84 protein-coding genes (1 of these 84 running past the window's edge) are annotated in these 115,343 nt (G+C 72.4%); 33 read left to right on the plus strand and 51 right to left on the minus strand.

From position 1 onward, the window contains the following. Positions 1-447: sigma-70 family RNA polymerase sigma factor (locus tag Afe05nite_RS35035; RefSeq protein WP_203821593.1), on the plus strand; the 447-nt coding region annotated here is incomplete at its 5' end. Here the strand turns inward: Afe05nite_RS35035 and Afe05nite_RS35040 are convergent. The 3 genes from Afe05nite_RS35040 to Afe05nite_RS35050 all read right to left on the minus strand — a co-directional run bounded on the left by Afe05nite_RS35040 (position 386) and on the right by Afe05nite_RS35050 (position 3,568). After that, positions 386-1,075, minus strand: a complete 690-nt coding sequence (locus Afe05nite_RS35040; RefSeq protein WP_203821594.1) for a class III lanthionine synthetase LanKC N-terminal domain-containing protein — start codon at positions 1,073-1,075, stop codon at positions 386-388. The two genes, Afe05nite_RS35035 and Afe05nite_RS35040, sit on opposite strands and share 62 nt — an antisense overlap. 139 nt (positions 1,076-1,214) lie before the next feature. Then, the gene (locus Afe05nite_RS35045; RefSeq protein WP_203821595.1) at positions 1,215-1,829 is read right to left on the minus strand and encodes a hypothetical protein; all 615 of its coding nucleotides are present in this window, start codon (positions 1,827-1,829) and stop codon (positions 1,215-1,217) included. A 101-nt stretch (positions 1,830-1,930) separates the two neighbouring features. Beyond that, positions 1,931-3,568 (minus strand): methyl-accepting chemotaxis protein, encoded by a 1,638-nt coding sequence (locus Afe05nite_RS35050; protein WP_203821596.1) that lies wholly within the window; start codon positions 3,566-3,568, stop codon positions 1,931-1,933. Positions 3,569-3,715: 147 nt separating this feature from the next. Between Afe05nite_RS35050 and Afe05nite_RS35055 the strand changes: the two genes are divergently transcribed. Further along, positions 3,716-3,880: a hypothetical protein gene (locus tag Afe05nite_RS35055; RefSeq protein ID WP_203821597.1), complete on the plus strand. Its 165-nt coding sequence runs from the start codon at positions 3,716-3,718 to the stop codon at positions 3,878-3,880. Positions 3,881-4,049: 169 nt separating this feature from the next. Beyond that, positions 4,050-12,818 carry a pectinesterase family protein gene (locus Afe05nite_RS35060; RefSeq protein WP_203821598.1) on the plus strand — a complete coding sequence of 2,923 codons (8,769 nt, stop codon included), beginning with the start codon at positions 4,050-4,052 and terminating at the stop codon, positions 12,816-12,818. Positions 12,819-12,905: 87 nt separating this feature from the next. Here Afe05nite_RS35060 and Afe05nite_RS35065 read toward each other — a convergent pair whose 3' ends face one another. Then, positions 12,906-14,012, minus strand: coding sequence for an FAD-dependent monooxygenase (locus tag Afe05nite_RS35065; protein ID WP_203821599.1), 1,107 nt, complete (start codon positions 14,010-14,012; stop codon positions 12,906-12,908). Positions 14,013-14,101: 89 nt separating this feature from the next. Here Afe05nite_RS35065 and Afe05nite_RS35070 point away from each other — a divergent pair, with 89 nt between their 5' ends. Together Afe05nite_RS35070 and Afe05nite_RS35075 are read left to right on the plus strand one after the other, a co-directional pair. Further along, the gene (locus Afe05nite_RS35070; RefSeq protein WP_203821600.1) at positions 14,102-15,010 is read left to right on the plus strand and encodes a LysR family transcriptional regulator; all 909 of its coding nucleotides are present in this window, start codon (positions 14,102-14,104) and stop codon (positions 15,008-15,010) included. Positions 15,011-15,168: 158 nt separating this feature from the next. Next, positions 15,169-16,002 (plus strand): SAM-dependent methyltransferase, encoded by an 834-nt coding sequence (locus Afe05nite_RS35075; protein ID WP_203821601.1) that lies wholly within the window; start codon positions 15,169-15,171, stop codon positions 16,000-16,002. Between the two features lie 45 nt (positions 16,003-16,047). Here Afe05nite_RS35075 and Afe05nite_RS35080 read toward each other — a convergent pair whose 3' ends face one another. Beyond that, entirely contained in the window at positions 16,048-17,670 is a 1,623-nt protein-coding gene (locus Afe05nite_RS35080) for a DUF8823 domain-containing protein (RefSeq protein ID WP_239118431.1), read from the minus strand. 242 nt (positions 17,671-17,912) lie between these two features. Between Afe05nite_RS35080 and Afe05nite_RS35085 the strand changes: the two genes are divergently transcribed. The 3 genes from Afe05nite_RS35085 to Afe05nite_RS35095 all read left to right on the plus strand — a co-directional run bounded on the left by Afe05nite_RS35085 (position 17,913) and on the right by Afe05nite_RS35095 (position 20,042). After that, on the plus strand, positions 17,913-18,338 hold the full coding sequence (locus Afe05nite_RS35085) for a nitroreductase family deazaflavin-dependent oxidoreductase (RefSeq protein ID WP_203821602.1): 426 nt from the start codon (positions 17,913-17,915) through the stop codon (positions 18,336-18,338). A 130-nt stretch (positions 18,339-18,468) separates the two neighbouring features. After that, positions 18,469-19,239: a FadR/GntR family transcriptional regulator gene (locus Afe05nite_RS35090; RefSeq protein WP_203821603.1), complete on the plus strand. Its 771-nt coding sequence runs from the start codon at positions 18,469-18,471 to the stop codon at positions 19,237-19,239. A gap of 50 nt (positions 19,240-19,289) precedes the next feature. Next, on the plus strand, positions 19,290-20,042 hold the full coding sequence (locus tag Afe05nite_RS35095) for a FadR/GntR family transcriptional regulator (RefSeq protein WP_203821604.1): 753 nt from the start codon (positions 19,290-19,292) through the stop codon (positions 20,040-20,042). Positions 20,043-20,070: 28 nt separating this feature from the next. Here the strand turns inward: Afe05nite_RS35095 and Afe05nite_RS35100 are convergent, their stop codons facing one another. The 8 genes from Afe05nite_RS35100 to Afe05nite_RS35135 form a co-directional block, all read right to left on the minus strand. Beyond that, positions 20,071-21,261, minus strand: a complete 1,191-nt coding sequence (locus Afe05nite_RS35100; protein WP_203821605.1) for a mandelate racemase/muconate lactonizing enzyme family protein — start codon at positions 21,259-21,261, stop codon at positions 20,071-20,073. 28 nt (positions 21,262-21,289) lie between these two features. After that, entirely contained in the window at positions 21,290-22,189 is a 900-nt protein-coding gene (locus Afe05nite_RS35105; RefSeq protein WP_203821606.1) for a carbohydrate ABC transporter permease, read from the minus strand. Between the two features lie 5 nt (positions 22,190-22,194). After that, positions 22,195-23,046, minus strand: coding sequence for a carbohydrate ABC transporter permease (locus Afe05nite_RS35110; protein ID WP_239118432.1), 852 nt, complete (start codon positions 23,044-23,046; stop codon positions 22,195-22,197). Between the two features lie 5 nt (positions 23,047-23,051). After that, positions 23,052-24,371: an ABC transporter substrate-binding protein gene (locus Afe05nite_RS35115; RefSeq protein WP_203821608.1), complete on the minus strand. Its 1,320-nt coding sequence runs from the start codon at positions 24,369-24,371 to the stop codon at positions 23,052-23,054. A 106-nt stretch (positions 24,372-24,477) separates the two neighbouring features. Next, on the minus strand, positions 24,478-25,911 hold the full coding sequence (locus Afe05nite_RS35120; protein WP_203821609.1) for an RICIN domain-containing protein: 1,434 nt from the start codon (positions 25,909-25,911) through the stop codon (positions 24,478-24,480). Positions 25,912-25,944: 33 nt separating this feature from the next. Beyond that, positions 25,945-28,398, minus strand: coding sequence for a cellulose binding domain-containing protein (locus tag Afe05nite_RS35125; protein WP_203821610.1), 2,454 nt, complete (start codon positions 28,396-28,398; stop codon positions 25,945-25,947). 32 nt (positions 28,399-28,430) lie between these two features. Next, complete coding sequence (locus Afe05nite_RS35130; RefSeq protein ID WP_203821611.1) at positions 28,431-31,004, minus strand: cellulose binding domain-containing protein; 2,574 nt, start codon at positions 31,002-31,004, stop codon at positions 28,431-28,433. A 32-nt stretch (positions 31,005-31,036) separates the two neighbouring features. Further along, positions 31,037-32,542 (minus strand): arabinofuranosidase catalytic domain-containing protein, encoded by a 1,506-nt coding sequence (locus tag Afe05nite_RS35135; protein ID WP_203821612.1) that lies wholly within the window; start codon positions 32,540-32,542, stop codon positions 31,037-31,039. A gap of 343 nt (positions 32,543-32,885) precedes the next feature. Here Afe05nite_RS35135 and Afe05nite_RS35140 point away from each other — a divergent pair, with 343 nt between their 5' ends. From Afe05nite_RS35140 to Afe05nite_RS35150, 3 genes are read left to right on the plus strand one after another with little or no spacing between them, the layout of a single operon-like run. Next, the gene (locus tag Afe05nite_RS35140) at positions 32,886-33,947 is read left to right on the plus strand and encodes a sugar ABC transporter substrate-binding protein (protein ID WP_203821613.1); all 1,062 of its coding nucleotides are present in this window, start codon (positions 32,886-32,888) and stop codon (positions 33,945-33,947) included. Between the two features lie 15 nt (positions 33,948-33,962). Next, complete coding sequence (locus tag Afe05nite_RS35145) at positions 33,963-35,510, plus strand: sugar ABC transporter ATP-binding protein (protein ID WP_203821614.1); 1,548 nt, start codon at positions 33,963-33,965, stop codon at positions 35,508-35,510. Continuing rightward, the gene (locus Afe05nite_RS35150) at positions 35,503-36,546 is read left to right on the plus strand and encodes an ABC transporter permease (protein WP_203821615.1); all 1,044 of its coding nucleotides are present in this window, start codon (positions 35,503-35,505) and stop codon (positions 36,544-36,546) included. The genes Afe05nite_RS35145 and Afe05nite_RS35150 overlap by 8 nt, the downstream gene beginning before the upstream one ends. Positions 36,547-36,646: 100 nt before the next feature. On the opposite strand, the gene Afe05nite_RS35155 is transcribed toward Afe05nite_RS35150, so the two are convergent. From Afe05nite_RS35155 to Afe05nite_RS35180, 6 genes are all read right to left on the minus strand, one after another. Beyond that, positions 36,647-37,579 (minus strand): cation diffusion facilitator family transporter, encoded by a 933-nt coding sequence (locus Afe05nite_RS35155; protein ID WP_239118433.1) that lies wholly within the window; start codon positions 37,577-37,579, stop codon positions 36,647-36,649. Between the two features lie 608 nt (positions 37,580-38,187). Continuing rightward, the gene (locus Afe05nite_RS35160) at positions 38,188-38,967 is read right to left on the minus strand and encodes a methyltransferase (protein WP_203821617.1); all 780 of its coding nucleotides are present in this window, start codon (positions 38,965-38,967) and stop codon (positions 38,188-38,190) included. After that, complete coding sequence (locus Afe05nite_RS35165; protein WP_203821618.1) at positions 38,939-40,786, minus strand: sensor histidine kinase; 1,848 nt, start codon at positions 40,784-40,786, stop codon at positions 38,939-38,941. Before Afe05nite_RS35165 ends, Afe05nite_RS35160 begins: the two co-directional genes overlap by 29 nt. Before the next feature lie 29 nt (positions 40,787-40,815). Continuing rightward, positions 40,816-41,508 (minus strand): response regulator transcription factor, encoded by a 693-nt coding sequence (locus Afe05nite_RS35170; RefSeq protein ID WP_203821619.1) that lies wholly within the window; start codon positions 41,506-41,508, stop codon positions 40,816-40,818. A gap of 46 nt (positions 41,509-41,554) precedes the next feature. Beyond that, positions 41,555-43,915: an immune inhibitor A domain-containing protein gene (locus Afe05nite_RS35175; protein WP_438869424.1), complete on the minus strand. Its 2,361-nt coding sequence runs from the start codon at positions 43,913-43,915 to the stop codon at positions 41,555-41,557. A gap of 120 nt (positions 43,916-44,035) precedes the next feature. Next, positions 44,036-45,127 (minus strand): polyprenyl synthetase family protein, encoded by a 1,092-nt coding sequence (locus tag Afe05nite_RS35180; RefSeq protein ID WP_438869442.1) that lies wholly within the window; start codon positions 45,125-45,127, stop codon positions 44,036-44,038. Positions 45,128-45,250: 123 nt separating this feature from the next. On the opposite strand from Afe05nite_RS35180, the gene Afe05nite_RS35185 reads away from it, so the two are divergent. The 7 genes from Afe05nite_RS35185 (at position 45,251) to Afe05nite_RS35215 (ending at position 51,660) form a co-directional block, all read left to right on the plus strand. Then, positions 45,251-45,730 carry a MarR family winged helix-turn-helix transcriptional regulator gene (locus tag Afe05nite_RS35185; protein ID WP_203821620.1) on the plus strand — a complete coding sequence of 160 codons (480 nt, stop codon included), beginning with the start codon at positions 45,251-45,253 and terminating at the stop codon, positions 45,728-45,730. Positions 45,731-45,823: 93 nt separating this feature from the next. Continuing rightward, positions 45,824-46,402: an RNA polymerase sigma factor gene (locus tag Afe05nite_RS35190; RefSeq protein ID WP_203821621.1), complete on the plus strand. Its 579-nt coding sequence runs from the start codon at positions 45,824-45,826 to the stop codon at positions 46,400-46,402. Continuing rightward, positions 46,356-47,072 (plus strand): anti-sigma factor, encoded by a 717-nt coding sequence (locus Afe05nite_RS35195; RefSeq protein ID WP_203821622.1) that lies wholly within the window; start codon positions 46,356-46,358, stop codon positions 47,070-47,072. Before Afe05nite_RS35190 ends, Afe05nite_RS35195 begins: the two co-directional genes overlap by 47 nt. A 94-nt stretch (positions 47,073-47,166) precedes the next feature. Then, the gene (locus Afe05nite_RS35200) at positions 47,167-47,805 is read left to right on the plus strand and encodes a fasciclin domain-containing protein (protein WP_203821623.1); all 639 of its coding nucleotides are present in this window, start codon (positions 47,167-47,169) and stop codon (positions 47,803-47,805) included. A gap of 176 nt (positions 47,806-47,981) precedes the next feature. Then, positions 47,982-48,482 carry a PH domain-containing protein gene (locus Afe05nite_RS35205; protein WP_239118439.1) on the plus strand — a complete coding sequence of 167 codons (501 nt, stop codon included), beginning with the start codon at positions 47,982-47,984 and terminating at the stop codon, positions 48,480-48,482. After that, positions 48,479-50,026, plus strand: a complete 1,548-nt coding sequence (locus tag Afe05nite_RS35210; protein WP_203821624.1) for a PH domain-containing protein — start codon at positions 48,479-48,481, stop codon at positions 50,024-50,026. The genes Afe05nite_RS35205 and Afe05nite_RS35210 overlap by 4 nt, the downstream gene beginning before the upstream one ends. Positions 50,027-50,295: 269 nt before the next feature. Then, positions 50,296-51,660: a CE1 family esterase gene (locus Afe05nite_RS35215; protein WP_203821625.1), complete on the plus strand. Its 1,365-nt coding sequence runs from the start codon at positions 50,296-50,298 to the stop codon at positions 51,658-51,660. 90 nt (positions 51,661-51,750) lie between these two features. On the opposite strand, the gene Afe05nite_RS35220 is transcribed toward Afe05nite_RS35215, so the two are convergent. Both Afe05nite_RS35220 and Afe05nite_RS35225 read right to left on the minus strand, forming a co-directional pair. Then, positions 51,751-53,238 (minus strand): cellulase family glycosylhydrolase, encoded by a 1,488-nt coding sequence (locus Afe05nite_RS35220; protein WP_307835667.1) that lies wholly within the window; start codon positions 53,236-53,238, stop codon positions 51,751-51,753. Positions 53,239-53,404: 166 nt separating this feature from the next. After that, the gene (locus tag Afe05nite_RS35225) at positions 53,405-54,583 is read right to left on the minus strand and encodes an ROK family transcriptional regulator (protein WP_239118435.1); all 1,179 of its coding nucleotides are present in this window, start codon (positions 54,581-54,583) and stop codon (positions 53,405-53,407) included. Positions 54,584-54,787: 204 nt separating this feature from the next. On the opposite strand from Afe05nite_RS35225, the gene Afe05nite_RS35230 reads away from it, so the two are divergent. After that, positions 54,788-55,633 (plus strand): LacI family DNA-binding transcriptional regulator, encoded by an 846-nt coding sequence (locus Afe05nite_RS35230; protein WP_203821627.1) that lies wholly within the window; start codon positions 54,788-54,790, stop codon positions 55,631-55,633. Between the two features lie 72 nt (positions 55,634-55,705). Here Afe05nite_RS35230 and Afe05nite_RS35235 read toward each other — a convergent pair whose 3' ends face one another. Both Afe05nite_RS35235 and Afe05nite_RS35240 read right to left on the minus strand, forming a co-directional pair. Next, complete coding sequence (locus Afe05nite_RS35235) at positions 55,706-57,553, minus strand: DUF1996 domain-containing protein (RefSeq protein WP_203821628.1); 1,848 nt, start codon at positions 57,551-57,553, stop codon at positions 55,706-55,708. Positions 57,554-57,611: 58 nt separating this feature from the next. Beyond that, positions 57,612-58,871: a lactonase family protein gene (locus Afe05nite_RS35240; protein WP_203821629.1), complete on the minus strand. Its 1,260-nt coding sequence runs from the start codon at positions 58,869-58,871 to the stop codon at positions 57,612-57,614. Between the two features lie 181 nt (positions 58,872-59,052). Between Afe05nite_RS35240 and Afe05nite_RS44710 the strand changes: the two genes are divergently transcribed. From Afe05nite_RS44710 to Afe05nite_RS35255, 3 genes are all read left to right on the plus strand, one after another. After that, entirely contained in the window at positions 59,053-60,618 is a 1,566-nt protein-coding gene (locus tag Afe05nite_RS44710) for a GAF domain-containing protein (RefSeq protein ID WP_203821630.1), read from the plus strand. Between the two features lie 38 nt (positions 60,619-60,656). Further along, positions 60,657-61,520 carry a TIGR03620 family F420-dependent LLM class oxidoreductase gene (locus tag Afe05nite_RS35250; RefSeq protein WP_203821631.1) on the plus strand — a complete coding sequence of 288 codons (864 nt, stop codon included), beginning with the start codon at positions 60,657-60,659 and terminating at the stop codon, positions 61,518-61,520. 310 nt (positions 61,521-61,830) lie between these two features. Beyond that, positions 61,831-63,450 carry a glycoside hydrolase family 27 protein gene (locus tag Afe05nite_RS35255; protein ID WP_239118436.1) on the plus strand — a complete coding sequence of 540 codons (1,620 nt, stop codon included), beginning with the start codon at positions 61,831-61,833 and terminating at the stop codon, positions 63,448-63,450. A gap of 146 nt (positions 63,451-63,596) precedes the next feature. Here the strand turns inward: Afe05nite_RS35255 and Afe05nite_RS35260 are convergent, their stop codons facing one another. From Afe05nite_RS35260 to Afe05nite_RS35275, 4 genes are read right to left on the minus strand one after another with little or no spacing between them, the layout of a single operon-like run. Beyond that, entirely contained in the window at positions 63,597-64,778 is a 1,182-nt protein-coding gene (locus Afe05nite_RS35260) for an ABC transporter permease (RefSeq protein WP_203821632.1), read from the minus strand. After that, positions 64,775-65,437, minus strand: coding sequence for an ABC transporter ATP-binding protein (locus Afe05nite_RS35265; protein ID WP_203821633.1), 663 nt, complete (start codon positions 65,435-65,437; stop codon positions 64,775-64,777). Before Afe05nite_RS35265 ends, Afe05nite_RS35260 begins: the two co-directional genes overlap by 4 nt. Next, on the minus strand, positions 65,434-66,474 hold the full coding sequence (locus Afe05nite_RS35270; RefSeq protein WP_203821634.1) for a peptidoglycan-binding protein: 1,041 nt from the start codon (positions 66,472-66,474) through the stop codon (positions 65,434-65,436). Before Afe05nite_RS35270 ends, Afe05nite_RS35265 begins: the two co-directional genes overlap by 4 nt. Continuing rightward, positions 66,461-66,997, minus strand: coding sequence for a hypothetical protein (locus Afe05nite_RS35275; RefSeq protein WP_203821635.1), 537 nt, complete (start codon positions 66,995-66,997; stop codon positions 66,461-66,463). The genes Afe05nite_RS35270 and Afe05nite_RS35275 overlap by 14 nt, the downstream gene beginning before the upstream one ends. Before the next feature lie 80 nt (positions 66,998-67,077). Between Afe05nite_RS35275 and Afe05nite_RS35280 the strand changes: the two genes are divergently transcribed. Genes Afe05nite_RS35280 through Afe05nite_RS35290 form a run of 3 tightly spaced genes read left to right on the plus strand, consistent with a single transcriptional unit; the run spans position 67,078 to position 71,338 of the window. Further along, on the plus strand, positions 67,078-67,758 hold the full coding sequence (locus tag Afe05nite_RS35280) for a response regulator transcription factor (RefSeq protein ID WP_203821636.1): 681 nt from the start codon (positions 67,078-67,080) through the stop codon (positions 67,756-67,758). After that, a complete protein-coding gene (locus Afe05nite_RS35285; protein WP_203821637.1) occupies positions 67,759-69,585 on the plus strand; it encodes a sensor histidine kinase in 1,827 nt (608 codons plus the stop codon). 25 nt (positions 69,586-69,610) lie between these two features. Beyond that, complete coding sequence (locus tag Afe05nite_RS35290; protein ID WP_203821638.1) at positions 69,611-71,338, plus strand: protein-arginine deiminase family protein; 1,728 nt, start codon at positions 69,611-69,613, stop codon at positions 71,336-71,338. On the opposite strand, the gene Afe05nite_RS35295 is transcribed toward Afe05nite_RS35290, so the two are convergent. The 9 genes from Afe05nite_RS35295 to Afe05nite_RS35330 all read right to left on the minus strand — a co-directional run bounded on the left by Afe05nite_RS35295 (position 71,339) and on the right by Afe05nite_RS35330 (position 81,120). Next, positions 71,339-73,546 (minus strand): tetratricopeptide repeat protein, encoded by a 2,208-nt coding sequence (locus Afe05nite_RS35295; protein ID WP_203821639.1) that lies wholly within the window; start codon positions 73,544-73,546, stop codon positions 71,339-71,341. A 72-nt stretch (positions 73,547-73,618) separates the two neighbouring features. Then, complete coding sequence (locus Afe05nite_RS35300) at positions 73,619-74,869, minus strand: amino acid adenylation domain-containing protein (protein ID WP_203821640.1); 1,251 nt, start codon at positions 74,867-74,869, stop codon at positions 73,619-73,621. A 58-nt stretch (positions 74,870-74,927) separates the two neighbouring features. Next, complete coding sequence (locus tag Afe05nite_RS44715; RefSeq protein WP_275407534.1) at positions 74,928-75,059, minus strand: hypothetical protein; 132 nt, start codon at positions 75,057-75,059, stop codon at positions 74,928-74,930. A gap of 12 nt (positions 75,060-75,071) precedes the next feature. Then, the gene (locus tag Afe05nite_RS35305) at positions 75,072-77,210 is read right to left on the minus strand and encodes a B12-binding domain-containing radical SAM protein (protein ID WP_203821641.1); all 2,139 of its coding nucleotides are present in this window, start codon (positions 77,208-77,210) and stop codon (positions 75,072-75,074) included. Continuing rightward, positions 77,207-78,607, minus strand: coding sequence for a TfuA-like protein (locus Afe05nite_RS35310; RefSeq protein WP_203821642.1), 1,401 nt, complete (start codon positions 78,605-78,607; stop codon positions 77,207-77,209). Before Afe05nite_RS35310 ends, Afe05nite_RS35305 begins: the two co-directional genes overlap by 4 nt. After that, positions 78,600-79,760: a YcaO-like family protein gene (locus Afe05nite_RS35315; RefSeq protein ID WP_203821643.1), complete on the minus strand. Its 1,161-nt coding sequence runs from the start codon at positions 79,758-79,760 to the stop codon at positions 78,600-78,602. Before Afe05nite_RS35315 ends, Afe05nite_RS35310 begins: the two co-directional genes overlap by 8 nt. 3 nt (positions 79,761-79,763) lie before the next feature. Then, positions 79,764-80,129 carry a hypothetical protein gene (locus Afe05nite_RS35320; RefSeq protein WP_203821644.1) on the minus strand — a complete coding sequence of 122 codons (366 nt, stop codon included), beginning with the start codon at positions 80,127-80,129 and terminating at the stop codon, positions 79,764-79,766. 100 nt (positions 80,130-80,229) lie between these two features. Continuing rightward, the gene (locus Afe05nite_RS35325; protein WP_203821645.1) at positions 80,230-80,604 is read right to left on the minus strand and encodes a hypothetical protein; all 375 of its coding nucleotides are present in this window, start codon (positions 80,602-80,604) and stop codon (positions 80,230-80,232) included. A gap of 150 nt (positions 80,605-80,754) precedes the next feature. Next, complete coding sequence (locus Afe05nite_RS35330) at positions 80,755-81,120, minus strand: hypothetical protein (RefSeq protein WP_203821646.1); 366 nt, start codon at positions 81,118-81,120, stop codon at positions 80,755-80,757. Positions 81,121-81,420: 300 nt separating this feature from the next. On the opposite strand from Afe05nite_RS35330, the gene Afe05nite_RS35335 reads away from it, so the two are divergent. After that, the gene (locus tag Afe05nite_RS35335) at positions 81,421-82,128 is read left to right on the plus strand and encodes a MerR family transcriptional regulator (protein ID WP_203821647.1); all 708 of its coding nucleotides are present in this window, start codon (positions 81,421-81,423) and stop codon (positions 82,126-82,128) included. A gap of 28 nt (positions 82,129-82,156) precedes the next feature. Here Afe05nite_RS35335 and Afe05nite_RS35340 read toward each other — a convergent pair whose 3' ends face one another. The 13 genes from Afe05nite_RS35340 to Afe05nite_RS35400 all read right to left on the minus strand — a co-directional run bounded on the left by Afe05nite_RS35340 (position 82,157) and on the right by Afe05nite_RS35400 (position 101,944). Continuing rightward, complete coding sequence (locus Afe05nite_RS35340) at positions 82,157-85,150, minus strand: ATP-binding cassette domain-containing protein (RefSeq protein WP_203821648.1); 2,994 nt, start codon at positions 85,148-85,150, stop codon at positions 82,157-82,159. A gap of 60 nt (positions 85,151-85,210) precedes the next feature. Further along, positions 85,211-87,400, minus strand: coding sequence for an NHLP family bacteriocin export ABC transporter peptidase/permease/ATPase subunit (locus tag Afe05nite_RS35345; RefSeq protein ID WP_203821649.1), 2,190 nt, complete (start codon positions 87,398-87,400; stop codon positions 85,211-85,213). Beyond that, positions 87,397-88,203, minus strand: coding sequence for an HlyD family efflux transporter periplasmic adaptor subunit (locus Afe05nite_RS35350; protein WP_203821650.1), 807 nt, complete (start codon positions 88,201-88,203; stop codon positions 87,397-87,399). Before Afe05nite_RS35350 ends, Afe05nite_RS35345 begins: the two co-directional genes overlap by 4 nt. Then, a complete protein-coding gene (locus tag Afe05nite_RS35355; protein ID WP_203821651.1) occupies positions 88,200-89,657 on the minus strand; it encodes a SagB family peptide dehydrogenase in 1,458 nt (485 codons plus the stop codon). Before Afe05nite_RS35355 ends, Afe05nite_RS35350 begins: the two co-directional genes overlap by 4 nt. An 18-nt stretch (positions 89,658-89,675) precedes the next feature. Then, a complete protein-coding gene (locus Afe05nite_RS35360) occupies positions 89,676-91,979 on the minus strand; it encodes a TOMM precursor leader peptide-binding protein (protein ID WP_203821652.1) in 2,304 nt (767 codons plus the stop codon). Beyond that, the gene (locus Afe05nite_RS35365; protein ID WP_203821653.1) at positions 91,976-92,965 is read right to left on the minus strand and encodes a hypothetical protein; all 990 of its coding nucleotides are present in this window, start codon (positions 92,963-92,965) and stop codon (positions 91,976-91,978) included. The genes Afe05nite_RS35360 and Afe05nite_RS35365 overlap by 4 nt, the downstream gene beginning before the upstream one ends. A gap of 169 nt (positions 92,966-93,134) precedes the next feature. Next, positions 93,135-93,872, minus strand: a complete 738-nt coding sequence (locus Afe05nite_RS35370; RefSeq protein ID WP_203821654.1) for a LuxR family transcriptional regulator — start codon at positions 93,870-93,872, stop codon at positions 93,135-93,137. A 118-nt stretch (positions 93,873-93,990) separates the two neighbouring features. Beyond that, positions 93,991-94,518, minus strand: coding sequence for a GNAT family N-acetyltransferase (locus tag Afe05nite_RS35375; RefSeq protein ID WP_203821655.1), 528 nt, complete (start codon positions 94,516-94,518; stop codon positions 93,991-93,993). Positions 94,519-94,576: 58 nt separating this feature from the next. Continuing rightward, positions 94,577-96,454 carry a RiPP maturation radical SAM C-methyltransferase gene (locus Afe05nite_RS35380; RefSeq protein ID WP_239118437.1) on the minus strand — a complete coding sequence of 626 codons (1,878 nt, stop codon included), beginning with the start codon at positions 96,452-96,454 and terminating at the stop codon, positions 94,577-94,579. Beyond that, positions 96,441-96,680, minus strand: a complete 240-nt coding sequence (locus Afe05nite_RS35385) for a hypothetical protein (protein WP_203821656.1) — start codon at positions 96,678-96,680, stop codon at positions 96,441-96,443. Before Afe05nite_RS35385 ends, Afe05nite_RS35380 begins: the two co-directional genes overlap by 14 nt. A 140-nt stretch (positions 96,681-96,820) precedes the next feature. Further along, positions 96,821-99,679, minus strand: a complete 2,859-nt coding sequence (locus tag Afe05nite_RS35390; protein WP_203821657.1) for an AfsR/SARP family transcriptional regulator — start codon at positions 99,677-99,679, stop codon at positions 96,821-96,823. A gap of 110 nt (positions 99,680-99,789) precedes the next feature. Then, positions 99,790-100,935 (minus strand): alpha/beta hydrolase, encoded by a 1,146-nt coding sequence (locus Afe05nite_RS35395; RefSeq protein WP_203821658.1) that lies wholly within the window; start codon positions 100,933-100,935, stop codon positions 99,790-99,792. Beyond that, the gene (locus Afe05nite_RS35400; protein WP_203821659.1) at positions 100,910-101,944 is read right to left on the minus strand and encodes a hypothetical protein; all 1,035 of its coding nucleotides are present in this window, start codon (positions 101,942-101,944) and stop codon (positions 100,910-100,912) included. Before Afe05nite_RS35400 ends, Afe05nite_RS35395 begins: the two co-directional genes overlap by 26 nt. A 302-nt stretch (positions 101,945-102,246) precedes the next feature. Between Afe05nite_RS35400 and Afe05nite_RS35405 the strand changes: the two genes are divergently transcribed. From Afe05nite_RS35405 to Afe05nite_RS35420, 4 genes are all read left to right on the plus strand, one after another. Beyond that, the gene (locus Afe05nite_RS35405) at positions 102,247-102,843 is read left to right on the plus strand and encodes a sigma-70 family RNA polymerase sigma factor (protein WP_239118438.1); all 597 of its coding nucleotides are present in this window, start codon (positions 102,247-102,249) and stop codon (positions 102,841-102,843) included. Between the two features lie 111 nt (positions 102,844-102,954). Further along, positions 102,955-104,541 (plus strand): RICIN domain-containing protein, encoded by a 1,587-nt coding sequence (locus tag Afe05nite_RS35410; protein ID WP_203821661.1) that lies wholly within the window; start codon positions 102,955-102,957, stop codon positions 104,539-104,541. A 2-nt stretch (positions 104,542-104,543) separates the two neighbouring features. After that, positions 104,544-105,485 carry a zf-HC2 domain-containing protein gene (locus Afe05nite_RS35415; protein WP_203821662.1) on the plus strand — a complete coding sequence of 314 codons (942 nt, stop codon included), beginning with the start codon at positions 104,544-104,546 and terminating at the stop codon, positions 105,483-105,485. 29 nt (positions 105,486-105,514) lie between these two features. Continuing rightward, the gene (locus tag Afe05nite_RS35420) at positions 105,515-107,299 is read left to right on the plus strand and encodes a S8 family serine peptidase (protein WP_203821663.1); all 1,785 of its coding nucleotides are present in this window, start codon (positions 105,515-105,517) and stop codon (positions 107,297-107,299) included. Positions 107,300-107,348: 49 nt separating this feature from the next. Here the strand turns inward: Afe05nite_RS35420 and Afe05nite_RS35425 are convergent, their stop codons facing one another. Continuing rightward, a complete protein-coding gene (locus tag Afe05nite_RS35425; RefSeq protein ID WP_203821664.1) occupies positions 107,349-107,981 on the minus strand; it encodes a response regulator transcription factor in 633 nt (210 codons plus the stop codon). Positions 107,982-108,234: 253 nt separating this feature from the next. Here Afe05nite_RS35425 and Afe05nite_RS35430 point away from each other — a divergent pair, with 253 nt between their 5' ends. After that, positions 108,235-109,890: a zf-HC2 domain-containing protein gene (locus tag Afe05nite_RS35430; protein WP_203821665.1), complete on the plus strand. Its 1,656-nt coding sequence runs from the start codon at positions 108,235-108,237 to the stop codon at positions 109,888-109,890. Between the two features lie 9 nt (positions 109,891-109,899). Here Afe05nite_RS35430 and Afe05nite_RS35435 read toward each other — a convergent pair whose 3' ends face one another. Continuing rightward, positions 109,900-110,544, minus strand: a complete 645-nt coding sequence (locus Afe05nite_RS35435) for a hypothetical protein (RefSeq protein ID WP_203821666.1) — start codon at positions 110,542-110,544, stop codon at positions 109,900-109,902. A 141-nt stretch (positions 110,545-110,685) separates the two neighbouring features. Between Afe05nite_RS35435 and Afe05nite_RS35440 the strand changes: the two genes are divergently transcribed. Together Afe05nite_RS35440 and Afe05nite_RS35445 are read left to right on the plus strand one after the other, a co-directional pair. Further along, entirely contained in the window at positions 110,686-111,171 is a 486-nt protein-coding gene (locus Afe05nite_RS35440; protein ID WP_203821667.1) for a hypothetical protein, read from the plus strand. Between the two features lie 9 nt (positions 111,172-111,180). Beyond that, positions 111,181-115,343, plus strand: partial view of a hypothetical protein gene (locus tag Afe05nite_RS35445; protein WP_203821668.1) — the 5' end (the start) only. Its footprint extends 5,290 nt past the window's final position; the window shows 4,163 of its 9,453 coding nt (coding positions 1-4,163); its start codon is at positions 111,181-111,183; its stop codon lies off the right edge, out of view.

Raw genomic sequence — 115,343 nt, forward strand, 5'->3', positions numbered from 1 at the left:
CTGCTCCGTTTCCTGCTCGGGCTGACCCGCAATCAACGCCCGGCGGCCGAGGACCTGCTGCAGGAGACGATGCTCCGGGCCTGGCGGCACCGCGACTCGCTGCCGGCCGAGGAGGAGAACGCGCGCCGGTGGCTGTTCACCATCGCCCGGCGCGTCGCGATCGACGCCGTCCGGTCCCGGCAGTCCCGGCCGACCGAGGTCAGCCTGGTCGAGGCGGACCAGATCAACAGTGTCGACGGCGTCGACGGGGCCATGGCGCTGCACGATCTCAAAGTCGCTTTCCAGCGGTTGAGCAGTGAGCAGCGGCTGGTTCTGCAGGAGCTCCATATCCGGGGCGCCTCGATCGAGGAGGCGGCACAACGGCTCGGGGTGCCGGCCGGCACAGTCAAATCCCGCGCGCATTACGCCATGCGAGTTCTCCGCACAGCGCTGAACCCCGTCGAATAACGGCCGGCGCGGCCGCGAACGGGTCGGTGATGCCGTCCGGGAGAATGAACGTCACACCGCGCTGGTCCGCGACGTACCGGCCGTGCCCGTCGCGCACCTGGCCCTCCCGCAGCCCGTCCGGGCGCACCCGGGACCGGTCGTCGAAGGCTCCGTACCGATAGGCCACCACCGGGGACCGCCGGTAGCGCCGGTCGCCGAGAATGTGTGGCCCGCGTTCGTCGGCCAGGACGACGGCCAGCCGATCCATCAACCGCCGGGCGGTTCGCACATCGGGCGGGTAGGCCGCGATGAACTTGCCGCTCTGCGGGCGGTGCCCCTGCTTGTGATGCTGCCAGCGGAAGAAGAGCGAGTTGCTGAGGTGCTTGAACGGCACCCCGAGCGCGAAGAACTCGGCGGCCGCCGTCTCCAGGACCGACTGCGCCCGGTCGTACGCCGCCGACACGTGGACCTTCCAGCCCTCGGTGGCGCCGAGGCCGGCGGCCGGCGAGTACATCGTCCAGACCCGGAACTGCGACCGGCGCCAATCGGTGGGCAGGTCGTCCACCGTGTACGACGTCCCACCGGCGGTCACCCGCTCGATCGGCAGATACCGGTCCGGGTCCGCGAGCGTGAACGGGATGTGTTCCATCGACTTCCTCACCGTCCGTCGGCAGGGCGGCATCGTGAACCGGTGCCTGTCCTGGGAGAACTTGTTGCTCTACCGGTACAGACGAGTCGGTCGACGGGAAGTTCACTGTGGATTTCGCAGGGCCGGCGGCGGCCCCGGGTCAGCCGGCCGGGGTGGCCGCCTCACCGGCGCGGCGGAGCAGGCCGGCGCCTCCGCGGAACATGTAGACGCCGTACGCCGTCGTGGCGGCGGCCGCACCGAGCCCGACGGCCGGCGTCACGTGCTCGACCGCGATGCCCGCCGCGATCGCCGCCACCCCGGCCAGGGCCACCAGGCAGGTCCAGGTGGCCAGGTAGAGGTCGATGCGGCGGCGGAAGATCCGGCCCATCGGGTAGAAGTGGAGCCCGACGATCAGGGCGATGACCGGGACGACGTAATCGGTTCGGTCGGTCGCGTTGAGCGCCACCACGGACAGCCAGATCAGCAGGCCCTCGGCGCCGAAGATCAGGCCGAACGCCCGGCCGGACCGCTTGCGGTACCGCGCGTCGTCCGCGGACAGCTCGGCCGGGAACCGCCGGCGGGCCCGCAGCAGCCGTACCCCCTGGGCGACGAAGCAGGTGACCGCGATCACCGCCAGTGCCAGCACGGCGGTGGCCGCGGCCACCGGCCACCCGGCGAAGGTGTTGGACGCCCACAGCAGGGTGAAGAAACTCATCAGGAACAAACCCGTTGCGGTGCTGGTCACGGCGATGCGGGGCGGTGGCGAAGCGATCATCCGACGATGATCGCAGAGGCTCCGGCGGCGCCTGATTCGCGCCCGGCGGTGCCATCAGTCGACGAACTTCGCCCGCCGGCCCGGCGCACCGGGGCGGGCGATCAGATCCGGAACGTAGCGACCAGGCCACTGAGCTCGGTCGACATCCGGGCGAGCTCAGTGGTGGCCTGGCGGGTCTCGGCGACGCCCTGGCTGGTCACCCGGGCGGCTTCGGCGACCCCGGTGATGTTGCGGGCGATCTCGCCGGCACTGCCGGCCGCCTCGCCGACGCTGCGGTTCATCTCCGCGGTGGTGGCCGTCTGCTCCTCCACGGCGGAGGCGATGGTGGTCTGGAACTCGCTGATCCGCTCGATAACCGCGGAGATCTCGTCGATCGCGGTGACCGCGCCGCTGGTGTCGGACTGGATCGCCTGAACGCGCCGGGAGATGTCCTCGGTGGCGCGGGCGGTCTCCTGGGCGAGGTCCTTGACCTCGGAGGCGACCACGGCGAAGCCCTTGCCCATCTCACCGGCGCGGGCGGCCTCGATGGTGGCGTTCAGCGCCAGCAGGTTGGTCTGCTCGGCGATCGCCGTGATGACCTTGATGACGTTGCCGATCTCGGCCGAGGAGTCACCGAGCTTGTTCATCGTGGCCGAGGTGTTCGCGGTGATGGTGACGGCCTCGGCGGCGACGCGGGCGGCCTGCGAGGCGTTCTCCGAGATCTCCCGGATCGAGGCGCCCATCTGTTCGCTGCCGGCCGAGACGGTGTCGACGCTGCGGGAGACCTCGTCGGCGGCGGAGGAGACGGCGAGGGCCCGCGCCGAGGTCTGCTCGGCGGACGCGGCGATGTTCGCGGCGGTGCCGCTCATCTGCTCCGACGCACCGGCGAGCGAGGCGGCCGACCCCTCGATCGTGGCGATCGTCTGCCGCAGGCGGCCGAGGGCGCCGTCCAGCGAGCGGCCCATCCGGCCGGGCTCGTCCTGGCTGTCCAGGCCGGTGCTGCGGGTCAGGTCACCGTCGGCGAGCCCGTCACAGACGTACGTGACCTTCGTCAGCGACGACACGATCTTCCGGGCCACGAACACCCCGATCGCCAGAGCCAGGACGAGACCGACGGCCAGGGTGACGATCGAGGTGGTAAGGCTGGACTCGTAGCCGGCCTTCGCCGCGGCGGCCTTCTTCACCGCGTCCGCGGTCTCCGCGCCGTCCATGGCGGTCAGATGCTCGAAGATCTCGTTCAGCAGCGGCACCGCCTCGGTGTCACGGATCTTCGCCCACTCGACGAGCGCGTTGCGCTCCCCGGTCGGGATCAGCTTGTTCCCGGCTACGTCGGCGTACGCGTCCCAGTTGGTCTGCAGCTCGTCGATCAGGCTCGCGTCCGACGCCGGGTCGCCGGCCCGGTAGTCCGCCATCGCGGCGGTGAACGCCTTCTCATCGGCAGAGAAGGACGCGGAGTACCGCTTCGACGTGGCCTCGTCGACCGACAGCGCGGAGTTCGCGCTGTCCACCCCGGCCTGCAACGCGACGGCCTTCAACTGCCCCACCGACTTGATGCTGGGCACGGTGCTCTGCGAGATCATCCGCGCCGAGTTGCTGCTGTCGCGCAACGCCAGGAGTCCGACCACCCCGACGACCAGTGCGACCAGTGCCGCGATCCCCACCGCCGCGAGAACCTTCACACTGACGCTCAGGTCGGTGAACGACCGGCGCCGGCCAACCGGCTCCGTCCGCGGTTGCGCGGAAAGGGTCATCGCCGCCATGAAAGTTCCTCTTCCGCATGAAAAGTCAGAGTTTCCTACCCGCCCCCGCCGGATGTCCCCTCACTATCCGGGCATCCGCCACCGGACGCGCCCGTTTTCAGCGATTCCCGGGCAGCTCCAACAATCCGGCATCGCGCGCCCACCGCGATGCCGGACGCGGTGCGGCTGGTCGACCACCTGGACCGGCTGGTGACCGGGCTGCTCATCGGCGCCCGCGTCGACGCCGGCACGCAGGCGCCGGAGCTCACGCCGCCGCGCCTCGACCCCCTGACGACCGACACGGCAAGCGACGGCTCGACTACCGCGACGTGAACCCGTTTTTTGTCCATCCCTCATGCTGATGGAGCTCGTTCCCGGCGCGGACAAGTCCGGCTGAACGCTTGTTCGGCCGGGCCTGACATCAGCCTCGAAACCGGCGACCGGCAGCCACGATGTCGCTCCCGCCATTACGTCTGACGGCCGGCCGAGTGATCATCGAGCCATGTCACATCGCCTTGCCCGGTTCCGCTCCGGCCACCGGACGTTCGGAACCGCGACGCTCGCCGTCCTCCTCACCGCCGCCGGTCTCGGCACGGTGGGGCTGACGGCCGCGTCGGCCGCCGCCGACACGACCCCGCCGGGCGTGCCCGGAAGCCTGAAGACGGCCTACTACGGCCAGGTCGGCGTGACGGTCAGCTGGGGCAAGGTCTCCGCGTCGGACACCGCGGGCTACCGGATCTACCGGTCGACGGCCAAGACCATCGTGGCCGGCACCGACCTGCTGGGCGCCACCACCACCGCGCTGACGTTCGCCGACACCACGGCCGTCGCGGGCAAGACGTACTACTACGCGGTGGCCGCCGCGGACACGACCGGGAACCTGTCGAAGCCGTCCAGCGCCGTGACCGTCAAGACGACCGACACCGACGCGCCGGACAAGCCGGACGGCCTCAAGCTGTCGGCGTCCACCGCCGGAGTCGCGGTCAGCTGGACCGCCGTCGACGCCGTACCGGACCTCGCCGGTTACGTGGTCGCCCGGTCCACCTCCTCGAGCGGCACCTTCAGCCAGCTCACGGCCGGCCCGTACACGGCGACCTCGTTCGTCGACACGACCGCGCCGGCCGGCAGCACCTCGTACTACCGGGTCACCGCGATCGACCGCACCGGCAACCCGTCGTCGGCGGCGACCGGCTCGGCGACCCGGCCGGCCGGCACGAACACCGTGCCGCCCACCCCCGCCGGGTTCAAGGCGACCGCGTCGTCGAGCGGCGGCGCCACCCTGACCTGGACCGCGAACTCCGGGACCGGCACCTCCGGCTACGTCGTGGCTCGCGCCACCAGCGCCTCCGGCGCGTACGCGACCCTGACCGCGACGCCGCTGACCGGCACCAGCTACACCGACGCGACCGCCCCGCAGGGCGCGACCGCCTACTACCGGCTCACCGCGGTCAACGCGGCCGGTTCCTCCGCACCCGCCGCGGCCTCGGTGTCGGTCCCCAAGGACACCACTCCCCCGGCGAAGCCGTCCGACCTCAAGCTCACCGGCGCCACCGGCGGGATCGCGCTGAGCTGGTCGGCCGTCACCGGCGCCGCCGACCTGCAGGGCTACCTGGTCTACCGGGCCGCCTCGGCGAGCGGCAGCTACACCCAGCTGACCGCGACCCCGCTGACCACCACCGGCTACACCGACACCGCCGCGCCCGCCGCCACCGTCTCCTACTACCGGGTCACCGCCGTCGACACCACCGGGAACGCGTCGTCCCCGGCGACCGGCTCGGCGACCCGGCCGGCCGACACCACGGCGGTGCCGCCGACCCCCGCCGGTTTCAAGGCGGCCGCCGCCGGCACCGGCGGTGTCGTGCTCACCTGGACGGCCAACCCGAGCAGCACCACCACCGGTTACCTGGTGCAGCGGGCGGCCGCCGCGGCCGGCCCGTTCACCGCGCTGACCACCACCGCGATCACCGGCACCACGTTCACCGACGGCGCCGCGCCGACCGGAGCGACCTCGTACTACCGGCTCCTCGCGGTCAACCCGGCCGGCTCCTCGGCACCCGCCGCCGCCTCGGTCGCGCTGCCCGCCGACACCAAGCCGCCGACCGCGCCGTCCTCCGCCAAGGCCACCGTCGCCGCCGTCGGCATGACCGTGACCTGGGCCGCCAACAAGGAGACCGACCTCGCCGGCTACACCGTGCAGAAGCGCAACGGTGACGAGGTCTACGTCCCCTACCTGCCCGCGGCCGGCGCCACCTTCACCGCCACGACCTTCACCGACCCCTCGATCACCGAGGGGACCCGCGCCTACTTCCGGATCCGCGCGGTCGACACCACCGGCAACGTCTCGTCGTACTCGGCCGTCACCGCCGCCAACCCGATGGTGAAGCCGGCCGCCCCCACCGGCCTGAAGGCGGTGCCGAGCACCACCAACGGCATCACCCTGAGCTGGGCGGCGAACAAGGAGACCGACCTCGCCGGCTACAACGTCACCCGCTCGTCGAGCAGCGGCGGCAGCTACGTGCTCGTCGGCACGCTCACCGCGGCCAAGGCCGGCACGGCACCGTCGTTCACCGACACCAGCGCACCCCGGGGCGTGCCGCAGTACTACAAGGTGACCGCCCTCGACCTGGTCGGCAACGTCTCCGCGACGTCGAGCGCGGCGTCGGCCACCTCGACCACCGACCCGGTCCCGCTGCCGATCGAGTACGTCCACCTCTACGTCGCCCCGGACGGCGCGAACGGCGCGTACCGCACGATCGCCGCCGCCCTGGCCGCCATCCCGGCGACCAACCTGCAGCCCACCATGGTCACCATCGCGCCCGGCACCTATCCCGAGACCTTCGAGGTCACCGCGCCGAACGTGGTGCTGGTCGGCGCCACCGGTGACCCGGCCGACGTGGTCATCGCCGACGACAAGGCCTCCGGTTCGCCCGACCCGGCCGGTGGCACCTACGGCACCGCGGCCAGCGCGACCGTCTTCGTCTCCGCCAAGAACGTGACCCTGCGCAACCTCACCGTGGCCAACACCTTCGACGAGAAGGCGCACCCGGAGATCACCAGCCAGCAGGCCGTCGCGCTGCGCGTCGAGGGCGACCGGTTCACCGCCGACCACGTACGGCTGCTCGGCAACCAGGACACGCTGCTCGCCGACACCCCCAAGCCGACCACCCGCTCCCGGCAGTACTACGTCAACAGCTACCTCGAGGGCGACGTCGACTACCTGTTCGGCGGGGCCGACGCGGTCTTCGACCGGGTCACCCTGCGCTCGCTCGACCGCGGCAAGTCCGACAACGGCGCGATCACCGCCGCCAGCACCGACAAGGGCAGCAAGTACGGCTTCCTGATCATCAACAGCAAGGTCACCAGCTCCGCCCCGGCCGGCACCGTCCACCTGGGCCGGCCCTGGCACCCCAGCGCCGACCCGGACGCGATCGGCTCGGTGAACTTCGTCAACACCTGGCTGCCGGCCGCGATCGACACCGCCGAGCCGTGGGAGGACATGGCGAGCACCAACTCCAGCGGCGTCAAGGTCAACTTCCGCTGGCAGGACGCCCGCTTCGCCGAGTACGGCGATTTCGGCCCCGGCGCCGGGGTCAACGCCAACCGGCCGCAGCTGACCACGTCGCAGGCCGGCAACGCCACCCCCGCGAAGTATCTCGCCGGCAGCGACGGCTGGAGCCCGATGCTCCCGCCGAGCACCGCCGCGCCCGCCTCCCCGACCGGCCTGACCGCCGCCGCCGACACCCGGGTCGTGCACCTGACCTGGAACGACGACACCTCCGCCGACGTCGTCGGCTGGACCGTCTACCGGGCCGACGCCGGCACCGGCACCCTCACCAAGATCGCTTCGACGGTGGCGCCCACCTACAGCGACACCACAGTGGCCAACGGCGCGAGCTACTCGTACGCCGTCACCGCGGTCTCGCGCAGCGGCGCCGAGTCGCCGGCCACCATCGGGGCCACCGTGACCGTGCAGGCCGCCCCGCTGGTCGCCGACCTCACCGTCGACCCCGCCGCCACCCCGAACGCGACCACGTTCGCCACGATCACCGCCGCGCTCGCCGCCGCCCCGGCCGGCACCGCCACCGACCCGACGGTGATCGCGGTGGCCAAGGGCACCTACGACGAGTACCTGACGGTCGCCAAGCCGTACACGATCATCGTGGGCGCCACCGGCACCGCCACCGACGTGGTGCTCAACGGCAACCGGGCGGCCGGCACCCCGATCCCCGGCGCCCCGGCCAACCCCGACGGCAGTGCCGCCACCTACGGCACGTCCGGCAGCGCCACCGTCGTGGTCACCGGCAACGCCGTGCAGATGCGCAACCTGACCATCCAGAACTCGTACAAGGAGGGGACCTACACCAACGGGCAGGCGGTCGCCCTCCGCACGGTCGGTGACAAGCTCGTCTTCGACAACGTGCGGCTGCTCGGCAACCAGGACACCCTGTACGCCAACTCGCCGTCGACCACGATTGCCTCGCGCGTCTACTTCCACGACGCGTGGATCGAGGGCGACGTCGACTTCCTCTTCGGCCGGGCCACCGCGGTCTTCGACCACAGCACCCTCAAGGCGCTCGACCACGCCACCTCGCCGAACGGCGCGGTCACCGCGGCCAGCACGGACATCAGCCAGAAGTACGGCTTCCTGATCACCGACAGCCGGATCATCGGCAGCGCCCCGGACGGCTCGCAGAACCTGGGCCGGCCGTGGCAGCCGGGCAAGACCCAGCCGGACGGCACCAGCGTCAAGGACGACAACGCCCTCGGCCAGGTCGTCGTCCGCAACTCCTGGCTCGGCCCGGTCGTCAGCAGCACCGCCACCTGGACCAACATGACCAACAGCGGCGTGGTCACCGACTGGCACAGCGCCCGGTTCGCCGAGTTCGCCAACACCGGCCCCGGCAGCACCGCCACCGCCACCGCCGACCGGCCGCAGTTGAGCGCCGCGCAGGCCCAGGAGTACACGGCGGCGGCGTACCTGGCCGGCACCGACGGCTGGAACCCGGTCGCCGACCCGGCCCCCGACGTCGCCCCCGCCCCGGTCACCGGCCTGGTCGCCGGCGGCGCCGACAAGGCGGTCAACCTGACCTGGAACGACAGCGTCGAGAGCGATGTCGTCGCGTACCGGGTCTACCGGGGCGACGAGCTGGTGGCCACCGTGGCCAAGCCGGCCTACACCGACAAGGCCGTCACCAACGGCACCGCGTACACGTACACCGTCGTCGCGGTCGACGCGGCCGGGAACGCCGCCGGGGCGTCCGCCCCGGCCACCGCCACCGCCAACCCGGTACCGCTGGTCGCCGACCTGACCGTGGCCGCCGACGGCAGCGGTGACTACACCACCGTGCAGGCCGCGGTGAACGCCGCACCGGCCGGCACCGCCGCCGAACCGACCGTGATCGTCGTCAAGCCCGGCACCTACCGGCAGGTCGTCACGGTCGCCAAGCCCTACCTGGTGATCGCGGGCAGCTCCGGCGACGCCCGGGACGTGGTGCTCACCTTCGACAACGCCAACGGCACCCCGGCCGGCCCGGCCACCTGCCCGACCGTGACCACCGCGACGTGCGGCACCTCCGGCAGCTTCACCGTCGCCGTCACCGCGAGCAACGTGACCGTGCGGGACCTGACCATCGCCAACACCTTCGACTCGGCCAAGCACCCGGAGATCGGCACCTACAACACCCAGGCGGTCGCGCTCAAGGCCACCGGCGACCGGCAGGTCTACCGCAACGTGCGCCTGCTCGGCGTTCAGGACACCCTGCTCGCCGACTCGGCCGGCGCGATCTCGGCCACCGGCACCGGCTACGCCCGGCAGTACTACTACGACAGCTTCATCGAGGGCAACGTCGACTTCATCTTCGGCCGGGCCACCGCGGTCTTCGACCGGGTGACCATCCACGCCACCGTGCACAACGGCGGGACGATCTTCGCGCCGAGCACGGCGTCGAAGAACCCCAACGGCTACCTGGTGACCGGCAGCCGGATCGTCAGCGCCAACGACCCGGGTACGTTCGCGCTGGGCCGCCCGTGGGCGGGCTGGGGCGACGGCACCCAGCCGGACAACTCCCGCGGCCAACTCACCATCCGCGACACCACCGTCAACGACGGCATCAGCGCGGCCAAGCCGTGGATCGACTTCGCCCCGCTGACGGCCACCGACGGCCGGTTCACCGAGTACCACAACAGCGGGGCCGGTGCGGTCGTCAACGCCAACCGCCCGCAGCTGACCGACGCCGAGGCCGCCACCCGTACCCCGGCTGTCTATCTGGCCGGCACCGACGGCTGGGACCCGGTCGCCGACGCCGCCCCCGACGTGGCTCCGGCCGCCCCGGGCGGGGTGACCGCCCAGCCGGGCGCCGCCCAGATCTCGCTGAACTGGGCGGAGAACACCGAGGCCGACGTCACCGGCTACCGGGTCTACCGGCTCACCGGCACCGGCTCGGTGCCGCTCGACGCCGCCCACCAGGTCAGCAGCGCGCTGCTGACCCGGGCCGGCCTGGTCGACACCGGGCTGACCAACGGCACCACCTACAGCTACGCGGTGGTGGCCGTGGACGCCGCCGGGCACACCTCGGCCGCCTCCGCGACCGTGACCGGCACCCCCGCGCTGCACATCGACGCGACCGTCAAGGCCGACGGCAGCGGCACCTACCCGACCCTGCAGGCCGCCCTCGACGCGGCGTCCGGCACGGCCGACTGGGTGATCTCGGTCGGGCCCGGCACGTACGCCGGTCCGGCCACCGTCGCCAAGTCCGACGTGACCCTGATCGGCGCCACCGGTGACCCGGCCGACGTCGTCATCACCAACGACACCGCGGCCTCCGCGCTGACCGTCACCGGTTCGGCGGTGACCGTCCGCGACGTGACCGTGCAGAACACCACCACCGCCGGTGCCGCCCCGGCGGTGACCATGACCGGTGACAAGGTGCTGCTGCAGCACGTCGCCCTCAAGGGCACCAACCGGACGGTCTTCGCCGACACGGCCACCTACAACGCCGCCGCCCGCCAGATGATCGACAACTCGACGATCGAGGGCACCAGCGACATCGTCCTCGGCCGGGCCACCCTGGTGATCAACAAGACCGCCATCACGGTCAAGGCGAGCGGCGGCACCGTGCTCACCCCGAGCACCGCCGCCACCTTCCCCGGCATCCTGCTGATCAACAGCACGGTGAACACGCCGGCCGGGGTGACCGGCGTCCAGCTCGGCCGCCCGTACCGGGCCTGGGGCGACCAGTACACGCCCAACTCGGTCGGTCAGGCGACCGTCCGGGACACCGCCCTCGGCGGCGGCCTCAACACCGCCAAACCGTGGGGCACCGGCCCGGCCGGCGAATCGTGGACCATCGGCCGGCTCGCCGAGTACGCCAACACCGGCGACGGCGCCGGGATCAACAACAACCGGCCTCAGCTCAGCCCGGCCGACTCGGTGAAGGTCACGGTCGGCGCCTGGCTCGGCGCCGGCACGTGGTACCCGGCCGTCGCCGACCCGGCGACCCCCGCCGACGTCACCGCGCCCGCCACTCCCGGCTCGGTGACCGCCACCGGCGCGGACGGCTCGGTCACCCTCGGCTGGGCCGCCGGCGGCGACACCGACCTGGCCGGCTACCGGCTCTACCGGGCCGCCGGCACCACCGTCACCCCCGGACCGGCCACCCTGGTCGCGTCCCCGGGGACCGGCACCGGCTACCTCGACACCGGGCTGACCAACGGCACCACCTACACGTACGCGGTGGTGGCCGTGGACACCGCCGGCAACACCTCGGCGCCGGCGACCGTACGGGCCACCCCGGCCGACAGCGCGCCGCCCGCCGCACCGACCGGACTCAAGGCCGGGGTCGGCGCCGGCAAGGTGACGCTGACCTGGACCGCGAACCGGGAGAACGACCTGGCCGGCTACAACGTCTACCCGGCCGGCAGCACCACCAGGCTCAACGCGGCGCCGCTCGCCGGCGCCACCTACACGGTGACCGGGCTCGACAACGGCACCACCTACCGGTACGTGGTCACCGCCGTCGACACCGCCGGCAACGAGTCGGCCGTCTCCACCGTGGTCGAGGCCGTTCCCGCCCCGGGCGACAGCACCGCCCCCGCCGTGCCCGCCGGGGTGCGCACCGTCCTCGGCAAGGGTTCGGTGAGCGTCACCTGGTCCGCGGTCGGTGACAACGACCTGGCCGGCTACGACGTCTACCGGTCCGCCGGGGGCGCCGCACCGGTCCGGGTCGCCACCGGCGTCACCGCCACGTCCTACTCGGACACCACGGTCACGGTCGGCACGGCGTACGCGTACACCGTGAAGGCCCTCGACACCGCCGGGAACGTCTCCGACTCGTCCGACCCGGCGAGCGCCACCCCGGTCAAGGTGGACCTGGTGGTGGCCGCCGACGGCTCCGGGGACGCGACCACGGTGGCCGCCGGCCTGGCCCTGCTCGCCGACAACGCCGACTACACCACCCAGGGCTACCGCGTGGTGCTGATCCGCCCCGGCACCTACACCGGGCCGGTGAACAGCGGCAACCGGTACGGGGTGACCCTGCTCGGAGCGACCGCCGACCCGTCCGACACGGTCCTGACCGCCGGCGGCACCGGGGCGGTGGCCACGGTGACGCTCTCCGGCAACCAGTGGACGCTGCGCAACCTGACCGTCGCCAACACCAACGGTGCCGCCGCGGCCGGCGCGCAGGCGACGGCGCTGCAGGTCAAGAGCGGTGACAAGGACGTGTTCGACAACGTCCGGTTCCTCGGCGACAAGCAGACACTGCTGATGAGCACGGCGAACACCACCACCTACAGCCGGTCGTACTTCCGCCGGGCGTACCTCGAGGGTGGTGCCGACATGGTGCTCGGCCGCGCCGTGGCGGTCTTCGACCACAGCACCTTCCACGTGCTGTCGCGGCCGGGGGCCAGCCTGACCGACTCGTCGATCAGCAGCGCCGCCCCGTACGGTTTCCTGATCACCGACAGCACGATCGTCACCGACGGCGCCGCCAACTCGATCTACCTGGGCCGGCCCTACAGCACCCAGGGGCAGGCGCAGGTGGTGGTCCGCGACTCGGTTCTCGGCGCCGGCGTCAACACCGCCCAGCCATGGAACAACTGGGACGCGGCGACGCCGTGGACCGCCGGCCGGTTCTTCGAATATCAGAACACCGGTCCGGGCGCGGCCGTCGTCAGCGCCGCGACCCGGCCGATGCTCGCCGAGGCCGACGCCGCCACCTACACCGTGCAGAAATACCTGGCCGGTGCGGACAACTGGAACCCGGCCGGCTGACCGGACTTACCCGCCCGAACGCCGAACGCCCGTGCGCGACGTCGACAGCACTGTCGACCAGCGCACGGGCGTTCGGCGTTCCGGCCGCTACGCCGGGTAGGCGTCGGGCTCGGAGGCCAGCATCCAGTGGCTGAAGGTCGCGTACCGTTCGGCGAACTCGGCCGCGCCGGAGGCGGCCGCCACCTCCGCGGACAGCCGGCGGACCCGGTCGAACCGGAGCCGGCGCGCCTTCTCGTAGCCGGGCAGGGCGGCGGCCGGCTCCGGATCGCGGCTCAGCCAGCTCGCCAGCACGCCCACGTCCTCGATGCCGAGGTTGCCGCCGGCCGAGATGTGCGGGGAGAGGGCGTGCGCGGCGTCGCCGATCAGGACGGTGTGCGGACCGGTCCAGGTGGGCAGCTCCGGGACGATCAGGACCGGGTTGAACAGGATGTCGTCCGCCGGGGTCGACTCGATCATGCGGAGCAGGTCGTCCTGCCAGCCCCCGTCGTTCAGCCGGTGCGCCCGCTCGAGTGCCTGCTCGCGCTTGGTGCCGGTCAACGGCGGGCAGTCGAACTGGTTGACCATCCACATCGTCCGGTCGCCGGCGATGCGCGTATAGCCGCCCCGGGTGCGCCGGTGGCCGATCGTCAGCACGGTGCTGCGGGGCCGTTCCGGACCGGCCGGAACGAGCCCCCGCCACGCGTAGTGCCCGGCGTGCGGCACCGCCTCGCTGCCGGGCACCAGGTGCGCCCGCACGCTCGAGTGCACACCGTCGGCCCCGACGAGCAGATCGGCGTTCAGTACCTCGCCGTCGGACAGGTGCACCGCCACGCCGGCCGGCCCGTCGTCGAAGCCGGTCACCGCGACGCCCAGGCGGATCCTCGCGGCCCCGACGGCGGCGGCGAGCAGGTCGTTCAGGGCGCCTCGGGGAATCAGGAACAGCTGATGGTCGGCCGGGCCGAAGCCGGCGGCGCGCAGCCGGTGACCGGCGGGGTCGAAGAAGTAGGTGTCGACGACCGTGCTGATCCGGTCCACCTGGGGGCCGAGACCGATCCGCTCGAACACGTGGAGGGCGTTGCGCCACAGCCCGATGCCGCTGCCGGCGGCCCGGACGGCCGGCGCCCGCTCGACGACGACCACGTCGTGCCCGGCCCGGCGCAGGGCGACGCCCGCCGTGAGCCCGGTCAGGCCGCCTCCTGCGATCACCACACGCATGTCGTTGCTCCTTGCCGATGTGAGGTGCCTTCATCAGACCAACGGCTTGACATGACTTCAAATGCATGCTTGATATCGTTGCCATTACCATGCTGCATAGTGATCTCAACCTGCTCCGCGCCCTGGACGTGCTCATCGAGGAGCGGAGCGTGGGGGCGGCGGCCCGCCGCCTCCACCTGTCCCAGCCGGCCATGAGCCGCACGCTGGGCCGCCTGCGGCGGGCCACCGGCGACGAGATCCTCGTCCGCGCCGGCCGGACGATGACCCTCACGCCGTACGCCCGGGCGGTCCGCGAGGAGCTGCACGCCCTCGTCCACCGGGCCGAGTCGGTGCTGCAACCGGCCTCGGTGAGCGACCTGCGAGCGGTCGAACGCACGTACACCCTGCAGTGCAACGACGCCCTCGCCTCGACCCTGGCGCCCCGGCTGGCGCGGGTCCTGGCGCGGGAGGCCCCGATGCTGCGCCTGCGCTTCCTCGCCGAGCCCGGCTCCACCTCCGACGATCTGCGCCGGGGCCGGGTGGACCTGCGGGTCAGCTCCGATCCGGCCGAGTCGGCGGACCTGCGTTCGACGACCGTCGCCCACGACCGCCTGGTGGCGGTGGTCCGGGACGGCCACCCGCACGTCGACGCGCTGCTGTCGCCCGACGGCTTCGCCGGCCTCCGGCACGTCCTGGTCAGCCGCCGCGGCCGGGTGCGCGACCGGGTCGACGACGCCCTCGAGGCGGTGGGCCTGCGCCGTACCGTGAGTCTGACCGTGCCCACCGCCGCTCTCGCGATGCCGGTCGTGGCGACCAGCGAACTGGTCGTCGCGCTGCCCGGCCGGCTCCTCGCCGACGAGATGGCCACCTACGGACTGACCACCCGGCCCCTGCCCGTCGAGGTGCCCGCCGTTCCGGCGTTCCTGGTGTGGCACCAGCGCAACACCAGCGATGCGGTGCACGGCTGGCTGCGCGACCAGATCCGCGGCCTCCTCGGGGCCCCGGCCGGGACCGCCTGAGCAGCCCTCGAGGGCCGGGAAACAACTGGAAAACGGCCGTCCGGGCGGGTCCGTCCGCTTCCGTCCACATCGGAACCACATCCCGGGACGGCGACGGTCGCGTTGTGTCATCCGAGTACGATCACGGCCGACAACACCCCGTTATCCAGGAGTTCACCATGGACCCGGTTGCCGGATCGCCCGATCAGACGTCGAAGCGCAACGCGCCGTTCGGCGTCGACCCGACAGTGCCGAGTGTGGCCCGGGTCTACGACGCCCTCCTGGGCGGCAAGGACAACTTCGCCGTCGACCGGGCGATCGCCGACAAGCTGATGGAGCTGACCCCGGGCGGGGCCGACGTCGGGCACTTCAACCGGGCCGTCCTGGGCCGTGCCGTGCGTTACCTGGTCAGCCAGGGCATCGACCAGTTCATCGACCTCGGCGCGGGCCTGCCCACCGTGCAGAACACCCACGAGGTCGCGCAGCGCGTCAACCCGCAGGCCAAGGTCGTCTATGTCGACAACGACCCGATGGTGCTGGTGCACGGCCGCGCGCTGCTCTCGGAGAACGACAACACCACGGTGATCACCGCCGATCTCTGTGCGCCGGACGTGGTGCTGGGCAACGACGATCTGCGCGCCCTGATCGACTTCGACCGGCCGGTCGCCCTGCTGATGGTCGCGGTGCTGCACCACCTCGACGACGCCCAGCACCCGGCCGAGCTGGTCGCCCGTTACCGCGACGCGGTTCCCCCGGGCAGTTACGTGTTCATCACCCACTTCATCGACGGCGGCGCGGAGACCGCCGAGATCGAGCGGGTGCTGCTCACCGACCTCGGCAGCGGACGGTTCCGGAGCTTCGACGAGGTCCGCGGCTTCTTCGCGGGCATGGAGCTGCTCGAGCCGGGTGTCGTCTACAACCCGCTCTGGCGGCCGGATCCGACCGACGTCGTCCCCGAGCCGATGAGCTTCGCCGGGAAGATCATCGGTGGCGGGCTGGCCCGCAAGCCCTGACCTTCGCCCGCCTCGAGGCACCGGAGCGGCCGGGCCTCGCGGCGGTCAGCTCGAAGCGGTGGTGGTGCACGGCGTACCCCGGTCGAAGCTGTAGCGGGCCTCGATGGTGAACGTTCCCGCGGCGCGGGCGACCAGTTCGGTCCAGGTGCCGTTCTGGGCGAGGCAGGCGGGCGGCGTCACGTCGTCGTCGACTCCGTCGATGGCGAGCCAGGGTGACCAGGCCACCCGCAGCAACGTCGAACCCGCGCGGGGCACGTGGACGGAGAGCGCGGCCGGCCCGAGATAGGTGACGGTGGCCGGCGCCGACGCCATCGGGCTGGGCTCCGCCACGCGGTACACGCGCCAGTCCGCGTCCGCCCACACCGGCGACAGCCACGGCTGACCGGCGTTGATGATCCGGGCTTCGGCGATGCCCGCGCCGTCCGGTTCGGCCGCGGGCAGCACGACGAATCGCACGCTCCAGTCCAGCAGCCACGACCGGTACGAAGCGGCGGTGAGCGTGCCGTCGTAGAACAGCGGGTTCCGCTCGACGTCGGCCTGCCGGTTCCAGCCCCGGGCCAGGTTCATCGACGGCGCGATGCCGAACGCCTCCCAATGCGAGCGCAGCGGCACCACCTCCACCCGCCCCTGCTCGGCACCCAGCCGGCGCAGCTCGCTGATCAGCGATTCGGCGTCGGCGACGGCAGTGGTGGTGGCCGGCGCCGTCTTGAGGTAATCGGTGACCGGCTGGAGCGCGGTCCACGCCGCGAGCCCGGCGGCGACCACCCGGGTCGCCACCACCCAGCGGCGGGGGCGCTCCGCCGTGCCGGCGGCGCTGATCAGGATCGCCGCGCCGGCCAGCAGGGCCAGCCGTTCGACGTTGCTCCCGATCGGGGTGGGTATCGCCCAGCACAGGGCGACGCCGGCGGCGTACACCCAGGCCGCCGCCCGCACCGTCGGCCAGGCCGGCGGCGCGAGCACCGCGACCGCCACCGCCGCGCCGGCGGTGAGCAGGGCGGCATACCAGGGGAACGGTTGCACCCCGGAGAACGGGAACAGCAGCGAGGTCACCCCGATCACCAGGGGCGGACCGGCGGCGAGCAGGTAGGCGGGCCGGCGCCGGCCGGTCAGGAACAGCGCCGCCGCCAGCACCTCGATGAACAGGCCGGCGACCGGGCTGCACAGGGCGGCCACGACGGCGAGGACGGCCGCGACGACCGGCCGGGCCGGCCGCCCCTCCCCGGCCGGCCGCACGGCGATGGCCGCCGCCAGCGCGAACACCACGCCGAGCAGGTAGGTGACCCGCCCGGCGGCGAGGTTGCCCCAGACCGCCACCGCCAGCCAGATCGCCGGCCACAGCGGGCGGCCGATCCCGGACCGGCTGACCAGGACACCGCCCAGCACCGCCCCGGCGATACAGGCCAGCACGCCGGTGGTCCGCACCCCGAGCCAGGCCATCACGTACGGCGAGGCGATGCTGTAGGAGGCCGGGTGGATGCCGCCGTACCAGGACAGGTTGTAGGCCGATCCCGGGTGGTGCCGGATGAAGCCGGTCCAGGCGTACTGGGCGGCGAGATCGCCGGCGTTGCGGGCCAGCCACACCGCCCAGACGACGCTCAGGACACCGGCCACCGTCCCGGCGGCGAGGCCGGGGCGATTGGCGCGGAGAGTGCGAATGACGGAACCCACGCGCGCAGGCTATGGGATGAAAGCTAGTCGAGAACCGGGAGGTACGCCGGCGGGCCATCCGGTGACTCGCAGTGACCGACGACGTACGCGCAGCTGACCGACCGGTCTCCGGTCGGGCGGTTCCGGCCCCGGCGCCGCTGATGTCTAAGGTTGGCGCCGGATGGCCGATCTGATGGTGGTGGGATCCGGCGGCCGACCACCTCGGACCGGAGACCGACATGAGATCGAGTGGGGGGAGCACGATGAGCGACTGGAACACCAAGATCATCGAGGAGTTCCGGGCGAATGCCGGTGAGCTCGGCGGCAATTTCACCGGCGCACCGATGGCGCTGGTGCACTCGCGCGGACGCCGCAGCGGCCGCGAGTCGGTGAGCCCGATGATGTATCTGGCGCACGAGGCCGACGACGACGTCATCTACGTGTTCGCCTCCTATGCGGGCGAACCGCGGAACCCGGACTGGTACTACAACCTCACGGCGGCGGGTGCGGGCGCCGTCGAGCGCGGCAGCGAGAGCTACCCCGTCACCGTGCGGGAGTTGGCGGGCGAGGAACGCGACCGGGTGTACGAGGAGCAGGCGCGCCGCTACCCCGGCTTCGCCGAGTACGCCCGCAAGACCGAGGGCGTCCGTGTCATCCCGGTCCTGGAGCTGACCCGGACCGCGAACTGACCGCTCCTCGAGCTGACCGGTCCGCCGACCGGGCCGGGCCGGCGACCGCGGGCGGGCGGGTAGTTGATACGTACTATGTGTGGGTGAGGCATCGCGTTTCCGGTCCCGCCGGCCGGCCCGGCGGACCGGCATGACCGACTCCCCCGGCCCGCCCGCGAGCCCGCTGTTCCCACCGGGGCAGCGCAAACGGCCGGCCAACCTGGCCCGCTCGGTGACCGCCGAGCTCGTGGAGCGCATCGTCCGCGGCGTGCACCCGCCCGGCAGCGTCCTGCCCCCGGAGCCGGTCCTGGTCGAGGACTTCGGGGTCAGCCGCACGGTCATCCGCGAAGCGGTCAAACTGCTTCAGGAGAAGGGCCTGGTTCGGGTACGCCAGGGGTCGGGCACGGTGGTCACCTCGCCGACGACGTGGGACATGCTCGACGACCTCGTCCTGGGCGCGGCCATCACCGAGGCCGACGGTGTCGTCGTCCTGGACGATCTGGTCGTCACCCGCCGGGTGCTGGAGGCCGACATGGCGAACGTGGCCGCGCGGGTGGCCGGGCCGGAGACCCTCGAACAGCTGGGCGCCCTCGTCGACGAGATGGACGAGCTGGTCGGCGATCAGGAGGCGTACGGCCGGCACGACCGGTCCTTCCACGACACGATCATGCTGGCCTCGGGCAATCGCATCGCCCGGGCCGTGGTGCGCTCGCTCGAGAGCCAGGTGGCCAGCACCGCGCGGTACGTGGGACGGCCCGAGCGCGCCCTGTGCGTGGCCTCCAACAAGGGACACCGCCGGATCTACGAGCGCATTGCGGCGCACGACCCGCAGGGCGCCGCCGAGGCCATGTTCACCCACATCACCGAGGCCTGGCTGGTTCGCCGGGGTGGTCCCGGCGATCCGGCCCGGTTGCAGCGCTGACCGCCGCCGGCCGCCGGAGCCGACTGCCGGCGCTGGGTAAGGTACCTGCCATGACGGCCCAGCCGAACGCGTTCGACCTACCTCCGCGCCGCCGTGCCGAGCGGTTGAGCGTCGCCGTCGTGACCGAGTTGGTCGAGCTGATCGTGACCGGGCAGCTCGCCGAGGGGGCGCTGTTGCCGCCGGAGGGACCGCTCAGCGATCATTTCGGGGTCAGCCGCACGGTCATCCGCGAGGCCGCCAAGCGACTCGAGGAGAAGGGCCTGCTGATCATCAGCCAGGGCCGCGGCACCCAGGTGGCCCAGTCCGGGTCGTGGAACATGCTCGACCCGATAGTGCTCTCCGCCCTGATCGACAACGACGAGTCGCTGGGTGTGCTCGACGAACTGACAGTGGTGCGCGGCAACCTCGAGGCCGCGATGGCCGGCACGGTCGCCGGCCTGCGCACCGCCGAGGAGTTGACCCGCATCGAGCACGCGTTGCAGGTCATGCGCGAGATGCAGCACGAGAGCGATTCCTTCCGGCAGGCCGACGTGGTCTTCCACCTCACGGTGATGGAGCTGTCCCGCAACCGGCTGGCCGAGAACATCACCAAACGTCTCTACCGCCGGGCCCTCGAGAGCAACAGATATCAGGGCATGACGTACGAGGGTGCGTTCAGCTCGACTCTCGACCAGCACGCCGTGGTCGTCGACGCGATCGCCCGGCAGGACATCCCGGCGGCCGAGCAGGCCATGCGTGACCACATCATCGGCTCGTGGCAGCGTCGCCGCTTCGCCCCCCTGCACCCCGACACCGCCTCCTGAGGCGGACCGGACCGTCCGGAGTGGACAATCAGGACGGCTCGAGTCCCAGTCGTTGCCAGGCATGGCCGTCACGTTCCCGCATGGAGTCCGGGATCAGGCGCAGGCCGGCCCGGTCCGGTCGGACGTGCGGGCCGGCGTCCTGGGTGCCCGGCCGGGCGGCGTGGGCGGCGATGATGCGCTCCTCGTCGACGCGCACCCCGATCCCCGGTTCGTCACCGAGGACGATGCCACCGTCGTCGTACTCCTGATCGACCCGCAACCCGATCGGCGCGGTCAACCCCTGAACCTCGAAGGCCAGATGATTGGGTACGGCCGCGGCCGCGTGCGCCACCGGGTTGGTGTGATAGGCCACCGGGCTGACCGGCAGGTCCCGACTGTGCGCCACGGCCGCCACCCGCAGGAAGTGGGTGATCCCCCAGACGTTGCCGACCTGCACGACGTCCACCGCGTCGGCGTCCAGAAGCGGCCGGTACTGCTCGAGGCCGGTGAGGTTCTCGCCGGTCGCGACGGCGGCCCGGATCCCCCGCCGCACCGAGGCCAGCCCGGCCGCGTCCCACCGGCGCACCGGCTCCTCGATCCAGGTGAGGTCGATCGCCCGCTCCAGTGCGGTGACGTAGCGGACGGCCTGCGAACGGTTCCAGGACTCGTTGGCGTCGAGCATCAGCGCGGGCTCCGCCGAGTTGCGCCCCAGCACCTCCCGCAGGATCCGCAGCCGGCGCAGGTCGTGCTCCAGGTGCAAGCCGCCCTTGAGCTTGCCGGAGCTGTACCCCCGGTCGGCGAACTCGGTGTAGAGGTCGGCCAGCCGGTCGTCGTCGAGCGCGATGTCGAGGCCCGAGGCGTAGCCCGGGACGAACCGGTCGAGGGCGCCGAGCATACGCCAGAGTGGTTCGCCCGCGGCCTTGGCCTTCAGATCCCACAGTGCCGTGTCGAGGGCGCCGATCGCGCCGAAGGCCGCACCGGCGTGCCCGGTCTTGAACACCCAGTCGAGCATCCGGTCGTAGAGGGCCGTCACCGCGCGCGGGTCGTGTCCCTCCACCGCGCCGAACACCCGCTCGACGTCCGCGTGCGGGCCCAGCCCGACCCCCTCGATCCCCTCGTCGGTCTCCAGGATCAGGACGTGCACGTCGGTGCGCGGGCGCGGCATCACCCCGTTCGCGTCGCCGATCCGCCGGCCCCAGTCGTGCTCGGTCGTCAGGCTGCGGTATCCGGTGATCTTCACCGTTGCTCCCTCCCGGCCGGAATCCGGCTCATTCCTTCGTTCCGCCCGCCGTCATCCCGGCGACCAGGAAACGCTGTGCGAAGAGAAAAACGATCAGCACGGGCAGCACCGAGATCACCGTGGCGAGCGCGAGGGTCGGCAGTTGCACCGACTGCCCCCCGGCCGAACTCGGGTTGAACGCGGGGGTGGAGGCGAGCAGGGAGGTCAGTCCCACCTGGATCGGGTAGCCGTCGCTCGACGGCAGCATCACGAACGGCAGGTAGAAGTTGTTCCAGCTCTGCACGAAGCTGAAGAACGCGACGAGGGCGACGATCGGCGCGGCCAGCGGCAACGCCACCCGGGTGAACACCTGCAGCTCGGAGCAGCCGTCGATGCGCGCGGCGGCGAGCAGGTCCCGCGGGATGCTGGTGGAGAAGTAGATGTAGGTGAGGTAGACCCCGAACGGGAAGAACGACAGCGGCAGGATCACCGACAGCGGGCTGCCGATCAGGCCCACCGAGTTCAGCTCCAGGAAGATCGGCAGCACCAGCGCGGTGTTCGGGATGAGCATCACGATCAGGGTCAGGACCAGCAGGGTCCGGCGGAACCGGAACTCGGTGAGGGCGACCGCGTAACCGGCCGGGATGCTGGCCACCAGCGTGATCACCAGGGCGCCCACCGCGTACATCGCCGAGTTGCCGATCCAGGTGGTGACCGCACCGTCCTGGAAGGAGAAGAGCTGATGCCAGTTGGTGGCCAGGTCGCCGGGCCGGCCCGGGGCGAACGGGGCGCCGACGATGAGGCCGCGGGCCGATTTCGTCGTCGCCAGCAGCAGCCAGACCACCGGGATCAGGAAGAAGAACACGAAGATCGTGAGGACCAGCCCGGCGATCGCCCGGCCGCTCCAGCCGCTGACCCCGCTCCGGCGGTCGGTTGCCGCTGTCGTCATGGCGGTCAGTCCCTCTCGAACAGGCCGCCGCGCAGCACGAACACCGCGGACAGGGCGAGGGCGACGAGCAACAGCAGCAACGAGATGGCGGCCGCGCCGTTGAAGTCGTTCTGCTGGAACGCGTACTGGTAGGCGAGTTGGTTGAGCGAGTAGTCGTTCGGCACGACCGCGTTGCTGGCCTGTGAGAGCAGCTGGGGTTCGACGAACAGTTGGGTGCCGGCGGCGAGCGACATGATCCCCATGTAGGAGATCCATTTGCGCAGCATCGGCAGTTGGATCCGCCAGGCGATCTGCATGGCGGAGGCGCCGTCGATGCGGGCCGCCTCGACGACCTCGGCGCTGATGTTGTTGAGCGCGCCGTACATGATCACGATCCAGCCGCCCGCGCCGGTCCAGAACGCGATGACGGCGAAGATCGGCGGCAGGTGGGCCGGCCCGATCACCTGCACGAAGCTGGACAGGCCGAACAGGCGCAGCAGGCCGCCGATCGGGCTGGCGGTCGGGTCGAGCAGGAACAGCCACAGCAGCACGCTCGACGCCCCGGCCAGGGCGCCGGGCAGATAGAAGACGAGCCGGAGGGTGCTGCTGAGCCAGCGCAGCCGCACGGCGTGCACGACGATCGCGAGGACGGTCACCAGCACGACCAGTGCGACGAGCCAGATCAGCAGGAAGTACGCGACGTGGGTGGCGGCCGGCCCGAAGCGGAAGTCGCCGACGACCCGGGTGAAGTTCGTGAGCCCGGCGAAGCCGCCCGCCGCGTCGGTGACCGCCAGGTACATCGCGTACAGGGCGGGAAGGATCCCGAACGCGACGGTCAGAGCGGTGTAGAGGGCAACGAAGAGGTAGCTCGTCCGCACCGCCCTCATCCGACGGTGTAACCGTCCACCTTGGCCTGGTTCTTGATCGCCGTCTCCCAGGTGGGCAGCAGGTCGACCAGGCTCTTGCCGTCGGCGATCGCGGGGGTCACGGTCTTGGCCCAGATGGCTTCCTGGCTGAACAGCCCGGAACCCCAGCCGTCCCAGATCTCCGTGCCGGCTTTGATGATCGCCTGCAGGTCGGTGGCGTAGTAGCCGCTCGCCTCCTGCTTCTTGACCCAGCGGTCGGCGGTCGACGCGAAGGCGGGGTATCCGGGGGCGAGGTTCACCTGGTAGTCGTCGGCGGTGGTGACGAACTCGGCGAACTTGGCCGCCGCCTTGAGGTTCTTCGAGTGGCTGCTGATGAACCAGGTGCCGCCACCGACGTTGCCGGTCACCGCGGTGTCGCCGGACCAGGCCGGCGGCGCGCCCACGCCGAGCCGGCCCTTGGGCACGTTGAGCGACTGCGGGTTGTTGAAGATCGCTCCGGCATACCAGGCCGGGCCGGGCATGACGAGCACCTTCCCGGCGTACTTCTGGACGAACTCCGGGGTGAAGACGCTGACGTTCGGCGTGGTGCCGTTCTTGATGAGCGTGTCGAGCATCGCGGCGGCCCGGCGGCACTCGGTCGTGGTGGTCCTGACCGTGACCGCCCGCGGTCCGGTGACCCCGTTCGCCTGGCACTTGCTGCCCCAGAAGAAGACCTCGGGCGTCCAGGCATCGCCGACGGTGCCGACGATGTAGCCCGGATGCTCCCGCGCCACCTTCTCGCCGAGCGCCTGGTATTCCTCCCAGGTGGCCGGCACCGGGTAGCCGAACCGGGTCAGCAGGCTCTTGTCGTACCAGAGCACCACCTGGGCGAGGTCGTTTCGCAGGCAGTAGACCTTGCCGTCGACGGTGCACGGATCGAGCGAGCCGGGCGTGAAGCCGTCCAGGGTGGCCTTGGGGATCAGTCCGTCGCTCAGCGGGGCCGCGAAGGCCGGCTTGCCACCCGCCTTCTGGCTCGCCCACGCGGCGTCGTTGTTCTGCGTCGAGAACACCACGTCCGGCCAGCCGCTGCCGGCCCGGTCGAACAGCTGGACCTTGGTCCGGAAGGAGTTGGACCCGTTGGCCGAGCCGTCGTAGTTGACCACCTTGACGGCGACGCCGGGGTTGGCCTTCTTGAAGGCGTCGGCCGCCCCGGCGCGGTCGGCGTCGACCCAGACCGTGATCTCGGCCTTGTCGTCCTGGGCGCCGGTGGTCCCGCTGTCCTTGCCGCCGCCGCAGGCGGCCAGCGCCAGGGCCACGGCCAGGATCCCGGCGGCGCCGGAGAGGCGGGAGGCTCGCATGATCTCACCCATGTGGAGGCCCTTCGTCAGGGTGGCCGTGTCGACCGGAGTTCATCGATACGAAATATAAGAGCATACGTATGATGTCTGCAAGACCCTCCGCGTCTCAGCCCGCGGCGACGATCCTCCAGCGCTGGTTGGCGCTGGTGGAGTCGCTGTACTGCCCGGCGCTCGCGCCGCTCGCCGTGCGCCCCATGCCGTCCAGGTAGAGCCCGGTGGCCCGGTTGCGCAGTCGTACGTTGTTCGCGTCGGTGACGACGGTCCACTGCTGATTCGCCGACGTCCCGGACGTATACTGACCGGCCGCACTGCCGTTGGCGGTCCGGCCCATCCCGTCGAAGTACAGTCCGCTGGCCACGTTGCGGAGCCGGACGTAGGTTCCCGAGTTCTCGACCACCCACTGCTGGTTCGCGCCGCCGCTGCCCGGTCCCTGGGCCACGTCGCTGCCCGACGTGGTGCGGCCCCACCCGTCGGCGTACAGGCCGGTGGCGGTGTTGACGATCCGCACCGTGGTGCTGCCGCCGGTGCCGATGCCCCACGAGTAGCGCAGGCGGTTCAGCCCCGAGGCGTTGGTCAGCGTCAGGGAGATGCTCGAGCCGCTGCCGGTGCGCCGGGTCAGGCTGTACCAGTCCCCGTCGCGCAGGCCGGGCCAGTACACCCCGCCCACGCCCAGCTCGCGCAGCTTGCTGCTGACGCCCCGCAGGTAGTCGGCGAAGAACGAGCCGCTCGGGATGTTGTAGTCGATGGTGTCGTACGAGACCCCGTTCTTGCTGCCGGGCCCCATCGGGCCGCCCCACTCGGTGGCCACGGTCCGCGACGCGTACCCGCCGATGGAACTCGCGAGGTGGTTCGCCCACGAGGTCTCGTCCTCGAATCCGGCGAAGAACGAGTAGTCGTGGACGGCCAGCAGGGTCTCGTTCAGCCGGCCGTCCTGGCCGACCGCGGCGACGTTCTGGGCGAGGCCCGCGCCGTCCAGGATCACCCGGCCGCGGGGCACGTCCGGGTGCCGGGCGAGCCAGGCGGAGTAGAGGTTGGTCAGATCCGCCGTGGAATACCCGTACGGTTCGTTGATGACCTCGAAGTAGGCGTTGCTGTTGCCGGCGTAGCGGGCCACGACGGTGTCCCACATCCGGTCGTAGGCCGCCACGTCGGCCGGTCGGCCGCTGCCGTACGCCCAGTACGCCAGGATCACCTTGCCCTTGGTGAGCGCCTGGTCGACGGCACCGGTGTAGGTGCCCCAGTAGCTCGTCACGGTCGGCTCGTTGATCGGCATCCGGACGGTGTTGGCGCCGGTGATCGAGTAGAGCTGGCCGACCACCCGGTCGGCCACCACCGACGCGGTGGCGTACGTGTCGGCCGAGCCCAGGCCCGACACGTACAGCACCCCGTCGACGAAGTTGTCCCGCTGATCGGCCCAGTTCACCCCGTGGAACTGGGTGGTGTCGGCGCGAGCCGGATCCGAGACCACAGCGGTCCCGGCGACGGCGAGTACGGCGGCGACCAGTGCCCGGTGTACCCGGCCGGCGGCTGATGTGCGCATTCCTCGACTCCTAGGCCGATCAGTATCCCGTGCTCAGCGCAGCGCGCAGGTCACGGCCGGGACGGTGTTGGCGCTGCCGGTCTGGGTGGCGAGCAGGCCGTAGGTGGCGGAGGCGCCCGGGGCGAGGGCGCCGTTGTAACTGACGTTGGCCGCCGTGACCGCGGCGCCGTTCTGGGTCAGGTCGGCGTTCCAGGACTGGCTGACCCGCTGACCGTCGGCGTAGGTGAAGTCGGTCCGCCATCCGGTGGAGGTGGTGGCGCCGTTGTTGGTGACGGTGACCTCCGCCTGGAAGCCGCCCGACCAGGTGGAGACCACGTGGTAGTCGGCCACGCAGCCGCCGGCCGGGGTGGTCGGGCCGGTGGTCGGACTGGTGGTCGGGGTCGGCGACAGGGTGGGTGTCGGGGTGGGCGACGCCGTGGGGGTCGGGGTGGGCGTCGGGGTCGGGTCGACCGGCGGGTTGCCGTTGTAGACCTGCAGGTTGTCGAACTGGGCGGTCTCCCCCTGGCTGGTGCCGAAGCCGACCTGCCCGGCGCCGAACGTGCCGTCGCTGACCGTGCCCACGGTGGTGCCGTCGATGACCGCGGCGATGTTGCTGCCGCTGAAGGTGAGCTTCAGGTTGTGCCAGCGACCGGTGCCCAGCGCCGCGGTGGTGCCGCTGCGCAGCGTGGTCAGTTGCCCGCTGGTGTTGTTCCGCAGGATCGACCAGGCCCCGGTGTCCTGGGCCCGCAGGAAGTAGCCGTTGAACCGGTTGATCGGGTCGAGATTCGTCGTGCCGACCCGGCCCTCCAGCTGGGCGAAGCCGGCGGTCTCCAGCATCACGTCGGCGGACAGGGTGTAGTTGTTCCAGTTCAGGTTCCCGCCGTAGGTGTTGGGTTCGGAGAGCGTCTTCCAGGTGATCGGGGCCTGCGGGGAGGCCTGCCGCAGGCACGTCCCGGACCGGCCGCCACCACAGGCGGTGGTCTCGAACGCGCCCTGCATGTCCTGCAGGTAGCGGGGGAACCGGCCGGCCGCGTACGACTCGAAGTTGTCGGTATAGGGCAGGCCCAGCGAACCCTGCGCGGGGCTGGTGGCCGTGCCCTTGCCCTGCCCGGTCGTGGTGGTGAGGGTGTAGACGTAGCCGGGCTGGACGGTCAGCGAGAATTTGCCGCCGTTCGGGGTGAGGTCCGCGCTGTGCACGAAGTGGTCGGCGGTGTTGCCGGAGTTGAGGTTCGTCCGCCACACGTGCACCGGACCGGTCGACAGGCCCCCGCCGACGGTGAAGTCCAGCTGCTGGGCGGCGGTGGCGTCCATGGTCTCGATGACGGTGCTGTAGTCGGTGTTGTTCGTCGACTTCAGCGAGACGTAGCTGCCGTTGTTGCGGTTGCCGCCGATGAACCCGCTGGACCGGTCGAGGTATTTCCACCCGGGCGCGGTGAACTGGGTGGTGTGGGCGAGCGTCCAGGTGTCCTTGCCGACCGCGTACCAGCCGGACCACGGCTGGTTGGCGAGGATGAGGCCGACCGTGGCCCACGGGAGGTTCGGTGTGATCGCCGCGATCAGGTCCCAGTTGAGATAGGCGGTCATCCGGCCGTCGACGTAACCGCGGTTGATGCCGCGGGCCAGTGGCTTGGCCCCGTCGTTGTAGTCCTGCGAGCCGCCTTCGCTGTTCCACAACGTCTCGCCGGAGTTGGTGGCGTTGGCCGGCACCGTGCAGGTGCTCTGCGCGCTGAGGTAGCCGCAGACGTAGTGCGCGGACAGCACGTCGATGGCCGACTTGAGCGCGTTGTTGTTCACGACCGTGTTGGCCGGACTCCAGTCACCGGGCCAGGAATCCCCGTAGATGATCTTCATGGCGCTGTAGCCGTTGCTGTTCAACGCGTTCCGCAGGCTGATCGTCCAGTTGGCGTCGTACTTCTTCTCGTTCTGCCCGGCGGTCAGGTAGTCGATGGTGAGGTTGTGCTGCTTGGCGCAACCCAGCCAGGACAGCAGGTAATTGATCATGTCGGTGGACAGGATGTTGCCGTTGCCGATCCACCCGGGCGCCCCCCAGGGCAGGCCCACCAGCTTGAGGTTCGGGTTGCGGGCCTTGGCCTGCTCCATGATCCACCACTCGTACCCGCGGTTGCAGTTGAGATCGCCGCGGGTGTGCGCGTGGCTGGGCTCGGCGCCGCTCGTCGAGTTGGTGTCACCGCCGATCTCGACCTTCAGGATCTGCAGCGCGGCGCCGTAGCCGGGCTTGAACAGGTAGTCCAGGATCTGGCCCCGCTGCGGCTCCGGATAGTCGAACAACAGCCGGCTGTTGCCGCCACCGCCGCTGACCGCGCCGACGCCGTCGAACGTGCGACCGCCCGACGAGCCGTCGATCGGGACCGCCGTGGCGGCCACGGCCGGCGAACTCAGCACCGTCACACCGACGGCGGCGAGAAGCACAGCGGCCAGGCCGGTGCCGAGGGCGCGACGCCACACCGGCTTTCGCCGCCCGGAGCGGGGTCGGGTGTCAGACCTCATCGAGGATCCTTCCATTGTCGACGCGGCGGCCATCAGCCGCAGGTGGCGCCGTTGAGGGTGAATGCGGTCGGGACGGCGTCGCTGGCGGTCCAGGTGCCCTGGAAACCGAACTGTGCTGAGCCGCCCGGGGCGATCGTGGCGTTGTAGCTCGCGTTGGTGGCGGTCACGGCCGACCCGGCCTGGGTCACGGTGGCGTTCCACCCGCTGGTGATCTTCTGGTCCCCGGGGAACGTCCACGCCAGGCTCCAGCCGTTGACCGCGGCGGTGCCGGTGTTGGCGACGGTCACGTTGGCGGTGAACCCACCGGACCATTCGTTCTTCTCGTACGTGACCCGGCAGGTCCCGCCGCTGCTGCCGGTACCGCTCACGGTCCAGGTGAACGACGCCGAACCGGTGGCTCCGGACGTGTCCGTGGCCGAGACGGTCACGCTCGAGGTACCGGCCGTGGTCGGCGTCCCGGTGATCAGCCCCGACGAACTGATCGACAGCCCGGCGGGCAGCCCGGTCGCCGCGTACGTCAGGCTCTGCCCGGCGGTCGAGGCCGTCGCCCGGATCTGCAGCGCGGTGATCGCGGTGCCGGCCGGGCCGGACTGGTTGCCCGGGTTGGCGACCGTCACGACCGCCCGCCGCGGGCCGCTCTGGCTGATCACCTGCTGAGCGGCGGCCGGCCAGTTGGTGCCGGACACCTGGACGTTGCCGGTCAGGGTGTTGTAGTGGGGGGCGCCGGTGGCGACGTTGGTGACGCCGCCGTTGTACCAGTTGTAGTTGAAGGCGTTGCCGTCGGTGTGGTTGTTGGAGTAGGCGTTGGTGAACGCCCACACCCCGGAGTCCTGCACCACGTTGTTGGTGAGAGTGACGTAACGCGAGCCCTCGTCCAGGTACAGCCCGACGGTGCGCTGGTTGTCGTAGATGTAGTTGCCGCTGAACGTCGACCCGGGGTTGGCCGAGAGGTTGTAGAGGCTGCCGCCGTCGTGGAACAGCGTCTTGGTGCCGTGGATCCGGTTGCCGGCGACCACGGTGTTCTTCAGCGTCGTGGCCGTGGAGTAGATCGGCTGGTAGTTGTACGTGCCCCGGGCGGAGTAGTCGGGACTGCCGCCCGGGTCGTTCATGCCCCAGCCCCAGCCGACGTCGATTCCGTCGTACGGCAGGGCGGAGACCTCGTTGTGCTCGATGACGGCGTGGGTGACGTACGTGGACAGGATTCCCGCCATGTCCTTGTAGTCCTTGGCCACCCCGGAGATGACGTTGTCGGTGATGGTGATGTTCTGGTTGGTCATCGCCGGGTTGGTGGGGTGGTGCGCGTCGGGCTGCACACCGCCGACCACGATGCCGGCCCCGGAGTCGTCGGTGAAGCTGCTGCCGGTCACGGTGATCCCGGACGCACCGAGGCCGACGCCCGAGGCGTTGGCGTTGGCGTCGTTGCCGATGCCGAGGGCGACCTGACCGAGGTGGGCGAACGAATCCCCGGCGAAGGTGATGTTCGAGGCGGCCGACACCTGCACCGCCGCCGGCGCCTGCCGCCAGCTGTTGCGGGTGGCCTCGAACAGCTGGCAGCCGGACTGGCAGGAGGTGAGGAAGTTCGACGGCTGCTGGTAGGTCTGGCCGAGGAAGGTGCCGGACTGCTGGTCGGCGTAACCGATGTTGCTGCTCGGGGTCAGCCAGGTGCTGTGCGAGAAGGTGACGCCCTGCACGGTGATGTCGTGCGCCGGGGCGCTGTAACTGCCGGAGACCTGCAGCAGCGAGCTCAGCCGCGGCAGCTCCACGTCATGACTCGCGGGGTTCCAGCCGGCCGGCGCCTTGTAGTACAGCTGCCCGGCCTGCGGATCGAGATACCACTGCCCGGCCTTCTTGAGGAACGAGTACGAGTTCTGCAGCTGAAGGCCACCACCGGCGAACGGGCTGGCGAGCGTGTCGTACCCCCAGTTGTTGTTGTTCCAGGCCGGTTGCTGCATCGTGATCGTGGTGCCGGAGATCGACTGCACCGGGGCGAACCGGTCGGTGAACGAGTTCTGGCTCTCCAGCTCGATCCGGTTCTGCGCGGGCAGGGTGGCGAGGTAGTTCAGCGCCGAGTTGACGATCGTCATCCCGGTGGTGGTGAACCGGACGTCGCTGCGATTGATGCCGATCGCGGCCCGCGGCGCCAGCGTGCCGTCGACGTAGAGCTGCCGGGAGTCCGCACCGGCCGGTACCGCCGCCGCGTAGACGTTGTTCGCGCTGTCGTACACGCTCCAGCCGGTGACCTGCCGGCCGCCGGAGAGCACCGGGGTGGCTCCGGGCGCGGCCTGCCAGATCACCCGGTAACCGCCGGTGCCGGAGTCGGCGGCCCCCAGCGAGAGCGGTGCGGCCAGCCGGTAGACGCCGCCGGCCAGCCGCACGACCACGTCGCCGGTCATCGAGCCGGTGAGCGCGCGCACCGCGGTCTGGGCCTGGGTCAGCGAGCACGGCGCCGCCTCGGAGCACGCGGTGCCGCTGCCGGCCGGCGACGCGAACAGCGTGGTCATCGTCGCCGCCTGGGACACGGCGGGGGCGGCCGCGACGAGCCCGAGGGCGGCGATCGCGGTCAGCGCCGCTCTCGCGACCCGGCCGGGTCGGGTTCTGAACGTCATGAGGACTTCTTTCCGAGGTGACGGGGCAGGGGTCAGTGGTAGGCGGCGGCGACGACGCTGGCCTGGACGGCGTTCTCGGTCGCGTCGCTGGGGAAGCCGGCCGTGATGGCACCTTCGAAGAACTCGCCCTGGCCGTTGTGGCTGTTGTCGCCACCGGTGCCCAGCAGCAGCGAGCTCTCCAGCTTCATCGGCGAGTAACCCCGGGGCAGGGCACCGGAGTACGGCGTGGTCAGTCCGCCGCCGGTCGCGTTGCCGTACTTGAGGGTGAAGTTGGTGGTGCCGTTGTTCTTCTCCCACGCCGACACGAACGGGAAGTGCACACCGGAGTTGTTCGGATCTTTGTTGGAGCCGGTGTTGGTGTGGTACATGCCGTTCTCGAGGTCGGCCTCGACCCAGGGGCCGGTGCCGACGCAGGGGCTTTTCGGGTTCCCCCAGTCCGCGAACCAGCAGGCGGTGCCCCACTCGATCGCGTTCATGGTGGCGTTGCCGGTGTCGGTGTGCGAGTTCTCCCCGCTGCCGTAGTCGAAGCAGCACCACTGGTTCACGTAGTTCGACGACGTGATCATGTAGATGCCCTCGGGACGCGACCCGGTGGGGGCGTTCCTGGCGTTGTCGACGCGGTAGCCGACTCCGGGCGTGACCTTCACGCCGTACGCCCGATGGCCGCCGACGGTGATCGGCAGTGCCTTGGCGTCGGCGCCCAGATCGGCCCCGTTGGGGCCGGGGCCCTTCCACAGGCCGCCCCAGGAGATCGGCAGGTCGTTGTGGTTGGTGCTCTGGTCGTAGATCTTGGTGATGGTGCAACCGGCGCTGCCGCAGAACGAGTCCTGGGCGGCGGCGTTGGCCACGCCGCCGGCCGAGAGCAACCCGATGTCGGCGTACGCCTTGTCGGTCGCCCGCTGCACCTGGTAGAGCGGCCCGTTGTAGACCGCGAACAGGGCCCGGGTCGTGCTGTGCGCGCCGATGCACGGGGTGCCGCCGGCGGCGTAGAGGTCGCACGCCTGCGGAGCCGGTGGCGGCGTGGTCGGGCCGGCGCTCGTCGGGGTCGGACCCGGGGTGTCGGTCGGACCCGGGGAACCGGTCGGACTCGCGGAACCGGTCGGACTCGGGGTGTCGGTGGGCGACGGGGTGGGCACGCCGCCCGTGCAGGGGACGCCGTTGACCGTGAACGCGGTGGGCACCGGGTTGCCGCCGGTCCAGGCGCCGTTGAAGCCGAAGGTGACCGTCCCGCCGGAGGCGATGCTGCCGTTCCACGCCGCGTTGGTGACCGTCACCGTGGCGCCGGACTGCGTGAACGACCCGTTCCAGAGCTGCGTGACGGTCTGCCCGGCACCGAACGACCAGGACACCCGCCAGCTGTCGACCGGGTCGCCCAGGTCGGTGACGCGCACGGCGGCACCGAAGCCGCCCGGCCACTGGGAACTGATCTCGTAGGCGACCTGACAGCCCACCGCGGCGTGTGCGGCGGTGGCCGTGGCGATGCCACCGGCGATCAGAACCGACGCGGCGGCCGCTGCCACCGCCCCCCGTACTTTCATGTCGACCCTCCTAGCGGACCGGACGGCTCACGGGGCCGCTCGTGTCGGTGAAGTTAACGTTCACAACGTGACACGTCAAACGACACATGTCTATGTCACGTGGGTGTAACCGCACGCCGGTTTCTCCTCGTCAGGCCGGTCCGGGCGACCGCGTAACGCTTTTTCAGCGGGTCGGCCGGGGCCGGATTCGCCCATCCCGGAAGAACGCCCGCGCCGGAGATCGGCTCTGGACAGTGCGGCGTCGAGACATTTAAATACGTCATATGTCATACGAGTACGACACACCCCGTTCTCGCCGCTGAAACATCGCACGTACCTGGTCATCAAGCAGGAAAGAGCAGCGATGAAGCACATGACAGCCCTGCGTGCCGGAGCTTGCGCGACCGTCGCGCTGATGCTGATCAGCGCCTGCAACCGGACCTCCGACACCGACGCGGCGAGCGGCAAACCGGTGGTCGGCGTCGACTACCCCCGCTCGGACACCGACTTCTGGAACTCGTTCATCAAATACACGCCCAAGTCCGGTGCCGAGCTCGGACTGACCCTGAAGACCACCAACTCGCAGAACGACGTGGCCAAACTGACCGCCAACGTGCAGACCTTCATGAGCCAGGGCGTCCAGGGCGTGGTGATGGCCCCGCAGGACACGGCGGCGATCGCACCCGCGCTCGATCAGCTGGCCGCCAAGAAGATCCCGGTGGTCACCGTGGACACCCGGCCCGACTCGGGCAGCGTGGCCATGGTGGTCCGGGCCGACAACCGGGCCTACGGCACCAAGGCGTGCCAGTTCCTCGGCACCAAACTCGGCGGCAAGGGCAAGGTCGTCATGCTCGAGGGCGGCCTCGACTCGATCAACGGCCGGGACCGGACCGAGGCGTTCGACGAGTGCATGAAGACCTCCTTCCCGCAGATCAAGGTCTTCGGCGAGGCCACCAACTGGGACGGTGCGGTGGCCGCGCAGAAACTGCAGACCGACCTGACCGCCAACCCGGACATCAAGGGCGTCTACATGCAGTCCAGCTTCGCCCTGTCCGGCACCCTCCAGCTGCTCAAGCAGAAGGGCCTGCTGGTCGGCCCGGACGACCCGAAACACGTGTTCGTGGTCTCCAACGACGGCATCCCGGAGGAACTCAAGGACATCGCGGCGGGCCAGATCGACGCCACGGTGTCCCAGCCGGCCGACCTCTACGCCAAGTACGCCCTGTTCTACGTCAAGGCCGCGATGAACGGCCAGACCTTCCAACCCGGCCCGACCGACCACGACAGCACCATCATCCAGGTCCGCGACGGCGTCCTGGAGGACCAGCTGTCGGCCCCCCTGGTCACCAAGGACGGCGCCTCCTACGGCGGCGTGGCCAGCGTCAAGAGCGACGACCCCACGCTGTGGGGCAACAACCTGAGCTGAGCGGAGAGGCAACGGATGAGCGAGACACCGGCCCACGCCGGCACCGGGCGATTTCGCGGCCCGCCACCGATCGTCGAGGCGACCGGCGTCAGCAAGCGGTACGGGCCGACGGTCGCGCTGGACCACGTCGACCTGACCGTGGCGGCCGGCCAGACGCACGCCCTGGTCGGCCGGAACGGGGCGGGCAAGTCGACTCTGGTGTCGATCCTCACCGGGCTGCAGGCGCCGGACGCGGGCCTGGTGTCCTTCGCCGGCCGGCCGGCGCCCCGGCTCGCCGAGCGCGACGCCTGGCGGCAACGGGTCGCCTGCGTCTATCAGAAGTCGACGATCATCCCCGCCCTGACGGTGGCCGAGAACCTGTTCCTCAACCGCTACGACCGCGGCCGTACCGGCCTGGTCGACTGGTCGGCGTCCCGGCGCCGGGCGGTCGAGCTGCTCGCGACCTGGTCGATGGACGTCGATCCGCGTACCCCGGCCGGCGATCTGTCGGTCGAGCAGCGGCAGTTCGTGGAGATCGCCCGGGCGCTGTCGTTCGGGGCCCGGTTCATCATCCTCGACGAACCGACGGCGCAGCTGGACGGCGCCGCGATCAACCGGCTGTTCGGGCGCATCCGCGATCTGCAGGCCCAGGGTGTGACGTTCCTGTTCATCAGCCACCACCTGGCCGAGATCTACGAGATCTGCGACGTGGTGACGGTCCTGCGGGACGCCCGGCAGATCGTCACCGCACCGGTGGCCGAGCTGCCCCGCGCCGACCTGGTCGCCGCCATGACCGGCGACGCCGCCCTGACCGGACGGCGGGCGCCCAACCGCGGCGTGGACGCCGGCCGGTCCCCCGCCTTACGGGTACGCGACCTGACCGGCGCCGACGGCGCCTATCAGGAGGTGAGTCTCGACGTCGGCGCGGGCGAGATCGTCGGGCTCGCCGGAGCCGCCGGCAGCGGGCGGACCGAGGTCGCCGAGACCGTGGTCGGCTGGCGGGCCGCGGCCGCCGGCGAGGTCGAGATCGCGGGCCGGCGGCCACGCCCCGGCAGCGTCCCGGACGCGCTCGCGGCCGGCGCCGGGTTCGTGCCCCAGGACCGCCACCGCCAGGGGCTCGTCCCGGACATGTCGGTCGCCGACAACGGGACCCTGTCCGTGCCGGCCCGGCTCGGACGCTACGGCTTCATCAACACCGGGCGCCGGGACACGATCGCCGCCGGCATGATCACGCACCTGGCGATCAAGACGCCGAGCCCGCACCTGCCGGTCTCCGGGCTGTCCGGCGGCAACCAGCAGAAGGTCGTGATGGCAAGGGCGCTGGCCGACGACCCCAAGCTGCTCGTGCTGATCAACCCGACGGCCGGGGTGGACGTACGGTCCAAGGAGTTCCTCCTGAACAAGGTGCAGGAGACGGCACGGGCCGGGGCCGGCGTCCTGATCGCCTCGGACGAGCTCGACGACCTGCGCGTCTGCGACCGCGTGCTGGTGATGTTCCAGGGCCGGGTGACCACCGGGTTCAGCCACGACTGGCACGACCACGACCTCGTGGCGGCCATGGAAGGAGTGAACCTCGATGCCTGACACCACCGTCGCCGACCCCTCCGCGCCGGACCGGCCGACCACCGCGAGTCACCGGCTCCGCCTCATCGGCGGCCGGATCCCGCTGGCCCGGCTGCGCGACCTCGCCCTGGTCCCCGCGATCGTGATCATCGCGGTGGTCGGGCAGATCGTCAGCCCGGTCTTCCTGCAGACCGACAACCTGCTCAACGTCCTGCAGACGATGTCCGAGATCGCGCTGCTGGTGCTGGCCGAGACGATGATCCTGATCGTCAAGAAGATGGACCTGTCACTCGAGTCCACCATGGGCCTCGCCCCGGGCGTGGCGGCCTGGCTGGTGGTGCCGGCCGGGCCGGGGCACGGACTCGGCCTGCTCGGCGGAGGCTGGGCGATCCCGCTGACCCTGGCCGTCGGCGCGCTCGTCGGTGCCGTCAACGCGCTGCTCATCATCCGCTTCGGGCTCAACGGCTTCATCGTCACCCTCGGCATGCTGATCGTCCTGCGCGGCGGCCTGACCGGCATCTCCGGCGGCCAGACGTTCTTCCGCCTGCCGCCGTCGATGCTCTATCCCGGCACCGCCTCGTGGCTCGGTGTGCCCGCGTCCATCTGGATCTGCCTGACCCTGTTCGCGGTGGCCGTGGTCGTGCTCGGCTGGACCAGCTTCGGCCGGTCCCTCTATGCGATCGGCGGCAACCTGGACGCGGCCAAGGCCGCCGGCATCCGCACCGAACGGGTGCTCGCGATCGTCATCGTCACCGGCAGCGTGCTCGCCGCCCTCGCCGGGCTGCTGCTCTCCGGCCGGCTCGCCTCGGTCGCCTCGGCCCAGGGCAACGGCTACATCTTCACCGTCTTCGCGGCCGCCGTCATCGGCGGCATCAGCCTCAACGGCGGCAAGGGCACCATGTTCGGCGCCTTCACCGGCATCCTGCTGCTGTTCATGATCCAGAACGTGCTGACCCTGGCCGGCATCCCCGCCCAGTGGATCGGCGCCCTCAACGGCCTGATCATCCTGGCCGCCCTGATCGTCTCGCGCATCACCGGCGGCCGGATCCAGGACTGACCGACGCGGCGGCCCGGCCTCGGTAAGGCCGGGCCGCGGTCGCGGCGCCGGCCACGGCCGACGGCCAGCCAGCCGGGCGCGGCGCCGGCCACGGCCGCGGTCAGCCGGAGGCGGCGCCCGGTGGCGTGGCGGCGGCGGCCCGGTAGGCCAGGCCGTGCGCGTCGTCGCAGTGCCCGGCCGGCTCCCCCACGGCGCAGTGGTCGACCTGAAGGGTGCTGTGGGTGAGGTGGTGCCGGGACCGCAGCAGCTCCTCGATCCGGCCCCGGACCGCATGACAGTCCCCGCCGGGCACCACGAGCACGTGCGCCGACAGCGCCGGCTGACCGGAAGTGATCTGCCAGACGTGCAGGTCGTGGACCTCGACCACCTCGTCCATCGCGACGATCTCCGCACCCAGTGCGGCCGGATCGAAGCCGGCCGGCGCCGCCTCCAGGAAGATCCGGCCGGACTCACGGATCAGCCCCAGACCGGCCTTGACCATGAGCACCACGACGACGAGCGTGGCGATGCCGTCCGCTCGGGCGAAACCCGTGGTGACCATGACGACACCGGCGATCGCGGTGGCGACAAAGGCATAAAGATCATTGAGTACGTGCTGGAAGGCCCCCTCGACGTTGAGGCTCGACCGGTTCGCCCGGCTCATCGCCCACGCCGCCGCGATGTTGACGAACACGCCGACCAGGGCGGTGATCAGCACCAGTTGGCCGGCGACCGGAGGCGGGTCGATCAGCCGGCGCACCGCCTCGTAACCGAGCCAGGCCGCGAGCAGCAGCATCGTCAGCCCGTTGGCCTGGGCGGACAGGATCTCCGCACGCTTGAGGCCGTAGGTGAAGCCACCCTTCGGGGCGCGGGCGGCCAGCCGCATGGCGATCAGGGCCAGAACGATCGCGCCGGCGTCGGTGAGCATGTGGGCCGCGTCCGACAGCAGAGCCAGGGACCGCGCGATGATGCCGACGACCACCTCGCCCGCCATGAACGCACCGATGAGCGCGAGCGCCAGCGTCAGCCAGCGCCGATCGGTGTCCGCCGACACACCGTGGTCATGACCAGCATGCCCACCACCGCGCCCGCCCCCGTCCCCCGCTCCGCCGCCGCCCGCCCCGTGCGCATGCCCGTCCTCGCGACCGGCTTCCGCCCCGTGGGCGTGTCCGGCCCCGTGGGCATGTCCGTCCTCATGGGCGTGACCGGCCCCGTGGGCATGTCCGGCCTCATGGGCGTGACCGGCCCCGTGGGCGTGACCGGCCTCATGGGCGTGACCGGCCCCGTGGACGTGACCGGCCCCGTGGACGTGACCGGCCCCGTGGGCGGCCTCCGCACCGTGAGCGGCCGCGGGCGTGGGCGCAGGGCCGGACGTCGGTGCAGGGCCGGACGCGGGCGCAGGGCCGGACGCGGGCCGGGAGTCAGCGGTCGCCATGGTCGGGCCTCTCTGCGAGCGATTCTCGAAACACATGCACGGATTGCCATTATTGCACTCGACAGGCCGAAGGCGCGGGCGGTATCGGCAGAACTCCCGGTCGGAAGCGGCGGAGCCCGCCGGGCGCAAGCGACGAGGCCCACCCGCCGGAGCCGCGGGGCCCGCCTGGTGGAGGCGGCAGCGTGACCTGGCGGCTGAGCCGGGCCGGAGAATGGGTCGGCCGGCGGTCAGGCCGGGGCCCGTCCGCTGGTCTGGACGAACAGGAAACCGTTGAGCAGGACCCGGGGATCGCCCAGAGCCGCGACGGTCGCGGACATGTCCTCGTCGGTGAGACCGTGCGCCGACAGCGCGGGGCGCAGCTGCGGAATCCCGGCCCGGAGCAGGCGGCATCCCGGGCCGCCGCCGCGCCAGCCCGTCGCGTACGACCGGAAGTGGACGTCGGTGAGCCCGGCCGCCTCGAAGGCCGCCGGGGCCCGGTGGGGCCAGTCGTTGTCGTAGCCGAGCGCGGTGAGCGCGCGCACGTGGGCCGTGAGATAGCGGGACAGCACGTCGGCGGTGCCCTCGTCGGGGGCGGACAGCACGAACGCGCCGGGTGCCACCGTGAAGTCGCCGGTGATCAGCACACCGCCGGGGGCCAGGGCGTGGACCATCTGCCGCAGTGCCGCGGCGCGCCGGGGCAGGTGGCCCAGCAGCAAGCGGGCGTGCACCAGGTCGAAGTGGCCCAGCGGATCGCCGGTGACGATGTCGTGCTGCCGCACGGTCAGGCCGGGGCGGTCCGGGATGCGCCGCGGCGCGACGTCGGTGGCGAGCACCTCGCCGGCCCGGTCGGCGAGCCACCCCGCGATGCTGCCGGCCCCCGCGCCGACGTCCAGGCAGCGCCGGCCCGCCGGGTCGAGGACGTCGGTGATGGACTCGTGGCTCTGCCGGTCGAGCAGTTCGGCCAACGCGTCGTGGTGGGCGGCGGACTGCTCACTGGCATTACTGAAGGCGTACCCCGGTCTGGTCATCGGCGGCCACGGTGCCACGGCCGGGCAAGCCCGGCCCGCCGGTGCGGAACGACGGATCGAGCGGCAGGCGCAGGGTCATGGTGGTGCCGTGGCCAGGCCGGCTCACGGCGGTCAGCGTGCCACCGTGCGCGACGGCAAGCTGACGGGCGATCGGCAGGCCCAGCCCGCTGCCCCCGGTGGCGCGCGCCCGCGACGTGTCGGCCCGCCAGAACCGGTCGAAGATTCTCGGCAGGTCGTCGGCGGCGATGCCCACGCCGGTGTCGCGCACGACCACCTCGAGTTCCGCGCCGGCCGGCGCGGCCGTCACGGTGACCGTGCCACCGGCGGGGGTGTAGCGGATCGCGTTCGCCACCAGGTTGCCGATCATCTGGCGCAGGCGCAGCGGGTCGGCACTGAGGACCGGGTCGCCGGCCACCCGCGCGGTGAGCGTGACGCCGGCTCGGGCCGCGCCGGTGTCGTGCGAGTCGCGCACCTGCGTCACCAGGTCGGCGGCATAGACCGGCTCGCGGTGCAGGCGCAGCTCACCGGCGTCGGCGGCGGCCAGGTCGCTGAGGTCGTCGACGATGTGCCGCAGCAGGGTGGCCTCCTCGCGCACCACCTCCAGGACGGTGGACCCGGTCGGCGTCACCCCGTCCCGCGCGGCCTCCAGCCACCCGTGGATGTTGGTCAGCGGGTTGCGCAGCTCGTGCGCGATGTCGCTGACCATGCCGCGCCGTTGGGCCTCGGCCCGCTCCCGTCGTTCGGTCAGGTCGTTGAGGGCGCGCGCCAGATATCCGATCTCGTCGTCGCGGGCGACCGGCATCCGCGCGGACCGTTCGACGGGCTGAGCCGCCGCCTTCGTCAACGCCCGCAACGGCTGGACCAGCCGCCGGCCCACGAGCACGGTGAGCAGGACGGTGGCCAGCAGCACCGCACCGGTGACCCCGACGATGCGCAGGACATTGGCCCGGGACAGGCGGAACACCGGCTCCACCGCGGTGCCGCCCCGGTCGGTGACGAAAAGCAGGGCGGGCGGCGCCACGTAGTCCCGCAATTGCCGGGCGCGGCTCTCCGCGATGCAGGACCGCACGCGCCCCGCGCCCAGGTCGCGCGCTCGGTCCGGCGCGGCCGGCGACAACTGCTCGACCGCGAAGTCGCGGCCGATCACCAGTTTGGTCCCGCGGCTCAGGCCCAGGCAGCGCGCGGTCATCGTGGCCAGGTCGCGCAGAGCCCGCCGCTCGGTGGCGGTGACCAGATAGAACTTGGCCGCGCACAGGCCGGTGACGCCGCTGAAGTCGGAACTGGTCACCTGCACCTCCGGGCGGCCGCTCGGATCGTCGGCGACCCGGCCGGCGACCTGCAACCCGCGCAGACAGCTCAGCCGGGCCTGCGCGACCTGGGTCAGCTCGTCGCGCTCCGGCCGCGGCAGCTTGTACGGCCCCACCGCGCGCTCGTCGATGCGGTCGGCGCTGCCCGTCAACGCCTGGTCGAGCCGCAGCGGGTCGACCGTCGCCGCCGCGCGGACGGTGGCCAGCGACCCGGTTCCACCGGAGTCGGCAAGGATCTCGCGGTCGTCGGTCGTGAGAGTGATCCGCCGGCCGATCGTCGCGGACCGGGCCTCGATCAGGGTCTGGACGCCGGTCCAGTCCCGGTGCGTGGCGCCGTAGGCCACCAGCATGTCGTAGACGCCCTTGTCGTCGGCGAGCGACCGGCCCTGCTCCTGCCGGATGGCCCGGCTGGTGGACTGGGCGGCCAGCCAGGCCGTGGCGGCGATGGCGGCCACGGCGATCAGCACCGAGGTGGCCAGCAGGCGCCCGATCAGGCTGCGGCGAAGCGGCACGCGGCCGGGCGGTGCCGACCCGCCCGGACTCACCGCGGGTCACCGGTCAGCTTGTAGCCCAGCCCGTAAACCGTCACCAGCAAGGCCGGCCGGCGCGGGTTCGCCTCGATCTTGCGGCGCAGGTTCACCACGTGCATGTCGATCGTGCGGGCGGTGGAGCTGCGCTCGACGCCGCGGGTGTGATCGAGCAGCTGGGCGCGGCTGAAGACGCGCTCGGGCCGGGCCGCCATGGCCGCCAGGATGGCGAACTCCCCGGGCGTGCAGTCGACCACGGTGCCGGCGACCTCGACGCGGTGCCGCCCGGCGTCGACGGTGAGCGGGCCCAGCACGTACACCTCGTCGTCGGAAAGGATCGCCGGCCGCCGCCGGCGCAGCAGGGTCTCCACCCGGGCCACCAGTTCCCGGGGGCTGTACGGCTTGGTCAGATAGTCGTCGGCGCCGAGGCCGAGGCCGGTCAGCAGGTCCTCCTCGCTCGACCGCGCGGTGAGCATCAGCACCATCACGTCGCTGTCGCGCCGCAGGACCCGGCAGACCTCCCATCCGTCGATCCGCGGCATCAGCACGTCGAGGACGAGCAGATCCAGCGGTTGACGGCGCGCCCGGGTCAGCGCCGACCGGCCGTCGTGGACCACCGAGACCTCGTGGCCGGCCGCCCGCAGGTATTGGCCCAGCAGGTCGGCCTGCCTCCGGTCGTCCTCGGCCACGAGTACGTGCGCACACACGGCCGCGACTATAGATCGGTGAGTCGAGCGGTCGGACCGCCCACGGTCAGGAGACCCGGACGGTCATCGTGCTGGCCTCCTGGCGGACGATCTCGATCCGCACGCCGACCGCGGGCAGCTTCACCCCCCAGGGCGCACCCTCGTAGAAGTACTGCTCGGTGTCGTCGAAGACGGGCTGGGCGCGGCCGCCGGCGATCCGTTGCGCCTTGCCGTCGAGGTGCAGGGTGAGCGATTCGGCCGGGAACTTGCTGAACGTCGCGTCGTACATCTGCACGCCGGAATCCCAGAGCGCGCCGGCCGGGTTCGTCAGGGGCCGCGGGTGCGCGTCGATGTTCAGGTTGCGGCCCTGACCCGGGCGCGCGCTGATGCAGTTGCAGAATTCCGCGGTGTTGTCGTAGGTGACCAGCAGACCGTTCTGGTACGAGAAGTTCTCGATCCACTTCGGCCTGGTCGAGCTCCAGCCGTAGTTGAACGCCCCGTTCTTGAGGTTGCGGTCGTAGGAGACGGGAGCGCGGTACGCGGCGACGTACGACTGCGGGGTCTTCTCGACGCCGGTGGAGTCCTCGACGACGAAGCCGTCGAGCGTCCAGGTGCTCGGCTGCTCGGCACCGTCGCTGAGGACGGTCGTGCCGTCCTTGGTGACGGTGATCTCGTCGCCGAAGAAGCCGCTGCTGGACGAGCCCGCCAGGGACCGGTAGCGCAGCCGCAGCTGGATCCGCCGGCCTGCCTGGGCGTCCAGCGCCACGCTCAGGTCGGCCCATTCGTCGCCGTTCTCCTTGTCCGCGGTCGTGCCGGTGAGCGCGGGCCGGCCGTCGGCGTCCCGGCCGAACGCCGCGCCCCGGACGGTGCCGTCGAGCGCGGTCCAGGTGCCGCCGCCGTCGGTGGAGGCCTCGACGGAGACGAAGTCGAGGTCGGTGTCGAGGGAGTAGCGGGCCTTCATGGTCAGCCGGGCGGTCGCCGCGCCGGTCAGGTCGAGCTCCCGCGTCATGGTGGTGTCGGCCGCGGATCCGGCCCCGGAGAAGTACTGCCGTTCGCCCGCGGCGGGCGCGCCGAGGTCGGTCGGGGTCTCCAGGTCGGGCAGGGTGACGACGAGGGCCTGCGGCCGGGTGGTGCGGTATTCGCTCGGGCCGAGGTCGACGGTGTGCTTCTCCCCCGCCCGGACCGACCGGTGGTCGAGCCAGCCGAGTTGCAGCTTGCCCCACGCACCGATGTCGGCGGCGCGGACCCCGAGCGGGCCGCCGGCCGCACTGAGGTGGCCACCGGTGCTGCCGAGCAGGTTCCACGCCTCGGCGTTGTCCACCGAACGGTCGAGGGGGTCGTAGTCGTCGCGGAGCCCGAGATCATGGGTGTACTCGTGGGCGAAGACGGTCAGCCCGCCGTTCTCCGGCATGATGGTGTAGCCGCCCACCCACAGGTCGGTGCCGCCGATCCGGACGCCGCCGCGTTTGTTGTCCGCGGGTCCGGCCTCCCCCTCGAGCTGCGCGAAGGCCCACGCGCGGTGCGCCCAGATCGCGTCCTCGCCCTGTTCCAGCACCCCGGTGGCCCGGTCGTCGCCGGCGTGCACGATCTGGAACCGGTCGAGATATCCGTCCGGTTCGGCGAAGTCGCCGTCGCCGTCGAAGTCGTCCGGGTCCTGGGCGTCGTAGGTGGCGAGCTTCGCCGTGAGTTCGGCGTCCGTGCGCCCGGCCGCCTTCTCGCGGGCGATCCAGGCCGTGACCGCGTCCTCGATCAGCTCGCCGATGTGGTCGCCGTCGCAGGCCCCGTCGGCGGTGCAGAGGCGGCCGTAGCGGGCCTCGTTGTAGCGGACCTTGACCCAGTCGGTGACCTCGCCCTCGATGCTGTAACGGCCGGCCGACTGCTTCTGGAAGTACGACTTCATCGTGTTCTCGCCCGAGCCGAAGAGCAGGTCGTCGTAGTGCCGGCGGTCGTAGTCGGCCTGCCACACCGAGCTGTTGTCGACGGCCGGGTCGGGCTTGGTGATGCGGTTGTGCCGGGGTCCGTCGAAGACGGTCGGGCCGGGCACGTCCGGTTCGGTGTCGACGTCCGGGTAGTCGGGATGGCGTTCGTCGCCGAATTCGGCCAGGATCACGAAGACCTTGTCGGTCTTCTCGCGGGCCAGTTCGACGTACTGGTCGGCCCGGCCTCCGCGGCCCATCCGGGCGACCAGGCCACCGCCGCGGCGGACCGGCTCGATCTTCCCGCGCAGCACCCCGTCGACGGCCTCCTGGCGCATCCGGTAGCGGCGCTCCTCCCACGGTGCGAACCGGAGATCCGGCCGCTGCGGCGCTGCCCGGTGGGTGACCGCGGACGGCCGCACCCCCGTCCCGGCGTGCGCCAGCACGGGAACCGCGATCCCCATCCCGACCACTACCGTCGCACCCAGCAGTGCCGCGCTGGTTCTGCGCACGTGCCCTCCCCTTGCTTCCCGCTCGCCTGTCCCGTGTCGCCGGCCGGCGACGCAGCGCAGATCGTGGCAGGTCGATGTCAGGGAATCGTCAGGTCGGGCCCGGCCGGCCCGCGGCGGCGGCTAAGCAGTCCGGTCGGTGGCGGCCTCGGCGAGGGCGATCAGCACGGAACGGCCCGGCTCGGCGAGCTCGGCCGGGCCGAGTGCGGCCACGGCGCGTTCCAGCAGGTCGCCGATCATCCGTTCGACGGCGGCCGGTGCGCCGGTGTCGGCGATGACCTGCCGCAGGGTGTCGACACCGGCGGCACCGAGGGTCCGGTCACCGAGAAGCGAATCCAGGACCGCTTCCTGTCCGCCGGTCGCGCGCTCGTAGGCGAGCGCGATCAGCACCGTACGCTTGCCCTCGCGTAGGTCGTCGCCGGCCGGCTTGCCGGTCCGGTGGGTGTCGCCGAAGACCCCGAGCAGGTCGTCGCGGAGCTGGAAGGCCTCGCCGAGCGGCAGGCCGAAGGCCGAGAAGCGGCCCAGCAGCTCATCGTCCGCCCCGGCGAGCCGGCCACCGAGCAGCAGCGGGTGCTCGACGGTGTATTTGGCGCTCTTGTAGTGCATCACCCGGCGAGCCCGGTCGGCCGCGCCGCCCCGGCGTCGGTCGGCTCGGGCCTGTTCCAGCAGGTCCAGATACTGCCCGCCCATGAGCTGGGTGCGCATGCCGGTGAAGATGCCGTGGCCACGGCGCAGGTCGGCCGGGTTCAGGCCGCTGCTCGAATAGAGCTCGTCGCTCCAGGTCAGGCAGAGGTCACCGGCGAGGACCGCGGCGGACAACCCGAAGTGCTCGGCGTCGCCGCTCCACCGGCCGTCGCGGTGCAGGGCGGCGAACCGGCGGTGCACCGCCGGGGCGCCCCGGCGCAGGTCGGAGCCGTCCATCACGTCGTCGTGGATGAGGGCGGCGGCCTGCAGGAACTCCAAGGACGCGGCCGCCGCCACGGCCGCCGGCTCGTCGGGCGCTCCGGTCGAGCGCCACGCCCAGTAGCAGAACGCGGGGCGCAGCCGCTTGCCGCCGTCCATCAGGTCGGCCACGTAGCGGATCAGTGGCGCGCAGTCGTCGCTCACGTCGGCGAGGATCTCGGTCTGCCGGGCGAGGAACTCGTCGATCACCGTTCGTACGCGATTGCGCAGATCCGCCACCTCCAGCGGGGAGCGTTGCGGTGCCTCGGTCAATTGTTCGCTGGATCGCGACTGCATGGCGGCTACGGAGCCTTTCGCCTAATGTTTCGCCCGTGATCAATCTTGTTATACAAGTAGCTAGATAATCTCGCTACCTTAGAGCCGTATGATGTCGTGGTGAGCAGGCGAGAACCGCACAGATCCAGCGAAGTCGCCCTCGCGCTCCGAGACGTGTTGCAGGCCAACGGCGAGGCGACGCATAGCCTCGCCGACCGCCTGGGCATCGGTGTCAACGACGCCGTCGCCATGGATCACCTCCTCAGCAACGCCGCCGGCCTCGGCCCGACCGAGTTGGGCCAGCGCCTGGGCATCCGGTCCGCGTCGGCGACCGTGCTCGTCGACCGGCTCGAATCGGCCGGGCACGCCCAGCGGGTCGCTCACCCGTCCGATCGCCGGCGGCAGACGGTGGTGGCCACCGACCACGCCCGCGTGGAGGTGATGGACGCCTTGGCGCCACTGCTGCGCCGGGTCGAGGAGGCGGCCGGCCGGCTGACCCCCGAGGAGGCCGGCGCCACTGCCACGTTCCTGCGACAGGTCGCCGCGGCGATGCGTGACTACGCCGCCGAGGCGGGCACCGGCGGCAAGGCGGACGGGTGAGCCCGGACGTGGCCGGACCGCGGAGGTCCGGGGCAACCGCCGGCCGGGCGGAAAGCGAACCATCAGGAGAACTGGCGATCGGAAGGGAGGTCGATGAGCTCCGACGACGAACTCGCCGAGCGGTTACGCGCCGGCGACGAGACAGCGTTGCGGGCGGCCTACGACCGGCACGGCGCCGCGGTGCTCTACCTGGCGCAGCGGCTGCTGGGCAACCGGGCGGACGCGGAGGACGTCACGCAGGTGACGTTCGTGGCGGCCTGGACCGGCCGGGACGGGTTCGATCCGCAACGCGGCAGCATGCTCGGCTGGCTGCTGGGTATAGCACGGCGCAAGGCCGTCGACCGCCTGCGGTCGGCGGCCCGTGAGGACCGGGTGACCGAGACGGTACGAGCCCAGCTCGCCCCGTCCGAGGAGGCGGAGACCCCGGAGAAGGTCGTCGACCGCCTCGTGGTCGCCGACGAGCTGAGCCGGCTGCCCGAGGAGCAGCGGCGGACCCTGGAACTGGCGTTCTTCGATGATCTGACCCACCCCCAGATCGCGGCGGTGACCGGGTTGCCGCTGGGCACGGTCAAGAGCCACATCAGGCGTGGAATGGCGAACCTGCGACGGCGTTGGGAGGTGGACGGTGCGGCATTTGGATCCCGATCGGCTGGTGCTACTCGCGCTCTCTGAGGAACAGCAGGAGTGGAGCGAGTCCGACCACCTGCGGCAGTGCGCCGCCTGCCGGCACGAGATGGGCGCCCTGCGCGACGTCGCGGACATCGGCTCCCAGGTCCAGGACCTGCGCGACCTGCCCCCGCCGCCGGAGCACCTCTGGCGGGCCATCGAGGCCGACGCCGGCCTCCGGCCGCAGCCGGTCACGCCGGTGGCGCCGGTCATCGAGCTCACCGCGCCGCGCCGCGCCCGCCCCCGCTGGCTGGTCCCGGTGCTCAGCGCGGCCGCCGCGGCGGTGGTGGCGGTGGCCGGCACGATCGCGGTCGGCCGGTTCGCCGACCGGGCCCCGGCCGAGCGGGTCACCGCCCGCGCGACCCTGGCGCCGCTGGCGGCCGTCCCGGCGACCGCGGGCGGCGACGTGCGGGTGCTCGCCGACGGAAAGGTGCGCATCGACGTCCGGAACCTCCCGCTGACCACGGGTTTCCACGAGGTGTGGCTGATCGACCCGGACGACACCACCAAGATGGTCGCCCTGGGCAACCTGCCGGCCCGCGACGACGCGGTGCTGCCGGTGCCGCCGGGCACCGACCTCAACCTGTACCGCCTGGTCGACGTCAGTGACGAACCGCACGACGGCGACGCCACCCACTCGGGGCGCAGCCTGCTGCGCGGAACTCTCACGTATTAGTCCGGGAGAACCGCATCCAAACGAAACCGGCCGAGCGAAGTACGGGGTGGTGGCGCCGCTGCCACCGCTCCGTACTCCGAAAGGACGCACGAAGATGAGGTTCACCAGGGTCGCCGTCGTGGCCACCGCCGCCGTCGTCGCCTCCGCCCTCACCGCCGCGCCGGCCTCGGCCCACGGCACCAAGCCGTTGAAGACCAAGTCGCTGGCCGCGGTGCTCACCGCCGACAAGAGCGGCTTCGACCGCAACGGGCAGGACTACGACATCCTGACCGCCGCCGTCCAGGCCGTCCTGAAGGCCAAGCCGGCCAGCCCGGTCGGCGTGCTCGCCGACGGCAAGACGGCGCTGACCGCGTTCCTGCCCAACGACCTCGCGTTCGAGCGCCTGGTCGCCGACATCCAGCACACCAAGCGGCTGCCCGGCGAGAAGGCGGCCTTCACCGCCGTCGCCGGACTGGGTATCAACACCGTCGAATCGGTGCTGCTCTACCACGTCGTGCCGGGTGCCACGATCACTGCCCGGACGGCACTGAAGTCCGACAACGCCATGCTGACCACGGCCGCCGGCTCGAAGATCAAGGTCGACGTCTACGGCCACTGGCGTAAGCGGATCGCCCTGATCGACGCCGACCGCAGCGACCGCAACCCGCGGGTCATCCGGTTCGACATCAACAAGGGCAACAAGCAGATCGCGCACGGCATCGACCGGGTGCTGCGCCCGATCGACCTGCCCTGATCCACTTCTGACGGGCGCGTGGCGGTGACGCCGCGCGCCCGTCGGCGTGTGCGCCCACCGGCCGGCCTCGTCGGTATCGTCGGTGCCCGGCCCACCCATGACATTTGTCGCACCGCTCCCAGGACGAACGGGCCGGTGCGCACCACCGTCGTGGTGCCATCGTGAAGGGCGTGACTATGACGGCGGATGTGGTGCGGCTCCGACCCCCGATGCACCGGGTCAACCCGCGGGCCCGGTGGTACTGGGCGGCACGGGCGGCGGTGCTGTGGATCGTGCTCCTGGTCCCTCAGGTGATCTGGTGGGTGGCGGACAGCGGCGAGGCGGAACTCCCCCATGTGCTCGTGGGGGTGGCCTGGGCGGTGCTCGCCGCCGTCCACCTGATCGTGATGCCCCAGTGGCGTTACCGGGTGCACCGATGGGAGGCCACCGACACCGCGGTCTACACCCAGACCGGCTGGCTCAGCCAGGAACGACGGATCGCTCCGATCTCCCGGGTGCAGACCGTGGACAGCGAGCGCGGACCGATCGAGCAGCTGTTCAAGCTCGCCAACGTGACCGTGACCACCGCTTCGGCGGCCGGCCCGCTCAAGATCGACGGATTGGCCGCGAAGGACGCCGAGCAGCTGGTCGCCGACCTCACGACCCGGGTCGGGCACACGCTCGGCGACGCGACATGACCACCGCGGTCGGCCGGCCCACCGACGCCCCGGCCGACACCGGCGACGGCTGGCGGCGCCTGAGCCCGCGGATGCTTGCCGTGCATCCGGTCATGGAGTTGCGGCGCCTGGTCTTCCCGCTCATCGCGGTGGTGCTGGGCCTGCGCAGCGGCAACAGCGGCGAGGGCGGCTGGTGGGCGCTGGGGATCGGCGGCCTCGGCATCGTCGTCGGGTTCCTGCGCTACTTCACCACCTCGTTCCGGATCACCCCGACGCACGTACAGGTGCGCCGCGGGCTGCTGCGCCGCCGGACGCTGACCGTGCCGCGCGATCGGATCCGCACCGTCGACGTCACCTCGAACCTGCTGCACCGCATCTTCGGTCTGGCCCGGGTGACCGTCGGCACCGGACAGACCGACAAGAAGAACGACGGGGTCAAGCTGGACGGGCTGAGCGCCGCGGCGGCCGAGAACCTGCATCGCGAGCTGCTGCACCGCCCGGCGCCCGGCCCGGCCGCACCGGCCGGCGGGCCGGCCCCGGCAGCCACCGCCGAAGACGCGCCCGAGTCGGTGCTGGCGACACTCGCCCCGGCCTGGATCCGGTTCGGACCGTTCACCCTGTCCGGCCTGGTCGCCATCGGCGTGCTGTTCGGCCTCGGCTCCCGCCTGGTCAACGAGGGTCACGTCGACCTCGCGGACGTCGGCGTCGTGCACGATTCGCTCGACTATCTGCGCGACGCACCACTGCCGGTGGCGATCGCCCTGGTGACCGCCGCCGTGATCGTGTTCACCGTGCTCGCGTCGACCATCGGCTACGTCCTGACGTTCTGGAACTTCCGGCTCAGCCGGCATCGCAGCGGCACCCTGCACGTGCGGCGGGGCCTGCTCACCACCCGCAGCACCACGATCGAGGAACGCCGGCTCCGCGGGGTGGAACTGAGCGAACCGCTGCTGCTCCGATCGGTGCGCGGCGCCAAGGTGCTGGCCATCGCCACCGGCCTGCGCGTCGGCCGGGGCGCCGACCGGGGCGGCTCGATCCTGCTGCCGCCCGCGCCCCGAGCGGTCGCGGTGCGGGTGGCCGGCACGATCATCGACGACCCGGAGCCGATCACGGTGGCGCTCGTCGGGCACGGCCCGCAAGCCGCCCGCCGCCGGTTCACCCGGGCCGCCTCGGTCAGCACGATCCTGATCCTGTTGGTGCTGCTCGCGGTGCTGCTCACCGGCACGTCATGGTGGACGTTCGGGGCGGCGCTGCTCCTGCTGCCGCTCGGCGCGCTGCTGGCCGCCGACCGGGCCGCGAGCCTGGGCCACGCGCTCACCGGGAACTGGTTGGTCAGCCGGTACGGCAGCCTGGTGCGCCGCCGCCACGTCCTGCAGAACGACGCGGTCATCGGCTGGAACCTGACCACCTCGATGTTCCAGCGCCGGGTGGGCCTGACCACGCTGATCGCCACGACGGCCGGCGGTCGGCAGCAGTACGCCGTTCCCGACGTCCCCGAGGCCGAGGCGATCCGGGTGGCCCGCGCCGCCGTCCCCGGCCTGCTGGACCAGTTCCTCGCCGGCTGACCCGGCACGCCTCGGCGTAAAGCGCGCGGAATAGTTAGCCGTACGATTGTTTCGCGCGCTCATAACGCTTTTTCATTGCGTTTTTCGTGCGTCTGCAGCATCGAGCAGCAATCCCATTGTTCTGTGGACACGGCGGTAAAACACGCAACATTCGCGGTCGATGCATCAATCGATGACCATCACTTGACATGGTTGTTTCCGCCGCTTTACGGTCCGCCGAACCGCTCCGGTCACGCGCAACGCCTGACCGAAACCATTGGAGACTCTCGATGCGCCTGTCAGCACTTCCCCCGGCGGCCAGGCCGCGGCCACGTTCCCGCCCCCGCGCCGTCGCCACCGCGGTATCGCTGGTCCTGGCCCTCGTCGGCGCGACGCTCACCGGGCTCACGTTCGGCGCCTCGTCACCCGCCTTCGCCGCCACCACCGCCGGCTGCGGCAAGGCGCCCACGCTGACCAGCGGCGCGCGCACGCTGCAGAGCGGCGGGCAGAACCGGTCCTACATCCTGCGGATCCCGAACGGCTACGACCGGAACCGCCCGTACCGGCTGTTCTTCGGATTCCACTGGAACGGCGGCACGGCCAACGACGTGGACTCCGGCGGCTCCGACGGGGCCGTCTGGTCGTACTACGGGCAGCGGCAACTGGCCGGCGACAGCGCGATCTTCGTCGCGCCCCAGGGCAACGGCAACGGCTGGGCCAATCCGAACGGCCAGGACACCGCATTCGTCGACGACATGATCCGGGTGATCGAGAACGACCTGTGCGTCGACACCACCCAGTTGTTCGCCCTCGGCTTCAGTTACGGCGGCGGGATGAGCTATGCGCTGGCGTGCGCCCGGGCCAACGTCTTCCGTGCGGTCGCGGTCTATTCCGGCGGGCAGCTCAGCGGGTGCGGCGGCGGTGCTCAGCCGATCGCGTACATGGGTGTCCACGGCATCGGCGACCCGGTGCTCAACATCTCGGCGGGCCGGTCCCTGCGCGACACGTTCGTGCGCGCCAACGGCTGCACCGCGCAGAGCCCACCGGAGCCGAGGCAGGGCAGCCTCACCCACATCGTCACCACGTACTCCGGATGTCGCGCCGGATATCCGGTGGTCTGGGCCGCGTTCGACGGCGGGCACACCCCCGGCCCGGTGGACGGCGGCGGTGACAGCGGCGCTCGCACCTGGACCAAGAACGAGGTGTGGAAGTTCTTCAGCCAGTTCGCCGGCAGCACCCCGACCTCCGGGCCGACGTCCGGCCCGACCTCCGGGCCGACCTCCGGGCCCACGTCCGGCCCGACCTCCGCACCGCCCACGACCCCGCCGGCGGGCACCGCGGGCTGCCGGGTGACGGCGACGGTGAACGGCTGGAACAGCGGCCTGACCGAGAACCTGACCATCACCAACACCGGGAGCACGGCCCTCAACGGCTGGGCCCTGACCTTCACCCTGCCGGCCGGGCAGGCGATCACCAGCGCCTGGAACGCCTCCTACACCCCGGCGTCGGGCCAGGTGACGGCCCGTAACGTCGCCTACAACGCCGCACTGGCCCCGAACGCGTCGGTCAGCATCGGCTTCCAGGCCACCCACACCGGCAACGCGGCGGCCCCGGCCGCGTTCGCGCTCAACGGCGCGGCCTGCGCCACAGCCTGACGACACCCGAGCGCCGGAAACGGCACAGGGCCCGGAGCGTACGGCTCCGGGCCCTGGACGGGTGACGTGGGTGTCGCCACCGATCAGGTGTTACGGGTTGACGGTGAGCAGGTGGGCCTTGAAGGCGGAACCGAAGGTCTCGGTCGGCGTCCCGTTCCAGTCGAGGATCAGGTCGTTACCGCTGGAGCCGCAGACGCCCCACGGGTTCCAGGTCCACGCGAGGTAGCCCACGCCGTTCTGATCCGCCCAGTTCATGACCTTGTCGATGTAGTCGTGCGCACAGGTGTCCTGGCCGATCTCGCCGGCCACGACCGGCACCTTGGCGGCCACCGCCCCGATGGTCCGGTCCCAGCACGCGGTGTCGACGCAGCCGTTGAAGTTGTACGTGTGCCACGACGCCATCAGGTTGCCGGTCGGGTCGACCGGCTTGTAGGCCAGCCACTGCGACAGGTCGTTGGTCCAGGTCAGGCCGGCGCTCATGACCACGTTCGTGGCCCCGGTCGCGCGGACCGCGTCGAGCAGGTCCTGCATGCCGGCGACCTCGTAGGTGATGCCGGTGCAGGTGCCGCCGTCCCGCAGGCAGGTCCACTCGGCGGCGGGGTTGGCCCAGTTGTCGGGACCGTCCGGCCAGGGCTCGTTGAACAGGTCGAAGATCACCGCGTTGTTGCCCTTGAACATGGTGGCCACGCCGGTCCAGAACTGCGGCGCGTACTGCATGTCGGGCATCGGCTTCTGGCAGGTGGCGGCGACGTCCGCGCAGGCGGAGATGTTGCCGGTGTACTGCCCGTGGGTCCAGTGCAGGTCGATGATCGGCGTGATCCCGTTGGCGACGAGCGCGTCGGCGTAGGCCTTGACCTCCTTCTGGTAGGCGGGCCCGCTGGGCGAGCCGCCGAGGCCGAGCCAGCAGTCCTCGTTGAGCGGGATGCGCACCACGTGGATGTTCCACGCCTTCATGGCGTCGATCCCGGCCTGGTCGACCGGGCTGCCGTCCCACATGCCCTTGCCCTGGATGCAGGCGAACTCGCCGCTGGAGCGGTTGACGCCGAGCAGCCGGTAGGTCTTGCCGGCCGAGGTGACCAGCTTGTTGCCGGCGACGTGCAGCTGCGGGGCGGCACCACCGGTCGGCGGGGTCGTCGGCGGCGTGGTGGGCGGGGTCGTCGGTGCGGTGGTCGGCGGCGTGGTGGGCGGGGAGGTCGGCAGCGTGCTCGGCGGCTGGGTCGGCGGGGTGGTGATGCCGCCGGTGCACCGGATGCCGTTGACGCTGAACGAGGCCGGGATCGGGTTGGCGCCGGACCAGTCGGCCAGGAAGCCGAGCGAGGACACGGTGCCGCCGGTGGCGACGGCTCCGTTGTAGGACAGGCTGGCCGCGGTGACGTGGGCGCCGGCCTGGGTCCAGGCGGCGTTCCAGCCCTGGGTCACCTTCTGTGCCGTGTTCGGGAAGTCGAATTCCAGTTTCCAGCTGGTCAGCGGATCACCCAGGTTGGTGAAGCTGACACTGCCCTGGAATCCGCCCTGCCATTGGCTGGTCACGGTGTAGCTGGCGGAACAGCCGGTGGTGGCGGCCGATGCGGTGGACACCGCCACGGTACCTGCGACTAACAGGCCGGCCGCCGCGGTTGCCACGAGGGCAACGCGGTGTTTCATGAGGTTCTCCTCCTCTGGGGACAGCGACTTGGGAGCGCTCCCATCAGAGTCCGGCATCTTTCTTAGTTAAGTCAAGATATTGATGGTCGCGAGCCCGGACTCAGCCGCGCATCGCCGACTGCAGGACGAGCGCGGCGGCCCCGGTCGCCGAAGCGGTGGCGGCGGCCAGGGACACCGTGACCGACACGGACCGGTGCCACGTGCGCGCGTCCGCCGCGGCCAGCCGGGCGCTGATCGCCGGCCCGTAGACGAACGAGGCGGCGGCGAAGCCCGGCCCGGTGAGCACGAGCAGATCCACGTCGACCAGGTTGACCAGCGACTCGGCGGCGGCGGCCAGATAGCGCGCCGACTCCTCGAGCAGGGCGCGGCAGGCGGGCGCACCGGCCCGGGCCGCCCGGGCGACGGCGGCGAACTCGGCGGTCGTGCTGCGCCGGGCGCTCGCGTCCAGCGCCGCCTCGTCGGCCGCGGCCGGATCGGCCAGGGCGGCCTCGACCACCACCTGCGGGCCGGCCAGAGCCTCCAGGCAACCGCGGCTGCCGCACCAGCACGGCGGCCCGTCGATCTGCAGGCAGAGGTGCCCGAACTCGCCGGCGTTGGCGTGCCGGCCCCGCAGCGCCACGCCGTCGAGCACGATGCCGGCGCCGATGCCGCCGCCCATGTAGAGCGCGGCGAACGAGCGGGCCGCCGCCACCCGTGCCACCCAGTACTCCCCCACCGCGGCGGCGGTGGCGTCGTTCTCCAGCAGCACCGGCCAGCCGGTCGCCTCGGCGAGGCGCCTGTCGAGGTGCTCTCCGTAGCGGCCCCAGCCGGGTGAGATGCCGGGCCGTACCCGCGGACCGGCCCAGACCAGGCCGATGCCGAGGCAGCGGGCGCGGTCGATGCCGGAGCCGTCGACCAGGCCGCCGATGTCGGCGACCAGGCGGCGCACGATGGCGTCGGCATCGAGACCGGCCAGGGTGGGCCGGGTCATCCGGGAGATGATCCCGCCGGTCTGCCCGGTCAGCACATAGGTGGTGCCGTCGTCGTCCAGGTGCGCGCCGACGGCGATCCGGGCGGCCGGGTCGAGGCGCAGCATCGTGCGCGGCTTGCCCCCGGTCGGGGTGCGGCCGGTCTCGACCACGAGCCCCTCGTCGAGCAGCCGGCGCACGGTGGTGGAGACGGAGGCCTCGGTGAGTCCGGTCATCGCGGACAGCTCCACCCGGCTCAGCGGCTCGGCGGCCCGGATCGCGTCCAGGATGGCCGCGCGGGCGCCGTTGCGGCGGCCCCGGCCACCGTTCACGCTGCCGCCTCCGCGTCACCGGCGACCGGGCTCGGCCGGAACGTGCCGCCCGTCGTCCGCGCGCCGTTGACGACTTCGTTCATCTGCCTAAGATATTGGATCGACGGCCATCGGTGAATGCCCCGCTCGAGGTGGAGCCGCGACGACAGGAGCGGTCCCCGTGCCCGAGACGACAACCCCCGCCGCGCCGGCGGTGACCCGCTGATGTCGGGCACCATCGGACTCGTCCTCACCGCCACCCTCGCACCACGGGTCGGTGTCGAGCCGTTCTTCATCGACCTGGTCGCCGGCCTCGAGGACGTGCTGATGCCGGCCGGTGGCATGGTGCTCCTGCTGGTCGTCGAGGACACCGCCGAGGAGCTGGCCACCTACGAACGCTGGGCGGCCGACCGGACCGTCGACGCGGTGGTCGTGGTCAACCTCGTGCACGGTGACGCCCGCCCGGCCCGGCTGGTCGCCCTGGGCCTGCCCGCCGTCCTCGCCGGCCGCTGCCCCGGGCCGGCCGGGCTGAGCAGCGTGGTCGCCGACAACGCGGGCGCGATCCGGGCCGCGATGAAGCTGCTCGCCGGGCTCGGCCACCACACCATCGGCCGGGTCAGCGGACCCGCCGCGCTGCTGCACACCGCCGAGCGTACGGCCGAGATGCGCGCCTGCGCGCAACGGCTGCGCGTCGGCGTGCGCATCGTCGAGGCCGATTACAGCGCCGAGGCCGGCGTCCGCGCCGCCCGCCGGCTGCTCGCCGGCCCCGAGCCGCTCACCGCGATCGTCTTCGACAACGACGTGATGGCGGTAGCCGCCGAGGAGGATCTGGTGCGCTCCGGCGTGGCCGTGCCGGACCAGGTCAGCCTGCTCGCGGGGGACGACTCGACGCTGTGTGAGCTGGCGATGCCGCCGCTGTCGGCGATGAGCATCGACGTGCACGAACACGGCGTCACGCTCGGCCGGGCCGTGCTGGACGTGCTCGACGGCGAACCGCACCGCGTCTATCCCGGCCCGCCGATCCAGGTCCGTCTGCGGGCCAGCACCGGCCCGGCCCCGTCCGCCGGCTGACCGATCGGCCGACGCGGGGTGGCCCGCCGCGTCCTCGGGGACACGGCGGGCCACCCCGCGGACGCGGTGCGCTCAGGCGCAGTTCTTGCCCTTGTTGAGGCAGGCGGCGATGCGCTGCATGGTCTGGACGGAGTTGACGTTGACGAAGTCGTTGTGATCGGAGAACGGGTTGTGGTTCTCCTCCGGGAAGGAGTCCAGCGCGTACTGTCCCTTGGCCTGCACGTCCTGCGGGATGTCGTAGGAGATGGTGATGCGCAGCTGCGGGATGGCGACGAAGCCCGACTGGCAGGCGCCGGTCTTCTTGTCGGCGAAGGCCAGGTGGGCGCGGTGGTTGGCGCTGTCGGTGTTCTTGCCGTCCCAGCAGCCCGGGAAGTCCTGCACCCGCTGGACCTGGCTGCCTTGCGGGCAGATCGGGTATTTGTCGGAGAGCCGGTCGGTGAAGCCGGAACAGGTCCAGGTGGCGCGGGCGTTGGCCGGGCCGCGGCTGGTGGGCTTGGCGTCCCCGGTCAGCGCGCGCAGGAACTTCGGCATGGGGACGACCTTGCTGGTGGCGTTGCCCCGGTACTCGATGAGCACCTTCGCGGGACGGACGATCCCGCCGGTGTTGTTGGGCAGCTCCAGGTTGGGGCCCTGCGGGTCGGGCAGCGCGGTGCCGCTCGGTGCGGGTGTCGCGCCGCCACCGTTCTGGCCGCCACCGTTCTGCCCGCCACCGTTCTGCCCGCCACCGTTCTGGCCGCCACCGTTCTGGCCGCCACCGTTCTGGCCGCCACCGTTCTGGGCGTTGCCGTCGACGGTGCAGGCGGCCAATTTCGCCAGGCCCTGCGGTCGGGGGCCGGTGCGGCCGATCGCGATGGCGATCCGGTCGAGGACGGCGGTGCGCTTGGCCTTCAGCGGACCGAGAATGGCGTTGTCGACGAAGTCGGGGCCGCCCTGGCCGCGGGTGGTGACCAGGCGCTGGTTGGCCTCGGAGATCTGCCGGTCCAGTTCGGCGAGGCTCCGATTGACCTCGTCGAGCGCCGACGAGGGCACCCCGGGCAGGTTCGCCCGGACGCCGGGGCACCGCACGCTCGGGTTGGCCACCGAGCCGGCCTTGGTGGACGCGGTGTGGCCGCTGTGCGTGCCGGCGTGGATCCCGTCGTAGCTGACGTCGCACTCGGTGAGCGACACCATGCTCGCGGGCTGACGACCACCGGCGGCCCGGATCATGTCACCGATCTGCGAGATGGCGGCCGCCCGCCGGGTTCGCAGCCCGTCGAGCACCTGGTTGTTGAGCCGCACGTCGACCCCGCGGGTGGCCAGCACCCGCCGGCCCGCCGACACGGTCAGCTGGTCCAGGTCGGCGAGCAACCGGTCGACCTTCGCCTTGGCGGCCGCCGGAACGGCCGGGAGCCGGTCGCGGACCGACGGGCAGACCACCGTTCCGGACGTGGTGGACAGCGCCTGCTGAACCGAGTTGTCCCCGGCCCGCACCGAGCGGTCGATCCGCACCACCGGCCAGAAGTAGGACGACTTGTCGCCGTTGCGGCAGGTGGTTCCGGACGCGTCGAGGTCGGCGTCGGAGGAGTTGGCGGTGATGGCCAGGTTCCCGACGAAGTCGTGGACGTGCTCGGCACCGTTCTTGATGCCCGGCTGAGCGACCGGGTTGTCCGGGCTGAACTTGCCGTTGCCGTTCGTGCCGCAGTTCACGAAGAACCGGCCGCGGGAGGCGTCGCGCCCCGGCCGGGGGGTGACGACGTTGGCGGCGACCCGCTGGATGGGCACGAACTGCGAAAGGCTGGTGGCCGCGTCCGCGGTGCCCTTACCGCCGCCCGACACGAAGGTGACGGTCAACACGCCGGCCGCGGCGAGGGCGGTGCCGGCGGCGAGGATTCGGACCAGGGTGGATTTTTTCGGCACCGGACGCCGGTATCGAGCTTTCATTTTCGCACTCCTCCATCAAGGGAACATCGATAGCGACTCGAGCAGTTCAGGACCCGCCTCACCAGGCGACGATGCCCTCCATGCCGGACCCGTTCGCGAACACCGGCAAGCCTTTGTCCAGGGTGGACACCAGGGTCAGGGCGCCGTCGCCGCCGACGCGGAAACCCTCGACGGTTCCGGCCAGCGTGTTCTGGACGTACAGCAATTTGCCGTCGGCCGTGGCGGCCAGGTCGATCGGACCGGCGCCGGGGGCCCGAGCGGCGTCCTTGGCCGCCGCGGCGACCTCCTTGACGGCGGCCGCGCCACCGGCGGCGGCGATCACACCGTCCTTGCCACCGATCGAGACCCGGCCGCCGGCGTCGACGCTGTAGACGCTGAGCGTCGAGCTGCCCGGGTTCGTGCCGTAGAAGAACTTCCCGGCCGGTGCGATCCAGCACAGCACCTGCTGACCCGATTGGACGGACCGGGAGATGACGTCGAGCTTTCCGTCGCGCCGCAGCGAGTACGACGTGACACCGGACTTCGCGGCCTCCGTGACCAGCAGATGCCCACCGCGGTCGAAGACGAACGAGAACGGGACGTCACCGGCCGAGCGGGTCGACACCGACTTGGCGGACAGCCGGCCTTGCCGGTCGACGCCGAACACCTCGATGGTGTTGGCGCTCTTGGTGGTGACCAGCAGGTGCGTGCCGTCGGGGCTGAAGCCGACCTGCGGGGGCGAGGCGGTGAACAGGGGCACCGCGTCGTTGGTGACGCCGAGCTCGCGAGTGGATCGGCTGATCCGGCGCAGGCCGTCGGGGGTGATCCGGAAACCGGTCACGTTCGTCTTGCCGCCCGCGTTGAGCACGTACACGTTCTCCCCGGACACCGCGATGCTGGTGGGGAACTGCCCGCCCGAGGAGACGGTCCGCGGGTCGGTGAGCCGGTCCCCGCGCACCTGGAACGAGGTGACCGAGTTGCTGCCCGCGTTCACCACCAGCATCCGGCGGTGCGCCCGGTCGAAGACCAGCGACTCCTGCGAGGCCAGCGGGTCGAACGGGTTGTCCTTCTGCGCCCCGCCCCGGCCCCCGGTCCGGAACTCACCGGCCGGGCTGAGCTTGCCCTCGGCGGACCGGCGGAAGGCAAGCACCGAGTTGTGCCGCGGGTCGTTCGACTGCACGAACACCATGCCGCCGGCGTCGCGCCCGGCACCGGCCGGCCGGCCGTGGCCGGGAGTCTTGTGGCCGGGGGTCTCGTGGGCGGAGGCGATGCCTGTGGAAACCGCACCTCCGGTGATCAGAACAGCGACAGCGCACAGGACACCGGTTCGCCTACGCATTCCCTACCTCCAGCATGTGAGCAGTGGTCGCCGGGCAGTACGGGGCCTGCCGGGTGCATCGCTCAAGCCCCGGCGGGGCGGTAAGAATTCGGTAATCTCCGGTAACCACCGCCCACCGAGCCGGTCAGGACATATAACTAGGGCAGCCGGGTCAGTCCGCCGAGCGGTGACGGAGGGGGCAATGGGCTTGTTCGGGTCGGGCACCGCAGCCGTGCTCACCGCGGCCCAGAACCAGGTCACCGAGGCCCGGGAGAACGGCGAGGCGATGCTGACGGTGGTCCGCGCCCTCGGCCAGGCGGGCACCGCGGAGCAGGCCCAGAAGGCGGCGCTCGACGCCATCCGGGAGGCGTTCGGCTGGGCTTACGGCTCCTACTGGCGGCTCGACGGCCCCACCCGCACGCTGCGGTTCGCCGTCGAATCCGGGGACGCCGGCCCGGAGTTCCGCGCGGTCACCCTGGCCGCCTCGTTCGCCGAGGGAATCGGGCTGTCCGGGCGCGCCTGGCGGGCCAAGGACCTGGTGTTCGTGCCCGACCTCGGGCAGCTGCACGACTGCGTCCGCGCCCCGGCGGCGATCAACGCCGGCATCCGTAGCGGAGTGAGTTTCCCGCTGACCGACCACGACCGGGTCATCGGCACCATGGACTTCTTCACCAGCGAGACCTTGGACCCGTCGCCGGGCCGGCTCGACACCCTGCGTACCGTCGGCCTGCTCGTCTCGCAGACGGTGGAGCGACTCACCGACGCCGAACGGCAGGCGTCCGCGGCGGCGGACGGCAACGCCGTCACCGCCGTGCTCCGGGCGGTCTTCACCGCCACCAGCGCCGAGGAGGCCGCGCGCAGCGCGCTCGACGCCATCCGGCGGGAGTTCGGGTGGGCGTACGGGTCCTACTGGCACGTCGACGCCCGCGAGAACGCCCTGCGGTTCGTGGTCGAGTCGGGCACCGCGGGCGAGGAGTTCCGCCGGGTGACCGAGCAGGCCAGTTTCGTCGAGGGCGTCGGGCTGGCCGGCCGGACCTGGCGCAAGCGGGATCTGATGTTCGTCCGCGACCTCGGTGAGATGACCGACTGTGTGCGCTCCCCCGCCGCCCAGCGCGCCGGGGTGAAGTCCGGCGTGGGCCTGCCGCTCATCGTGCGCGGCACGGTGCTGGGGACCATGGACTTCTTCACCACCGACGTGCTGGAGGAGCTGTCCGAGAGCCGCGCCACCGCCCTGCGCAACGCGGCCTATCTGGTCGCCGAGTCGATGCATCGCATCGAGGAGGCCAACCGGATCAACGCCGCCGGCGGCGAACTGGTCAGCTCCATCGAAGAGGCCGAACGCAACGTCGTCGCCGCGACCTCGGTGGCGTCCGAGGCGCAGGCGATGACCGTGGACGCCAACGCGTCGGTGCGCCGGCTCGAGGAATCGAGCACGAAGATCGGCGACGTGGTGAAGGTGATCACCAGCATCGCCGAACAGACGAACCTGCTCGCGCTCAACGCCACCATCGAGTCGGCCCGCGCGGGTGAGCTGGGCAAGGGGTTCGCGGTGGTGGCCGGCGAGGTCAAGGAGCTCGCGCAGAGCACCGCCCGCGCGACCGAGGACGTCGGCACGCTGGTCAGCGCGATTCAGACGGACGCCGGGACCGTGGTGCAGGCGCTGGCGGGCATCGGTGACATCGTCGATCGCATCAACGAGACGCAGACCATGATCAGCGGTGCGCTCACCGAGCAGGCCGCGGTGACCAGGGACATCGTCCAGACGTAGAGCCGGGGGTTCCCGCCGGACGGTCGTACTGTTCGGATATGACTCAGCGACTCGTCAGCGTCTGGCAACCGTACTTTCTCGGCGCCCCCAGCTCGAGCGCGGCCGTCGACGCCGCGACCGAGCTGGAAGAGCTCGGCTACTCCCGGATCTGGTTCTCGGCCGGTTTCGGCGAGAACCTCCCGGCGCGCTTCGGGGAACTGCTGGCCGGGACCCGGCGCATCGGCGTCGCCTCGGGAATCGCGACCATCTGGCACACCTCGCCGGCCGAGCTGGCGGCGTTCGCCGCAGCCGCGGCGAACGCCCACCCGGGGCGGTTCCTGCTCGGTCTCGGCACCAGCCACGCCGCGCTCGTCGACGGCGATCACACCCGGTACCGCAGGCCGTACTCGAAGATGGTCGAATACCTCGACGCGCTCGACGCCGCCGGGCTCCCCACCGAACGCCGCGTCCTGGCCGCCCTCGGCCCCCGCATGCTGGAGCTCGCCCGGGACCGGTCGGCCGGCGCCCACCCCTACTTCACCACCGCCGAGCACACCGCCGAGGCCCGCCCGGCCCTCGGGCCCGGCCGGCTGCTCGCCCCCGAGGTCGCGGTGGTCCTGGAAGCGGAGGCCACCCGCGCCCGGGCCGTCGCCCGGCAGTACACCGCCGGCTACCTCAAGCTGCCGAACTACACCAACAACCTGCGCCGGTTCGGCTGGACCGACGAGGATCTCGCCGGCGGCGGCAGCGACCGGCTGGTCGACGCGGTCATCCCCTGGGGTACGCCGGAGCAGGTCGCCGCCGGCATCGAGAAGCACTACCGGGCGGGCGCCGACGAGGTGGCGATCCAGGTGCTCAACGGCGGCGACCACACCTCGTTCCCGGCCGACGCGTTCCGGGCGCTCGCCGCCATCCTGCTCTGATCCGGGTCGTCGTCCGAGATCAGCTCGGTGAGGGCGATGAACAGCGACACCGCCGGGCTCAACGTCCGGATCCTGCGCACCGGGATCGCGTCGCGATGGTGTCCGCGCACCATCGGCCGGCCCCGGTCGGCAGCGCTCAGCCCGGCCCCGGTAATTCGGCATTCATCGAATCAACCGGGAAACGTTACGCGATGCGGCAGCAATCACATTGTCACCCTTGAATGCCTTGCAACATTCTGGCAATCTCGCGACATCGGTTGTTAACGTTCTCAACCGCACCGCAGCTGAGCCCCGTAAGGGGGATGAACAGATGCCCATGTCACGCCACAGCGGTTTCCGCCGCCGGCTCACCCGGTTCATCGTGCTCGTGCTGGCCGTCGGCGTCACCGGCGTGGGTCTCGGCCTGCGCACCGCCGAACCGGCCCAGGCGCTGGCCAACAACCTCGCCCTGACCCCGCCGATGGGCTGGAACGACTGGAACGCCTACGGCTGCAACGTGTCCGAGACGCTGGTCAAGCAGACCGCCGACAAGATCGTGTCGAGCGGGCTGGCCGCGGCCGGCTACCAGTACGTCAACATCGACGACTGCTGGATGCAGCACAGCCGGGACAGCTCCGGCAACCTGCAGCCCGACTACGGCAAATTCCCCGACGGCATCTCCGGTACGGCGGCGTACGTCCACGCCAAAGGCTTGAAGCTGGGCATCTACGAGGATGCCGGCACCTCCACCTGCGCCGGCTACCCGGGCAGCCTCGGCCATGAGGCGCAGGACGCGCGGTCCTTCGCCGCGTGGGGCGTCGACTACCTGAAGTACGACAACTGCTACAACAACGGCAGCAGCACCACCCAGCAGTACATCGCCCGGTACTCGGCGATGCGGGACGCGCTGGCCGCCACCGGCCGCCCGATCGTCTACAGCATCTGTGAATGGGGCGTCAACGCGCCCTGGACCTGGGCCGCCCCGGTCGGCAACCTGTGGCGCACGACCGGCGACATCCAGAACAACTACAACAGCATGCTCTCGATCTTCCACCAGAACGTCGGCCTGGCCGCGTACGCCGGCCCCGGCCAGTGGAACGACCCGGACATGCTCGAGGTCGGCAACGGCATGTCGGCCACCGAGGACCGCGCCCACTTCAGTCTCTGGGCCGAGATGGCCGCCCCGCTGCTGGCCGGCAACAACCTGGTCAACGCCAGCGCCACCACACTGTCCATCCTGGGCAACAAGGCGGTGATCGCGGTCGACCAGGACTCGGCGGGCAAGCAGGGCCGGCTGGTCAGCTCCGCCGGCGGCCTCGACGTGCTGGCCAAACCGCTGGCCAACGGCGACGTCGCGGTGGTGCTGTTCAACGAGGGCGCCTCGACCGCGACCATCAGCACCACGGCGGCGGCCATCGGCAAGAGCGGCGCCACCGCCTACACCCTCACCGACCTGTGGGCCAACACCACGAGCACGACCGGCGGCGCGATCAGCTCCTCGGTCCCGGGCCACGGCGTCGTGATGTACCGGGTGTCCGGCGGGACGACGAGCGACCCGGGCGGCGGCACGACGACGACCACGATCCGCGGGGTGGGCTCGAACCGCTGCCTGGACGACCCGAACAGCAACACCGCCAACGGCACCCTGCCGGTCATCTGGGACTGCAACGGCGGCACCAACCAGCTGTGGACCCGCAGCGGCAACCAGCTGCAGGTGCTCGGCAAGTGCCTGGACGCGTACAACAACCAGACCACGGCCGGCACCAAGGTGGAGATCTGGGACTGCAACGGCCAGACCAACCAGCAGTGGACCCTGAACGCCAGTGGCACCATCACCGGTGTCCAGTCCGGGCTCTGCCTCGAGGTGACCGGCGGCGGCATCGCCAACAACACCACGGTCCGGCTGTGGACCTGCACCGGGGCTGCCAACCAGCGGTGGACCTGGTCCTGACCGGCACGGCGAGCCCGCTCGCCGGCCGGCGAGGATGCGAAGCCGGGGCCCGGCCTCACCTCGTTCTGGCTGAGGATCGCAGTCCGCACTCGACGCCGCCCACCTGTCCTGACCCGCCGCGATCGCGGGCCCCGTCCGGGCAAGGCTCAGACGGCGGCCAGCGCTTCGGTCGGGGTGAGCCGGGCCGCCCGGACCGCCGGGTAGACGCCGGCCAGCACGCCGGCCGCCAGCGCCCCGGACACCCCGCCGGCCACCGGGCCGAGCGGGATCACCAGCGGCCACTGCTGCCAGGCGGTGTAGCCGGCGGTGACGACGATGCCGGCGGCCGCGCCGGCCCCGCCACCCAGGGCCGACAGCAGCACCGACTCGGCCAGGAACTGGGCACGGATGTGGCTGCGGCGGGCGCCCAGGGCACGCCGCAGGCCGATCTCGCGGCGGCGTTCCAGCACCGAGAGCACCATGGTGTTGGCCACCCCGACCGCGCCGACCAGCAGCGACACCCCGGCCAGGGCGAACAGCAGGGCACCGAACGTCCGGGCGCCCTCGCGTTTGGCGGCCAGCGCGTCCGACGGCCGGCTGACCTGCACCAGGCCGGGCAACTGGGGGAACACGGTGGCGGGCAGGATCGCCCGGACGTCGTCGAGGGTGTCCTCGCGGGCCCGGACGTACAGCACCGTGGGGTGGCCGTCGAAGCCCAGCAGCACGCGGGCGGTGTCCCAGCCGACCAGGACCGCCTGATCGAGCTCGGGGGCCAGCGGCGCCGGCGCCATGATGCCGCCGACGCTGAACCAGCGGTTGCCGATCGACACGCGGGCGGCCGGTGCGCCCGGCGGGGGCAGGCGGTCGTAGCCGAGGCGCGCGGCCGCCTCGTAGCCGAGGATCGCCACCGGGAAGCGGGCGGTGACCGCCGTGAGGAAGGAGCCGGAGCTCATCGCCGCGCCGGCGGCCGGCAGCAGGCCGGGCCGGGCGGCCAGGACGGTGATGCCGGACCCGTCCTCGGGGTCGATCAGGTCGGAGCGGCGGACCACCCGGTGGGTGTTGGCGACCGCGCTCACCTGTTCGACCGGGCCGATCCGGCGCACCATGGCGACCGACTCGGCGGGCAGCAGGGTGGGCTGGTCGCCCGCGCTGACCGGCTGCACCCGCAGCAGATTGGTGCCCAGCGCGGCCAGCCGGTCGGCCAGGGCCCGCTGGCCGGCGGCCGGGATGCCGGTCACCACCACCATGGTCGCCACGCCGATCGCGATGCCCAGCGCGGACAGGGCGGCGCGGGCCCGGCGGCCGCGGATGCCGAGCAGACCGAGCCGCAGGACGTCGCCGGGGCTCACGGGACGATCCGCCCGTCGCGCAGGGTGATCCGGCGGGGCAGGCGGTCGGCGATGCCCTGGTCGTGGGTGATCACCGCGATGGTGGCCCGCTCGGTGCGGTTGAGCTCGACGAGCAGGTCCAACACGGCTTCCCCGGTCGCGGTGTCCAGGGCCCCGGTCGGCTCGTCGGCGAGCACCAGGGCCGGGCTGTGCACGAGGGCGCGGGCGATGGCGACCCGCTGCTTCTCGCCGCCGGAGAGCTGCTGCGGGCGGTGCCCGACCCGGTGGCCGAGGCCGACCCGCTCCAGTGCGGCCACCGCCAGCGGCCGCCGGTCGCGCCGGGCGACGCCGGTGTAGAGCAGAGCGATGGCCACGTTGTCGGCCGCGCTGAGCGCGTCGAGCAGGTGGAAGTGCTGGAAGACGAAACCGATGCGGCTGCCGCGCAGGGTGGCCAGCCGGCGGTCGGGCAGGGCCCCGGCCTCGACGCCGTCCACCCGGACCGTGCCGCTGGTCGGCGCGTCGAGCGTACCCATGATGTTGAGCAGGGTGGACTTGCCGGAGCCGGACCGGCCGACGATGCCGATCAGATCGCCGGCGGCGACCGTCAACGACACGTCGTCCAGGGCGGTGAAGCCGCCCGGGTAGGCCTTGGTGACGTTCTCCAGTGCCAGGACGGTCACGAGGTGGTCACCACCGGCATGCCCTCGGTGATCTGGTCGCCGCTGACCTCGACCAGGCCGTCGGCGAACATGCCGGTCGTCACCGGGATCAGCGAGCCGCCCGGCCGCTGCACGGCGTACCCGCCCTCGCGCAGCGCGACCAGCGCCCCCACCGGAACGGTCAGCAGGCCCTTGCGGACCTGGGTGGTGAACCGCACCTGCACCGCGGCGGCGTCGAGTTTCGCGATGTCGGCCGGCCGGGTCAGGCGGATCGACACGTTGATCTTCGGAGCCTCACCGGGCGACCCGTCGGCGACCGCCGACCCGACCGTGCCGACCACGCCGGGGGTGCTGCCCCCGGACGGGAGCGCGACGGTGACGGCCATCCCGGCGCGGACCGTGCCGACGTCGGTGGCCGGCATCGCCACGGTGACCACCTTTCCGGTACCGGTGACCGTGAACAGGTCACCGGCGGCCGGGTCGCCGGGATGGGCGGTGATCGCGGAGACCCGCCCCGGGCCGTCGAGGACGACGGCCCGGGCGGGCGAGACGACCTTGGTGGGAGACGGGATGCCGGCGTCGCGCTGCCATCGGCGTACGCCGTCGAGCAGTGCCGCGTCGAGCACGTCGTTGTCGCGTACCCGGTGCGACGCGTACCCGAGCTGGGCCAGGTTCTCCCGCAGCTCGGCCACGTCCCGGCCGGTCAGGCCGGGCTTGTCGAGGACCCGGAACAGCGGCGTGGTGCCGAACAGGACGAGCACCAGCTGGTCGTCGACCCGGTACAGCGGCTGACCCCGGCGCACCGCGAAGCCGACCGGCGGCAGTTGCGTGACGATGCCCGGTCCGCTGCCGCGCACCGTGACCCCGGCGCCGAACCCGAGCGTGCCCGGCATCGTGCGGCTGTCGGCCAGGTCCCCCCGGGTGACCGCGGTGACGGTGAGCGAGGGTGGCGCCGCGGACGCCGGCTCGGCCGGGTCGCGACCGGCGAGCAGCCGGGTTCCGGCGAAGCCGCCGACGGCGAGCAGGAGCCCGGCGGCCACGACCTTAACCGTTCGCACCGAAGGCCTCCTGGAGGCAGTCCTTCTCGAGCTTGTCCTGATCGGGCACGTGCTGGAAGTCGTCGTCGTAGGTCCACTCGCCGGGCTCGGTGACATGGACCTTGAGGCCGTGCTTGCGCAGGCACCGCACGTTGTCCTGCCACTGCTCGGGGAACTTCGGGTTGGTGTCGGGGTCGAGCTCCTTCGGCTGCAGAGGGAGCTTGATCGCGCAGGCGGTGTAGGCCGACTTGGGTTCACCGCTGTCGTCGATGCGGCGCCCGTCGGGCCGGTCGACCAGCACCTGCACGCCGTGCCCGACGAGGCAGTCGTCGTAGGCGGTGTAGAGCCGCTTCTGCTCCTCGTCGCTCATGTCGAGCCGCAACTGCGGCCGCTGCGGGCCGGCCTGGGTGGTGGACGGCCCGGCCGGGACCGGCTTGCCGGCGGCCGGGCTCGCGACGGTGGCGACCTCGGACCTCGCCGGGGCCGGTTCCGAGCACCCGCTCAAAACCATCAGTCCGGCCGCCACCAGCATCATTTTTCGCATGGCCGACACCGTGCCGGGGACTTTTATGGAAGCTGTCAGGAAGCCGTGAGCCGGTCATGGTGCCGCCTACACTCGCCGTCATGTGCGCACATGTGCTGGTCGCCGAGGACGACGCCAAACAGGCCGAACTGGTGCGCCGCTACCTCGAGCTCGACGGGCACACCGTCACACTGGCCGACGACGGGCAGGTCGCGCTGGACCTGTACCGCAGTCATCGGCCCGATCTGCTCGTCCTCGACGTGATGATGCCCCGGATGGACGGGCTGGACGTCTGCCGGGTGCTGCGCCGGGAATCCAGCCTTCCCGTGCTGATGCTCACCGCCCGGGCCACCGAGGACGAACTGCTGCTCGGGCTGGACATCGGCGCCGACGACTACCTGAGAAAGCCGTACAGCCCCCGCGAACTGGTGGCCCGGGTGCGCACCCTGCTACGGCGCACCGGCGCCGCGTCCCCGGCCGATCGGCTCATGCGGGCCGGGGAGTTGCACATCGATCCGGTACGCCATGAGGTACGTCTCGGCGGCCGCGTGATCGACTGCACGCCCGGCGAGTTCGAACTGCTCTCGGCCCTGGCCGCCGAGCCCGGCCGGGTGTTCACCCGCGCCCAGTTGCTGCGCCGCCTGCACGGCTTCGACCGGTACGTGACGGTGCGCACCGTCGACGTACACATCATGAATCTCCGCAAGAAGATCGAGACCGACCCCCGCAACCCCGCGCATGTCCTGACCGTCTACGGCGTCGGCTACAAGGTCGCCGGGTAGATGCGCTCGCTGCTGGTACGCCTGCTGGCGGCCCTGGCCGTCGTCTCGATCTGCTCGATCGCGGCCACCGCGTGGCTGGCGGTGCGGACCACGACCCGGGCGATCCGCCAGGAACAGGCGCAGGCGCTCACCGACGACGCCCGCGTCTACGACACCCTGCTGGGCTACGCCGCCGGTCACCGCTCGTGGTCGGGGGTCGCGCCGGTGGTGCGCTCGCTGGCCGGCTCGACGGGTCACCGGGTGGCGTTGACCAGCACCGACGGCAGTCCGATAGCCGATTCGGGCGTCGGCGCCCTGCCCGCTCATCCCTCCGCGACGGTCAACCCGCTGCAGAACCTCGAGTCGCGGATCGACCCGCGGGCGGTCGGCCCGTTCCTGCTGCCGCCGGTCGAACGAGCGGCCCTGGCGCAGCTCGCCACGCAGGTGCTGGACTGCCTGCGGGGCACCCCGGCGGGCGGTGGCCGGGACGCGCTCCCGGAGGACGGAGTGATCCGCGACGCCCGGATCGTGGTCGGCCCGAGCGGCCGGCCGTGGGTGCAGACACCCGGAGCCGACCTCGCTGGTGATGTCACGTGCCTGCGCGCACGCGACGCCCTGGCCGTGCCGACCCCGACCGAGCGCAACGGCATCACCGCCCTGGAGAAGGAGGTCAACGACTGCATGCGGCCCCGCTACGCCGCGCGGGTGCGGATGTCGACCGACTTCACGTGGCGCTGGGACGATCCCGGCAACGTGCGCGGCGGGCTCGGCCTGGACACCGCCGTGGACCGCTGCGTCGACCGGGCCCGGCGGAGCCAGCTGGCCGCCTGGACCGCTCCCCCGGCGCTGCTCTACCTGACCGCGCCGGGAATCGCCGAGCCGGTCACCGGGCTGGACCTGTCCCCGGCCAACCGGGCGCGCATCATCGGGGTGAGCGGGCTGGTGCTGCTGATCACGGTGGTCGTCGGTGCGCTCGTCGGCCGCCGGCTGATCCGGCCGTTGCGGGAACTCACCGCCGCCGCCGGGCACATGCGCGACGGCGACGACACGACCCGGGTGGCGGTGACCGGCAGTGACGAGATCGCCCGCCTCGGGGCCGCGTTCAACGACATGGCCGCGCGCCGGCAGCAGGCCGAGAAACTGCGCCGTGACATGGTCGGCGACATCGCCCACGAGATGCGCACGCCGGTCACCAACATCCGCGGCTGGCTGGAGGCGGCCGAGGACGGTGTCGCCGTCCTCGACGACAAGCTGATCGCCTCGCTGCTGGAGGAGGCGCTGCTGCTGCAGCACGTGATCGACGACCTGCAGGACCTGTCCGCCGCCGACGCCGGCGAACTGCGCCTGCGTCCGGCCCCGGTCGACGTGGCCGAGTTGCTGACCCAGATCGCGGCCTCCTTCGGCACCCCGGCCGTCGACGTGGTCGTGGACACCCCACCCGGTCTGACCCTGACCGCCGACCCGGTCCGGCTGCGCCAGGCGGTCGGCAACCTGACCGGCAACGCGGTGCGGCACTCCCCACCGGGTGGCACGGTGCACCTGGCGGCCGTCCCGGCCGGGGCCGAGGTGCTGATCTCGGTCACCGACGAGGGCACCGGCATCGCCGCCGAGCATCTGCCGCTGGTCTTCGAACGGTTCTGGCGGGCGGAGAAGTCACGTAACCGCCGCACCGGCGGCAGCGGGCTGGGCCTGGCCATCACCCGCAAGCTCACCGAGGCCCACGGCGGGTCGGTCGGGGTGGCCAGCCCACCCGGCCGGGGCGCCACCTTCACCCTGCGACTGCCGGCCGGCGAGGCCCATCTCACCCCGTCCTCATGGGATCACGACGGCGCGCACACACCTTCCTGACAACCGCCCGCCACCATCGGCGGCCATGAAGAAACTGTTCCTGGTCGCGGTGACGGCCACGCTCGCGGCCGTTCCGCTGACCGCGTACGCGTCCGGCGACGACACACCGCGGCTGCGCGTGCTCACCCCCGGCGGGGTCTTCCTCGCCAACATCGACGACGACGCCGGCCGGTGCCAGGCGCCTGCCCGCAAGCTCACCGCGGCCGCCGTGGCCCGGGAGGACGCCGCCGACGAACGGTACAACGAGATCGCCGAGCCGACCCCCGCCCAGCGGCTGGCGCACCGGACCGAGCAGAACCTCACCGACCGGCAGCTGGCCGCCTGCAACGACGCCGCCGACGAGGTCGTGAACGGCCCGGCCGACGAGCTCGACCTGGCCCGGCTGCACGCCTCCTGGCCCGGCGCACCCGACTCGGCCACCGCCACTGTGACGCTCACCGGCAACGTGCGGCTCTTCGTCAAGCGCTCCCGGTGGACGGTCGCCGACAAGCTCACCGCAGCCGAGTTGCGGGCCGGCGTCGAGCTCGGCCTGGAGGGCCGGGACGTGGTGCGGGACCGCAAGGTGTGGGACGGCAGCGCATCGGTCACGCTCCGCTTCTCGTCCGGCCGGACGGTTTCGGTACGCCTGCACGAGGCACCGGTCCGCACCCAGCTCAACACGCAACGCCTCGAGCGGGTGCTGGCCTCGAAGGTGAGCGACACCAGCGGCCGGGAGTGGCGCGACACCGTCGCCTCGGCGCTGCCGCCCGGGGTGCCGATGTCGCAGTTGGACACCGGCCACGACGAGTGGATGCAGGACCTCTTCGAACCCGGCTACCAGGTGATGGCCGGGCACCCCATGCGGGTGCTGATCCCCTCGGTGAACCAGGCCCACCGGCAGGCCGCCCGGATCACGTACACCGCGTTGCGGGGGCGGGACGTCGGTGTCGTGCACATCCCCACGGTTCCGGTCGCCGGGGTCGGCGACGACAACACGTACGACTCGATGGGCAACCTGGAGACCGTGCCGGACGGCCGGATCGTCCTCGGCGGCACGCCGTCTCCCGAGGTGGTCACCTTCCTGCGGGCGCAGGCGGCCCAGCCGGTGGTCGTCGTCGACACCAGCTGGCTCGTGGTCGGCCACGTCGACGAGTTCATCCAGTTCCTGCCGGTGCCCGGCGGCTGGCGGGCCCTGGTCGCCGACCCCTCGGCCGGGCTCGCCCTGCTGTCGACCGTGCCCGCCGGCGCCGCCCTGCACGGCGCGCTGCCGCCGCTCGGCGACTACGAGGAGCGCATCGACCAGCGGACGGCCGGCGAGTTCCGGGCCGACCCGCAGTTCCTCGACGTCAACCGCATCGCCGCCGGCCGGATCGACGCGGCGCTGGCGGTGCTGGCCCTGCCGAAGTCGCAGATCGTCCGGGTCCCGGTCCTGTTCACCGCCCGTGGACTGGACTGGGGCATCGCCAAGTACGCCATCGACGACCTGCCGCCCGGACCGGACCGCGACGAGGCCGTGGCCGCCCTGAACGCCCGGCGGTCCGCCGTCGCCGAGACCCCCAACCCGGTGAACGGCCTGGCCGCCGGGTCCGGCCGTTACGTGGCGCCGAAACCGTTCGGCCCGGTGGTCGCCGGCCGCGACATCTTCGCCACCGCCATCGAGTCGGCGCTCGCCGGCATCGGCTACCGCGTCACCTTCGTGGACGACCTGATCTCCGCGCACGTCTCGGAGGGTGAGATCCACTGCTCGACCAACACCTACCGCGTGATCGGTTGATCAGCGGCCGGCGCCGAGGAGTTCCGGGCGCAGGTGGCGCACCTGGTCCGCCAGCTCCGGGTCGGCTTGCGCGCAGGCCCGCAGGTCGTCGTCGGCGGCGGCGGTCTCGCCGAGGGCCAGCAGGGACCGGGCGCGTTCCCAGCGGATCTGCGGGTCGTCGACGCTCTCGCCGGCCACGGTGAGGTCGGCGACGGCCTCGGCGTGGCGGCCGGCCGCGGCGCGCAGCACGGCCCGGTTGAAACGCATCTCGGGGTCGTCGCGCAGGGACAACGCCCGGTCGAGGTCGGCCAGGGCCGCGGGCACGTCGTCCAGCTCGTAGTGGGCGGTGGCGCGGGCGGCCCAGCCGGCGGCCAGGTCCGGGGCGGTGGCGAGGGCCGCCGACAGGGTGCGCTCGGCGGCCGCCGGGTCGCCGTCGGCCAGCTCCAGCTGCCCGCGTACGCAGAGCAGGTGGGGGTTGCCGGGGTCGACCCGCAGCCCGGCCGCCACGTCCTCGGCCGCCGCGGTGAGGTCGCCGGCGGCCAGCCGCAGACCGGCCCGGTTGAGGTAGGCGTCGACATAGCCGGGGTCGAGTTCGAGCACGTAGCCGAAGTCCGCCTCGGCCCCCTCGGCGTCGCCCAGTTCGAGACGGGTGTCCCCGCGGTTGTAGTACACCTCGGGGAACGGCGGGGAGAGGGTCAGCGCGGTCTCGTAGTCGGCGAGCGCCTCGATCGGCCGGTTCATCCGGCGCAGCAGGTTGCCGCGGTCGAAACGGTACTCGGCGTAGTTGGGGTCGGCCTGGATGACGGCGTCCAGGTCGGCCAGCGCCGCCTCGAAACGGCCCGCCCCCAGGTGCAGCATCGACCGGTTGTGCCGCAGCACCGAGCGGTGCAGGGCGTGCCGGCCGTCGTCGAGTTCCCGGTCGAGCCGGTCGATGCCGTCCTCGACCAGGCGCAGCGCCTCGTCCGGTTCGCCGTCGTGGGTGGCGACCAGGGCGAGGCCGTTGCGCTGGAACGCCGACTGGAACGCCCGTTCGGTCGGGTCCTCGATGGCCTCGGTGAGGGCGATCGCGATGTTCGACCAGGCTCGGGCCAGGCGCTGGTTGTGCCGGTCGGCGCCGAGATGGCGGGTGTAGAGCATCGCCGTGGCGTAGGCCGCCTGCCGCTGCTGGGTGGGGTCGGTGGTCCGGGCCCGCGCCTCGTCGTACAGCTCGATGGCCTCCTCGCCGCGGCCGAGGGCGGACAGCGAGGTCGTCATCTTGGTGATGAACGCCCACCACGGAATGGGCTGGGTAGCCGGGTCGACCAGGGCGAGGCCGCGCCGGCCCAGTTCGACGGTGGCGTGGTAGAAGCCGTTGTCCAGGCCGACGAACAGGGCCTCGTACAGGCTCGCCACCCCGGCCTTGGTGGGGTCGGAGCCGTGCTCGCGGTGGTAGGGGACGGCCCCGAGGCGCAGCGACTCCTCGCCGGTGCCGACCAGTTCGTCGCCGCGGGCGTCGTGCAGGGCCGCCCGCCGCGCCGGGTCGAGGCGCTGATAGGCACCCAGCAGCACCGGGTCGTCGGCGGCGACGCCGTCGCGCCAGACGTAGCGCCGGGCCAGTTCCTCGTCGTCACCGGTCGGCGGCTCCGCGTCGAGGGTGGGCGTGGGGCCTACGGCGGCGTACCGGGCGAGGGCGGCGCCGAGGGGGAACGGGACCGGGCCAGGCGGGTCGGCGGGCGGGTCGGCGGCGGTCGCCAGGTGCAGGCAGAGCCGGGCCCGGTCGGCGCGCCGCAGCAGCACCGCGAACAGTTCCTGGTCGGTCGGGTCGGCCTGGTGCAGGTTGTCCACCAGCAGGCACCGGGGCCCACCGCCGAGCCGGCGCAGGTAGCCGTGCAGGAACTCGGTGAGCCCGTTGGCGAGCCGGGCGGTGCGCAGCCGGGAGTAGAACCGGGTGCGCTCGGTCGGAACGGCCAGGGAGGTCAGCGTCTCGCGGCTGGCCGGGACGACCGCGCGCAGTTCCGGGGCGACCGACAGGATCTCGATGTCGTGCCGGTGCACCAGGTCCGGGTAGCGGGTCAGCGCGTCCGGCACGATCTGGCGCAGCAGGGTGCCGGCCGCCGTGTACGGGCCGCGGAGCCCCCGGTGGGCGTCCAGGACGGCCAGCACCGTCGCGTCCGGCCCGGCCACCAGCCCGGCGCGGCGCTCGGCCGGGTGGTCGGCCCGGATCCAGTGGTGGTTCGGCAGCTCAACCATGTCGTCGTCCTTTCCGGACGTCAGGGAACGGCAGGGGGTCCGGACGTCGGGGAACGGCAGGGGGTCCGGACGTCAGGGAACAGCGGGGGCCGCGGTGGCCGGGATCCGGTTGGTCGTGCGTGCCCGCCGGGCGCGGACCGCGAGCGTCACCACGAGGGCCAGTTGGAGCAGGTTGACACCGAGGAAGACGGCGGCGTCGGCGACCCCGCGCAGCCCGGCCGACCCACTCAGGTGACCGAGCACGCCGGAGACGAAGTGGTAGGCCGCCGGCAGCACCACGACGAGCAGCATCAGCGTGCTCAGGCCGTAGCCGGCGACCATCAGCGCGGCGTACCAGCGGCCGGCCCGTACGTCGCGCGGATGCCAGGCCGAGGCGTCGGTCAGCCGGTCCGGGCGGCGCAGCAGTGCCCAGAACCGGTTGCGCAGCATGGCCTTCGCCGTGCCGTGCAGGTCGACGCAGCCCAGCACCAGGCTCACCACGTAGTAGAGATCGGTACGCAGGAAGAAGTAGAACTGCCAGGCGACCCGCAGCAGGGTGGTGAACGCCAGCGCCAGGGCCAGCCGGCCGGCCAGTGGCAGGCCGCCGCCGGGCTCGCGCAGCGCCGCGGCGATCAGCGTGAGCACCGAGGCGACCACCAGGTCGGCGCCGATGCCGGCGACCATCGGCAGCACCCGCTTCCGGGCCGGCACCGCGACGAGGCCGTCCATCTCGGTCTGCAGCACGAGGTAGTAGAAGCGGAAACCCACCGACACCCGGGTGCGCAGGCCGAGGCGGCGGCCGGCGAGCACGTGCGCACTCTCGTGCAGGAGGATCAGCGGGAACTGGCCGACGAACAGCACGATCTCGACCACCGCGAAGTAGGGCGTGAAGAACAGGTGGCTGTAGCCGGGGGCCAGGTCGTGCTGCCGGCCGGCGACGACCACGGCGGCCAGCACGATCAGCCCGTACCCGAGCAGGGCGGGCGGGGCGAGGAGCAACCGGCCCAGCCGCTGCAGGCGCGCCGGAGCCGGGGCGGCTGACGGCGGGGTCTCGGCGTGATTCAGCTGGGCGGGATTCAGCTGGGCGGGGTCCAGCTGGGCGAGATTCAGTTCGGCGAGGTCGGCCAGGAACTCCGCGATGTCGACGTCGGCGCCGAACGCCTCGGCGTACCACTCGGCCGCCGCCCGTGGCGTCATCCCGGCGGCCAGCCGCCGGACGAGCTCGGCGCCGTCGGCCGGCAGGACCGCGTAGGAGTCGGTGTCCGGCCGGCCGACCGTCACCTCGTCGCCCTCGTGCAGGTACACCAGAGGTGGCATGGCCACCGGCCGGTCCAGATCGACCATCGGAGTCTCTTTCCTCACCGGGGGGCCCGGCCGGAGGTCCGGCCGGGCCCCGGCGGCATCAGAAGGGCCACGGAATCGGCGGCAGGCAGCCGTCGGAATAGAGCGCCGCAGCGGCCGACGTCAGCCGGACGGTGCCGGCCTTGCGCACCGCGATCTTGCGCAGGGGCGCCTTGGTCGTCGTCGAAGTCATTGTTTTCACCTCCTAGGAGGGGGTCTCGTCCGGAACCGGGCGGTCCGGAAATTCGGGGAGCCGGCGCACCAGGCGGCGGCTGATGAGCGTCTGCCAGACCTTGCCGGCGGCGGCCGCGTCCAGCATCCAGAGCCGGGCGTGGGCCGCACGCAACGTCGTGGGTTGCCGGAAGAGGTGCAAAATCGGCAGGTACGACCGGGGCAGCGGGGTGATCTGCCCGTCCGGGCGCCGGAACAGCAGCCGGTCGGCCGGGATCGGCGTGCCGTACATGATCTGGTAGGTGGTGTTGAGCCGGTCGACGACGGCCTCGTCGGGCCGGTCCACGAAGGCGCCGTTGAGCACGAACGACCGGTCCTGGTCGTCGTCGCGCGCGGTGAGGTCGCGATCGAGAGCGTCGCGGACCCGCACCCCGAAGCGGTCGTGGTAGAAGAACGAGTGCGGGGTGTCCACACTGCTCAGCCACGGCCGCGCGTGCGGCACCTCGAAGCCGCGGGCCGCCGCCACCGACATTTCCGCGCGGGCGCCCTCGCTGATCGGCTCGTCATAGAGCAGCACCCGCTGGATGTCCGAGCCGGGCAGCGGCCGGATGTTGGTGACACCGAAGCGGTCCGGTTCGCGGGCCACGATCGCGCCGGAGGTGAGCATGAACTGGCCGAGGCCGCCGAACGTCCACAGGTCGCGGTTGTCGAGGAGGAAGTCGATGCTCTCCCGGCCCTCGGCGGCGGTCTCGGTGGGAAAACCGGTGAAGCCCATCATCTGTACGCCGATGTCGGCCTTGGTCATCGACGTGATGGTCTGGCGCACCTGGTCGGGCCGGGTGCCCTTGTCGATGAGGTCGAGGATGCGCTGGTTGCCGGACTCGAACCCGACCGAGACGGCCACGCAGCCGGCCCGGCGCAGGATCTCGCACCGCTCGTCGGACCAGTACTTCTCCAGCCTGATCTCGGCGCCCCAGCGGACGTCGATCCCGGTCTCGAGGACCCGCTCGGCGAACCGCAGGATGGTCGCCGGAGCCAGCACGTCGACGGAGAAGTAGACGAACTTGGCGAACTTCGACAGCTCGGTGACGTCGGTGATGATGGATTCGACGGTGTCCTGGCGCCAGGGGCTGGTCGGGCCGTCGGTGTTCAACCCGTAGTCGCAGAACGTGCACCGGTTCCAGTAGCAGCCGCGGGTCGGCGAGTAGTAGACGAACCGTTCCGGGCTCAGGTACTTGTCCCACGGCAGCCGGCTGAAGTCCGGCGTCGGCAGCCCGCGGATCGGCTCGTACCGCACCGGGAGCAGGTTCATCGCCCGGAACCGGGGGTGCAGCCGGATGTTGGGGTGCGACGACGGCACCGTGCCGGCCCGGACGCTCTCCAGGATCTCCACCCACGCCGTCTCGCCCTCGCCCACCACGACCGCGTCGAAGCTGTCGAAGAGCGCGAACATCTGGGTCTTGTCGCGCAGGTACTTCCAGACGTCGGACGCCTCGGTGCCGCCGGCGACCAGGAACACCCCGGGCAGTGCGCGGCGGATCAGCCGGCCGAGCCAGAGGGCGAACGGCAGCTGGGCCTGGTAGGTGATGTTGAGGCCGACGATGTCGTAGTCACCGGCGACCAGCTGCGGGATGAGCACGTCCTCGACGTACGGCTGGAAGGGGCGGGCGAGCCGCTCGAGCACCGCCTCGTCGCGCAGGGCGGCGACCGAGCCCAGCGCCACGGCCGGCGGCATGCGCAGCTGGAAGCCGTTCGTGAACTGGCCCGGGAAACCGGTGCCGGACAGGCAGTTCATCCAGCCGATCACCTGCTCGACGGCGCGGGCGTAGTGGTCGTACTGGTAGAACCGCTCCGGGTCCTGCAGGACCGCGACCGCTTCCCGCACCCCGGCCGGGTCCGGTTCGGCGGTTCGCAGCGCCTCCATCTGCCAGGTCACGTCGTCGTAGTGGGCCAGCGGGTCGGGTGCCGGCGGGGTCGCGAGGGCTTCCTCCAGCCAGGCCGCACCGGCCGGCGAGAACGAGTGGTGGAACGCCTCGATGTTCGCGTCGATCATGTCGGCGGCCGGGTAGCCCCGCGAGCGGGCGTAGGAGTCGATGTAGCTCAGCGAGTGGTAGCCGGAGGTGGGATCGGTGAGCGGCGGGTAGATCAGCACCGCCTTGGGCCGGGCCGTCATGCCGCGACCAGCCCGGCGTGGGGGGCGCGAACCGGCGCGAAGCCCGGGAAGACCGGTGGGCCGCACACCTTCAGGCCCGCGGTCAGCGGCTCCACCAGCGCCCGCAGCCGGTCCAGGTGCTGGAAGCCGTGGTCGCGGACGGCGGCCGGCAGCTCGCCCGGTGGGCAGTCCCAGAGCCGGGCCAGCAGCCGGTCGACGACGTCGTCCCGGTAGGTCATGCGCAGGTGCGGCCGGTGCGGGTCAGGATGCGGCAGCCGATCGTTGAGCTGCATGGCCGACCCGGCGAAGGAACGGGCGGCCGCGAGCACCGCGGGCGTGCGCAGGGCCGCGGGCAGACTGCGCAGCGCCAGGGTGCCGCAGTCGATCGGGCCGAACATCCGGATCAGTACGCGCAGGGCGGCGTCGGCCGGGGAGCGGCTCCGGTCGCTCCCGGTGAGCATCGGTGAGTCGTAGATCGCCGCCGGGTCGCCGATCGGCAGCAGGCCGCGTTCGCGGGCCAGCTCGACCGCTTGCTGCCGGACCCGCCGCGGGTCGGCGCTCTCCGGCGCGTCCACCAGGGCGGCGAGAACGCGGTCGGCGTGCCGGGCCGGGAACTCCGGGTGCAGCACCATGATGGTGGCCACCGTGACCGCGTCGCTGACCAGCACGCCACCGGCCGTACGTCCCTGGGCGCGGGCCGCCCACGCCTCCGTGATGTAGGTGTTCACGTTCTCGATCGGGGTGTCCGCCGCGTCGTGCGGGCGCAGGCCGGCGTCCTCGGCCGCCGCGAGCCGCAGCAGCAGCCGGGCGTCCTCGGCCTTCACGTCGGTCGGGTGCGCCAGATCCCAGGCGGCGAAGCGCTCGAAGCTGTCGTCGCCGAGCCGGGCTGTCGCCGCCCGCCGCAGGGCCCGCCGGCCCCGGGCCCGGAACGGCAGGTCGCGACCGGTCTCCAGCAGCAGCGCCGCCTCGGCGGCGGTCAGGACCCCGGCGCGGGCCGCCCGGTCCAGCGCCACCCGCAGGTTGACCAGTGGCTCGCTCATCGACCGGTGGTCCTCCTCGGCCGGGGCGTGCACGACGGCCACCTCGTCGTCGTCGGTCACCACCCCGTCGCGGTACAGCTCGAAGACGGTGCCGGCGCCGCGCATGCCGTACGGCCACAGTTCGGCCGCCCGCAACGCGCCCATGCTGCTGCTGCCGGCCACCATGACCCCCCGGTCGAGGTAGTGCAGGATCTCGCGGTGCCGGACCGGTGCCCGCAGCATGAACAGACCGTCCACGATGAACACCCGGTCGCCCGGTGCGGGATCGAGGCGGAGCAGGTCACCGTGCTGGATCGGCGGCCGCACGAGCGCGCCGGGCAGCAGGTCCGCCGCTTCGGCCGCGTCCAGGCTGGGGCCGAGGAACACGTAGTCAGACATGGTTCTCCCCGGGTCGTCTGGCCATGTCACGTTCGTTGCACAGCGCCAGTCCCGGCGCGACCACCTTGCTGGCGGCGATCCCGATCCCGGGCTGGGTGAGGTCGACGACCATCGGCTCCACCCCGGTGCGGGCCCACACCCGCTCGGCGCAGAACCGGAGCATCGCGTCGGCCCCGGCTTCGGACGGGCCGCCGGCCGGCTCGACCGGGTGCAGGGTGCGCCCGGCGATGCTCGGGGCGACCGCGCCGTCGGCCTTGTCGTACAGCGTGGCGTCGATGTCGTCGCGCGCCCCCGAGATGCAGGCGAGCCGGGACTGGATCGCCTCCAACAGCGCGCGTGCCACCGCTTGCCCGGCGTCGGGATGGCAACCGAACCCGCCGAAGACCAGCGGCACGTCCGGGGACCAGATCGAGCAGGCGTACGCCGGTATGCCCATCTCGTTGGTGGTTTCGCAGACCTCGACCCAGCAGTCGGCGGAGCGCAGCGCGGTCAGCGCCGCCTCGACCGTCGGGTTGCCGGTGCCGGCCGGGTCCACGTAGCGCCGCCGGCTGAGCGGGGTGATTGTGTACGGCGCGCAGCAGTCCCGTTCGATCAGCTCGATCAGGCCGTGCAGGGTCGCCTCGGCCGGCGAGTTGCCGACCCCGAGGCCGTTGCTGGTCACCTGGAACAGCAGGTGGTCCCAGGTGAACCGGCTGGTGGCGTCGAGCCGGACGAACTCGAGCGGAACCAGCACCGGTTCGCCGGTGAGCAGGCCGGTGGCGGGCAGCCAGTCGAGCGTGACGCGGTCGGTCAGCGGTGATTCCTCGGCCAGGTTGAGGCGGCGTACGTCGTAGCCCGGCCGCACGTCGCGGGCGCTGCCCCGGGCGGCCGGCTCGAGTGTCACGTTCTCCGCGTGCCAGGTCTCGATGCTCTCCATCACCGCGCCGACCCAGGACTGCGCGTGGTCGAGGCCGATGCCGAGGCTCACCGCGAGTGTCTTGCCGCACGGCCGGTAGGCGACGTGGCAGGGCAGCCCGATCTCGTCGAGCCGGGTGACGTCGGCGACCCGGGTGACACCGAACGTGGAGAGCATCGGTTCGACCCGGCGGCGGGTCCGCTCCGCCGGCATGGTGCGGAACGTCCGTTCCGCCACCGCGACTGTCGCCTGGCCCATGGGTCAGACCGCCACGACGCAGGCCACGATGACGACGTTGACGTCGGCGACGCCGCCGGCGATCAGGTCCAGCTGCCGGTCGTCGAGCTCGCCGAGGTCGATCATCGGGGCGGCCGGCACGTGCAGCACGTGCCGCCGGGGGTCGGCGGTCCAGTCGTCGATCAGCTTCTCGCGGGTGAACAGGCCGTCGGACTCCCGGCGGTCGAGCGCCACGGTCGCGTTCGGCTGGACCGGCAGCCCGGCGGCCAGGGCCTCGGCCCGCGGGTCGGCCAGCAGGCGCCGCTCGGTCTCGGCGTCGTTCCAGACCGCGAGCATGAACGTGGTGTATCGGGCGATGAATTCGTCGCTCGCGTCGGGTGTCTCGCTCATCGTGCTCCTCCTCGCGTAGCTCGGCGTGGAGCCGGGCGGATGGGATCGGGCGCCGGAGGGCCTCCGGCGCCCGCCAGGTAGATCGGTGACCGGCGCCGAATCAGACGTTGACGACGCAGGCGACGATGATGTTGACCTTGGACTCGGCGACCCCGCCGGCGACCGACTCGAGCTCACGCTCGTCCAGCTCGGAGATGTCGATCAGCGGCGCCTCGGGCACGTGCAGCACGTGCTCGGTGCCGTTCCAGTCGGAGAGCAGCTGCTCGGCGGTGAAGAGCCCGTCCACCTGGCCGCGCTCGAGGCGAACGGCCTTGCCCTCGGCGACCGGCAGACCGGCGTCGACCGCGAACTGCCGGGGGTCGGCGAGCAGCTTGCGCTCCTCGTTCTCGTCCTTCCACACCGAAACCATCATCGCGGTGTACTTGTTGAGGAACTCGGCGTCGGCGGGTTCGGGCGTCTGGCCGGCAGTAGTCATGGAATTTCCTTCCGAGAAATGAAGAACGGGATTTCGTCGCTGCCCAAAAGCTAGGGGTGAGTGGAATTCGCTTTCAAGGGCTTTACACTTGCTGACATCGTTCGTGACCACCGGCCGAAACAGATGTCACGGATCGATGACACCGAGTGCTCAAGTCGTGCTGCAGCACGGGCAGCAGCAGGCGCAGCTGGCGTCCAGCCCACCCACCACCCGGTCGAGTTCGTCCTCCTCCAGCTCCGCCTCACCGATCGGGCCGGTGGCCGGCACGTAGAGCGTGAACACGCCCAGCCGGTCGGCATCGGCCCAGGCCGCGACCTGGGTGTCGAGATCCGGTTGGACGTCGGTGGCGTCCCGTACGACGGCGATCCGGACCTGCTCGGGCACCGTCAGGCCGTACTCGGCGAGCAGCGCCCGGGGGTTCTCGGCCAGCGCCCGCTCGGCGGCCGCGTCGGCCCACACCTCGGCGACCACCCTGCTGTATGCGGCGACGAACGCCGCGCGTTCTCCGTTTGTCACGTCTTTTTTCCTTCCCCTCGGTTGTGCCCTCATGGTGCGGCCCACGGCCCGCCGGCGACCCTCGGCGGCGCTGAATACCATCAATGTCGGACAATCGCCGACGCCATTGCGGACGCAAAATATGCAAGCCAGGGAATCGCGGTGAAGCGGCGGATGGTAATACCGCGCGGGGCCGACCGGAAGCAGTGATTTCACTGCTTTGCGCGCCGGTCCGGCGGCCGTAACGTGAACGGCAGTCGCACGCCGGGAGGGTCGATGACGGCAACCACGTCAACGCCGGATCGCACCGCGATCCCGCCGGTGGCAGAGCGATACACCATCGACGAGCTCGCCCGCCGGGTCGGCATGTCGGCCCGCAACGTCCGGGCCCACCAGGCGCGCCGGTTGCTCGCCCCGCCCGTCCGGATCGGCCGCACCGCGTACTACGACGCCGGGCACGTCCGGCGGATCGAGTCGATCAAGGCGTTGCAGCGGCAGGGCTTCAACCTCGTCGCGATCGACGCGATCCTCGGCACGCAGAACGCCGACCCGGACACCGACCAGCTCGCCACCCTGCTGCAACGGCTCGGCCTCGACCATCCGGCCCTGGTCTACGCGCTCGTCCAGCACGGCGTGTTCGGCCGCGCCGACGACGGCACCGTCCGTACGGTCCGGCCACGCGCCCTGCGCTCCGCCCTGGAGCTGCGCCGCGGCGGGGTCCCGACGCTGCCGTCGCTGCAGATCCTCGCCGACGTGCTGGACGCCCTGCGCGACCGCACCGACGACCTGGTCCGCACGACGTGCCGGCGGATGGTCGACGCCCGGCGCACCCCCGGGGGCGGCGGCGGTACCTGGGAGCAGCTCGAACAGGACACGGTCGTGTTCACTCAGTGCCTCGTGAGCCTGTTCACCGAGGCGTTCCGGCTGACCGTGGAGAACCAGGGCCGCGCCGCCGCCGCCGACCTGATGGCCGGGACCGGCGACCTCGATTTCGACCTCGACGAGTCCGAACTCGTCGACAACGGCTGACGCCCCCGCGCTCACCGCGCCCCCGCGCTCACCGCGCCGGCGGCGTTCCGTCCAGGAGCTGCCGGCTCGCCAGGCGGTGGAACAGCCCGCCCCGGTCGGCCATCAGCGTGTCGTAGTCACCGCGCTGGACGATCCGGCCGCGGTCCATCACCAGGATCGTGTCGGCGTCACGCACCGTGGACAGCCGGTGCGCGATGATGATCCGGCTGGCCGCGAGCTGGCGGGTGCTGGCGGTGACGACCTCCTGCGTACGGTTGTCCAGCGCGCTCGTCGCCTCGTCGAAGAACAGCACCCGGGGGTGGTGGATGAGCGCGCGCGCGACGAGCACCCGCTGCCGCTGCCCCACCGACAGCGTGCCGCCCCCGAACGGCACCATGGTGCCCAGCCCCATCGGCAGGTTCTGCACGTCCTGCTCGAGGCCGGCCATCCGGACCGCCTCCCAGACCCGGTCGAGCGGATAGCTGCCGGCGCCGCACAGGTTCTCCCGCAGCGAGCCGGCGAACAGCGTGCCGTCCTGCAGCACCACCCCGCACTGCCGGCGGACCGCCTGGGCGTCCAGTTCGGACAGATCCTGACCGTCGTAGCGGACGCTGCCGCTGCGCGGCGCCTCGAAGCCCAGCAGCAGCCGCAGCAGGGTCGACTTGCCGCACCCGCTCGGCCCCACGACAGCGACGAACTCCCCCGGGCGCACGGTGAACGAGACGTCGTCCAGGATGGGCGGCTGGTCGACGTGGTAGGCGAAGGTGACGTTGTGCAGGGTGATCTCGCCGCGGATCTCCCCCGGGTCGGTGCGGTCGGGCCGCCGTTCGGGTTCGGCGTCGATGATCTCGTGCAGGTCGGCCAGCCGGGGAATCGCGGCCACCACCTCGATGCCGGCCGTCACCAGCACCAGCGCCGCCCCCAGCAGCAGTGCGAAGGCCACGTTGACCACGAAGAAGTCGCTTATCGTGAGCCGCCCGGCGAGCGGACCGGCGAGCAGTGCGAACAGCGCCAGCTGCCCGGCGATGGGCAGCACACCGGCCGTCGCGGCCAGCACCGCCTGCACCCGCCGGACCCGCTGGAGCTCGGCGCGGGCCGTCGAGTTGGCCACCGACCACCAGCTGTAGGCCCGGTCCTCGGCCGCCGCCACCTGAACCTTGGTGATGCCGCCCAGCAGCTGGTTGGTGCGCGCCGCGGCCCGGTGCTCGGCGGGCAGGGCCCGGTGCATGCGCCGCATCACCGCCCGGCCGCACACCCAGGCGAGCGCCGAGGTCGCGACGAGGATGGCGAGGCCGCAGAGCGCCACCCGGGTGTCGATGATCGTCAGCAGCAGCAGGTCGGCCACCACCGTCACCGCGGCCAGCACCCCCTGGGCCAGCACGCCGGACAACGACTCGCGGACGAAGGTGATGCCGAGGACGGCGTTGGCCAGCTCACCGCTGGAGGTCCGGGAGAAGAACTGCGCCGGCAGCCGCATCAGCCGGTCCCACACGGCCAGCTGCGAGCCGAGCTCCACGCGTCCCTCGACACGCAGCAGCCGCAGGTTCTGGGCGACCCCCACCAGGGCCGCCACCAGTGCGCTGGCCACCAGCAACGCGGCCGAGGTCAGGAGCCCGTCACCGGTGCCCTGACCGGCGACCGCGCCGAGCACCCGGCCACTCATCAGCGGGACCGCCAGCCCCAGCCCGGCCACCACGGCCGCGGTCAGCACCAGTCCGGCGACGTCGCGCCGGCCGCCGCGCAGCCCGCCGCGCAGCACGTCACCGAGGGTCGGTGCGACCGGCAACGGGATCTGGACCACCGTGGCCGCCTCGCCGAACCGGGCGACCTCGGCGGCCGCCAGGGGCAGGGCCGTTCCGGTCTGCGGGTCCAGCACCCGGTAACCGCCGCGGCGGTGGACCAGGGCGACCGCCTCCACCCGGTCGTCGTCGCCGATGCGGCGCCACCCGACGAGCGGGCCGAGGTCGCGCCGCCACCACCCGCCGGGCAGCCGGACCTCCCGGACGTGCAGGCCGGACGCCCGCGCCACGGCGTGCAGGGCGGCACGCCGGTCGTCCGGCACCTGACTGCGGTCGGCCGGTTCGACGATCCGGACATGCTCCTCGGTGCACAGCGCCCGCAGCACGGTCGCCGCGAGCTGGTAGGCGTTGAGGTGGGCCACCTCGGCCGGGGGCACCTGCCGGTCGGTCGCCCCGACCACGCCGTAGGCGGTGCGGGCGGCGTCGGCGACCACCGCGGCGTTTATCTGTTTCCGCCGATGCAGCGAGCTCAGGAACTCGGCGTCGGCGCGGTCGATGCGAAGCTGCACGACCCGCAGCATCCGGGCGACGTGCCGGTCGGCGGCGGTCCACAGCTGCCCCGCGAGGAGCAGCTCCCAGCTGCTCATGCTCTCCACCGTGCACGGCGCCGTCGCGGTGACCCAGTCCCGGGCGGTGAGCAGCAGCAGCTCGCCGCCGCTTATCGGTTCACCGCGGTCGCCGTCGTTGCGGAGCACGTCGCCGCCCACGACCCGCAGCCACCACAGGCCGGAGGTGCCGGCGAGCACCCCGCCGGTGGCGAGCGAGCCGACCGACCGGGGGGTCAGCGGCGGCGCGTCCCGGGGCGGCTGACCGGTGCGTACCGCGTCGGCGACGGCCTGCACGCCGACCTCCAGCCCGGCCACCAGGGCGCGGGCCACCACCTCACCGGCGGCGTCGACCGGCCCCGGCTCCGCCGCGCCCTCGGCCGCGCCGACCACCATGCGGTACGCGGCCTCCCCGAGCCAGCCCACCTCGGTGTCCGGCAGCGGCACCACCACGAGTTGCCAGGCACCGGCCACCGGCGGACTCGGCATCAGACTGCCGGCCGGAAGCCGGGCGACGAAGTGGCGGCGCGCCTGCACCCCGGTGCCGTCCCCGTGCCGGATCGCGAACAGGTCGGCCGGGCCGTCGCAGATCACCGCGGCGGCGTACTGCCCGTCGAGCCGCAACGAGCCGCGGCCGGCCGGGGTGGTCAGCCCGATCAGCTCGGCCCACCCGGCGATCATCGGCGTCTCGATGGTCATGCCGCCACCCCCGTCATCAGTCCCGCCGCTCATCAGCCCGCCCGTCATCGCGCACGCCGGTCAGTGCTCGCGCAGCAGCCGGGCGTACGCCCCACCCGCCGCCATCAGTTCGTCGTGGGTGCCCCGTTCGACCGCCCGGCCGCCCTCGAGCACCACGATCAGATCGGCGTCGCGGATCGTGGAGAGGCGGTGCGCGACGATGAGGCAGGTCGCGCCCCGGCGGCGCAGGTTGCGATCGATGAGTTGCTCGGTCTCGGCGTCCAGGGCGCTCGTCGCCTCGTCCAGGACCAGGACCAGGGGCCGGCGCACCAGCGCCCGGGCGATCTCCAGTCGCTGCCGCTGACCGCCGGAGAAGTTGCGGCCGCCCTCCTGCACCAGCCCGGACAGGCCACCGGCCCGGCCGGCGATCTCGGCGAAGATCGCGGCATCCTTGAGCGCCGCGATCACCTCCTCGTCGCCGATCGTCGGGTCCCACAGCGTCACGTTGTCGCGGATCGTGCCCTCGAACAGCATCCGGTTCTGGTCGACCATCGCGACGGTGGCCGCCCACAGCTCGGCGTCGACCTCCTCGCGCCGCAGGCCGTCCACCGTGACCTGACCGGACCAGCACGGGTAGAGACCGGCCACCAGTCGTCCCACTGTCGACTTGCCGCTGCCCGAGGACCCGACCAGGGCGACCCGTGACCCGGGCGGCATGTCGAGCTCGAACTGCGACAGCAGCGGTGCGCCGAGCGGGTTGTAGCCGAAACTCACCTTCTCGATCCGCAGATGTCCCTGCAGCGAGGCCACCGGCGGGAGCACCGCCGGCCGGGCCGGCACCGGATAGCGCTCCACGTCGCGCAGCCGGCTCAGATCGGCGCTCATGTCCTGCAGCCTCGAGCCCAGCGCGGTCAGGTTGACGATCGGCCGGTTCATGGCGGTGACCAGACCCTGCATCGCCACCAGCACCCCGACGCTCAGCGAGCCGGCGATCACCTGCCGGCTGCCGAGCCCGAGCAGCACGGCGGTGTTCGCGGCCGCGAGCAGGGCCGGCACCACCGACAGCACCGCGGCCGGCACACCCAGCCGCTGCTGGCTGGAGCTGACCGCCGAACCACGCGCGGCGAAGCGCTGGTAGCCGACCTCCTCCTCGCCGGTGGCCTTGATCGACTCGATCATCTGGATGGTGGTGTAGACGGTCGCGAACATCTTGCCGCGCTCCGCCTGCAGGCCCGCGACCACGCTCGTGCGATGCGCCGCCACATAACGCAGGACGGCCACGTTCAACCCGGCGAACGCCATCGCGCAGAGCCCGAGCGTGACGTCGTAGGAGCAGAGCAGTACGCCGTACGCCCCGACCAGCGCGGTGTCCACCGCGGTCGCCGCCACCCGCCGGGTGAGCAGGTCGGCCACCACGTCGTTGCTGCGCACCCGCTGGGTGAGGTCGGCCGCCTGGCGCTGGTCGAAGAAGGCCACCGGCAGCCGGAGCAGCCGCCGGAAGAACCGTGAGCCACTGCTCAGCGCCAGGGCGGTCTCGCTGCGGATCAGCAGCCGCTGCTGCAGCAGCCCGGCGACCAGGGTGAGCAGCACGGCGGCGCTCATCGCCAGCGCCAGCGAGGTGAACGCGCCGTGGTCCTTGCCGAGCAGCACCCGGTCGACGAACACCCGCACCAGCGCCGGCTGGGTCAGGCCGACGACCGCGATGATCAGGCCGAGCAGCACCGTCAGCGGCACCACCGAGCCGAGGTTGCGCCAGCGCCGGGCCAACTGGGGCAGCACCCGGAAGGGGGTCCCGCCGGGCTCGAACTCGGGACCCGGCCGCATGGTCAGGACGATGCCGGTGAACGCGCTGTCGAACTCCGACCAGCTGACCGAGCGCGGGCCGGTGGCCGGGTCGTTGATCCGGACCCGGCGCCCGAGCCCCTCCAGGACCACGAAGTGCTCGAACTTCCAGAACAGCACGGCCGGCAACGGCACGTCGGCCAGGCCGTCGACGTCCATCTGGAAGCCCTTGGCGACCAGGCCGTACTTGCGGGCGCCCTTGAGGACACTGGCCGCCGTGGAGCCGTCCCGGCTGACGCCGCAGGTCTGCCGCAGCTCCTCGGGGGCGACGTGCCGGCCGTACCGGCCCAGGACGATGCCCAGGGCGGCGGCGCCGCACTCGACCGCCTCCATCTGGATCACGGTGGGGGTGCGGACCCGGCGCCGGCGAGGGTGCGGTACGGCCGCCGCGCCCGCCTCGCCCAGGTCGATGTCGGCCGGGCCGGTCACCGGGTCACCAGCCAGTCGATCGGGTGCTCGGTGGCGATGGTGAACCGGGCGGTGATCGCGCTCGCCGAGTTCAGCTGGAACGGCGGGGCGGCCTTGGACCAGCGCAACCCGCTCGCCGAATCGGGGTCGGCGAGCAGCGGCACGGTGACCCGGATGACGCTGCCCGCCCCGAGCAGGCGCCGCACGTCGGCGCCGCTGCCCAGGAACGCCCGCATCGACCGCTCGGTCTCCGGGAAGGACGCGACGTCGGTCACCGTGCCGGAGAGGGTGCCGAACACCGCGGTCGGCACCGCGTCGGCGACGACGGTGACCCGGTTGCCCGGCTGCAGCAGGGGTGCCGCGGCGGCGGGCACGAAGACCACCGCCTGCAGGGCGTCCCCGGGGGTGTCGAGTCGCTCCATGTCGGCGACCGGGGTGCCCGGTTCCAGCAGCTCCCCCTCGCTGACCAGCCAGGCCACCACGTACGCGTCCCACGGCGCGTTCACGATGGTGATCTTCCCGTTCTGTTCCACGCTGTACAGCGGCGTGCCCTTGGCCACCCGCTGGTCGGCCGCGCTCCAGACCTTGACGACCTGGCCGCCGATCATCGCGTCGACGGCGGACACCCCGTTGGAGTGGATCAGCACGCCGGCCGCCTGCACCACCCGCGGCACGGTCGCGTGGACCGCCCACACCCCGGCGCTGCCCACCGCGACGGCCATCGCGACGGTGATCAGCCAGCTCGGCACACTGGCCAGCTTGATCACGTCGTCCAGTTGTTCCGGCGCCTCGAGGTGGCGCAGCGCCTGCCGCCGGAATTTCATGCCGCCCTCCGCGAACCGAGCGTGAAGTCGGCGATGTTCGGCTCGACCAGCGGATCGATGCCGGCGAGCCGGGCGAAGGCCGCCGAGTCACCGGCCCCGAGGGCGCAGGGCGCCAGCCCCATCGCGGTCGCCACCAGGTACATCAGGCCGGTGAGCACCCCGGCGTTCTTGAGGGCCATGGCGTAGCTCAACCCCTCGTACTTCCACATCATGCGTTGTACGCGCGCGGTGATCACCAGGAGCACCTGCGGCGTCTCGGCCATGCCGGCCGCCGACCGGGCGTAGCGGGTCACCTTGCTGCCGGCCGCGTCGTGGCCGGTGAGCAGGGTGAGCCGGTGCTCGACGGAGTCGTAGTGGTAGAGCCCCGGATCCAGGCCGGAGCAGCGCGAGACGAGCGGGTAGATCTCCAGCTCGCAGAGCCCGCCGCCACCCGGGTACGGACGGTGGCCGACCTCCTGCCCGCCGGCCTGCGTCACGCCGCTGGTGTGCTGCACCCGGTACAGGAACTCGCCGAGGGCGTCGACGGTGAGCGGGTGACCGTCGTCGTGTTCCCGGACCGAGTGGCGCGCCCGCACCACAGCGGTCAGCGGTTCGTCGCGCTTGGCCACCAGTTCCATGTCCGGGACCGGCAGCACCCGGTGCCGGCCGTCCGGGAAGGACCGGCGCAGCGGGGCCGGGGGCAGCTTGCCGCGGAACGGATAGGTGCCACCCACCGGGGCGACGTGCCGGCCCGGTCGCGCCCGGTCGTGCAGGGCGAGTTCCTCGGGCAGCCAGTAGGCCAGCGGGGCGTGGGTGGACTCCTCCTCGAACTCCGCCGCGGTGACCAGCAGCCGGCCGGTGAGCAACTCGTCGAGGACCCGACCGGCGACCGGCTCGGCGACGGCGAGGGTGTCGGCCACGTCGTGTACGTCGCAGCCCGCGTCGGCCGCCGTGGCGAACACCGTGGCCAGGCCCGGGTCGGCGCAGGCGACGGCGACCGTGGCCAGCGGCGACGCGGCCACCAGGCGGCCGTCCTGCACGCGCAGCCCGGCGAAGCGGGAGAGCCGGTAACGGCCGCCCGGCTCGTGCCGCCGCGCCTCCGGCAGGCTGCCCGAACCCAGGCCCCGCGGGACCACGTCGAGCAACGGCCGGCCCCCGGCCTGCAGCCGGCGTTCCAGCCAGGAATGGGCGGACAGCCGGCGCAGCAGGATCTGCGCGGGCAGCAACTGCCCCTCGCCCTCCAGGCCGACCACGATCCGGTGCAGTTCCAGGTCGCCGACCCAGTCCCCGGCCAGCCGCAGGACCAGCGCCCGGCGGCTGACGCCGAGCCCGCCCAGCGGCAGTTGGAACCGGCTCTGCCGCAGCCGCAGCGCGCCCGTCGCGTCGCTGCTCAGTTCCGCGTCCCGGCGCAGCCGGAACGACTCGTGGGCGGCCGCCGCCCCGGGTTGGCCGTCCTGGATTGCTGTGCTGGTCACGGTGATCCCCTCGCCTGGTCAGAAGAAGACGCTGAGTGGGTTGATCGAGTCCTCGCCGGTGACCCGCGGGGTGCGGCCCAGAGCGGCCGGCACGTCCCACAGCCGCCCCGGTCCCAGCCGCCGCCAGAAGTGCCGCAGGCCCGGCACCAGCACCTTGACCACGGCCAGATCCAGGTCCGGGCGGGACTGGTCGAGCACGATCACGTCGAGGCCGGCGCGGCGCAGGCGGTCGACACAGAGCCGCACGTCCCCGGCCACGTCCCCGGTGCCGGCCCGGTCGTGGGTGTGCACGGTGCTCGGCGGCCGGTCGGGATCCGGGGTCAGCCACGGCTGGTCGGCCACCCGTACGGTCTCGTACCAGGCCACGGTGTCCGGATCGGTCATGCCGTAGCGGGTGCGGCCGCCGACGAACCGCGCGACGATCGGCAGGAACTGATTGAGCTCGGTCAGCGCCCGGCCCAGCGCCGTCGCCGGGTCGAGATGGCTGCCGAAGCCGAGGATCACGTCCTCGGTCGGCCGCTCGCGGTGCCGGGACACCGCGGCGTACGCCGGCATGCCGAGATCGGCCGTGAGGTCCAGCGCCCACAGCTCCCGGCCCAGGTCGTCGGTGTAATGGGCGCGCAGCGCGTCGATCCACGGGTCGGCGAACGACGCCAGGTCGACGCCGGGCAGCCGGGAGCGGTGGTACCACCACAGGGCGACGCTGTCCCGCTCCACCAGTTCGCCGAGGCCCTGCAGGATCGCCTCGGCCGCGGTGTTGCCGGCCGAGCAGCCGTTCGAGTCGGGCGCGCAGACGTCGAGCGCGGCCACGTCCGGGTGGCCGTACCAGCAGTAGGCGGCCGGGATGTCCCGCGGGGCGTCGTGGGTCAGCGACCAGCCGGTGCTCCAGTCCATCGGCTGGTCGTCGGCCGCCGGCGCCGGGACGCGGTGGAAGTGCCCGCCGCCGGCGTTGCTGTGCGCACGGTTGGCGTACTGCTTGTCGGAGAAGAGCAGGAGGTCGCGCGGGTGCAGGGTGCGGGCCGGATCCAGATCGGCGTACGCGGCCCGGCGCACCGGCCGGTCGGCGCGCCACACCCCGCTGTACCGCTCGATCGCCTCGGCGATGGCGCTCACCTTGGCCTGCACGACCGTCCGGCCCTTGCCGCCGGACAGCCCGCGCAGACTTTTGCGCAGACCGTTCGGGTGCCGGGCGACGGCGAAGTTGTGGCCGGAGATCCAGCTCTGGGTCAGGTCGTCGGGGCCGGTGAGCGGGTCCAGCCGGGTGACGACGCCCAGATAGCGGCTCACGTGCCGGGCCAGCCGCTGATAGACCTCGGCGGTGCCGGCGGTCCGGGTGCCGCCGTCCACGTCCGACGCGGCCCCGGCGGCCAGGGTGATTCGCGGGTCGGCGGCCCGGGTCAGGCCGGGGTCGCCGCACGCCGGGCACTGCGGCTGGCGGATCAGTTCGTGCTCCGCGGTGCTCAGGTCGCGGGTGTCCAGGGTGATCATCCGGCCGGTGATCCGGGGCGAGCGACCGGCGACGGCAAGCACCGGCAACTCCGCCGCGAGCAGACCGGCCGCGGTGGCCACCGTGCCGGGCAGGGCCGCCCGGGCCACCGTCACCCGCCCGGTCCCGCCCTGGCCCGCCAGGTAGTTCTCCACCTGCTCGTTCTCCAGCCACCGCTGACGCAGACAGGACCAGCATCCGGTGGAGCCGGGGATCAGGTGCGGGCCGAGAACCAGCACCGAGCCGTGCGCCCGGATCAGCGTCCACGGCCGGCCCGTGCTCAGGCAGGCCTCGTTCACCAGCGACAACCGCTCGTCGACGTACGAACCGGGGGCGACCACGATCTGGGCCGACCCGGCCAGGACGACGGCCAGGTCGGGATCAGCGGCGGCCACCACCTCCACCCGGCCGACCGCGGGGGCCAGCCGATCGGCGATCGCGGCGGTCACCGGCGAGCCGGCGTCGACGAGCAGCACCCGGCCGGTCGCCGTCCACTGCTCGGCGGTGTCCGGGGCGATCCCGCGGGCGTCCCAGCCGGCGGCCACCGCCGTACGCGTCCCGGCCGGCCCGTCGGCCAGCAGTTGCAGCCCGGCCAGCCGCCGCAACCCGGACGCCACCGCGGCCATCGGGTGCCGGTCGGCCACCAGGGCGGCGAGCCGTTCCACGGTCCGGGTGCCATCGAGCAGCGGCGCCAGGTCGACCGTCGCCGGATCGTCGATCAGCAGGTTGCGGTGCTCGCCGACGACGACCAGGTAGGCGCCGTCCGGGCCGGAGCAGAGAACCGGCTGGTAGTCCGCGCGCAGGCGGGGGCGGCGCAGGCGGGGTGTGTCCGTCATTTCGTCACGTCGAGCGACACCGGTGCGTCGGCGAGGCCGAGCAGGCTCGCCGGTGCGGCCGCGTCGGCCGGCACCAGCAGCAGGAACGTCTGCAGCCGGGCGACCCGGATGCGGCGCCCGTGCACCGCTTCCGAGCGGCCGAGCGCGGCCATGTCCGGTGCGGCCGGGGTCAGGGACGCGGTGGGGCCGGTGATCGTGTCGGACACCGCGAGGGTGACGAAGGCCAGCGTGCCGGCCGAGGTGCGGGCCGCGCAGTCGGACCACTGGGCCTTCTGGAAGGTGCGGGCGACGGCCATCCCGGCCCCCTGCATCTGCTGGCTGTAGACCGCCCAGCCACCGGCGAACCGGCGGTCCAGCAGGACGTTGGAAGCCACCAGAGTGGTGTCCGGGGCGCCTGATCCGATGGTCCGGGCGAACAGCTGCGCGGCCAGCCGCTCCCGGAGCCCGGCGGGCAGGGCCTCGGTGGACGACACGGCGGCGGCGCTGCCCAGCGAGGCCAGGGCGGCCTGCCCGTCCGGGCCGATCTGCACGTTGTGGCTGAGCTTCCAACCACCCTCGGGGGTACGGACGAAGTGGCTGACGTCGCGCAGGAGCAGCTCCTCACCGGTCAGCCGCAGTTTCGCGGTGACCAGGAAGCAGCCGGTGTCGGCGGTCGGCAGCGCGAACACCGGATCGACGTGCCGGAAGCCGGGCTGGTTGCGCCGGACGAGGCGGGCCTTGTTGACGGCCGCGACGCTGGCGTCCAGCGACGGGCTGACCTCCTGGCCGCGCAGGCCGGCCAGGTCGCCGGCCACCGTCGCGGCCGAGTCGGCGTCGTCGAAGGCGGCGAGCACCCCGGTCGCGGCGGGCGCACCGAACGCCGGGGCCGGGCCCGGCGCGGCGACGGCGGCCGTCTCGCCCCGGGCGCAGCCGGTCAGGCCGGCGCCGAGCAGGACGGCAAGGATTCCTGCGGTCAGCGGCGACCGGTTCGGACGCAGACGACTCACGACAGCCTCCTGGCGGGGATGCGGGACCCGCCCCGACGGCATGATCCGCGCCCTGAGTATTTCCCCGCCCCGGTGGCCCGGCGGCCGATGGCGGCAGACCGTACCGGGCAGCCCGCGCGCGGCGGAACCGGATCCGGCCACCGCAGCGGCACGACGACACCGATCGATGTCAGCCATGCGCGACGACGGCCGCCAGCCCCGCGCGGGACGGCACGCCGAGCAGCCGGTAGATGCGCGCCAGATGGGCGTCGACGGTGCGCGGGCTGACCGACAGCTGCCGGGCGATCAGCCGGGTGGTGGCTCCGGTGCCGGCCAGCTGCGCGATCTCGAGCTGCCGGGCGGTGAGTTTGGCCAGCGGCAGCGGGGCCGGTGCGCCCAGCCGCAGCCGGCGCACCTCGGGGCCGGCTTCCCACCGCACGGCCGGCTCCGGCCGGTAGGCCAGCACCAGCAGCAGCGGCGCGGCCACCGGGTAGCGCACCAGGTGGCTGATCAGGTCCTGGGACATCCGGTCGGCCCACTGCAGGTCGTCGAGGACCAGGACCAGGCCGGTGTCGGCGCGGGCGGCGATCCGGCGCCGCGCCCGCCGGCAGAGCAGGAACTGCTCGACGCTCAGCGGTGCCCCGGCGGCCCGGACCGTAGCGTTGTCCCAGTACCGCTCGTCGTCCGCGCCCTGCGGGCCCTGCCCGAAGGCGTGCAGGAAGACCTGGAACGGGATGTCGCGTTCGAGCTCGGCCGCGCAGCCGGTGCGGATCCGCAGCCCCGGCCGGGCGATCCCGGCCATCGCCGCGGCGAGCAGGCTCGTCTTGCCGGTGCCGGCCTCGCCGACCACCTCGATGACCGACTGCCGGCCGGCCGCGAGGGCCGCCGCCGCCTCGGTGAAGAACCGGAGTTCCGCCGTACGGTCCATGACTGCTCCCGTCGCGCTGGCCGGCACGCCTGCGGCGTGACTTGCCCGGCCAGCCTGGCCGACGGGGTTGGAACGGACGCTGGAACGCTCGCTGGAACGCCGGCTGGAAGCGGCCCGGTCAGTCGGCCGGCCCGGTGCGCAGCAGTCCGTAGATCAGCATGTCCCGCCAGCCGCCCTCCCGGAACCGCGCGCCGCGCAGCACGCCTTCGCAGGTGAACCCGGCCCGTTCCAGTGCGCGCTGCTCGGCGATGTTGTCGGCGTCGGTCTGCGCCTCCAGCCGGAACGCCAGGGTGCAGTCGAACAGATGACGCACCATCAGCTGGTGGGCCGCCGCGCCGAGCCCGCGCCCGCGGCATTCCGGCAGCAGCGCGAGCCCGATCTCGTAGCAGCCGCCGGGCGGGCCACCGCGGTCGCGCGCCTCCCAGCTCGCGATGCCCAGCACCGCTTCCTGGCCGGACGCGGGGTCCTTGCCGATCACCGCGAGCGCGGTGGAGTCGGTGGCGACGTATCCGTCCTTGTCCCAGCGGCGGCGCCGGACCCGCGGGTCGCGGAAGCCGGCCCACACGTAGCGCCCCGTGACACTCGGATCCGAGCCGAGCCGTTCCAGGAACGGCAGGTCCGGTTCCTGGAAGGGTCGCAGGATCACCTGTTCGTCCATTGTCACCTCGGAGGGGGTCGGGTTCTGCAGTATCACAGCAATCGGATCACCGGGTTGCCCCCGCCGGGAGCGCCAGCGCGAGCGCCGCGGAGCCGTCCAGGAACATCAGGCCCCGCTCGGCGAATCCGGCGAAGGCCTCCTCGACGGCGTCGAGCGGCAACCGGCGGGACAGGCGTTCGCGGACGGCGGACGCGCTTATCGGCCGGTCGACGCAGGCGAGGTAGATCTCGGCGAGATCGCCCTCGAACGTGTACGTGCCCTCCGCCCCGGGATGCCGGCCGTCGTAGATCTGCAGCAGGCCGGGCGCCGAGAAGTAGGTGAGCGTCGGTGGGGTCGCACGCTGCCATGCCGCCTTCCATGCCTCGACGCCCGCCCGGACACCGGCGTACGCCTCGTCCGGCAGCGGGTCGGCGAGCTCGTACTCGAAGAAATAGGCAATCTTCCCGAGATCGAACCGGTCCGGATAAACATACCGGTATCCCCGCTCCGGGCGGCGTTCCCGGACACCGGCCGTTTTATCGGTATACAAAGGACTGAATCGCTCCAGCCAGACCCGGCCCGCGCCGGCCGGCGGGCGCAGGTGCACGAGGTGCGGCAGAACGGCGGCCTGGGCCCGGTAGTCGTCGGCGGACTCACCGGGGAAACCCCAGATGATGTTCCACGAGATCGTGATGCCGTAGTACTGGCCCCAGCGCAGCACGTTGACGTTCTGACCGGCCCGGACGCCCTTGCGCATCAGGCCGAGCACCCGGGTGCTGAGCGACTCCAGGCCGGGCTGCAGATGCGTCACGCCGCCCTGCCGCAGCAACCTCAGCTGCTCCCGGGTGAGGTTGGCCTTCACCTCGTAGAAGATGTCGTAGGTGGTGCCGGCGGCGATCAGTTCCGGGAAGAGCCCGGAAAGGTAGGCGGTGTCCAGGATGTTGTCGACCGCCTCGAACCGGAAACTGCGGTAGCGCCGCGCCTGGGTGGCCAGCTCGACGGCGACCCGGCCGGGCGACTTGGCCCGGAACCGCATGCTGGAGCCGTTGAGCCCGCAGAACGTGCAGTGGTGCTTGGCCCCCCACCAGCATCCGCGGGCCGATTCGAAGGGAATGCGGACCGTACGCTGACCGGCGCTCGGCTGCAGCCCGAGGCCCTCGGCCCGGCTGAAGTACTCGTCGTAGTCCGGGGGCGGGGACTCGTCGAGACGTTCGAACGGCGGCGCCGACGGGGTCGCCACCACCTCGTCCCCGCGCCGGCCGGCGACCCCGGGCACGCTCCCCGGGTCGGCGCCGGTGGCCAGCGCGGACAGCAGCTCGGGAAAGGCCACGTCGCCCTCGCCGAGCACCGCGTAGTCGATGGCGTCGACCCGCCGGACGTACTCCAGCCCCATCTCGTCGTCGAAGTTGGCCCCGCCGAAGACCGTGACCAGGTGCGGGAACTCCCGCTTGAGCCGCCGGGCCAGCGCGAACGAGGCCGCGTTCTGCTGGAACGTGCAGCTGAACCCGACGACCCGGACGTCCTTCCAGGACACGGCGCCGACGAGGTCGTCGAGGTAGCCGGGCACGTCCTCGTCGCGGATCCGCCGGAGCAGGTCGGCGGGCAGGTCGAGCTCGGCCGCGTGGTCGTCGAGCAGGCGACCGTCCGGGTCGGGCGCCTGCTCGCCGAACGCCGCGACCGAGAACAGCCAGTCGCCGAACATCTGCCCGCGCTGCTCGCACAGCGTCCGGTAGGCCTCGGCGCCGATCCGGTGGGCGAGGTCGAGGTTGGCGTGCAGGGTGCGCACGTCCCACCCGTGGGCCTCGGCGATCGCCTTGAGCAGGCCGAGCTGGATGGACGGCCGCTCCGCCGTCATGAACGGCATCGACACCAGGACCACCGGCCAGGCGGCCCGCTCCGCGGCGGACGGTTCCCGCGGGACCGGCCGTGGATCAGGAAGGATCACAGATGACCATGGTGGACTCGCTGTCCGGTGCGAGAACGGCACCGGCGGCGAAGGAGGACCGGAACTGCTCCCGGATCGCCGCCGCCGCGCCGTCGGCCGAGGCGCTGCCGTCGGCGGCCACGACATGCTCGACGGCGGCCGTGGACACCTCCTCGGCGCCGGCCCCCGCTGCCGCGGCGATCGGAGCGCCCAGCACCGCGCCCATGGCCAGTCCACTGAGGAGCACCCGCGAACCACCGCGGGAAGGATTGGTTGCACCGGTACGGTCGGACATGGAGTTCCCTTCACTGGCAGGCCCGCGACCAGGTCGCGGGAACGGGTCGCCGCACCTCCGGGCCGGCCGGCGGTATCAAGCGATAAACGTCACTATTTCGGCCCGGCGCTCCCTCGGGAATTGGCCAGATGGTCTAACTTGGCGCGAACGGCGGCGGCTTCCGAATGCCCGAGGGCATCGAAGATCTCGATTGCCTCCCGCCAGGCGCCGCGGGCGCGGCCGGCATCCCCCGAGGCACGGTACGTGTCACCGAGCCGCAGCCGGGTCATCGCCACCTGGTAGCGGTCGCCGAGGTCGTGCCACAGGACGAGCGCCCGCTCGTAACAGGCGACCGCCTCGTCGTGGTGGCCGAGCTGGTGGTGGGCGTAGCCGAGGCTGTCCCAGGTGTCGGCGTGCCCCGGCCACTCGCCGGAGTCCTCGTGCAGGGCCAGCGACTGCCGGCAGAACTCCAGCGCCTGCTCGTGGTAGCCGAGCTGGCTGTGGTACCACCCGACCCAGTTCAGGGCGTCGGCCTGGCCGGCCCAGTCCTCGGCGAGCCGGAACTGCTCCAGCGCCTGCCGCGCCTGGTCGAGCGCCTGCTGCAGGTTGCCCTGCCGTTCCAGCACCCGGCCGAGGTTGAGCCGGATGCGGGCCTGGCCGGGCAGGTCGCCCAGCCGGGCGAACAGCCGCAGGGCCTGCTCGGCGTGGGCGCGGGCCTCGTCGAACCGGCCCAGCTGCAGATTCGCCAGGTTGAGCAGGCGGTGCGCCTGGGCCTGTCCGGCCCGGTCGCCGAGCCGCCGGGCGGCGTTCAGGGCGGCGCTCGTCGTCGCCGCCCAGTCGTGCCAGTGCCCCTGATAGTTGAGGAAGGCCGTCATCGTCCAGGCCAGCCGGTAGACATAGGTGTGGTTGCCGCCGGTGGCCGCCAGCGCGAGCGCCGCCAGCAGGTTCGCGTGCTCCGCGACGAACCAGCGCATCGCCTGATCGGCGTCGAGGTGCGGCACCGCGACCACGCCGGTCGCGGCCGGATCGACGGCCAGCGGTTCGCGGTAGGGATAGAGCAGCCGGTCAGCGGTGTGCGCGGAGTGCAGATAGTGATCGAGGATGCGGGCCAGCGCCGCCTCCCGCTCCGGCGCCGTGCCCAGCACCCGGGCCTGCTCGGCGGCGTAGGCCCGCAGCAGGTCGTGGAAGGTGAACCGGCCGGGCGCGGTCTCGTCGATCAGGTGGGCCCCGCGCAGTGCGGTGAGCAGCCGGCGCGCCTCGGCCAGCGGGACACCGGCGAGGCTGGCCGCGGCGGCGATCGAGATGTCCGGTCCCGGATGCAGCCCCAGCAGCCGGAACAGCTGCGCGGCCGGTTCCGCCAGCAGGTTGTACGACCAGGACAGGACGGCTCGGGCGTCGGCGGTGGGGTCCTCCCCCGCGAACGCGTCCAGCCCGCCCCGGGCATGCCCCAGCTCGTCCGCGAGGGCGGTGAGCGAGAACCGTGGCTGGGCCGCCGCCCGGGCCGCCACGATGGCCAGCGCCAGCGGCAACCGGGCGGAGACGGCGATGATGTCGTCGACCGCGGTCGGCTCGACCTCGACCCGCGACTCGCCGATGCGCCGCCGCAGGATCTGGCGCCCCTCGTCGGCGGTCACCAGGTCGACGGGCACCGCCACCGCCCCGGCCGCGATCAGCCCCGACAACCAGTTCCGGCTGGTCACCACGACCAGGCAGCCGGCCGAGCCGGGCAGCAGCGGCGTCACCTGGTCGGTGTCGCGCGCGTTGTCGAGCACCACCAGCACCCGCCGCCCGGCGAGCAGGCTGCGATAGAGCGCCGCCTGCTGCTCGAGGGTGGCCGGCACCCGGCGGGCCGGCACCCCGAGGGCGTCGAGGAACCCGCGCAGGGCCTCACCGGGTTCCATCGCCGACCGGTGCGGATCGAAACCGCGCAGGTTGACGTAGAGCTGACCGTGCGGGAAGCGGGCGCTGATCCGGTGCGCCCAGTGCACGGCGAGCGAGGTCTTGCCGACCCCGGCCGTCCCGGTGATCAGGGCGATGACCATGCCGTCCCCGGTGACCAGGCCGTCGAGCTGGCGCAACTCGTTGACCCGGCCGACGAAGTGGGGCGTGGCGTACGGCAACTGGGCCGGGATCGGTGGCCGCGGGACCGGCTCGGACGCGGTCGAACCGGTCGGCGCGTCGAGCGACGGATCGTTGGCGAGGAAGCGTTTGTAGAGGTCCTGCAGTTCGGCGGACGGGTCGACGCCGAGCTCCTCGCGCAGGTAGCGGGCCTGTTCGTGGAAGGCGGCGAGGGCCTCGGCCTGCCGGCCGCTGCGGTACAACGCGGTCATCAGCGAGCCCCGCAGCCGCTCCCGCGTCGGGTAGGCGGCGACCAGCCGGGTCAGCTCGGTGACCAGGTCCTCGTCGTTGCCCATCGCGAGATCGATCTCGATGCGCTCCTCGAGCACGCTGATCCGCCGTTCCTCGAGCCGGTCGCGCTCGGCGTCCAGCAGTGGACCGGCCAGCCCGTCGAAGGCCGGGCCCCGCCAGAGCTGCATCGCGGCGTGCATCGCCTGGACCGCCTCGGGCAGCTCACCGGCGGCCCGCGCGGTGCGGGCCCGGCTGACCTCGCGGTCGAACACCTCGAGGTCGAGGCTCCCGGGCGGCAGGGCCAGCCGGTATCCGACCTCGCTCCACGTGAGCACCTGGGACGGTGAGCGACCGGACCGGATCGGCTCGAACGCCCGGCGAAGGCCCGAGATGTACTTCTGGACGACATTCACCGCATATGCCGGTGCGGCGTCACCCCAGATCGCCTCGATCAACTGCTCGCGGCGCACCGGCCGGTTGGACCGCAGGGCCAGGACGGCGAGCACCACCCGCTGCTGGACCGGGCCGAGGCTCAGGCGGGTGTCACCCAGCCAGGCCTGGACGGGACCGAGGACCTCGACGCGCAGCGCGGGCCCCGGCTGACCCTGGTGCGGCCCGGCCAAGGATGCCCCCTTAGATCGGCGGATGACCACAGTGTACGAACCACCGGACGTTCCGTCGCGGCTTCGCTACGCACCGCTGGTCCAAAGTGAGGGATCCTGGGCGAGATCGATCACCGGGGTTTGCCGCTGGGATGGACCGCGCTCGGGTGCCCGGAGGGTCGCACCGGCGGGCCGGACGACCGGGCCGGGGTCGGGGTCAGGGCCGCGGTCGGGGTCGGGGTCGCGCCGTGGTCCTCGATGGGCTGGCCGAGCCAGCTGGACAGCCAGTCGAACGCCGGCGCCTCCATCGCCTTCCAGGTCTGGCTGGAGTGTCCGCCGCCGTTGATGTAGGCCGTGGTCACCGAGAGCGGACTCCGCCCGGCCTTGGCGATGGCGGTGGTGGCGTTGAGGGCGGTCGGATCCGACCGGGCGCACGCCAAATACAGCGCCACCGCGGGGACCGGCAGGTGCTGCAACCGCCAGACGACGTTGTAGGAGGTGTGCTCCGACCCGTCGCCGACGTGGATGCCGGGGTCGACGTAGCCCGACAGACTGGCCGCCGCCGCGTACCGGTCGGGGTGGCGCAGCAGCAGCTGGGTGGCGCAGTAGGCGCCGGCCGAGAACCCGATCAGGCTCCACGCGCTCTGGTCGGGACGCACCCGGAAGTGGCTCAGCGCGTAGGCCGGCACGTCCTGAGTGAGAAAGGTCTCGGACTGCGCCGAACCGACGAGGTTGGTGCACTCGGTGTCGAGTTTCAACGGCCGGGGCGACTGGTAGGGGAACAGCACCACCGCCGGCGCCATCCGGCCGGCGGCGATCTCCTCGTCCAGGATCTTCGGCGCGGCCAGGGCGTTCAACCACTGCGCCGGTACGCCGGGGTAACCGTGCAGGGCCTCGATGGTGGGGTAGCGCAGCGGACCCGCCGGGTCGTAACCCGGCGGCAGGTAGACGTACATCGGCATGGTCAGTTTGCTGGCCGCCCCGGTGACGGTGACGGTGAGCACCCGGCCGGCACCCGGACCGGTGGCGGGGGCCGATTCGCCGGCCTCGGCCACCTTGGGATGGGTGCCCGACCAGGTGGGCCAGAAGTCGACCTGGCGGTTGACCCAGACGGCGGCGACCGCGACGGAGGTCACCACGCAGGCCAGGACGGTGACGCTGCGCAGCAGCCCGCCGCGCCATCCGCGCAGGCGATTCCAGAGCAGACCGACGGCGATCGCCGCGACCACCGCCGCCGCCAGCGCGACCAGCTCAGCGCCAAGGCTGTCCGGGGCCATGAGGCTTCTCCTTCCCGCTGGGGGCGCCCGCCGGGGCGCCGGCGCCGGCGCGGCCCGGAGTGCCGGGCGGAACCGGTGCGCCGGGCGGCCCGGACGACGCCCCGGGCTTGGGGCGCCGGTGCACCGGCAGTGACTTGACCGGCGGCGACGAGGCGGCCAGCGGGGGTGGGGTCTGGCCGGCGGCCCAGCCCACGGCCGCGCGGACGGCGCGCAGCACACCGGCCGGCTCGACCCCGGGGCGGACCGTGAAGGTCGCCACGCCGGCCGGCACGACGACGTCGTGCGGGACCGGTGGCACCTCGGCCCGCACGCTCGCCACCGCCGGGAACTGACCCGGTGCGGCCGCCGACACCTGGCGGACCAGCCGGGTGTCGGCGGGTGAACCGACCAGGGCCCACCGGTGATCGGTGACCCGCAGATCGTGGTGCAGCCCGACCGGCACCCCGGCGGCGAGCGTCTGGATCTCGGTTCCGGACGTCGTGCTCAAGTAGACGACCACGTCGCGGCCGGCCGCCGCCGCCACCTCCACGCTGGGCGCCTCGGGCCAGCTCGCCGGCCAGCCCGCGCCGGCGCTCCCGACCACCAGGACCACGGAGTACCGCCACTGCGGATGCTGGAGATAGCCGGCCGGGACGACCAGGACCGGAGCGGAGGCCAGGTGCCAGTCGGTCCACCCGGTGGGCTGCCAGGGCAGCGACAGCGGCCGGTCGGTGCGGCCGGCGGCACGAGCCGCGAGCTCCTGGTCCAGGCCTCCGGCAGCGGTGGCGTACGTCGGCGCGACGACGTCGCCGGTGCTGAACAGCGAATCCCACGTCGGGTAGAAATCCTCGTGCCGGTTGACCACCAGACCCACCGAGACGAGCAACGAGGCCTCGGTGAGCAGCACACCGGCCGGGCGTAGCAGGAGCCGCAGCCGCCACGGGCGGCCCCACACCAGGACCGTGAGGAACGCCACGATCACCGTGCTGCCGACCGCCATCGCGATCAGCGGCATGCCGGTCAACCGCATCTGTCCTTCTCCGTCTTCCGCCCAGCGCGCCGGCCGTGCGCGGCGCCTCCGTAGTTGTACAAGCCCTCCGCAATCACCCGTTTCAACGTCCGGGCGGGGCGGGGGTCACGGTTCTGGACGATCTCTGCGGGACGTCCGGCTGCTACCACGATCTCCGATGCATCACAATGATCCCCGATAGGGACCTTGCGGCAGTTATATGCAACAGTCTATCGGTGGTTGACGGCGCAACTGATCCTCGCGGGCTGTCCGAGCCTGCTCCCTCCGCGCCCGCGGCGGTGCCATCGGCGCAGGGTCCGGCCGTGGACGAGGCCGCGCTGCGTCACCTCCAGCAGGTCCACGGGCCGGTGCTGCTCAGCTTCCTGACCCGGCTGACCCGCGGCGACGCGCACCGGGCCGAGGACATCGTCCAGGAGACCCTGCTGCGGGCGTGGCGCAACCCCGAGGCACGCAACGCCGACGGCCGGTGGAGTCGAGCCTGGATCTTCACGGTCGCGAAGCGGATCTTCATCGATCAGGTCCGGGCGGCCGAGGTCCGCCCGGCCGAACTGTCCGACGAGCACATCGAGGCGCATGCGCACACCGCCGATCCGATCGAGCAGGCCCTGGACGCCGCCGAGGTGCGGGCGGCGCTGGCCTCGCTGCCGGAGCGGCTGCGGATCACGCTCGTCGAGATCTACTTCCAGGAACGGTCGGTGGCCGAGGTCGCGGAGGTCCTCGACGTCCCGCCGGGAACGGTCAAATCACGCACTTTCTATGCATTACGAGCACTACGCGAGGCCTTGGCCGGACGTGGTTTCGGAGGCCGGCCGGGTGACAAATCCGTTACCGCCGGGGCCGGAAAAAGCCAGTCGGATCGTGAACCGCCGACCGCACCCGGCCGTCTACGTAGGGCATGACACTCTCACCCCGATAGAACGAGTAGATGAGTGGGACAGATGACTGATCGCGCTACGCCACGCCGTTCGTGGCGGCGGGTGCTGGGATCGACCCGGCGACGAGTCGAAATCGTGGCTCTTGCTCTCACCATCGTCGTTTGCGGTGTCCTCGCCCTCGAGGTGATCCCGGCCATCGCCGACGACGAGAAGCTCGAGGGCAAGCCGGTGCCCACCGAGGACGTGCCGGCGCTCGTCGCGGCCGCGCTGTCCTGCCCGGCCCTGACCCCGCCCAAGGTGGCCGCCCAGGTGATGGCCGCCACCGCCTTCGGTTCCGACGGCGCCAACACCGGTCTCGCCGGCATGAACGACGCCACCTGGTCGAAGTGGCGCCCGTCGTCCGGCGCCGCCCGCACCGACCGGCAGGCAAGTGTGCTGGCCATGGCCCACCGCACCTGCGAGATCGTCGGTCAGCTGCGCGCGGCCAAGGTGGACGGCGACCTGTGGGCCGCCGCCGTGGCGACCGACAAGGCCGGCCTGGATGCCGTGCTCAAGGCCAAGGGCATTCCCAAGAGCGCCGAGGCGTACGTCGACAAGGTCACCGCCTACGCCAACTGGTACGCCGATCAGCCGGTGTTCAGCGTGAAGGCCACCACGGCCGAGGTCGCCGCCTCCCCGGAGCAGCCGATGGAGGCGCCGGACGAGCTCGTCCCCAGCATCAACGCGGCCGGCCGGATCTGCCCCACCCTCACCCCCGCCCGCATCGCGGCCCAGCTGCGCGCCGTCTCCGGGTTCAACGCGAGCCTGCGCTCCAGCACCGGCCGCGCCGGGATCGCCCAGTTCACCGACGACATGTGGGAGCGCTATCAGCCCGGCGCCAAGGCCTCCCGGTGGGACCCCAAGGACGCGATCCTGGCGATGGGCACCGCGATGTGCGACATGAGCCAGCAGTTCGCCGGGCTCAGCGGCGCCGACCCGTACACTCTGGCGCTCGGCGCCTACCAGTGGGGTGCCGACGTCATCCGGCAGGCCGACGGCCTGCCGCGGGCCAATGTCCCGCAGCTCGCCGACCAGGTCAGCCGTTATGTCCCGCAGTACGAGAAGGACACCCGGCTGACCGCCGCGAAGCCCAAGCCGCCGGTCAGCTCGGCCCCCGCCAGCAAGCCGGCGTCGACACCGCCCACCTCGACGCCGACCACGGCCGCGCCGACCACGACGGCCGCGACGCCGCCCAAGCCCACCGGCGTGGCCTTCGACCCGAACGCCCGCTACCAGATCCGCAACGCCTGGGCCGGGGCAGTCGTCGAGCTGCCGGGCAAGGAGCTCAACAACCCCGACGGCACGCGGGTCCAGCTCTACAACAACCTGCTCCAGGACGATCAGTACTGGCGTTTCCAGAAGGCCCCGGCCGACGGGTACGTGCTGATCATCAACGCCTTCAGCAAGCAGGCGCTCGCGGTCGAGAACGCTTCCAAGGACAACTACGCCAAGCTGGTCGTCACCACCAAGAAGGAGAGCGACAAGAACCAGCAGTGGAAGCTGATCGACGGCGGGGACGGCAAGGTCCAGATCGAGAACCACAACTCCGGCAAGTTGATGGAGCTGCTCGGTGACGACCTCGGCCCGCCGCAGGCCGACGGCACCTGGAACGAGTACTGGGTCGAGCAGTGGGACCGGGTCAGCACGGTCAACAAAGACCAGTACTGGCTGCTCGTCAAGTAACCATGGACGAGCTGAGGGGTGACACCGTGCCGGACGACCACGTCGAGGAGGAGCTCCTCGGGCTGCACTTCCTGGGCGAGCTCGACCCGGACCGCAGCGACGTCATCCACCAGCATCTGCAGACGTGCGCCACCTGCCGGGCCCTGGCGGACGGGGTCGTCGAGACCCTGGCCGCCCTGGCCCTGCTCAGCGACGACTTCCCGGCCGGGGCGACCATCCCGGCCGCGGAGGCCGCCCCGGCCGCGGGGTCCACGCCGGCCCCGGAGGTAGCCCCGCCCGCGGAGGTAGCCCCGCCCGCGGAGGTAGCCCCGCCCGCGGAGGTAGCCTCCGGGCCCGTCCCGGCCGCGGACACCGCCGGCCGGGCGCACGCGGCAGCGAGGCCGGCGGCGCCCCGCCGCCCGGCCGACACCGGACCGGCCGATACCGGACCGGCCGGCACCCGACCGGCCGACACCCGACCGGCCGGCACCGGGCCCGGTGGCCGGCGCCCGGCCTCCCGGCGGGTCCGGCTCGTGCGGGCCGCCGGACTGCTCACCCTGGTGCTCGTCGTCGCGGGGCTCGGCATCACCGCCCTGGTCCGCGGACCTGGCGGCGCCGGCGGGCAGGCCATCGTGACCGCGGCGGCCACCGCCACCGACCGGACGTCCGGGGCCGGCGCCTCGGTGTTGCTGACCGAGGGCGACGACGGGGTCAGTGTGCGAGCCACCGTCAGCGGGCTGCGCGCCGGCGTCGCGTACGTCCTCTACGCCGTCACCGCTGACGGGCAGACCCACCCGGTCAGCCACTGGACCAGCACCACCGCCGTGCGGGACGTCTCCGGCGAGCTGCCCGGCGTACGGCTCAAAAGCCTCTCGTTCTTCACCGTCTCCCCCGAGAGCGGCGGGGTGGCGGTCTCGGTCTATCTGCCGGGTGCCCCGGGTGCCCCGGCCCCGGGTCCCAGCTGATGACCCCGGTCTCGACAAGAAGGAAGCGGATGTCCTTGTTCACTCGGGCGGCACTTCGTGCGGGTTTCGCCGTGAGCGCGGTGACGGCACTGCTCGGCCTCGGCGCCACCGCCGCACACGCCGACGACAACTACGTGAAGTACTACACGGTCACGTCGTCGCACAACGGGTCCAAAGAGAACCTCGCGGAGATCGCCGACCGTTTCCTCGGCGACTCGGCCCGCTCGTCGGAGGTGTTCAACCTCAACTCGGGCCGGCCGCAGCCCGACGGCGGGGTGCTCGTCGACCCGGGCCGGCTCAATGCCGGCTGGATGGTGATCCTGCCGTGGGACGCGGTCGGCGGGGGCGTGCAGTACGGCGTACTGCCTGACAAGTCCCCGAATACGGCCGTGACTCCGGGTGGGGCGCCGAAGGCGACGCCGTCGCCGACGAAGGGCGGTTCGCCCGCCGGCAACGCGGGCAACCCGCCCGCCAAACCCGCCGCCGGCGGGTCGAAGGGCGCCAAGCCCAAGCCGGGCAAGGCCGGGCAGTGCGCCACCGCCGCCGCCTCCAGCGGCACCTCCAACTGGGCCGAACTGCGCCTCGCCGCCGACCAGGCCTGGCCGCAGAGCCGGGGGGACGGCCAGCTCGTCGCCATCGTCGACTCCGGCGTCGAGGGCAGCCTGGCCCAGCTCACCGGGCACGTCGCGGTGGGTTCCGACATCGTCTCCGGCAGCGGCCGGGGCGACACCGACTGCCTCGGCACCGGCACCGCCATGGCCGGGCTCATCGTCGCCAAGGGCGGCTCCGGCGGCGGCCCCGCCGGCATCGCGCCCGACGCCACGGTGATGCCTGTGCGGATCGCCGAGACCAGCACCAAGACCCAGGCCACCGACGCCGCCGCCGGCATCACCGCGGCGGTCGGGGCGGGGGCGACGATCATCGCGCTGGGCTCCTACGTGGATATCAATGACAAGGGTGTCGCGGACGCCATCGCCGCGGCCAACAAGAAGGACGTCGTCGTGGTGGTCGGCGCCGCGTCGGGAACGGCCGCGGCCAACCCGGACGCCACGCTCGGCAAGGGTGTGGTGCGCGTCGGCGGCATCGGCGTGGACGGCCAGGCCGCCGACGACTACCGCAAGGGCGGGGTCGACGTGGTGGCGCCGGGCATCAACGTCACCAGCCTCGGCATCACCGGCACCGGCTCGCTGACCGGCAGCGGAACCCACTACGCCGTCGCGTTCGTCGCCGGGGCCGCGGCGCTGGTCCGCTCCGCCTACCCGGAACTGACCGCCCAGCAGGTCGTGCACCGGCTCGAGGCGACCGCCGGCAAGATGGGCAACGGCGCCGTGCCGGACGGCAGCTTCGGGTGGGGCCTGATCAACCCGGCCCAGTCGGTGACCAAGGTGCTGCCCGAGGAGGCGGTGCCGGCCGAGTCCGACTCCCAGGCGCTCAACCGGATCACCTCCGACCCCGGCGCCGGCCGGTCGACCCTGCTCATCGTGGTGACCCTGGTCGCCCTCGCGGCGGCGGTGCTGCTCGTCTTCCGCATCCGCAAGCTGCTGCGCGGCGAGGCACCGGCCGAGCCGGCGACCACCGAGCCGCCCGCCGGGGACGACACCCCGCCGCCCGCGACCCGGCCGCCGGCGGTCAAGCCCGCCGCGAACCCGCCGGTGACCCGGGACACCACACCGCTCACCCCGGGGGTCAAGCCGGGCCCGAAGGTCACGGTTCCGGCGGCCCCGGCGGCGGCCGAAACCCCGGCGAGTACGCCCGAGGCGCCCCCGAATCCCAAGGCGTCGGTCGGCGCGAAGTCGGCGCAACCTTCCGAGTGAACGACGAGGGCCGGGCTGCACGCCCGGCCCTTCGCAGGTAGTCGCCGGCTCAGGCAGCCGCGCGGCTCAGCCGGCGGGGCTGGCTGCAATGCCCCAGCTCGATGGCCATCCGGGTCAGCTCGGCCTTGTTGCTGACGTTCAGCTTCGCGCGGATCCGTTTCGCGTACGTGTTGACCGTCGCCTGCGACAGCCCCATCCGCGTCGCGATCTGCGCGTGCGTGAAGCCGGAGGCGATGAACCGCAGCGTCTCGACCTCCCGCGGCGCCAGCCCGTTCGGCTCGTCGTCCGCACCGCGCGCCAGCTCCCCCTGGAACTGCCCGACCAGGCGGGGGCAGATGTAGAAGCCGCCCCGGACGATCACCCCGACCGCCTCGCGCACGTCACGCTGCTCGGTGAAGCTGCTGAAACAACCCCGCGCCCCGGCCCGCACGGCGGCGAGCAGGCTCGGTGTCCGGCCCCACGCCGCGCTCACCAGCGGTCGTCCGACCGTGGCCGCCCGCGCGATGCTGTCCGTCCCACCGGCCGGCAGCTCCAGCACCACCGCGTCGAACGTCTGACCGAGCGCCAGCAGCTCACCGACGTCCGCCACGGTGGCGGCGACGTGCAGACCCGAGTCGGCGGCCAGCTTCTCGAGGCCGGCGCGGGAAATGGGCTGGTCCGAAACGATGGCCGCTGTGAACACCGGGCTCCTCCAAGCTGTCGGGCCCGCGGGCACGGGCGCCACTAGGACGGATGCCGGCGCCGCCCGGTTCACGAGACACGAAAAATCCGCCGACGTCCCGGTCGGTTACCGCCGCGATGCCCCCCGATGAGGGACTTTCCCTTGCTGTCCGCATCGAGCATGCTCACCTGGTGTCCCGCGACGCCCGGCGTTCGGCGAGGATGGGCAGGGAGTCCGGCGCGGACTCGAACCAGCGGAACCGGACCGGGGATTGATGCCAGTGGTGGACGGCACCGAGCACGTCGAGGAGCTGCTCGGGCTCTACTATCTCGACGAGCTCGACCCGGCCTCGGCCCAGCGGGTGCAGGCCCACCTCGACACGTGCGCGACCTGCCGTGCCGAGGCCGCCCGGCTGTGCGACGTACTCGGCGCCATGGCCCTGCTCATCGACGACCGCGAAGCGCTGGCCAGCACCTACGGCGCGCTCGGCACCTCGGTGCCGCCGGCGTTCCCGGCCCGCTTCGCCCCGATCGAGCCCCCCGAGGAGCCCCGCTCCCGGATCGGCTGGCCGCACCGCCCCCGCCGGCTGGGCCGCAACCGGCCCGCGGAGCCCTCGCCCCCGCCCGACCCGCCGGCGCCGGAGACACCACCCGCCGCCGGCGGACCCACCCCCAGTGGACCCACCCCCAGTGGACCCACCCCCGGCGGACCCACTGCCGGCGCGCCCACACTTCCGGTGCCGGCTCCCTCGCCGGCCCCTGCGCCATCGCCGGCGGCCGACCGGCCCCCCGCCTCGGCCCCAGTGTCCGGCGTCACCCCCGTGGCACCGCCGACCGAGCCGCCTCGCACACCAGCACCCCCGCGTGCCATGGCGGCCGTCGCGCCCCCGCCCGCTGCGCCCACTCAGGCGCCCGCGTCCTCGCCGACGGCGTCCGCGTCGGCAGTGCCGGCCGTCGCACCCGTGCTCCCGCCGGCTGAGCCGACTCAGGCGCCCGCGCCCTCGTCCGCTGGGCCGGCTCCCGCGCCCACGTCATCCCTTGCCGGGCCGGCTCACGCACCGGCGCCCACTTCCGCTCCCCCGGCCGCCGTGCCCGCTCCCCCAGCCGCCGTGCCCGCTCCCCCAGCCGCCGTGCCCGCTCCCCCGGCCGCAGTGCCGGCGACCCCGACCACCGTGCCCGCTCCCCCGACCACCGTGCCCGCTCCCCCGGCCACCGCGCCGGCGATCCCGGCCGCTGGATCGGCGGCCACGGGCGCGCCGGTGGCACCGAAGCACGCCCCCGGGGAGCCCGAGGCGGCGGCAGAGGTGTCGAAGAACGCGCCGGAGATGCGGACGAAGCCGGTGGTGCGACCGGCCCCGTCGACCACGGCTGGCCCGTCGAGCACGGCTGGCCCGTCGAGCGGGGCTGTTTCGGCTACGGGGCCGGAGGCCGGTGCGAGCGCGCAGGCTCAGCAGACGCGACCGGTCCGGCGTACCCGGTCATTGGTGGTCTCGATCGGGTTGTTGACCGCGACCGTCACGCTCGGCGGGACCGCCGCCGTCGCGCTCCTGCGCGACGGGCCCGGTGACACCGGCGCACCCGTGGCCCCGGTGGTGGTGAGCACGGCGGCGTCGGCGGCCGATGTGGACAGCGGCGCGCGGATGACGGTGGCGCTGACCGCCGAGGACGGGTCGACCGAGGTGCTCGCGAAGCTGACCGGGCTGAAGAAAGGTACTGGTTACCGGCTGTACGGCTACGGCCTGGACGACCACCGCTGGGCGGTGGCGAACTGGACCGGCGGGGCGGGCAAGGTGCAGGAGGTGACCGGCACGGTGCCCGCCGCGATCGGCGGGATCTCCCACTTCGCGGTGCTGCGCAGCGACCGCAGCACGGTGGTGACCGTCTACCTGTCGCACGACGCCGGGGCCGACATCGGCCCCAACGGCGGCTGAAGCCGGGAATCAGGGGGTCGCGGTGCCGTCCGGGACGGTGGAGTGGATGTCGGCGCCGGCGTAGATCTGGGCGGCGTTGTTGAGTTTGCCGACGAACTCGCCGACCAGCTCGAGCACGCCGCCGCAGCCCTGCAGGAGCTGGAACTGGTTGTACTGGATCTCCGCGGTCTGGTCCGGGTGCGGGTCCTTGTACGGCGAGTACCAGCCGCTGCCGTCGTCGTAGGGGCCGATCCACTTGACGTTGGGGTTGAGCGGGACACCCTGGTGGTAGACCGCGACCGTGTCCGACTCCTTGCCGGCCCAGAAGACCCAGCCCGACTTGGCGATCGCGCTGTCGCGGAACGACTCGAAGTCGGCGATCTGGCCCTTCATGGCCGCGAGGATGGTGGTCTCGGCGTCGTGCATCTGGCCCGGGCTCACGTCGTAGCCGCGCAGGTCCGGGGCGGCCGGGTCGCCCTTGGGCGCGTTCGGGTCGGGAAGCAGGTTGCCGTGCTCGTCGACCGGTTTGCCGTCGCTGTTGGTGTAGCCGCCGTGGCCGTCCGAGGTGGGCGCCTTGAACCCGATGAGGTCCTCGTTGGCCCCGCTGACGTGGCGGCCGGTCGGCCAGACCTGGGTGAGATCGACCGGGACGACAGAGGTCTTGGAATCGCTCATACCTGAACCTTGCGCGCGCGACGGGGTGGCGGCAACGTCCCTCTTGGTACGACCCACCGGCGCCGGAACGGGGTCTGGGGCGCTGCCGTCTCCCGTGGTTACGGTCGGGCGGAACGGTGGAGTCCGACCTACGGAGCGTGCATGGTGAGTGACGGTGCGACCGGCTACGACGTCTCCAAGGTCCGGATCGACGTGGAGCTCTACTACATGCACCAGTACGCCAGCGTCTACATGCCCTCGCTGATCACCAGTCTGCAGGAGGACTGGAAGAAGATCGGCGACATCTGGGACCAGCTCAAGATCAGTTGGGTCGGGGAGGGTTCCGAGGCCGCCGACGCGTTCAACGCGCGCCTCAAGGACGTGCAGAACCGGCTGTTCGGCACGCCCGACAAGGCCGATCCGACGAAGGTGGAGACGCCGGGCATCCTCGACCGGATCCGGTACGGCGCCGTGGTGGCGGCGGCCAACTACAACGCCGCCGAGCACGCCGTGACCAACATGTTCGACGATTTCGTCCATGCCATCGCCGGTGAGGGCGACGGCAACGGCCCGCAGGACAGTACGACGCCGCCGATCACCGTGGACTACAACACGAACCCGTTCCCCACGCCGAAGAAAGACGGCTGACGACCTACCGTGGCGAACCAGACGAACGGGCACGCGAGCCCCGAGGAGCTCCGCAAACTCGCGGCCGACTGGCGCGCGCAGGCGGCCCGGCTGGTGTCGCTCGGCGGCACGGTGATGTCCGCGTACAAGGGCATCAAGTGGTCCGGCCTCGCTTATCTCTCGGCGACGGCCGCGGCGAACGCGGTGAACGTCAAGCTCAAGGCGATGGCCGAGTCGGCCGGGAAGTTCGCGGACTTCCTCGACGAGTACGCCGGCAAGGTCGAGGAACAGATCAAGAAGGAGAAGGCCGCCGCGATCGTGCAGATCGTGCTGGCCATCCTGGGCCTGCTCACGATGGGTCTGGCGGTCGTGCTGGCGCCGGCGCTGGCGGCGCTGTCGAGCCTGCTCGCCAGTCTGCTGCCGGCCATGAGCGCGCTGGCCAGCCGGATCGTCACGATGGTGCTCGACTTCGCGCTGGGCTTCCTCACCTTCGGTTCCATGCAGGTCGCGATGGAGTTCGGCACCCGGGGGATCGTCTCCGCGGCGATGGGCCTGCCGCTCGAGGTGGGCAGCTCCGAGTTGCTGAACATCCTGCTGGCGGGCGGGCTGGGCGGCCTGTTCTCGATCCGTGGCATCACCGCGGTGCCGGTGCGGGGCTCCCGCGGCGCCACTCCCCCACCGGCCCCGAAGATGCAGGCGCCGCCGAAGGCGTCCACGGCCACCAGCCCGGACGGCACCGGCGTGCAGCTCAACAGCCCCGCACCGGTCAAAGGCGCGGACGTCGCCGGGGCGCCGCGGGTCAGCGACGGCACGCCCGCCGTCAGTGCCAGCGACCTCACCGCCGCGCCGGTGCTCCCGACCGGCAGCCACACCGCACCGACCGCGTCGGCCTCGTCCGCCGGTGACGCGCGCCGGCTGGCGGCCGGGTCGCCGGGTGGGGCGAAGTCGGTGAGCGCGTCCGCCCAGCAGGCCACGGGTCACGTGAACCAGCCGCTGGCGGCACCGCACACCAACACGACGACGTCCGCGCCGATGGGCGGCGCGCGCGGCGACGGGCCCCGGACGGCGAACCTCGACCGCCCCGGCCCCACCGCCGGCACCCGCGGTGACGGCTCCCCGCAGGTCCACACCCCGGCCGCGAACGTCACGCATCAGCCGGGTCAGCCGAACGTCGCCGACCGCGGCCCGATGTCGACGACCGGCGGCCGGGGCGGCACGCCCGAGGCGCCGGTCACCGGACCGACGATGCACGCCACCCCGTCGACCGGCCCGGCCACCGTGCCGCACGGGACGTCGCTGCCGCCGGCCATGCGCGCCGGCGGTCTGCCCGAGACGTCGGCGCTGAACGCCGGCAGCCATCTGATGCCGCCGCCCGGCCGGCCCGGTGTCGCCGAGCACGCGGCCACCACCGGAACCCCGCACACCGTCGCACCGTCCACTCCGCACGGTGCCGGGCGGATGCTCGACGAGAACGCCACCAGCGCCGGACACCCGAACCTCCAGCAGCTACGCGACCAGCGCCTCAGCGTCATCGATCCCCCCAGAACCAGCACCGGCGGCGGCACCCACACCGTGGAACCCACGAACGCCACCGCACCGCCGACCACCGCCGCACCGCAGCACACCGCCACGCCGTCCACCGCCACGCCGCACGCGCAGCCCACCGCCGCACCGACGGCACCCCGCGGACCCGGACGGATGCTCGACGAGAACGCCACCAGCGCCGGACACCCGAACCTTCAACAGATGCGCGACCAGCGCCTCGCCGCCGTCGATCCGCCCAAGACCGGCACCCACAGCGGCGGTGGCCCGGTCCGCAACCAGGATCTCGGCGGCTCCCCGCCGCGGCCGGGTGAGCTGGACCCGCCCGCAGCCGGGCACTCCGACCGCTCGGCCGCGACGGGCATCGACTCCCGGCTGCTGGACGCGTCGGCGGCGCCCGCACCGGCGCGGGCGGAGGCCGGCGGCGGCCGGATCGAGCAGGGCAACGTGCCGCTCCGGCCGGAAGCCACCCGGGCCGACGCCCCGGTGCCGGCGGCCACGCCCCGGGCCGGCGCCCCGACCCCGGGACGTCAGCTGTTGCAGACCGGCCCGGACGGGCGTACGGATCTCGTGCGGGTCTCGGCGGAGCCGATGTTCGCGGGTGAAGGGCGACGGCTGGGCGGCGATCCGCACACCGTGCCCGGCCCCGGCCGGCCGCTTGCCGAGTCGGCCCCGGAGCGTCCCGCCACCGGCCCGGACAAATCGTTCACCTACACCGAGCTGCGCGCCGACGGCACGATGGGCCCGACGACACTGCGGCCGGGCGAGAACGTCATGCACTCACAGCCCCTGGCCGGCAAGCAGACCGGCGTCCCGGCGGGTGGGGCGCACGAGCGGATCCTCAGCTATTCGGCCGACGGCCGGTCGTGGGAGGTCAAGCCGGTCGCGGCGGCGGCCCGCCCGGCCGCCGCGGACCCCCGGCCCCACCAGATGCTCCGGCAGAACCCGGACGGCACGGTGGACCTGCTCACCTTCGAGAAGCCACCGGCGCTCCCGTCCGGGCCGCCGGCCAAGCCGCGGCCCGGGGAGGCGAGCTTCCACGACCTCGACGGTCCCGGGGCGAGCCGCGGCTGGCAGTCGCGGTCGATCGAGCCGGGCGAGCGGTTCACGGCCGAACAGGTGAGCCGGCCGCAGTCGACCGGGCAGCGACTCGACGGCAAGGAGCTGTTCTTCCAGCGCGAACCCACGTCGTTGCTGGTGAAGGACCAGGCCACGCACCACTGGACGCCGCTCGGGACGACCGAGGGGGTGGCGGCACCGCCGAAGGGCTGGGGCCGGGCCCCGGATGCCGCCCCGGTCACGGTGGCCAAGACCCCGAAGCCGGCCGACGGCCCGGCGTTCACCCGGGACGGCACCGGCCCCGGTACACCGCCGGACAACGCGCACTACCGCTGGAACGAGGCCAACGGGGCCGTCGAGCCGGTGAACGTGCGGGCCACCTCGATCGAGGTGGCCGAGATCGGCACGCAGACCCGGTCGGTGGCGATCGACCGGTACACGGCCACCGGCGGCAAGGGCGGCGGCAGCCAGCTCGACTCGTTGCGCATGCTCCCGGACGGCACCCTCGCGCCGGCCAACCCCCGAACCATCACCCCCGATCAGATCAGGTACGACTCCGCGTCCGGCGCGATCACGATGGACGGCACCCGGCCGGCCGGTGGCCACCCGTCCGGCGGTGGCGGCGGCCATTCCGGTGGCGGCGGTGGCGGCGGAGCACCCGGGTCGCGGGGTGGTGGCGGCCTGGCCAACCGCGGCCCGTCCCGCGGGTCCGCCACGCAGACCGACGACGGCACCCTGACCTTCGTCAAGCAGCCCCCGCGGACGGCCGAGAGCAGCGCCTCGACCGCGCCGGGCAGCGCCGCCGGAACACGGGACGCCCGCACCCACGCCGGCCAGCCGGGCGAGCGGCCCGACCCCGGTCGCGTGCTGGGCAGCGGGAAACCCGCGACGCGACCCGGCGCCGGGATCGGCGGTCCGGGGGACGCGGCGGCCGCCCGCGCGATGACCGAGGTCGACCACCAGGTCGTCCTCGGCACTCCCGCCGACGCGCCGCGCAACGTCCTGCGCAAACCACGCCCCGAACAGCCGCCCGCCACCCAGGAGGTCCGCGACACCGCCCCGACCGGCGGCCAGTCCACGACCCAGGTCAGCGACACCGCCCCGACCGGCGGCCAGTCCACGACGGAGGTCGGCGACAGCGTCTCGGTGGGCGGCCGGCCACCGACGGAGGTTCGGGACGACGCCTCGGTCAGCGGTGCGCCGTCGGTCACCGCCGGGGTCGGTGCCGAGGACCGGACGACAGCCCCGGCGCCGGCCGTGCCGATGCGGGCGCCGCTGCCGCACGAGGCGCCGTACGTCACCGCGATGCCCGAGGGCCTCGCCATGACCGTGCAGGGCAACGTCGTACACCTGCACGCCGGCGCGCCACCCACCCGGCTCGTGCTGCGGCCCGGCCCGGATCTGACGGTCGTCGTCGACGGCTCGGTGACCAGTCTGCGGCTCATCCACGCGGCGCTGGCCGAACTGCATCCGACGCGGCCGGTGTCGCTCGTCGAGTTCGTCGGCGACCGCCGCCCGGTCCCGCCGGAGCGAGCCCAGCGGATCGCTGAACTGCTGCTCACCGGCCTGCCCGGCAATCCGCGGATCAGCCT

It is taken from the genome of Paractinoplanes ferrugineus, assembly GCF_016862195.1.
Classification (GTDB): Bacteria; Actinomycetota; Actinomycetes; order Mycobacteriales; family Micromonosporaceae; genus Actinoplanes; species Actinoplanes ferrugineus.

What these genes read in the sequence shown, in the direction of transcription:
- Afe05nite_RS35440 (WP_203821667.1), top strand. Translation starts at nt 110,686, where the DNA reads ATGGTGAGTGACGGTGCGACCGGCTACGACGTCTCCAAGGTCCGGATC.
- Afe05nite_RS35420 (WP_203821663.1), top strand. Translation starts at nt 105,515, where the DNA reads ATGTCCTTGTTCACTCGGGCGGCACTTCGTGCGGGTTTCGCCGTGAGC.
- Afe05nite_RS35350 (WP_203821650.1), bottom strand. Translation starts at nt 88,203, where the DNA reads ATGAAATTCCGGCGGCAGGCGCTGCGCCACCTCGAGGCGCCGGAACAA.
- Afe05nite_RS35300 (WP_203821640.1), bottom strand. Translation starts at nt 74,869, where the DNA reads ATGGTCGATCTGGACCGGCCGGTGGCCATGCCACCTCTGGTGTACCTG.
- Afe05nite_RS35135 (WP_203821612.1), bottom strand. Translation starts at nt 32,542, where the DNA reads ATGAAAGTACGGGGGGCGGTGGCAGCGGCCGCCGCGTCGGTTCTGATC.
- Afe05nite_RS35055 (WP_203821597.1), top strand. Translation starts at nt 3,716, where the DNA reads ATGCCGGACGCGGTGCGGCTGGTCGACCACCTGGACCGGCTGGTGACC.
- Afe05nite_RS35070 (WP_203821600.1), top strand. Translation starts at nt 14,102, where the DNA reads ATGCTGCATAGTGATCTCAACCTGCTCCGCGCCCTGGACGTGCTCATC.
- Afe05nite_RS44715 (WP_275407534.1), bottom strand. Translation starts at nt 75,059, where the DNA reads ATGACTTCGACGACGACCAAGGCGCCCCTGCGCAAGATCGCGGTGCGC.
- Afe05nite_RS35065 (WP_203821599.1), bottom strand. Translation starts at nt 14,012, where the DNA reads ATGCGTGTGGTGATCGCAGGAGGCGGCCTGACCGGGCTCACGGCGGGC.
- Afe05nite_RS35430 (WP_203821665.1), top strand. Translation starts at nt 108,235, where the DNA reads ATGCCAGTGGTGGACGGCACCGAGCACGTCGAGGAGCTGCTCGGGCTC.
- Afe05nite_RS35205 (WP_239118439.1), top strand. Translation starts at nt 47,982, where the DNA reads ATGACGGCGGATGTGGTGCGGCTCCGACCCCCGATGCACCGGGTCAAC.
- Afe05nite_RS35285 (WP_203821637.1), top strand. Translation starts at nt 67,759, where the DNA reads ATGCGCTCGCTGCTGGTACGCCTGCTGGCGGCCCTGGCCGTCGTCTCG.
- Afe05nite_RS35310 (WP_203821642.1), bottom strand. Translation starts at nt 78,607, where the DNA reads ATGTCTGACTACGTGTTCCTCGGCCCCAGCCTGGACGCGGCCGAAGCG.
- Afe05nite_RS35290 (WP_203821638.1), top strand. Translation starts at nt 69,611, where the DNA reads ATGAAGAAACTGTTCCTGGTCGCGGTGACGGCCACGCTCGCGGCCGTT.
- Afe05nite_RS35400 (WP_203821659.1), bottom strand. Translation starts at nt 101,944, where the DNA reads ATGCGGTTGACCGGCATGCCGCTGATCGCGATGGCGGTCGGCAGCACG.
- Afe05nite_RS35235 (WP_203821628.1), bottom strand. Translation starts at nt 57,553, where the DNA reads ATGAAAGCTCGATACCGGCGTCCGGTGCCGAAAAAATCCACCCTGGTC.
- Afe05nite_RS35230 (WP_203821627.1), top strand. Translation starts at nt 54,788, where the DNA reads ATGTCGGGCACCATCGGACTCGTCCTCACCGCCACCCTCGCACCACGG.
- Afe05nite_RS44710 (WP_203821630.1), top strand. Translation starts at nt 59,053, where the DNA reads ATGGGCTTGTTCGGGTCGGGCACCGCAGCCGTGCTCACCGCGGCCCAG.
- Afe05nite_RS35360 (WP_203821652.1), bottom strand. Translation starts at nt 91,979, where the DNA reads ATGACGGACACACCCCGCCTGCGCCGCCCCCGCCTGCGCGCGGACTAC.
- Afe05nite_RS35320 (WP_203821644.1), bottom strand. Translation starts at nt 80,129, where the DNA reads ATGAGCGAGACACCCGACGCGAGCGACGAATTCATCGCCCGATACACC.
- Afe05nite_RS35120 (WP_203821609.1), bottom strand. Translation starts at nt 25,911, where the DNA reads ATGCGCACATCAGCCGCCGGCCGGGTACACCGGGCACTGGTCGCCGCC.
- Afe05nite_RS35250 (WP_203821631.1), top strand. Translation starts at nt 60,657, where the DNA reads ATGACTCAGCGACTCGTCAGCGTCTGGCAACCGTACTTTCTCGGCGCC.
- Afe05nite_RS35370 (WP_203821654.1), bottom strand. Translation starts at nt 93,872, where the DNA reads ATGGACCGTACGGCGGAACTCCGGTTCTTCACCGAGGCGGCGGCGGCC.
- Afe05nite_RS35395 (WP_203821658.1), bottom strand. Translation starts at nt 100,935, where the DNA reads ATGGCCCCGGACAGCCTTGGCGCTGAGCTGGTCGCGCTGGCGGCGGCG.
- Afe05nite_RS35215 (WP_203821625.1), top strand. Translation starts at nt 50,296, where the DNA reads ATGCGCCTGTCAGCACTTCCCCCGGCGGCCAGGCCGCGGCCACGTTCC.
- Afe05nite_RS35340 (WP_203821648.1), bottom strand. Translation starts at nt 85,150, where the DNA reads ATGACCATCGAGACGCCGATGATCGCCGGGTGGGCCGAGCTGATCGGG.
- Afe05nite_RS35125 (WP_203821610.1), bottom strand. Translation starts at nt 28,398, where the DNA reads ATGAGGTCTGACACCCGACCCCGCTCCGGGCGGCGAAAGCCGGTGTGG.
- Afe05nite_RS35105 (WP_203821606.1), bottom strand. Translation starts at nt 22,189, where the DNA reads ATGACGACAGCGGCAACCGACCGCCGGAGCGGGGTCAGCGGCTGGAGC.
- Afe05nite_RS35150 (WP_203821615.1), top strand. Translation starts at nt 35,503, where the DNA reads ATGCCTGACACCACCGTCGCCGACCCCTCCGCGCCGGACCGGCCGACC.
- Afe05nite_RS35210 (WP_203821624.1), top strand. Translation starts at nt 48,479, where the DNA reads ATGACCACCGCGGTCGGCCGGCCCACCGACGCCCCGGCCGACACCGGC.
- Afe05nite_RS35090 (WP_203821603.1), top strand. Translation starts at nt 18,469, where the DNA reads ATGACCGACTCCCCCGGCCCGCCCGCGAGCCCGCTGTTCCCACCGGGG.
- Afe05nite_RS35280 (WP_203821636.1), top strand. Translation starts at nt 67,078, where the DNA reads ATGTGCGCACATGTGCTGGTCGCCGAGGACGACGCCAAACAGGCCGAA.
- Afe05nite_RS35095 (WP_203821604.1), top strand. Translation starts at nt 19,290, where the DNA reads ATGACGGCCCAGCCGAACGCGTTCGACCTACCTCCGCGCCGCCGTGCC.
- Afe05nite_RS35040 (WP_203821594.1), bottom strand. Translation starts at nt 1,075, where the DNA reads ATGGAACACATCCCGTTCACGCTCGCGGACCCGGACCGGTATCTGCCG.
- Afe05nite_RS35050 (WP_203821596.1), bottom strand. Translation starts at nt 3,568, where the DNA reads ATGGCGGCGATGACCCTTTCCGCGCAACCGCGGACGGAGCCGGTTGGC.
- Afe05nite_RS35295 (WP_203821639.1), bottom strand. Translation starts at nt 73,546, where the DNA reads ATGGTTGAGCTGCCGAACCACCACTGGATCCGGGCCGACCACCCGGCC.
- Afe05nite_RS35085 (WP_203821602.1), top strand. Translation starts at nt 17,913, where the DNA reads ATGAGCGACTGGAACACCAAGATCATCGAGGAGTTCCGGGCGAATGCC.
- Afe05nite_RS35075 (WP_203821601.1), top strand. Translation starts at nt 15,169, where the DNA reads ATGGACCCGGTTGCCGGATCGCCCGATCAGACGTCGAAGCGCAACGCG.
- Afe05nite_RS35325 (WP_203821645.1), bottom strand. Translation starts at nt 80,604, where the DNA reads ATGACTACTGCCGGCCAGACGCCCGAACCCGCCGACGCCGAGTTCCTC.
- Afe05nite_RS35315 (WP_203821643.1), bottom strand. Translation starts at nt 79,760, where the DNA reads ATGGGCCAGGCGACAGTCGCGGTGGCGGAACGGACGTTCCGCACCATG.
- Afe05nite_RS35115 (WP_203821608.1), bottom strand. Translation starts at nt 24,371, where the DNA reads ATGCGAGCCTCCCGCCTCTCCGGCGCCGCCGGGATCCTGGCCGTGGCC.
- Afe05nite_RS35275 (WP_203821635.1), bottom strand. Translation starts at nt 66,997, where the DNA reads ATGCGAAAAATGATGCTGGTGGCGGCCGGACTGATGGTTTTGAGCGGG.
- Afe05nite_RS35060 (WP_203821598.1), top strand. Translation starts at nt 4,050, where the DNA reads ATGTCACATCGCCTTGCCCGGTTCCGCTCCGGCCACCGGACGTTCGGA.
- Afe05nite_RS35255 (WP_239118436.1), top strand. Translation starts at nt 61,831, where the DNA reads ATGCCCATGTCACGCCACAGCGGTTTCCGCCGCCGGCTCACCCGGTTC.
- Afe05nite_RS35240 (WP_203821629.1), bottom strand. Translation starts at nt 58,871, where the DNA reads ATGCGTAGGCGAACCGGTGTCCTGTGCGCTGTCGCTGTTCTGATCACC.
- Afe05nite_RS35145 (WP_203821614.1), top strand. Translation starts at nt 33,963, where the DNA reads ATGAGCGAGACACCGGCCCACGCCGGCACCGGGCGATTTCGCGGCCCG.
- Afe05nite_RS35200 (WP_203821623.1), top strand. Translation starts at nt 47,167, where the DNA reads ATGAGGTTCACCAGGGTCGCCGTCGTGGCCACCGCCGCCGTCGTCGCC.
- Afe05nite_RS35435 (WP_203821666.1), bottom strand. Translation starts at nt 110,544, where the DNA reads ATGAGCGATTCCAAGACCTCTGTCGTCCCGGTCGATCTCACCCAGGTC.
- Afe05nite_RS35190 (WP_203821621.1), top strand. Translation starts at nt 45,824, where the DNA reads ATGAGCTCCGACGACGAACTCGCCGAGCGGTTACGCGCCGGCGACGAG.
- Afe05nite_RS35140 (WP_203821613.1), top strand. Translation starts at nt 32,886, where the DNA reads ATGAAGCACATGACAGCCCTGCGTGCCGGAGCTTGCGCGACCGTCGCG.
- Afe05nite_RS35045 (WP_203821595.1), bottom strand. Translation starts at nt 1,829, where the DNA reads ATGATCGCTTCGCCACCGCCCCGCATCGCCGTGACCAGCACCGCAACG.
- Afe05nite_RS35415 (WP_203821662.1), top strand. Translation starts at nt 104,544, where the DNA reads ATGGACGAGCTGAGGGGTGACACCGTGCCGGACGACCACGTCGAGGAG.
- Afe05nite_RS35305 (WP_203821641.1), bottom strand. Translation starts at nt 77,210, where the DNA reads ATGACGGCCCGGCCCAAGGCGGTGCTGATCTACCCGCCGCTCACCGAT.
- Afe05nite_RS35160 (WP_203821617.1), bottom strand. Translation starts at nt 38,967, where the DNA reads ATGACCAGACCGGGGTACGCCTTCAGTAATGCCAGTGAGCAGTCCGCC.
- Afe05nite_RS35130 (WP_203821611.1), bottom strand. Translation starts at nt 31,004, where the DNA reads ATGACGTTCAGAACCCGACCCGGCCGGGTCGCGAGAGCGGCGCTGACC.